At 29.3% G+C, this 115,343-nt stretch carries 108 protein-coding genes (2 of these 108 cut by a window edge); 88 read left to right on the top strand and 20 right to left on the bottom strand.

Annotation, left to right across the window (positions count from 1 at the left end; genetic code table 11):
- Positions 1-833: the 5' portion of an NADH:flavin oxidoreductase gene (locus F3K33_RS16860; protein WP_337250450.1), read on the bottom strand. The gene continues 232 nt to the left of window position 1, outside the view; the window shows 833 of its 1,065 coding nt (coding positions 1-833); the start codon lies at positions 831-833; its stop codon lies off the left edge, out of view.
- Between the two features lie 120 nt (positions 834-953).
- Here F3K33_RS16860 and F3K33_RS16855 point away from each other — a divergent pair, with 120 nt between their 5' ends.
- Positions 954-1,319: a winged helix-turn-helix transcriptional regulator gene (locus F3K33_RS16855; protein WP_039769350.1), complete on the top strand. Its 366-nt coding sequence runs from the start codon at positions 954-956 to the stop codon at positions 1,317-1,319.
- Between the two features lie 65 nt (positions 1,320-1,384).
- Here the strand turns inward: F3K33_RS16855 and F3K33_RS16850 are convergent, their stop codons facing one another.
- Entirely contained in the window at positions 1,385-3,091 is a 1,707-nt protein-coding gene (locus tag F3K33_RS16850; protein WP_039769352.1) for a GGDEF domain-containing protein, read from the bottom strand.
- 373 nt (positions 3,092-3,464) lie between these two features.
- Between F3K33_RS16850 and F3K33_RS16845 the strand changes: the two genes are divergently transcribed.
- Positions 3,465-4,598 carry a deaminase domain-containing protein gene (locus F3K33_RS16845; protein WP_039769354.1) on the top strand — a complete coding sequence of 378 codons (1,134 nt, stop codon included), beginning with the start codon at positions 3,465-3,467 and terminating at the stop codon, positions 4,596-4,598.
- Between the two features lie 93 nt (positions 4,599-4,691).
- Here the strand turns inward: F3K33_RS16845 and F3K33_RS16840 are convergent, their stop codons facing one another.
- The gene (locus F3K33_RS16840; protein WP_039769356.1) at positions 4,692-4,976 is read right to left on the bottom strand and encodes a hypothetical protein; all 285 of its coding nucleotides are present in this window, start codon (positions 4,974-4,976) and stop codon (positions 4,692-4,694) included.
- Between the two features lie 241 nt (positions 4,977-5,217).
- On the opposite strand from F3K33_RS16840, the gene F3K33_RS16835 reads away from it, so the two are divergent.
- From F3K33_RS16835 to F3K33_RS16815, 5 genes are all read left to right on the top strand, one after another.
- A complete protein-coding gene (locus F3K33_RS16835) occupies positions 5,218-6,936 on the top strand; it encodes an ABC transporter ATP-binding protein (protein ID WP_039769397.1) in 1,719 nt (572 codons plus the stop codon).
- A gap of 6 nt (positions 6,937-6,942) precedes the next feature.
- The gene (locus F3K33_RS16830; RefSeq protein WP_039769358.1) at positions 6,943-8,793 is read left to right on the top strand and encodes an ABC transporter ATP-binding protein; all 1,851 of its coding nucleotides are present in this window, start codon (positions 6,943-6,945) and stop codon (positions 8,791-8,793) included.
- 22 nt (positions 8,794-8,815) lie between these two features.
- Complete coding sequence (locus F3K33_RS16825) at positions 8,816-9,514, top strand: MBL fold metallo-hydrolase (protein ID WP_039769360.1); 699 nt, start codon at positions 8,816-8,818, stop codon at positions 9,512-9,514.
- 169 nt (positions 9,515-9,683) lie between these two features.
- Positions 9,684-10,427, top strand: coding sequence for a hypothetical protein (locus tag F3K33_RS16820; RefSeq protein WP_039769363.1), 744 nt, complete (start codon positions 9,684-9,686; stop codon positions 10,425-10,427).
- A gap of 197 nt (positions 10,428-10,624) precedes the next feature.
- The gene (locus tag F3K33_RS16815) at positions 10,625-11,185 is read left to right on the top strand and encodes a class I SAM-dependent methyltransferase (RefSeq protein ID WP_039769364.1); all 561 of its coding nucleotides are present in this window, start codon (positions 10,625-10,627) and stop codon (positions 11,183-11,185) included.
- Positions 11,186-11,709: 524 nt separating this feature from the next.
- Here the strand turns inward: F3K33_RS16815 and F3K33_RS16810 are convergent.
- Positions 11,710-12,432, bottom strand: a complete 723-nt coding sequence (locus tag F3K33_RS16810; protein ID WP_039769366.1) for a hypothetical protein — start codon at positions 12,430-12,432, stop codon at positions 11,710-11,712.
- A gap of 227 nt (positions 12,433-12,659) precedes the next feature.
- Here F3K33_RS16810 and F3K33_RS16805 point away from each other — a divergent pair, with 227 nt between their 5' ends.
- Positions 12,660-14,447, top strand: coding sequence for a GGDEF domain-containing protein (locus F3K33_RS16805; protein ID WP_039769369.1), 1,788 nt, complete (start codon positions 12,660-12,662; stop codon positions 14,445-14,447).
- A 276-nt stretch (positions 14,448-14,723) separates the two neighbouring features.
- Here the strand turns inward: F3K33_RS16805 and F3K33_RS16800 are convergent, their stop codons facing one another.
- Positions 14,724-16,055: a PLL family lectin gene (locus tag F3K33_RS16800; protein ID WP_039769372.1), complete on the bottom strand. Its 1,332-nt coding sequence runs from the start codon at positions 16,053-16,055 to the stop codon at positions 14,724-14,726.
- A 378-nt stretch (positions 16,056-16,433) separates the two neighbouring features.
- On the opposite strand from F3K33_RS16800, the gene F3K33_RS16795 reads away from it, so the two are divergent.
- From F3K33_RS16795 to F3K33_RS16765, 7 genes are all read left to right on the top strand, one after another.
- Positions 16,434-16,865: a MarR family winged helix-turn-helix transcriptional regulator gene (locus tag F3K33_RS16795; protein WP_023976476.1), complete on the top strand. Its 432-nt coding sequence runs from the start codon at positions 16,434-16,436 to the stop codon at positions 16,863-16,865.
- A 324-nt stretch (positions 16,866-17,189) separates the two neighbouring features.
- Positions 17,190-18,923: an ABC transporter ATP-binding protein gene (locus tag F3K33_RS16790; RefSeq protein WP_039769375.1), complete on the top strand. Its 1,734-nt coding sequence runs from the start codon at positions 17,190-17,192 to the stop codon at positions 18,921-18,923.
- 31 nt (positions 18,924-18,954) lie between these two features.
- Entirely contained in the window at positions 18,955-20,847 is a 1,893-nt protein-coding gene (locus tag F3K33_RS16785) for an ABC transporter ATP-binding protein (RefSeq protein ID WP_051144772.1), read from the top strand.
- A 237-nt stretch (positions 20,848-21,084) separates the two neighbouring features.
- A complete protein-coding gene (locus F3K33_RS16780) occupies positions 21,085-22,137 on the top strand; it encodes a galactose ABC transporter substrate-binding protein (protein WP_039769381.1) in 1,053 nt (350 codons plus the stop codon).
- Between the two features lie 326 nt (positions 22,138-22,463).
- The gene (locus tag F3K33_RS16775) at positions 22,464-24,452 is read left to right on the top strand and encodes a methyl-accepting chemotaxis protein (RefSeq protein WP_039769383.1); all 1,989 of its coding nucleotides are present in this window, start codon (positions 22,464-22,466) and stop codon (positions 24,450-24,452) included.
- Between the two features lie 176 nt (positions 24,453-24,628).
- Positions 24,629-25,609, top strand: coding sequence for a substrate-binding domain-containing protein (locus F3K33_RS16770; RefSeq protein WP_039769385.1), 981 nt, complete (start codon positions 24,629-24,631; stop codon positions 25,607-25,609).
- Positions 25,610-26,100: 491 nt separating this feature from the next.
- Positions 26,101-26,394 carry a PIN domain-containing protein gene (locus tag F3K33_RS16765; RefSeq protein WP_243141310.1) on the top strand — a complete coding sequence of 98 codons (294 nt, stop codon included), beginning with the start codon at positions 26,101-26,103 and terminating at the stop codon, positions 26,392-26,394.
- 46 nt (positions 26,395-26,440) lie between these two features.
- Here F3K33_RS16765 and F3K33_RS16760 read toward each other — a convergent pair whose 3' ends face one another.
- Complete coding sequence (locus F3K33_RS16760; protein ID WP_054249135.1) at positions 26,441-27,379, bottom strand: transposase; 939 nt, start codon at positions 27,377-27,379, stop codon at positions 26,441-26,443.
- Positions 27,380-27,670: 291 nt separating this feature from the next.
- Here F3K33_RS16760 and F3K33_RS16750 point away from each other — a divergent pair, with 291 nt between their 5' ends.
- From F3K33_RS16750 to F3K33_RS16725, 7 genes are all read left to right on the top strand, one after another.
- Entirely contained in the window at positions 27,671-27,994 is a 324-nt protein-coding gene (locus F3K33_RS16750; protein WP_039769775.1) for a thioredoxin family protein, read from the top strand.
- 310 nt (positions 27,995-28,304) lie between these two features.
- Positions 28,305-28,736 carry an HD domain-containing protein gene (locus tag F3K33_RS16745; RefSeq protein WP_039769777.1) on the top strand — a complete coding sequence of 144 codons (432 nt, stop codon included), beginning with the start codon at positions 28,305-28,307 and terminating at the stop codon, positions 28,734-28,736.
- Between the two features lie 199 nt (positions 28,737-28,935).
- Complete coding sequence (locus F3K33_RS16740; RefSeq protein ID WP_039769779.1) at positions 28,936-29,406, top strand: GNAT family N-acetyltransferase; 471 nt, start codon at positions 28,936-28,938, stop codon at positions 29,404-29,406.
- Positions 29,407-30,080: 674 nt separating this feature from the next.
- A complete protein-coding gene (gene ltrA, locus F3K33_RS16735; protein ID WP_012059836.1) occupies positions 30,081-30,995 on the top strand; it encodes a group II intron reverse transcriptase/maturase in 915 nt (304 codons plus the stop codon).
- 180 nt (positions 30,996-31,175) lie between these two features.
- Complete coding sequence (locus F3K33_RS26825; RefSeq protein ID WP_238953652.1) at positions 31,176-31,424, top strand: hypothetical protein; 249 nt, start codon at positions 31,176-31,178, stop codon at positions 31,422-31,424.
- A 522-nt stretch (positions 31,425-31,946) separates the two neighbouring features.
- Positions 31,947-32,741, top strand: a complete 795-nt coding sequence (locus tag F3K33_RS16730) for a polysaccharide deacetylase family protein (protein WP_039769468.1) — start codon at positions 31,947-31,949, stop codon at positions 32,739-32,741.
- A 139-nt stretch (positions 32,742-32,880) separates the two neighbouring features.
- On the top strand, positions 32,881-33,165 hold the full coding sequence (locus tag F3K33_RS16725; RefSeq protein ID WP_012059467.1) for a hypothetical protein: 285 nt from the start codon (positions 32,881-32,883) through the stop codon (positions 33,163-33,165).
- 511 nt (positions 33,166-33,676) lie between these two features.
- On the opposite strand, the gene F3K33_RS26470 is transcribed toward F3K33_RS16725, so the two are convergent.
- Entirely contained in the window at positions 33,677-33,814 is a 138-nt protein-coding gene (locus F3K33_RS26470; RefSeq protein ID WP_155715530.1) for a hypothetical protein, read from the bottom strand.
- Positions 33,815-34,088: 274 nt separating this feature from the next.
- Between F3K33_RS26470 and F3K33_RS16720 the strand changes: the two genes are divergently transcribed.
- The 24 genes from F3K33_RS16720 to F3K33_RS16625 all read left to right on the top strand — a co-directional run bounded on the left by F3K33_RS16720 (position 34,089) and on the right by F3K33_RS16625 (position 57,405).
- Positions 34,089-35,072 carry an HD-GYP domain-containing protein gene (locus F3K33_RS16720; protein WP_039769466.1) on the top strand — a complete coding sequence of 328 codons (984 nt, stop codon included), beginning with the start codon at positions 34,089-34,091 and terminating at the stop codon, positions 35,070-35,072.
- 168 nt (positions 35,073-35,240) lie between these two features.
- Complete coding sequence (locus tag F3K33_RS26465) at positions 35,241-35,411, top strand: hypothetical protein (RefSeq protein WP_167514421.1); 171 nt, start codon at positions 35,241-35,243, stop codon at positions 35,409-35,411.
- 166 nt (positions 35,412-35,577) lie between these two features.
- Positions 35,578-35,835 carry a hypothetical protein gene (locus F3K33_RS16715; protein ID WP_039769464.1) on the top strand — a complete coding sequence of 86 codons (258 nt, stop codon included), beginning with the start codon at positions 35,578-35,580 and terminating at the stop codon, positions 35,833-35,835.
- A gap of 225 nt (positions 35,836-36,060) precedes the next feature.
- Positions 36,061-36,231: a hypothetical protein gene (locus F3K33_RS26460; RefSeq protein ID WP_017211058.1), complete on the top strand. Its 171-nt coding sequence runs from the start codon at positions 36,061-36,063 to the stop codon at positions 36,229-36,231.
- Positions 36,232-36,882: 651 nt separating this feature from the next.
- A complete protein-coding gene (locus F3K33_RS16710; protein WP_039769462.1) occupies positions 36,883-37,320 on the top strand; it encodes a YmaF family protein in 438 nt (145 codons plus the stop codon).
- A 311-nt stretch (positions 37,321-37,631) separates the two neighbouring features.
- Entirely contained in the window at positions 37,632-38,774 is a 1,143-nt protein-coding gene (gene fliB / locus F3K33_RS16705) for a flagellin lysine-N-methylase (protein WP_039769457.1), read from the top strand.
- Positions 38,775-39,427: 653 nt separating this feature from the next.
- The gene (locus F3K33_RS16700) at positions 39,428-39,871 is read left to right on the top strand and encodes a hypothetical protein (RefSeq protein ID WP_039769456.1); all 444 of its coding nucleotides are present in this window, start codon (positions 39,428-39,430) and stop codon (positions 39,869-39,871) included.
- Between the two features lie 255 nt (positions 39,872-40,126).
- Positions 40,127-40,948 carry an NAD(+) diphosphatase gene (gene nudC / locus F3K33_RS16695; RefSeq protein ID WP_039769453.1) on the top strand — a complete coding sequence of 274 codons (822 nt, stop codon included), beginning with the start codon at positions 40,127-40,129 and terminating at the stop codon, positions 40,946-40,948.
- Positions 40,949-41,338: 390 nt separating this feature from the next.
- Positions 41,339-41,836, top strand: coding sequence for a DUF3850 domain-containing protein (locus F3K33_RS16690; RefSeq protein ID WP_039769450.1), 498 nt, complete (start codon positions 41,339-41,341; stop codon positions 41,834-41,836).
- A 664-nt stretch (positions 41,837-42,500) separates the two neighbouring features.
- Positions 42,501-43,391 (top strand): cation diffusion facilitator family transporter, encoded by an 891-nt coding sequence (locus F3K33_RS16685; protein ID WP_039769447.1) that lies wholly within the window; start codon positions 42,501-42,503, stop codon positions 43,389-43,391.
- 597 nt (positions 43,392-43,988) lie between these two features.
- Positions 43,989-45,536 (top strand): acyl CoA:acetate/3-ketoacid CoA transferase, encoded by a 1,548-nt coding sequence (locus F3K33_RS16680; RefSeq protein ID WP_012059458.1) that lies wholly within the window; start codon positions 43,989-43,991, stop codon positions 45,534-45,536.
- Positions 45,537-45,566: 30 nt separating this feature from the next.
- Positions 45,567-46,202: a class II aldolase/adducin family protein gene (locus tag F3K33_RS16675; protein ID WP_023976985.1), complete on the top strand. Its 636-nt coding sequence runs from the start codon at positions 45,567-45,569 to the stop codon at positions 46,200-46,202.
- A gap of 479 nt (positions 46,203-46,681) precedes the next feature.
- Positions 46,682-48,088 carry an amino acid permease gene (locus F3K33_RS16670; RefSeq protein ID WP_039769446.1) on the top strand — a complete coding sequence of 469 codons (1,407 nt, stop codon included), beginning with the start codon at positions 46,682-46,684 and terminating at the stop codon, positions 48,086-48,088.
- Between the two features lie 196 nt (positions 48,089-48,284).
- On the top strand, positions 48,285-48,494 hold the full coding sequence (locus tag F3K33_RS16665) for an alpha/beta-type small acid-soluble spore protein (protein WP_012059455.1): 210 nt from the start codon (positions 48,285-48,287) through the stop codon (positions 48,492-48,494).
- Positions 48,495-48,935: 441 nt separating this feature from the next.
- Positions 48,936-50,333, top strand: coding sequence for a prolyl oligopeptidase family serine peptidase (locus F3K33_RS16660; protein ID WP_039769443.1), 1,398 nt, complete (start codon positions 48,936-48,938; stop codon positions 50,331-50,333).
- A gap of 218 nt (positions 50,334-50,551) precedes the next feature.
- Positions 50,552-50,707: a hypothetical protein gene (locus F3K33_RS26455; protein WP_167514420.1), complete on the top strand. Its 156-nt coding sequence runs from the start codon at positions 50,552-50,554 to the stop codon at positions 50,705-50,707.
- A 473-nt stretch (positions 50,708-51,180) separates the two neighbouring features.
- Positions 51,181-51,441 carry a hypothetical protein gene (locus F3K33_RS16655; protein ID WP_017211070.1) on the top strand — a complete coding sequence of 87 codons (261 nt, stop codon included), beginning with the start codon at positions 51,181-51,183 and terminating at the stop codon, positions 51,439-51,441.
- Between the two features lie 340 nt (positions 51,442-51,781).
- A complete protein-coding gene (locus F3K33_RS16650; RefSeq protein ID WP_012059448.1) occupies positions 51,782-52,039 on the top strand; it encodes a phage holin in 258 nt (85 codons plus the stop codon).
- A 97-nt stretch (positions 52,040-52,136) separates the two neighbouring features.
- Entirely contained in the window at positions 52,137-53,171 is a 1,035-nt protein-coding gene (locus F3K33_RS16645; RefSeq protein ID WP_039769440.1) for a GH25 family lysozyme, read from the top strand.
- Between the two features lie 666 nt (positions 53,172-53,837).
- On the top strand, positions 53,838-54,008 hold the full coding sequence (locus F3K33_RS26450) for a hypothetical protein (RefSeq protein WP_017211073.1): 171 nt from the start codon (positions 53,838-53,840) through the stop codon (positions 54,006-54,008).
- Positions 54,009-54,269: 261 nt separating this feature from the next.
- Entirely contained in the window at positions 54,270-54,908 is a 639-nt protein-coding gene (locus tag F3K33_RS16640; RefSeq protein WP_017211074.1) for a hypothetical protein, read from the top strand.
- A gap of 544 nt (positions 54,909-55,452) precedes the next feature.
- Positions 55,453-55,842 carry an ACT domain-containing protein gene (locus F3K33_RS16635; protein WP_039769438.1) on the top strand — a complete coding sequence of 130 codons (390 nt, stop codon included), beginning with the start codon at positions 55,453-55,455 and terminating at the stop codon, positions 55,840-55,842.
- Between the two features lie 135 nt (positions 55,843-55,977).
- Positions 55,978-56,184 carry an alpha/beta-type small acid-soluble spore protein gene (locus tag F3K33_RS16630; RefSeq protein ID WP_012059444.1) on the top strand — a complete coding sequence of 69 codons (207 nt, stop codon included), beginning with the start codon at positions 55,978-55,980 and terminating at the stop codon, positions 56,182-56,184.
- A gap of 483 nt (positions 56,185-56,667) precedes the next feature.
- Positions 56,668-57,405, top strand: coding sequence for a cell wall-binding protein (locus F3K33_RS16625; RefSeq protein WP_039769430.1), 738 nt, complete (start codon positions 56,668-56,670; stop codon positions 57,403-57,405).
- Positions 57,406-57,518: 113 nt separating this feature from the next.
- On the opposite strand, the gene F3K33_RS16620 is transcribed toward F3K33_RS16625, so the two are convergent.
- Together F3K33_RS16620 and F3K33_RS16615 are read right to left on the bottom strand one after the other, a co-directional pair.
- A complete protein-coding gene (locus tag F3K33_RS16620) occupies positions 57,519-58,337 on the bottom strand; it encodes a TIGR03943 family putative permease subunit (RefSeq protein WP_039769428.1) in 819 nt (272 codons plus the stop codon).
- Between the two features lie 579 nt (positions 58,338-58,916).
- Positions 58,917-60,527, bottom strand: a complete 1,611-nt coding sequence (locus F3K33_RS16615) for a permease (RefSeq protein WP_039769426.1) — start codon at positions 60,525-60,527, stop codon at positions 58,917-58,919.
- Between the two features lie 1,089 nt (positions 60,528-61,616).
- Between F3K33_RS16615 and F3K33_RS16610 the strand changes: the two genes are divergently transcribed.
- Both F3K33_RS16610 and F3K33_RS16605 read left to right on the top strand, forming a co-directional pair.
- A complete protein-coding gene (locus tag F3K33_RS16610; RefSeq protein WP_039769423.1) occupies positions 61,617-62,297 on the top strand; it encodes a YjjG family noncanonical pyrimidine nucleotidase in 681 nt (226 codons plus the stop codon).
- A 255-nt stretch (positions 62,298-62,552) separates the two neighbouring features.
- Positions 62,553-63,554 carry a Gfo/Idh/MocA family protein gene (locus F3K33_RS16605; RefSeq protein WP_039769421.1) on the top strand — a complete coding sequence of 334 codons (1,002 nt, stop codon included), beginning with the start codon at positions 62,553-62,555 and terminating at the stop codon, positions 63,552-63,554.
- Between the two features lie 121 nt (positions 63,555-63,675).
- Here the strand turns inward: F3K33_RS16605 and F3K33_RS16600 are convergent, their stop codons facing one another.
- Positions 63,676-64,119, bottom strand: coding sequence for a hypothetical protein (locus F3K33_RS16600; RefSeq protein WP_039769419.1), 444 nt, complete (start codon positions 64,117-64,119; stop codon positions 63,676-63,678).
- Between the two features lie 278 nt (positions 64,120-64,397).
- On the opposite strand from F3K33_RS16600, the gene F3K33_RS16595 reads away from it, so the two are divergent.
- Both F3K33_RS16595 and F3K33_RS16590 read left to right on the top strand, forming a co-directional pair.
- Positions 64,398-65,189: a ferritin-like domain-containing protein gene (locus tag F3K33_RS16595; protein WP_039769417.1), complete on the top strand. Its 792-nt coding sequence runs from the start codon at positions 64,398-64,400 to the stop codon at positions 65,187-65,189.
- Between the two features lie 508 nt (positions 65,190-65,697).
- The gene (locus F3K33_RS16590; RefSeq protein WP_039769415.1) at positions 65,698-66,075 is read left to right on the top strand and encodes a hypothetical protein; all 378 of its coding nucleotides are present in this window, start codon (positions 65,698-65,700) and stop codon (positions 66,073-66,075) included.
- A 716-nt stretch (positions 66,076-66,791) separates the two neighbouring features.
- On the opposite strand, the gene F3K33_RS16585 is transcribed toward F3K33_RS16590, so the two are convergent.
- Positions 66,792-68,093: an IS110 family RNA-guided transposase gene (locus F3K33_RS16585; protein ID WP_154862465.1), complete on the bottom strand. Its 1,302-nt coding sequence runs from the start codon at positions 68,091-68,093 to the stop codon at positions 66,792-66,794.
- Positions 68,094-68,513: 420 nt separating this feature from the next.
- Between F3K33_RS16585 and F3K33_RS16580 the strand changes: the two genes are divergently transcribed.
- Complete coding sequence (locus F3K33_RS16580) at positions 68,514-69,059, top strand: hypothetical protein (RefSeq protein ID WP_039768287.1); 546 nt, start codon at positions 68,514-68,516, stop codon at positions 69,057-69,059.
- A 135-nt stretch (positions 69,060-69,194) separates the two neighbouring features.
- Here the strand turns inward: F3K33_RS16580 and F3K33_RS16575 are convergent, their stop codons facing one another.
- A complete protein-coding gene (locus F3K33_RS16575; RefSeq protein ID WP_236886673.1) occupies positions 69,195-69,851 on the bottom strand; it encodes a Crp/Fnr family transcriptional regulator in 657 nt (218 codons plus the stop codon).
- Between the two features lie 76 nt (positions 69,852-69,927).
- Here F3K33_RS16575 and F3K33_RS16570 point away from each other — a divergent pair, with 76 nt between their 5' ends.
- The 5 genes from F3K33_RS16570 to F3K33_RS16550 all read left to right on the top strand — a co-directional run bounded on the left by F3K33_RS16570 (position 69,928) and on the right by F3K33_RS16550 (position 73,920).
- Positions 69,928-70,800: a YitT family protein gene (locus tag F3K33_RS16570; RefSeq protein WP_039768283.1), complete on the top strand. Its 873-nt coding sequence runs from the start codon at positions 69,928-69,930 to the stop codon at positions 70,798-70,800.
- A gap of 240 nt (positions 70,801-71,040) precedes the next feature.
- Entirely contained in the window at positions 71,041-71,295 is a 255-nt protein-coding gene (locus F3K33_RS26820) for a hypothetical protein (RefSeq protein ID WP_243141351.1), read from the top strand.
- Positions 71,296-71,412: 117 nt separating this feature from the next.
- Positions 71,413-71,622 (top strand): alpha/beta-type small acid-soluble spore protein, encoded by a 210-nt coding sequence (locus F3K33_RS16560; protein WP_012059430.1) that lies wholly within the window; start codon positions 71,413-71,415, stop codon positions 71,620-71,622.
- Positions 71,623-72,359: 737 nt separating this feature from the next.
- On the top strand, positions 72,360-73,070 hold the full coding sequence (locus tag F3K33_RS16555; RefSeq protein WP_039768280.1) for a DedA family protein: 711 nt from the start codon (positions 72,360-72,362) through the stop codon (positions 73,068-73,070).
- Between the two features lie 157 nt (positions 73,071-73,227).
- On the top strand, positions 73,228-73,920 hold the full coding sequence (locus tag F3K33_RS16550; protein WP_039768277.1) for an MBL fold metallo-hydrolase: 693 nt from the start codon (positions 73,228-73,230) through the stop codon (positions 73,918-73,920).
- A 126-nt stretch (positions 73,921-74,046) separates the two neighbouring features.
- On the opposite strand, the gene F3K33_RS26440 is transcribed toward F3K33_RS16550, so the two are convergent.
- A complete protein-coding gene (locus F3K33_RS26440) occupies positions 74,047-74,211 on the bottom strand; it encodes a hypothetical protein (RefSeq protein ID WP_023973835.1) in 165 nt (54 codons plus the stop codon).
- 583 nt (positions 74,212-74,794) lie between these two features.
- On the opposite strand from F3K33_RS26440, the gene F3K33_RS16545 reads away from it, so the two are divergent.
- Complete coding sequence (locus F3K33_RS16545) at positions 74,795-74,959, top strand: aspartyl-phosphate phosphatase Spo0E family protein (protein WP_012059427.1); 165 nt, start codon at positions 74,795-74,797, stop codon at positions 74,957-74,959.
- 1,178 nt (positions 74,960-76,137) lie between these two features.
- Here F3K33_RS16545 and F3K33_RS16540 read toward each other — a convergent pair.
- Positions 76,138-76,713: a class I SAM-dependent methyltransferase gene (locus F3K33_RS16540; protein WP_084670490.1), complete on the bottom strand. Its 576-nt coding sequence runs from the start codon at positions 76,711-76,713 to the stop codon at positions 76,138-76,140.
- Between the two features lie 348 nt (positions 76,714-77,061).
- On the opposite strand from F3K33_RS16540, the gene F3K33_RS16535 reads away from it, so the two are divergent.
- Complete coding sequence (locus F3K33_RS16535; protein WP_174775797.1) at positions 77,062-78,615, top strand: peptidoglycan-binding domain-containing protein; 1,554 nt, start codon at positions 77,062-77,064, stop codon at positions 78,613-78,615.
- A gap of 57 nt (positions 78,616-78,672) precedes the next feature.
- Here F3K33_RS16535 and F3K33_RS16530 read toward each other — a convergent pair whose 3' ends face one another.
- Positions 78,673-80,070 carry an aspartate ammonia-lyase gene (locus F3K33_RS16530; RefSeq protein WP_039768274.1) on the bottom strand — a complete coding sequence of 466 codons (1,398 nt, stop codon included), beginning with the start codon at positions 80,068-80,070 and terminating at the stop codon, positions 78,673-78,675.
- A gap of 12 nt (positions 80,071-80,082) precedes the next feature.
- Positions 80,083-80,319, bottom strand: a complete 237-nt coding sequence (locus F3K33_RS16525) for a DUF2164 domain-containing protein (RefSeq protein WP_039768272.1) — start codon at positions 80,317-80,319, stop codon at positions 80,083-80,085.
- A 285-nt stretch (positions 80,320-80,604) separates the two neighbouring features.
- Between F3K33_RS16525 and hydF the strand changes: the two genes are divergently transcribed.
- Positions 80,605-81,843 (top strand): [FeFe] hydrogenase H-cluster maturation GTPase HydF, encoded by a 1,239-nt coding sequence (gene hydF / locus F3K33_RS16520; RefSeq protein ID WP_039768270.1) that lies wholly within the window; start codon positions 80,605-80,607, stop codon positions 81,841-81,843.
- On the opposite strand, the gene F3K33_RS16515 is transcribed toward hydF, so the two are convergent.
- Positions 81,840-82,070, bottom strand: coding sequence for a hypothetical protein (locus F3K33_RS16515; protein ID WP_111944669.1), 231 nt, complete (start codon positions 82,068-82,070; stop codon positions 81,840-81,842). The genes hydF and F3K33_RS16515 overlap by 4 nt on opposite strands.
- 144 nt (positions 82,071-82,214) lie before the next feature.
- Here F3K33_RS16515 and F3K33_RS16510 point away from each other — a divergent pair, with 144 nt between their 5' ends.
- The 7 genes from F3K33_RS16510 to F3K33_RS16480 all read left to right on the top strand — a co-directional run bounded on the left by F3K33_RS16510 (position 82,215) and on the right by F3K33_RS16480 (position 88,161).
- Positions 82,215-82,832 carry a DUF3267 domain-containing protein gene (locus F3K33_RS16510; RefSeq protein WP_039768266.1) on the top strand — a complete coding sequence of 206 codons (618 nt, stop codon included), beginning with the start codon at positions 82,215-82,217 and terminating at the stop codon, positions 82,830-82,832.
- Positions 82,833-83,285: 453 nt separating this feature from the next.
- The gene (locus F3K33_RS16505) at positions 83,286-83,717 is read left to right on the top strand and encodes a hypothetical protein (protein WP_243141349.1); all 432 of its coding nucleotides are present in this window, start codon (positions 83,286-83,288) and stop codon (positions 83,715-83,717) included.
- 142 nt (positions 83,718-83,859) lie between these two features.
- Positions 83,860-84,318: a cupin domain-containing protein gene (locus F3K33_RS16500; protein ID WP_012059420.1), complete on the top strand. Its 459-nt coding sequence runs from the start codon at positions 83,860-83,862 to the stop codon at positions 84,316-84,318.
- A gap of 275 nt (positions 84,319-84,593) precedes the next feature.
- On the top strand, positions 84,594-84,887 hold the full coding sequence (locus tag F3K33_RS16495; protein ID WP_039768261.1) for a hypothetical protein: 294 nt from the start codon (positions 84,594-84,596) through the stop codon (positions 84,885-84,887).
- A 288-nt stretch (positions 84,888-85,175) separates the two neighbouring features.
- Complete coding sequence (locus F3K33_RS16490) at positions 85,176-86,435, top strand: glycosyltransferase (protein WP_039768259.1); 1,260 nt, start codon at positions 85,176-85,178, stop codon at positions 86,433-86,435.
- 303 nt (positions 86,436-86,738) lie between these two features.
- A complete protein-coding gene (locus tag F3K33_RS16485; protein ID WP_039768256.1) occupies positions 86,739-87,626 on the top strand; it encodes an alpha/beta fold hydrolase in 888 nt (295 codons plus the stop codon).
- Positions 87,627-87,774: 148 nt separating this feature from the next.
- On the top strand, positions 87,775-88,161 hold the full coding sequence (locus tag F3K33_RS16480) for a VOC family protein (protein ID WP_039768254.1): 387 nt from the start codon (positions 87,775-87,777) through the stop codon (positions 88,159-88,161).
- Positions 88,162-88,370: 209 nt separating this feature from the next.
- Here the strand turns inward: F3K33_RS16480 and F3K33_RS16475 are convergent, their stop codons facing one another.
- Positions 88,371-89,000: a class I SAM-dependent methyltransferase gene (locus F3K33_RS16475; RefSeq protein WP_039768251.1), complete on the bottom strand. Its 630-nt coding sequence runs from the start codon at positions 88,998-89,000 to the stop codon at positions 88,371-88,373.
- A gap of 619 nt (positions 89,001-89,619) precedes the next feature.
- On the opposite strand from F3K33_RS16475, the gene licT reads away from it, so the two are divergent.
- The 10 genes from licT to F3K33_RS16420 all read left to right on the top strand — a co-directional run bounded on the left by licT (position 89,620) and on the right by F3K33_RS16420 (position 98,908).
- Positions 89,620-90,450 carry a BglG family transcription antiterminator LicT gene (licT, locus tag F3K33_RS16470; protein ID WP_039768249.1) on the top strand — a complete coding sequence of 277 codons (831 nt, stop codon included), beginning with the start codon at positions 89,620-89,622 and terminating at the stop codon, positions 90,448-90,450.
- Positions 90,451-90,589: 139 nt separating this feature from the next.
- A complete protein-coding gene (locus F3K33_RS16465; protein WP_039768247.1) occupies positions 90,590-92,479 on the top strand; it encodes a beta-glucoside-specific PTS transporter subunit IIABC in 1,890 nt (629 codons plus the stop codon).
- Positions 92,480-92,644: 165 nt separating this feature from the next.
- On the top strand, positions 92,645-94,060 hold the full coding sequence (locus F3K33_RS16460) for a glycoside hydrolase family 1 protein (RefSeq protein ID WP_039768245.1): 1,416 nt from the start codon (positions 92,645-92,647) through the stop codon (positions 94,058-94,060).
- A gap of 434 nt (positions 94,061-94,494) precedes the next feature.
- Positions 94,495-94,986, top strand: coding sequence for a GNAT family N-acetyltransferase (locus F3K33_RS16455; RefSeq protein ID WP_039768243.1), 492 nt, complete (start codon positions 94,495-94,497; stop codon positions 94,984-94,986).
- Between the two features lie 50 nt (positions 94,987-95,036).
- Positions 95,037-95,327, top strand: a complete 291-nt coding sequence (locus F3K33_RS16450; RefSeq protein ID WP_051144753.1) for a pyridoxamine 5'-phosphate oxidase family protein — start codon at positions 95,037-95,039, stop codon at positions 95,325-95,327.
- Positions 95,328-95,497: 170 nt separating this feature from the next.
- A complete protein-coding gene (locus tag F3K33_RS16445) occupies positions 95,498-95,854 on the top strand; it encodes a RidA family protein (RefSeq protein WP_039768241.1) in 357 nt (118 codons plus the stop codon).
- Between the two features lie 560 nt (positions 95,855-96,414).
- A complete protein-coding gene (locus tag F3K33_RS16435; RefSeq protein WP_039768239.1) occupies positions 96,415-96,975 on the top strand; it encodes a MarR family winged helix-turn-helix transcriptional regulator in 561 nt (186 codons plus the stop codon).
- 130 nt (positions 96,976-97,105) lie between these two features.
- Positions 97,106-97,450 carry a putative quinol monooxygenase gene (locus F3K33_RS16430; protein ID WP_051144752.1) on the top strand — a complete coding sequence of 115 codons (345 nt, stop codon included), beginning with the start codon at positions 97,106-97,108 and terminating at the stop codon, positions 97,448-97,450.
- 141 nt (positions 97,451-97,591) lie between these two features.
- A complete protein-coding gene (locus F3K33_RS16425) occupies positions 97,592-98,263 on the top strand; it encodes a GDSL-type esterase/lipase family protein (protein WP_039768236.1) in 672 nt (223 codons plus the stop codon).
- A gap of 48 nt (positions 98,264-98,311) precedes the next feature.
- Complete coding sequence (locus tag F3K33_RS16420; protein WP_039768234.1) at positions 98,312-98,908, top strand: nitroreductase family protein; 597 nt, start codon at positions 98,312-98,314, stop codon at positions 98,906-98,908.
- 461 nt (positions 98,909-99,369) lie between these two features.
- On the opposite strand, the gene F3K33_RS16415 is transcribed toward F3K33_RS16420, so the two are convergent.
- Positions 99,370-100,326 (bottom strand): LysR family transcriptional regulator, encoded by a 957-nt coding sequence (locus F3K33_RS16415; RefSeq protein ID WP_039768233.1) that lies wholly within the window; start codon positions 100,324-100,326, stop codon positions 99,370-99,372.
- A gap of 168 nt (positions 100,327-100,494) precedes the next feature.
- On the opposite strand from F3K33_RS16415, the gene F3K33_RS16410 reads away from it, so the two are divergent.
- From F3K33_RS16410 to catA, 4 genes are all read left to right on the top strand, one after another.
- Positions 100,495-101,955 (top strand): aspartate ammonia-lyase, encoded by a 1,461-nt coding sequence (locus tag F3K33_RS16410; protein ID WP_039768232.1) that lies wholly within the window; start codon positions 100,495-100,497, stop codon positions 101,953-101,955.
- Positions 101,956-103,097: 1,142 nt separating this feature from the next.
- Positions 103,098-104,363 carry a cation:dicarboxylate symporter family transporter gene (locus F3K33_RS16405; protein WP_039768229.1) on the top strand — a complete coding sequence of 422 codons (1,266 nt, stop codon included), beginning with the start codon at positions 103,098-103,100 and terminating at the stop codon, positions 104,361-104,363.
- A 724-nt stretch (positions 104,364-105,087) separates the two neighbouring features.
- Positions 105,088-105,597 (top strand): GNAT family N-acetyltransferase, encoded by a 510-nt coding sequence (locus F3K33_RS16400; protein ID WP_017210113.1) that lies wholly within the window; start codon positions 105,088-105,090, stop codon positions 105,595-105,597.
- A 363-nt stretch (positions 105,598-105,960) separates the two neighbouring features.
- A complete protein-coding gene (catA, locus tag F3K33_RS16395) occupies positions 105,961-106,626 on the top strand; it encodes a type A chloramphenicol O-acetyltransferase (protein WP_039768224.1) in 666 nt (221 codons plus the stop codon).
- Between the two features lie 560 nt (positions 106,627-107,186).
- On the opposite strand, the gene F3K33_RS16390 is transcribed toward catA, so the two are convergent.
- Positions 107,187-107,504, bottom strand: a complete 318-nt coding sequence (locus F3K33_RS16390) for a hypothetical protein (protein ID WP_023973813.1) — start codon at positions 107,502-107,504, stop codon at positions 107,187-107,189.
- Between the two features lie 363 nt (positions 107,505-107,867).
- Between F3K33_RS16390 and F3K33_RS16380 the strand changes: the two genes are divergently transcribed.
- From F3K33_RS16380 to F3K33_RS16345, 8 genes are all read left to right on the top strand, one after another.
- Positions 107,868-108,431, top strand: a complete 564-nt coding sequence (locus tag F3K33_RS16380) for a nitroreductase family protein (protein WP_012059396.1) — start codon at positions 107,868-107,870, stop codon at positions 108,429-108,431.
- 299 nt (positions 108,432-108,730) lie between these two features.
- The gene (locus F3K33_RS16375) at positions 108,731-109,597 is read left to right on the top strand and encodes a cell division protein (RefSeq protein WP_039768219.1); all 867 of its coding nucleotides are present in this window, start codon (positions 108,731-108,733) and stop codon (positions 109,595-109,597) included.
- 324 nt (positions 109,598-109,921) lie between these two features.
- Positions 109,922-110,596: an HD domain-containing protein gene (locus F3K33_RS16370; protein ID WP_012059394.1), complete on the top strand. Its 675-nt coding sequence runs from the start codon at positions 109,922-109,924 to the stop codon at positions 110,594-110,596.
- 156 nt (positions 110,597-110,752) lie between these two features.
- Positions 110,753-111,601 (top strand): tyrosine-type recombinase/integrase, encoded by an 849-nt coding sequence (locus tag F3K33_RS16365; protein WP_039773533.1) that lies wholly within the window; start codon positions 110,753-110,755, stop codon positions 111,599-111,601.
- Positions 111,602-111,604: 3 nt separating this feature from the next.
- Positions 111,605-112,759, top strand: coding sequence for an IS91 family transposase (locus tag F3K33_RS16360; protein ID WP_039773532.1), 1,155 nt, complete (start codon positions 111,605-111,607; stop codon positions 112,757-112,759).
- 425 nt (positions 112,760-113,184) lie between these two features.
- Positions 113,185-114,081 carry a GNAT family N-acetyltransferase gene (locus F3K33_RS16355; protein WP_039773536.1) on the top strand — a complete coding sequence of 299 codons (897 nt, stop codon included), beginning with the start codon at positions 113,185-113,187 and terminating at the stop codon, positions 114,079-114,081.
- Between the two features lie 50 nt (positions 114,082-114,131).
- Positions 114,132-114,416 carry a hypothetical protein gene (locus F3K33_RS16350; RefSeq protein WP_039773538.1) on the top strand — a complete coding sequence of 95 codons (285 nt, stop codon included), beginning with the start codon at positions 114,132-114,134 and terminating at the stop codon, positions 114,414-114,416.
- Positions 114,417-114,741: 325 nt separating this feature from the next.
- Positions 114,742-115,343: the 5' portion of a leucine-rich repeat domain-containing protein gene (locus F3K33_RS16345; RefSeq protein WP_039773539.1), read on the top strand. 541 nt of this gene lie beyond the right edge of the window; the window shows 602 of its 1,143 coding nt (coding positions 1-602); it begins with the start codon at positions 114,742-114,744; its stop codon lies off the right edge, out of view.

Here is a 115,343-nt window from a genome sequence, read left to right as displayed (position 1 = left end):
GGAATTGATACTTCTTGCTTGATCTTCTCAGCAGCATAAACAGCATTGGAATACTTATAATCTTTGTTTACATTAATTTCTTGTTCATTAAAGAATCCATAAGAAATATCAAGAAAATCTATTCCACTCTTATCTAATATTTTAGCATAACTTACTCCATCTTCTATTGATGGTTCAAATCCGCCTAGACGAATTCCTACAACAAATTCTTCTGGAGTTACTTTTCTAATTCCTTCTAGTATTTCTAGTACAAATCTTTCTGGGTTAGTGCCATATTCATCAGTTCTTTTATTAACATTCTTATTTAAAAATTGACTTATTAAATAACCATGACATCCGTGTAGCTCAACGCCATCATATCCAGCTTCGTAAGATCTTCTTACAGCTTCAATATAGTCTTTTTGTATTGATTCTATATCTTCTTTAGTCATTTCACGTCCAATAACTGTTCCGGCAAAACCTTTATATTCATATGGACTTGGACATAGAGGAGATTTAGAGATTCCTGTAACTCCAGCATGATGAATTTGAATAAATATTTTACATCCTTCTTCATGAACTGCATTAACTATGTTTTTTAATCCTTCAATTTGGTTATCTTCCCAAATTCCAATTTGCTTTTCTGATAATCTTCCATCTTTATTAATACATGTAGCTTCTTGTATTATAAGTCCTGGACCGCCTTTAGCTAATTCCTTATAACGGTCTAAATTTTCTGCTGTTACATATCCATCTTTGGCTAAACCTACAACCATTGGAGGTACGCATATGCGGTTTTTTATTTCTATATTTTTAATACTAAATTCTGAGAATAACTTTTTCAAAATATCCACACTCCCATTTTGACTTATTTACATATTACCATTTGTCTGGTATGTTAATATTATAATTTAATAGGAAACATAATAACAAGTACGCACATTTTTGTGCCTTAGTTTTAAGGGGGATTACTTATGAAAGGTGAAACAGAAAAAACGAAAAACAAGTATTCTAAAGCATGTCCTGTTCTTCACGCACTTGAAATTATAGGAGGTAAGTGGAGGCTACCTATTATATGGGAGATATCAGGTTCAAAGAGCATTAGGTATAATGAACTTAAAAGAAGCATACCTGGTATAACTAATATTATGCTGACTCGATCTCTGCAAGCATTAGAAGAACATGGACTTATAAAAAGAACAGAATATAATAAGATTCCACCGCATGTAGAATATTCTTTGACTGATGACTGTAATGATTTACTTCCCGCATTAGCAATCATTAATGAATGGGGAAAAAGGGTATGGCCAGAATATGAAGCTAAAAATAAAACAAAATAAAAGAGTCTAGACGTGATGAATGTTTAAACTCTAAATATGATTATAGTTTCGTAGTAATTTTGATGTTAGGAATTATTTCTTATTTCATTTGTATAACAAATGCAAACAGTATTTCTACCATTCTCTTTTGCATTATATAAGGCATTGTCAGCACGCCTAAACCAGCTATGAAAATCCTCAACTACATCTTTTTCGGCTATGCCTATGCTAACAGTTATTTTATTTACAAATTTGAATTTATGATTTTCTATGGATAATCTTATTGTTTCAGCAATTATAGTACTTTCTTTTGAATCTGTGAAGGGGAGTACTGCAACAAATTCTTCTCCACCCCATCTAACAAGAATGTCTTCTTTTCTAAGGCACTGTTTAATAATCATAGCTGTTTCAGATAAAACTAGGTCTCCAGTACTATGTCCATAGGTATCATTAACTTTTTTAAAGTGATCAATATCAAGAACCAACATTGATACAAGACTCTTTTCTTTTTCGAGTTGAAGAATTTTATTTACAACTGTTTCTTCAAAATAGCGCCTATTATATATATTTGTAAGTTTATCTGTTATAACTTCTAATTGAAGCTTAGTATTAACTTCTTTTTCATGTTTTATTTGTTTTATAATTCCGATGGTAAATAATAATGTTTCAATGGAGGCAGCAGGATAGCATGTACTAAAAGCAAAAATATTCCATTCTAGTAAACCGTAAGAACCTAAAATATATATGATAAAGCCAGTAAATAGTATAAATATGCCAACCAAGTAATATATAGATCCCATACCAAATTTAAAATAAGAATATATTGAAATAAGAATATATAACCCTACTAGGATCATCTGCAAATATAAAATATCATAAGTAAATCCGTCAGGAATAATTTCAGATATATATAGAGAAAGTACGAGAAAAAGTATTGAAAGTTTAAAAAAATTATTTAATATGGGCATGTTATTTTTTATATCTAAGTATGAATAGATAAATAAAACCCAGGTTGAAGCGGCCATTGCAGCTAATGCTATAAGCCTGTTATTACTATTAAATCCTAGAATTAACTTTTGCATTCCAGATAAGCAATATAGTAGTGAAAGCAGTGATCCTGTAAAAAGTGAATGAAATAAATACTTCTTATCTTTTGATGAAAAGAATAGAATCATATTCATAATAAGCATTCCTAGGAGTACACCCAAATTACCGATATAAAAACATGCTAACAAGTTTTGAATAATATAAAAGTTACTGTCTTTTGCTAGAAGTAAATTAAATACATTTGAATCCCAAGTTGAATTTATATAGATATCTCTATTAAAATCAATATTTTCAGGTAGATTAATATATGGAAAAATAAAGTATTCATTAGGCTTTTTAGTTACATACTTGCCATCAGTAGTTGGAATATAAAATTGAATATTTTCAATGAATTCACAATCAATGTACATTATATTATCAGTGCTAGCTTGTTTACCTTGTAATCTTAGTTTAAGCCAGACTTTTTGAACATCTTCAGGAAAGTAGATATTTTTAGAATTGTTTTTTTCAAATTTAATATAACTATTATCTGCTACTTGGTTTATTTCTGCATATTGATTATCTTTGGGGATGAAGTATTCTACATTGTTTGATAAGTTTATATATTTATCATCATCAATAAGTTCAAAATAACTATATTTTAGAACCTTTACAAAATTTATTAATAGTATAATTGAAATAATAATGATGCCCGTTAGAGCTACAAAATTTACCTCCTTTAATTTTATTGATATATTTTTTAACATACTGCCACCCCATATTAATGTTTTTAGATTAATGAACTTATATTCCTGAAAATATTTATTAGATTTAATATATTTTATTTTATATGTTTCTACTATGTTCTTTATTTTAGTGCATTATTAAGCTACTTTTTTCTATAATTAAAGCTAAATTGTTTATAACAAAAGTATGATTAATTGCATTATAATTCACGATAAGTATTATTATACCATATAAATTTTACATGATATTTTTATGTTTATAATCTTATGATTATTTTTAAATCGTATCGGTATTTGATTATAATCATTTTAAAATTTATGATATAATGATTAAATTGTTAAAGAGTTAAAATCAGTAATATATTTAGATAAGCATAAAACATAAGAGGGAAGTATGACTAAAATAAACATAATTTCAAATAAAAGAAAAAAAGAACGAATAAAGATTAATAATTTAAATGATTTTAAAGATGCATTGAAAAAAGAAGGCTATAAAATAAATTACTTTGATGAAGAGAAATTTAAAATAGAAGTTGCCAAGGCTTTTAAAGTAGAGAATAGTCTCATAGAGGAATTATATAAATGTATTGGTAAGGCGCAGGCCACTTACAGAGCAGATGATGTTAGTGATTTAATTAATTACATGAAAAAAATAATACTATTTGAATATGAACATGATAGATTATGGAAAAAAATAAATTCAATAAAAATATTAAATATAAATAGGATTGAATATGAGCGAGATGCAGTATCTAGAGATGATGTTAAAGATATGCTGATTGACATAAAAGAAGTTAAAAAAAGAGTATCCAGAATAGTAAGTGAAAAAGAAAAAGAGAAATTAGAAATTTTGGAAAAAGAATTAGATAATGATTATTTATATTCAAAGGATATTGAGCTTTTGAAGAAAATGCTTCTTATTAAAGAAGAAAGAGTAAAAGAAAGTTATAATGTTAATACTAAAGTTAAAACAATATCTATAGAAATTCCAAAGCAAATAGATTATCACTATATAACGCCACAAAAAGGCACTGTTGAATATCATCAACATCTAAGTAATAATATACCGAGAATGCAGCGATTAATAAAGAATATTAATAAGTATATGAAAGCCGATGAAGAAGAAAGATCAGTATTTAAAATAAATCAAAGTAAAACATTACAGGATTCTATAAATATTGCAGTGGCAGTATATGATAATAAAGAATTTAAGGCGATAAGCGGAAGTAATAATATAAAGGATTATTGTCATGCACCAACGAAAGATGAATCATTTTTTAAAAGTAATAAAGTTAACAAATTGGGTGAGTTTGGAATTGGATATGACAGAATCAATGATAGTGAAAAAAAGATAATTGAAGAAATACATAAACAGATAGAAGCAAAAGTATTGAAAGATGAGGGAAACTTAACTTTATATAGCAAATGGGAGCCTTGTCCAAGTTGCTGCTTTGTAATTAGCCAGTTTTGCAAAAAGCATCCCAATATAAAAGTTCAAGTGAAATATCATAAGAAGTATGGTGAATAACATCCATCTCGTTAAAAAAAGAAAGATGAAACCAGTGGCAATACATAAATATACTGTCGCTGGTTTTAATTTATAAAGATTTATATAAAGAATTTATATTTCGCCTTGATAGTCAAATTCATCATCATCTTTATGTATGTCAGAATCAGAATATCTAACTGATGTGGGAATTCTTTCGGTAGAATCTGGGTTGCTTGTATTAACAGGGCTTACGTCGCTTGAACCATGAGTATATTTTGAACGTGAAGCATGACTGTTAGCGTATCTTACTTTTTCTGAATCAAGGGATGGATCGTCCTCAGATGAATGGATATCAATAATTTTTTCAGTATCATAGACACTTGGTGTTTGATCATCTAGTGTTTTTCCTTTTCTCATTGAAATCACTCCTAACATAATAATCTAAAAATTTATTTATAGTATATTAAAATACTCTAAATAAAAATTTTAATAACTTAAAGATAAGTTATATAGTTATTATTGAGAAAAGTAAACTTATTAATACGTGGAAGATTTAGTTTTATAAGCAGCTGGAAATATTTATTGCATTCTGTATGCAAAAATGATGTATAATATGGTATGGGAATTAGCATTTAAACAAAGGAAAGGAATAAAGGATATGAACTTATACAGCAAATATTTTAATAAGTATAAAATTCCATTTGGGATAGCTGTTTTTTGTGTTGCATCTGAAGCAATTTGTGATTTGCTTGGTCCAACACTTATGTCTAACATAATTAATACAGGAATTGAGCAAGGATCACTTTCTAAAGTTTATTACTGGGGAATGCTTATGCTTATAGTAACTGCAATTGGAGCTGTTTTCGCAGTTACAAGAAATATTTTAGCAAGTAAGGTATCTCAAAGAATGGGAGCAGATCTTAGGTATGACTTATTTGAAAAGATTGTTTATTTTTCAGAATTAAGCACAGATAAGATTGAAAGTGGATCTCTAATTACACGTATGACAAATGATACGGCACAGGTTATATTGTTCGTTAATGGAATTATGAGAATTTTTTTAAAGGCTCCGATTACATGCATAGGTAGTATTGTGCTTGCAACACTGCTTAATTTTAGGTTGAGCCTTATTATATATGGTGTTGTTGCGATTGTGTCGATACTTATTATTATTAGTATGAAGTTAAGTTATCCGCGTTTTTATGAATTACAAAAGGCGATGGATAAAGTAAATTCAGTTGTTCAGGAATATCTTATAGGTGTACGCTTAGTAAAGGCCTTTGGAACATATGATAAGGAAAGTAGTAAGTTTGAAAATGCAAATACAAACTTAATGGAAAAAGGAATATCATCTCAAAGTGTTATTACATTTGTGTCACCACTTATAACTCTTACTGTTGGAATTGGAACAATAATTGTAATTTCAGCAGGTAGCAGTCTCTTTTCAGCAAACCTTGCAAATCCAGGAGATATATCAGCGTTTGTAATTTATATGGCACAAATTCTTACCTCATTAATTATGATAACCAATATATTCAATACATTTGTAAGAACCAAGGCTTCTACTGCTCGTATTAAAGAAATAGTTGATTGTGATGGAGATTTTTCTCATGATGGTGAAATGAAAGAATTAAATGGTAATATTGAATTTAGAGATGTTAAATTTGCATATCCAAATGGTAGTGGTGTACCTGCTTTAAATAATCTATCGTTTTCTATTAGAAGTGGACAAAGTTTAGCTATAATTGGTCCAACAGGCAGCGGGAAATCTACTATTGCATGGCTTCTTTTGCGATTTTATGATGTGAGCAAGGGAAAAATTTTAATTGACGGCTACGATGTTAAAGAATTAAATGTTGATTCTGTACGAAATAGCATTGCTATAGTGCCGCAGAAACCAATGCTTTTTTCTGGTTCTGTTGCTGAAAATATTAGATGGGGTAAAAGGGAAGCGAGCAATGTGATGGTTCATGAGGCTTCTGAAAAGGCACAAGCAGGTTTTATAAATAATATGAAAGATGGATATGAAAGTATGTTAGGGAGTGCTGGAGTTAATCTTTCGGGTGGCCAAAAGCAACGTATTTCTATAGCTCGTGGAATACTTAGGGATTCGTCTGTAATTATATTAGATGATGCAACAAGTGCATTAGATTCAGTAACAGAAGCAAAGGTTAGAGAAAACTTAAGTTCAAAAACAAGTAATCAAACTGTGATTACAATCACTCAACGTTGTGGAACAGCGATGTTTGCAGACAGAATTTTGGTTATGGATAATGGATCTAAGGTTGGATATGGAACTCATGATGAATTAATGCAAAGCTGTGAAGTATATAGAGATATTTATAAAACGCAAATAGAGAGCAGCAAGGAGGTATAGGATATTATGACACAACAATTTTCTAAAACTGAAGTAAAAGTACCTTCTATTAGTGGGAGACGTGTGGGTGGAGGCGGAAATCGCTTTGCACCTACACAAAAAGCTAAAAATGCTAGAGACACATTAGTGCGTATTATTAAAATATACATGCGTTTTGCTAAGACGATCTTTCTAGCTATGATTTTTACAGCTTTTTCATCAGCAATTTCTGTTGGGATTCCTTATTTTGTAGGAAAGACTTTTGATACATTTAGAATAGCAACAAGAACTGTAGATAAATCGACTCTTATATTATTTTTAACTATAATTGCAGTTTTGTATGGAGTTAATTGTCTTATTTCATGGATAAATGGTGTTATTATGCTTAAAGTTTCACAAAAACTTGTTTTTGTAATACGTGCAGAGTTTTTTGAAAAGATGCAGAGGCTTCCTTTGAAATTTTATGATACACGTTCCCATGGAGATACAATGAGTAGAATCACAAATGATGTAGACAATATTAGCTCTACAATTGCACAAACAACTACACAGTTAATATCAAGTATTTTAACTTTAGTTGGATCTTTTATGGTTATGATAGTGTTAAATGTTCCCCTTACACTAGTTGTTTTATTATGTATACCTCTAGTTATACTTTTAACACGTGTAATTGCAACGCATAGCCGCAAATATTTCTTAGCTCAGCAAAGAAATTTAGGCTCACTTAATGGAGTAATTGAGGAAAATATATTAGGACTAAAGATGGTAAAGGCTTTTAATAAACAGGAGGATGTCCTAAAGCAATTTGAAGAGATAAACGAAAATCTATATGAAAGCAGCAATAAAGCACAGATATGGTCTGGGTATATGATGCCTCTTATGAATGTTATTAATAACTTTATTTTTGCAGTTGTTGCAATCGTTGGTGGTATGCTATCCGTAGGATATGGTGTAGCTGTTGGAACTGTAGTTAGTTTTTTAAGCTATTCAAAACAATTTTCACAGCCATTAAATTCTGTAGCAGGTATGTTTAATACAATTCAATCAGCACTTGCTGGGGCAGAACGTGTTTTTGAGATTTTAGATAATGAAGAAGAAAGTGCAGATTTTAAAGATGCAATTGAGATAAAACAACCCAATGGTAATGTAACCTTTGAAAATGTATGTTTTTCATATGATAAGTCTATACCTATATTAAAGAATGTGAGTTTTAAAGTTAAAGCAGGAGAAACAGTTGCGCTAGTAGGAGAGACTGGAGCAGGAAAAACTACTATTGTGAATCTTCTTACTCGATTTTATGATGCAGACAGTGGAAATATATTCATTGATGATGAGCCGATTACGAATATAAAAAGAAATAGTCTTAGGAAATGCTTCTCTGTTGTGCTTCAAGATACTTGTCTTTTCACTGGAACGATTATGGATAATATTCGTTATTCTAAAAAAGATGCAACAGATGAACAGGTTGTAAATGCTGCTAAAATAGCTCATGCTCATGAATTTATTGATAAACTTCCTAAAGGTTATCAAACATTGGTTTCTGGAGCTACAGATAACTTAAGTCAAGGGCAGCGCCAATTAATGTCTATTGCTAGAGCAGTTCTGTGTGATAGCCCGATTTTAATTTTGGACGAAGCAACTAGCAGTGTAGATACAAAGACCGAAAAAGATATTCAACATGCATTATTAAGATTAATGAAAAACCGTACTAGCTTTTTAATAGCACACAGATTATCGACTATTAGAGATGCAGATCGCATTATGGTAATTGGTGGTGGAAAAATATTAGAAAGTGGAAACCACAAAAGTCTTATGAATGAAAAAGGTGAGTATTACAAAATGGTTATTAGTCAAATGGGAAAATTAATTGAGGAGTAAATTTTAATTAGGAGGAAGAAAAATGAAAATTGCAGAAGGATTAGATATACTTGAATTAGGGAACGAAGAAAGAAGAATGAATGCTACACTAATTTGGGATGATAAAAATGTTATTTTAATAGATGCAGGATTACCTGGACAAATAGAAAATATTCGCGAAGAAGTGGAAAAAGCAGGTGTATCATTCGACAGAATTAATAAAATAATTATTACTCATCACGATTTAGATCATATCGGCAGCTTATCAAGTATTGTTAAAAATTCTAAAAGTGAAATAGAAGTGTTAGCACATAGTGGAGAAAGACCTTATATTGAGGGAGATAAAATCGGTATAAAAATTACTCCTGAGCGTTTGAGTTCAATGCCAGATTCTATGAAAGAAACCATAAAGCAGCTTAAAACAAAAGTTAATAGGGTTGTTAAAGATGAAGAGAATCTTCCTTATTGTGGAGGAATAGATGTAATTTATACTCCAGGACATACTCCGGGACATATTTGTCTCTATCTAAGAAAGTATAAGGCATTGGTAACTGGAGACGCAATGAATGTTGTAAATAATGAATTAATTGGTCCTAATCCAGAATATACATTTGATATGAAGCAAGCAATGGAATCTCTTAAGAAGCTCACAAAATATGATATAGAAACAGTTATCTGTTATCATGGTGGAGTATTTACAAAAAGTTTAAATGAGAGGATTGCAAAATTAGCTAATAGTTAAGAAGAATATAGAGATAGTAGCTTTATTATGAAGCTTCTATCTTTTTTATATTCTATTAAAAAAATTTCCATTAAATTTATAATTATTAGTGAAGGATATATTAATAATATTTTTTAATTATGAAGATAATATAAAGTAACAAAATAAATGTAGAAGTTAGAGGCTGATTATGAAAAAAACATTATATGATTATAAAGATAAAATTAAAAAATTACCAGTAAAAGAGAAATACAGTAAGAATGAACTATTGATAAACGATTTTTTAATTGATAAGAAAGAAGATCTTGAAATATATTATTCGCCTCATAATGAATATATAAATTTAGACGCAAGAGTATTTATTGTTGGTATAACTCCAGGCTTCCAGCAAATGAGTACTGCCATTGCTACTGCAAGAATAGAGTTAGAGAACTCTGATAATATTAAAGAAATTCAGTATGAATGTAAGAAAGCAGGAAGATTTAGCGGTAGTCTCAGAAAAAATTTAATTGGTATGTTAGATAAAATAGAGCTTAATAAGAGTCTAAAAATAGAAAATTGCAGCCAATTGTTTGAAGAAAAAGATCATTTATTGCACACATTTTCATTAATACCTTATGCAGTCTTTATAAAAGGAAAAAACTATTCAGGTCACACCCCAAAACTTATCAGGAGTGAATTTTTGATGAAATATATTTATGAGAATTTTATTTATGAATTAAAAGCATTAAATAATTTAGATAAAATTCTTATAGTACCATTAGGCAGGTCAGTAGAGGAAGTATTATACAAGCTATGTGAAAATAAAATTATAAATGAAAAGCAAATATTAAAAGGCTTTCCACATCCATCTGGGGCTAATGTAAATAGGTTAGTTCAACTAGAGGAAAATAAGGAGAAAATGATTAATACAGTAAGAAATAATTTTAATTAAAAAGAACAAAAATCAATATTAAAGCACATTATATATAAAATAAAGTCTAAAAGAGGGTTAAAGTGTATACCTTCTTTCTTTATATTTAAAACAAAATTTAAAGATTCTTAAGATTTTACTAAATAGATTTTAATATTTAAGATTTATACTAATTCTATAATTTAACTAAAAGAGAAGAATTCAAGGAGGCTTTTAATATGAAGCTAGTAAAATTTTTAATTGAATATTTTAAATCGCCTAGAACTATAGGGGCTGTAGCGCCTAGTTCAGAGAAACTTGCAGAGAAAATGGTAGGGGACATAGATTTTGAAAATTCTGAGGTTATAATTGAGTACGGGCCAGGGACAGGAGTTTTTACGGACAAGCTTGTAAAAAGAAAAAAGAAAGAGACATTATTAATGTTATTTGAATATAATGAAGAATTTTGCAAACAATTAGAAGAAAAATATAAAGGAGAAGATGATATTATAATAATAAATGATTCCGCTGAAAATGTAGATAAACATTTAGCAAAATATAATATTAGCAGAGTAGATTATGTTGTATCAGGGTTGCCTTTTGCTAGTCTTCCTAAAAATGTTTCAAATAAAATTTTAAGACAAACTAGAAATATATTAAAAAGAAATGGATTATTTATAACATTTCAATATACTCTTTTGAAAAAAGAATTTATTACTGGATATTTTAAAAAGATAAATATAGAAAGAGTTATCTTTAATTTACCGCCAGCCTATGTTTTGAAATGCATAAATTCCTAGGAGAAAGAGGAGAGTTATTTTGTATATTCAAGAAGAAATGAAATATCATACAATAATCTCATTTAATTATATAAATATGAAAGAAGACTAGCAAATAAACGCTAGTCTTCTTTTTGCTGAAATTTATAATAAAATTTAAAGATAGATTATTTTTATTGTATAGATAACCCAATTATAAGTTAGATTTATATTATGAAATATATCCCAACTAGAAATAAGAATTATGCTTTTGTGAAATGTTTCATTAGGAATTTGATGGCTTTGATTCTTAGATTAAAAGTTGTTCCAAGTATGCTAGTTCAAAAAGTGAGAATCGAAATTTTATATTTCGTTCTTCGAACTTTCTCTGTGAGCGCTTGTTCTTTGAGGCTAGCACTTTGGGTGCAACTTTATAGCCTTAGAATCACCAATCAGAATTACCTAGAAACTGGAACAAAAGTATGTTACTCATTTCGGCGAGTTATACGCATAAGTATAGATTATAGTTGGGCTATCTATATATTGTAGAGTAATATAAGAAAGTTTTAATCTACATTGATGGAATTAAGAACTCTGAATCTATCATTGCATAAATCTATTCTAACCTTATTATTTTCAAAAACATTTTTAGAAATCTCTTTTGATATTGCTTTCATAGGTTCTACATAGCTTGTATCACTTTTATAATCACCTTCTACAACAAGAGATAAAATATAGAGTGTATCTTGCTTATCAATCTTAACGTCCACTTTTGAACTAGGAGTAAAGTAGCCTTCTGAATTTAAGTAATCTCCAAGTTTTTTCGCTTGAGATTCTGTTATCTTATTAGTATAAAATAAGTGATTTTCGCCATAATCAAGAGCATTTTTTGGTACGTAAATTGAATATAGAATTGAAGCGGCAGACAATGAAAAAATCAAAATCCCTATGATTATAGGAAATAAATACGAAGCACTTTGCCCTCCATTTTGAATATGTTCATTATACAGCTTTAACTGTGTGAACATAAGAATTATTCCTAAAGCTATATTAATACTGAAAAATATGATAGAAGTATTAATTGATAATATAGGCAGCAGTGCAATAAGTGCTATAAACACTAAGATACTCGTTAAAAGAAATATCCACTTCTTTTTTTGACTTCCAGATCGTCCATAATTCAAAGCACACATGATCCCAGCTGGTAGAAATGAGAAAAATACGGAAAATATAATAAATGATTTCGGATTCCACAGTTTTGTTGTAGGTAATTTATTAACCTTTGTCATGAAGATGCCTCCTTAGAATTGTCTTTACAATAATTATATCATAAGTTTATGGAAGCAAAATATGTTAATTCCAATTTATGTAATAAATTTGGTTTTGACTAGATAAACGTTTTTACATTAACTTAACAAAAATTATAAATACTTTTAATAAGATTATGTTATATTTCAACTATATTTACAAGAGCTACTATAATAGCTAATAAGAAGAAATATGGGGAGATTATAATATGTTAAATTCATTAGTTGATAATTTAAAATATAATGAGGCAGAGGAGTTGGAAAATATATTAAATAGTAAAAATATAACTACAGTTTATCAACCCATTGTTTCACTTTTAGATGGGGAAATCATAGGGTATGAGGCGTTAAGCAGAGGGCCGATAGACTCACCATTGCAAAATCCAGATAAGTTATTTAACGCTGCCCAGGTTTATAATAAAACATGGGAGTTAGAACAATTATGTAGAATAAAAGCTATTAAAAGAGCTACAAATATTGAAAAAAATAAATATCTTTTTATAAATGTAGATCCCCATATTTTTAAAGACGAAAAATTTAAGAAGGGTTTTACTAAAGAATTTCTTGCAGAACATAACATGTCACCTGATTGTATAATATTTGAGATTACGGAAAAGACGTGTATAGAAGATTACAAAGGATTTAAACAGGCTCTTAGCAATTATGTAGATCAAGGATATAAAATTGCGATTGATGATACTGGTTCAGGATATTCTGGACTTAAGATGCTTAATGAAACAAAGCCACATTATGTAAAAATTGACATGGATCTAATTAGAAATATAAATGAAGATTCGTTTAAACAATCATTAGTAGAATGCTTTGTTAAGCTATCGGAAGCAACAAATATGAAGCTTATTGCTGAGGGGATAGAAACAGAAGAAGAATTGAGAACATTAGTAAACTTAGGCGTCTATGCAGGACAAGGTTTCTTACTAAGTCGTCCAGCAGGAACTTTTCTAGATATACCTAATCATATTAGAGATTTAATTGTAAGGTGTAATAAATTCAAGGATAATGTGTATTATAACTATCAGTCAAGCTGTATAGGCGAAATTGTTAGACATGATAGTCCGTTTGGGCCTAAAACTTATTGTGGTGATATTAAAGAATATTTTGATTCTAACGATATTACTGGAGCCTGTATAGTAAATAATGATGTACCATTAGGCCTTATTATGAAACATACGTTAGACTCAGCGCTTGCTACAAAATATGGTGTTGCAATTTTTACAAAACGTCCTGTTTCTTTAGTTATGGATACAAATCCTTTAGTTGTAGATTACAACACACCAGTAACAGAAGTTTCAAGGCTAGCAATGTCTAGGAAAACACAAAATATATATGATTATATTATCGTAACCAACAATAATAAATACTGTGGAATGGTTACAATAAGATCTTTGTTAAATTATACTACAATGCTAGAATGTAACTACGCGAGACAACTTAATCCCCTTACTGAGCTACCGGGTAATACCGCTATACAAAATAATATAATGAATATAATTAAAACAAAACGTAAATGTTGTATTCTTTATCTAGATCTAGATAATTTTAAAGTTTATAATGATACGTACGGATTTGAAAATGGGGATAGGATTCTTAAATATACAGCTCAATTAATACAAGCTGAAATAAAATCGCTTTTCCCCTATAATGGATTTATTGGACATATAGGAGGAGACGATTTTGTAAGTATTTTAGAAAATCCAATTGAAGAATGTGAAGAAATGTGTGAAAAAATTATAAAGAAGTTTAATTATGGGATTTTAAATTTTTTTAATGAAAAAGACAGAAGTAATAGATATGTTACGGCTACAGATAGATATGGAAAAAATGGTATATTTCCACTTACTTCGCTTTCAATTGCAGGAATTTATGGTGAACTCAATGATTATTCAAATTCAGAAGAAGTAGGGGTAGCTGTAGCCGCAATAAAAAAAGAAGTTAAATGTATTCTTGGAAGTTGCTATTTAATAAAACCGGTTAATTGAAATCAGATTATTACCTTTATTGGTAATTCATAGAAAATAAAAAATGCTTAGTATATAAAGATTAAGCATTTTTTATTATTTTATTCTATAGGAATTTATAATGTAATAGAATCTGTGGATAACTTATGAAGAAGGCTATTTAATTAGTTTTTGTATAGAAAAAGAATAAAAAAGAAATCTTATTCGCCTGCCAGATTTTCCTCACATGCGTTCGGAAAGGCAGATGCGTAAAAAAAATCTACGGCTCCACAGTCGCCTGCGATTTTTTTATACTAATTAATTTCTCCAAATATGCAATAGAGAATCTTTTGAACTTTTTGTAAATACATCGGTTCTATTAGAGCTCCAAGAAACAGCTGCAGGATCTAAAGTGAAGGAACCACCTATTGTTTGCCAATCGCTCCAGCGCGAACCGTTCCATGTCTTTGTAATTAATTGATTACTTTGATTTCGTGCAAATACCTCTAGCCTATTAGAAGCTCGAGAGGATACAGCAGGAGCAGATGTCAAATTTCCACCAAGGTCTTCAAAGTCATTCCAGCGAGAACCATCCCACCATTTATGATATAGACGATTTCCCTGACCACGAACAAATACATCTATTCTATTATTTCCCCAAGAAACAGCTGCTGGACTAGAAGTTAGAACGCCGCCAAGGTTTTCGAAGTCACTCCAGCGAGAGCCGTCCCACCATTTGTGATAAAGAGCATTATCTGTTCCACGGACAAATGTATCTATTCTGTTTGCGGCCCAGGAAGAAGCAGCAGGTGCAGATGTTAAGACTCCACCAAGATTTTCAAAATCACTCCAACGAGAGCCATTCCACCACTTATGGTACATTGCGTTATTTGAACCTTTACCAAATACATCGATCCTATTATTTCCCCAAGAAACAGCTGCAGGAGAAGAAGTTAGAACACCACCAAGGTTTTCGAAATCACTCCAGCGAGAGCCGTCCCACCATTTGTGGTAAAGAGCATTATCAGATCCAGTTACAAATACATCAAGCCTGTTTGCAGACCAAGAAGAAACTCCAGGAGAATATTTTAAAACTCCGCCAAGATCTTCCCATTTACTCCAACCACTACTAGGCGATGGAGTAGGATTTGGACCAGGAGCTGGTGAAGGTTTAATGTTTCTAAGAGTAAATTCAATTATAGATCTAAAAGTGAGATTAATAACGTTGTTAGGAACACCTAGAGAACGAAGAGAAAGAAAAATTGAATTATTTCTTCTTCTAAAGTCGTTAAAAATTCTATTTACACTTTGATTTATATTTCCCGGATATGTTTGAGCATTATCTAAAGTGAAAGCAATAGCGGTTCTAAAATAGTTATCGCCAACTCCTTGTAGTAGTGAGAAAAACTGAGGCATTTGATTACGCATTAATCTTAATATTCTATTAACTTCTTGGTCAGAAGCTCTATAAGAGTCTGAGTGAATTTCTTTAGTCAATAAGTTTGAATCTTGAAATTCATAAGAGTCTTCGTATCTATCAAATCTTGATATTTCATCATTATCGCTGAAATTCTTCATTTGTTCATCAAAAAATGGACAAGTGTTTTTCTGCATACAATACGGGCAGTAAAAAAAAACATCATTATACATTGAGAATCTCCTTGTATTTTTGCTATGGCAGTAAAGCCTGTCTTATTCATTTTATGATTACGGTTTAGGTATGTTACAGAGATAGTAAATTTAATATACATATGTTGAAATTGAGTTTCTATATTCAAAAAAATAATAGATCTTAAGCAAGAGTATAAATACAGTAATGAAAGGCTTCAAGTTGTTATTGGAGATTTTGATTCATCAAATGAAAATAGAAAATACTATATAAAGAATTGACAATAAATACAAAGAAACTAAGTTCTAAGAGTTGAAAAATATTATTTTTAAAATAAAACTATATTACCTTGACAAATTTAAAAGGTGAAACTAAAATAATATATGTTAGAAATCTAACAAACTGATGGGAGCATAAGTATGGATAAAGAGGTACACATTGGGAAAAAATTGAGTATGTTATCTAGGAGATTGCATAGAAGAATAGATAAGGAAGCTTCACAATATGGCGTGACTGGAGTTCAAGCTAGGATTCTTGGCTTCATATATCATAAATCAGATAAAAAAGACATTTTTCAGAAAGATATAGAAGAGGAACTTGATATTAGACGTTCTTCAGTGACAAGCGTACTTCAATTGATGGAGAAGAATGGTCATATTAAGAGAATAAGTGTATCAGAAGATGCACGTCTGAAAAAAATAGTATTGACAGAAAAAGGAATGGGGATTCAAAGAAATGTATATGAGTTTATCCTTAGAGTTGAAAAATCATTAAGAGATGAGTTAAATGAGGATGAATTTAATATATTAGTTTCTTTAATTGATAGATTAGCTAAGAAAATTGCAGATTAAAGCACATTCAAAAAATAACAAGTACATTTGCCAGCCTATTTTCCACCATAAAGGAAGCTCGACTCGCATACGCTCACTGAGTAAGCGATTCACACAAAATCATAGATTTTGGTTCTCTGCTCATCGGCAAATTGACCTAATAGGCCCGCTATGAGGGCAATTTGCCTCCTTGCCTGATGAAAAATATCCACACATTAGAAAGGAGTAGCTATGCTGCATGTCGGAACTTCTATTGGCAACTTTGGACTTGTTATTTATTTTCATGTGCTAATGCAATTTTTTTTAAGCTATTAGTTAGAAACCTAACAAAGAAGGAGGAAAATTATGATAAAAAGATTAGCAGGTTTTGTAGCAGAATTTAAAAGGGATAGTATTCTAACTCCTCTATATGTAGCATTAGAAGTAGTTATGGAAACAATTATTCCACTTTTAATGGCATGGATTATTGATAATGGAGTAGGAAAAGGTGATGTGAAATATGTAAGTATTGTTGGTGGAGCAATGATAATAACATCATTTCTATCTCTAACTTTTGGAGTTTTGGGTGGTGTACATGCATCTAAAGCTTCAACAGGGTTTGCTAGAAATTTGAGAAAGGGAATGTATTATAATATACAAAATTTTTCTTTCTCCAATATAGATAAATATTCTACAGCTGGACTTATAACAAGGCTGACTACAGATGTAACAAATGTTCAAAATGCATTCCAAATGATAATAAGAATGGCTGTAAGGGCGCCATTTATGCTTATATCCGCTACAACAATGTGTTTTTATATTAATGCAAAATTATCTATGATATTTATAGGCGCAATAGTTTTTCTTGGAGTTATATTATATTTCATTATGACTACAGTACACCCATATTTTGTTGAAGTTTTTAAAAAGTATGATGATTTGAATGCTAGTGTACAAGAAAATTTAACTGGAATTAGAGCAGTAAAGGCTTATGTAAGAGAAGATCATGAAACCAGCAAGTTTTATAAAGCTTCTGAAACTTTATACAAATATTTTATAAGAGCTGAAAAGCTAATCATAGTTAATGCTCCAGCAATGCAATTTACAGTTTATACATGTATCTTGCTTTTATCTTGGCTTGGTGCAAAAATGATTGTTTCAAATACTATGTCAACTGGAGAATTGATGAGTTTATTTACTTATACTCTTAATATATTAATGAGTTTAATGTTCCTTTCGATGGTATTTGTAATGGTAATTATGTCTAAATCATCAGCTGAAAGAATTACAGAAGTTTTAAATGAAAAAAGTGATTTGGCAAATGATGAAAATCCAGTTTATGAAGTAAAAGATGGATCTATAACTTTTAATAATGTTGGCTTTTCGTATAATAAAAATAAGGACAACCTTGTTTTAGAAAATATCAATTTGAAAATTAATTCTGGTGAGACTATTGGAATTATAGGAGGAACAGGAAGTTCAAAAACTACTCTTGTTCAGCTTATTCCAAGATTGTATGATACTACAAATGGTAGTGTTGAGGTCGGAGGAGTTGATGTTCGAAAATATGATATAGAAACACTTAGAGATGAGGTTTCTATGGTATTACAAAAGAATGTTTTATTTTCTGGAACAATAAAAGAGAATTTAAGATGGGGAAATAAAGATGCCTCTGATGAAGAGTTAATAGATGCATGTAAGCAAGCACAGGCAGATGAATTTGTAGAAAGTCTTCCCAATAAGTATGACACTTTTATAGAACAAGGCGGAACAAATGTATCTGGAGGACAAAAGCAAAGATTATGTATTGCAAGAGCGCTACTTAAAAAACCTAAAATATTAATTTTAGATGATTCTACAAGTGCGGTAGATACTAAAACTGATGCTTTAATTAGGAAAGCATTTAAAGAAACAATACCAAATACTACAAAGATTATTATTGCTCAGCGTATTTCTTCAGTTCAAGATGCAGATAAAATTGTTGTATTAAATGATGGGAAAATAGATGGATTTGGAACTCATGAAGAATTACTAAAATCAAATGAAATATATAGTGAAGTATACGAATCTCAAATGAAAGGGGCGAGCGACAATGAGTAAAGATAGTGCTAGCAATAGAACTCCTAGAATGATGGGACGTGGTGGACGTGCGCCTGTAAAAGCCGATAAAAATTCTTTGAAGATACTAAAAAGATTATTAGAGTATATACTTAAGGAATATAAGTTTTTATTTTTCATGGTACTAGTAACTATTATTATAAGTTCTCTTGCTAATGTTATTGGAACGTTATTTTTAAGAAACTTAATTGATGATTATATAACACCACTTTTAAATAAACCAGAATCAAATTTTGGTCCGCTTCTTAAAATGATAATTACTATGGCAGTAATTTATTATGTCGGGGTTATATCAACTTATATATATAGTCGTATAATGATTGTAATCTCACAAGGATCTCTAAAAAGAATAAGAGATGATATGTTTGCTCATATGGAGAGTTTGCCAATAAAGTTCTTCGATACACATGCTCATGGAGATTTAATGAGTTTATATACAAATGATACAGATGCTTTAAGGCAAATGATAAGCCAAGGAATACCACAATTATTGTCAGCTATCATAACTGTTGTTAGTATATTTGCTTCAATGATATATTTAAGTATTCCTTTAACAGGCGTTGAAATTATAATTATATTATTGATGTTTAGAGTTACTAAAGTTATTGGTGCAAAAAGTGGAAAATATTTTGGTCTTCAACAAAAAGATATAGGTGCAGTAAATGGATATATAGAAGAAATGATGGAAGGGCAAAAGGTTGTAAAAGTCTTTTGCCATGAAGAAGAAGCAAAAGCTAGCTTTGATAGATTAAATGATATGCTTTTTAATAGTGCAAATAATGCCAATAAATATGCTAATGTCTTGATGCCTATTATGGGTAACATTGGATATATAAATTATGTAGCTGTTGCTATCTTTGGATCAGTTTTAGCTATTGGTGCATTTGGTGGATTTACACTTGGCGGACTTGCAGCATTTTTGCAATTAACAAGAAACTTTAGTCAAACAATTAATCAAATGGCTCAACAATTCAATTTTGTTATTATGGCACTTGCGGGGGCTGAACGTATATTCAAGCTTCTTGATGAACAGAAAGAAACAGATGAAGGTTATGTTACTTTGGTAAATGCTAAGGAAAATGAAAATGGTGAATTAGAAGAGTGCAAAGAGCGTACTGGAATTTGGGCATGGAAACATCCTCATGAAGATGGAACTATTACGTATACAAAGCTTCTTGGTGAAGTAGTATTTGATGATGTGGACTTTGGATATAATGATGAAAAGATAATTTTGCATAATATAAAGCTATATGCTAAACAAGGACAAAAAATAGCCTTTGTAGGTGCTACAGGAGCAGGTAAAACCACTATTACTAATTTAATAAACCGCTTCTATGATATTCAAGATGGAAAGATAAGATATGATGGTATTAATATCAACAAGATTAAAAAGGATGACTTAAGAAGATCTCTTGGAATAGTGCTTCAAGATGCACATCTTTTCACTGGAACTGTAGCAGATAATATTAGATATGGTAAATTAGATGCTACAGATGAAGAAGTAGTTGCAGCAGCAAAACTTGCAAATGCAGATACGTTTATAAGACATCTTCCAAATGGTTATGATACAGTTCTTACAGGAGATGGAGGCAGCCTTTCACAAGGTCAAAGGCAGCTATTAACAATTGCTAGAGCAGCAATAGCAGATCCACCAGTTTTAATCTTGGATGAAGCAACTTCAAGCATAGATACAAGAACAGAAAGAATTGTTCAAGAAGGAATGGATAAGCTTATGAAAGGAAGAACCGTTTTTGTAATTGCTCATAGACTTTCAACAATTAAAAACTCTGATGTAATTATGGTATTAGACCAAGGTAGAATTATTGAAAGAGGAAATCATGATGATCTAATAAAAGAAAAAGGTAAGTATTATCAATTATATACAGGAGCTTTTGAATTATCATAAAGCCGAAATTTAATGACCACAAAATTGTGGTCATTAAATTTTTTTATTCTTTATGAAATTATAATGCAATTAAAGCTATGGATAATTTTTATATTAATCTATTTTATCTGGGTTAATTACTATATAAAGAATAAAAAAATAAATCATATTCACTTGCATAAAATGCTCTTATATGCAGAATAAAACTCTTATTAAAAGACAATCTATGAGTATAACTAAGTATAGGAGGGTCTTGAAATGAGTTTGTTTAAAAAGATATTTATATTTACTACAATTTCCTTTGTAATAATAATTATGCTAATAGGTAGTATTTCGAAAAGTTTAGCAATTAATTTAAATGGGGCTTCAATAATTCCAGTAAAAGTAGCTGTGTTTCAATCTAGAGAAGATGATCAATATAACATTGAGGTTAGAAAGAATTTAGAGGACATTCAGAAAGAAAATAAGGGCAAGGTTGAGTTCACTTTTTTTGATGGAAAAGGAAATCAGGTTATACAAAACGAAAGTATTTACGAAGCTATTGATGATCATTTTGATTTGTTTGTAATAAATCTGGTTGATACAAAGGTAGATACTATAAGTGATGTAATTAATAAAATTGAAAAAAATAATATACCATTAATTTTAAATGGAACACCTAATAAATATATATTGAATTTTATTACCCCTTACAAGAATATTGTTTTTCTTGGAACTGATACTGAAGAATCTGGAGCTCTAGAAGGTAAGATAATAGTTGATTCATGGAATGCCAATAAGGGAGCTATAGATAAAAATAAAGATAATATACTTCAATATATTATGCTTCAGGGAAAAATAGATCATCCTGGTACTATTGATAGAACAAAGTATTCTATTTCAACAATTAATGATGCAGGAATAAAAACCCATGAACTTGCAATACAAAGTTGTAATTGGGATGAAGAATGTGCTAGAGCGAGCATTGACTCATTATTTTTAAGATATGGCAATAGTGTTGAAGCAATTATCGCAAATAATGATGCTATGGCCATAGGAGCTGTTAAAGCACTTCAGAAATATGGGTATAATAAAGGTGATAAAAATAAAAATGTTTTGGTAGTCGGAATTGATGCTATTCCAGAAGCTATGGAATTAGTAGATAAAGGATTTATGACCGGGACAGTTATTCAAGATGCAAGTGCAGAAGCTCAAGCAATATATTCTGTAGGCATGAACTTAGTTAAGGGAAAAGATCCTCTCGAAGGTACAAAATATAAATTTGATGATAATAGAATTTTACGTATGCCTTACCGTGAATATGTAAAATGAATTAGAATTTGGAGAATACTAATATTAGAAGGCTATTTACGGGAGCTTCATTTGGAATTGGATTAGGTTTCTTATTAATGCATGCAATTAAAATATTATGTGAGAAATTATAAATATATAAAAATTATTTAAATAAGAATTGCAGATGAAGATATCTTCATCTGTATTTTTTTAAAATAAAAGTTCGTTTTAAATATAGAGCTATGAAAAAATAAAGGAGAAATATGAAATATTGTAGAAGAATGTATACATAAAGGAAGAAAAATTGTATTATAGGTATAGGAAAAATGCTATTATAATTTATAGTGCCTAAAAGGGGGATGCTTATGAAAAAAGGGGAAACTAAGTATAAGGTTTCAATTAAAACAAAAATGCTTGGAATTATTATTCCAATGCTAGTAATAGTAATTTCATTGCTTATTTTTATTTCCTACAATAAGTCTAAAAATATAATAACCAACTCAGCTAATGATTTGCTAGAAACCTCAAGTAAGAAGCAGGTTGATCAAATTGAATCATTGTTAAATGAAAACTTGTCATCATTTAAAACTTTAAAAGATTCATTAGAAGTTGCGAATTTAAGCGAAAAACAATTACAAGACGTACTAAATAAATATTATGGATACAGTGATAATTACAAAGAAGGATTTTACATAGCTGATGAGAGTGGAAAGCTATTTAAAGCAGAAAAATCCAATAAATCAGATAAAGATGTGCTTAACTCAGTGTGGTATAAAGAGGGACTTACTCGTGTTAATATGGCATTTGGATCACCATATAAGAATGAATTTGGTAAGAATGTTGTTAGTGCTTCGGCAATATTAAATGATAAATCTGGAAAGATAAAGATTTTTTCTGTAGATCTTTCATTGGATAAAGTATCGATAATTGTAAATTCAATGATTGATATGCATGATGCAGAAGCTTTCTTGATAGACAGCAATGATAGAACAATAGTAGCTAATAGAGATAGTTCATTAATTTCCACTAAACTTGATTCCAGCAATGATAAATTTTTTACAGATGTTGCAAGAAAAATTGAAAATAAAGATTACAATTCATGCGAGTTAGATAATAACAGGGTTGTTTTTAAAGAAGTAGAGGGAACCAATTGGATTCTTGTATCATATGTACCAACAAAATCTATTTTATCAGAACTTATAAAGCTTCGTACTTTTATGATTTTAATAGGCATTATATCTATTATTATTTTAGCTGTTTTAGTGGAACGAGTTGTGCAAGTAGTTATAAAACCTATTAGAAAACTTACAGACACAATTGTATCTATGACTAATGGAGATTTTACAGTCGATGTGGAAATAAAGGGAAATGATGAAATTTCAATTATGCTGAAAAGTGTAAAAGAGTTTATAACAGTAATGAGAAATATGATAAATAATATTAGTATAGTATCAAATAAAATGAGTGAACAATCTGAAGGCGGTATAAGAATCTCTACAGAGTTATATGATTCATCTAAACTTCAATCTGAGTCTATGCAAAATTTAAACATAACAGTAGATCAGTTATCAAGTTCGGTAGGAGAAATAGCTGAGAATACAACAACTTTAGCTAATGTCGTTTCTAATACTAGAGATTATGGTAATAATGTGAATGATAAAATGAAGGAAACTATTAAGATCTCAGAAAAAGGCATAAAAGATATGCAAAAAGTAAACGTAGCTATGGAAAATATAAGGATTTCAATAGGATCACTTGAGCAGGCTATAAGTAACGTTGGGAAATCTTCAATTGAAATAACTAGTATTATAAATGTTATTGGAAGCATTGCAGAACAAACTAATCTTTTATCACTTAATGCGTCAATAGAGGCGGCTAGGGCTGGAGAAGCAGGAAAAGGATTTGCTGTTGTAGCAAGTGAAATAGGCAAATTAGCTAATACAAGTTCTGAATCTGTTAAAAATATTTCATCTATTGTAAATGAAATTAACAAACTTGTTTCAGATACTGTAAAGCAATCACATGATAGTGCAGAATATATTAATGAAAGTAGTTATTTAATAAGTGGAACAGCTGATACATTTGATAATATTTTCAATAAAATTAATTCAGCAAATGATCTAATTCAAGAAATGATTGAAAAAGTTGGACATTTAGATGATGTTGCAACAACTGTAGCAGCCATAGCAGAGGAACAAGCAGCAAGTTCAGAGGAAATTTTAGCAACGTCAGAAGTCATGGTTGATCAATCAAATAATATTACTAAAAATAGTGAAAAAGTAGCTAATGATGCAGAAACTTTAGCAAATACATCTGATGAACTTAGCAAACAGATTAAAATGTTTAAAATATAGGGATATTTTTTATTCTCTAGGAATTTACATTAGAGTAAAATCTGTGGGGATTGTGACACTTTTGAGAAATAAATTATCAAAAAGACTGATTTAGAAGGTTTCACAGTTGCATGCAATTTTGTTCTATTAGACTTTATAATTATTACATAATGAGTTTTAAGGGGGAAGTATATAGTATGAGAAAGAGAATATCTATATTATTAACTATAATTATGATGTTTGTTATGGTATCGGGATGCAGCTCAAAGAGCAGTTCTTCTACAAAGAAAAACGTGAAAATTCTATTATCAATTTCAGATGCATCAGATGAATTTCGTAGCATGCTAGCAAAAAGTGCAAAAGACTTTGCTGATAGTGAAAAAGTTGATTTAGTTATTAAAGATGCGGCAGGTTCTGTAGAAACGCAAGTGTCTCATATGAAAGAGGCAGTTTCTGGTGGATATGATGTTATACTATGCACTCCAGTGGATTCAACTACAGGGCTACAACTTAAAAAAGCAGCAGGAAATCTTCCGATAGTATTTATGAATAGTAGTCCAAGTGAAGAGTTACTAGAAAAAGATAAGTACATTTATGTGGCTTCAAATGAAAAGGTTGCAGGGCAATATCAAGCTGAATATATTGCAGATTATTTTAAAAATAAAAATAATATTAAAGTGGTCTTATTAAAAGGTGAGAAGAACCATGCAGCCACTAAAGGGCGTACGAAGGCAGTAAAAGAAACTTTCAAGGAAAAAGGAATAGATGCCGATTATGTTTTTGAGGATAATGCAGATTGGAGCAGGGCAAAAGCTAAGGAGATGTTTAATATATTCCTGTCTACAGGTAGAAAATTTGACTGTGTAATTGCTAATAATGATGAAATGGCACTTGGAGTGATGGATTCATTTAAAGAAAATAAAATCGATACTTCATTAATTCCAATTGTGGGAATTGATGCTACATCAGATGGATGCAAGGCTATTGTAGATGGAGGTTTACAATTTACTGTTTATCAGTCTGCTAAAGACCAAAGCAAAAATGCTGTTCAGGCAGCTGTTCAACTAGGATCAAATGGTGAGTTATCTAATATAGAAAATTTAGCACAGGATGGGAAACACATATGGGTTCCATTTGAAAAAGTAACAAAGGATAACGTGAAAAATTATACGAGTTAATTTTATATTAATAGTTTTTAATAAATTAATCATATAAGATTCAGAGAAATAAATAATAGTTGATTTTAAGATGTAGTTATTTGATAATTACGTCAATTGTATTATAAAAAAGTTATTTCAACTAATGGAGAAGACTTAAGTCTATAAAATATACTGATTGAAATTTAACAAATAAAGTCGTGCGTGTAGTTAATATGTACGACTTTATTTATTATTTGGGGCTATATCACTAATAGGTTTGCCACTTAAAAATTACTATTTTGCAAGTGGCACATGTAAGTAGGTGAGGAGAATACAATAAAAATAAAACAATAAAAATTATGTCTAAAGCTTTTCTTATGTATGAGAGAAAAACTTATATAATTAAAAGAATGAATTTTCGATAGATGAGAAAACTAAGATTATAATAATTAATAAAAAAATAATACGGAGTATAATAAATATATAAATAGATTAAGGATAATACTATAGCAATTGTGGGAGGGATAATTATGAACAAGTATTTATTGGATACTAATGTTGTAATAGGGCTCTGGAAACAATATCCTTCGATTATTAATAAACTCATAGAAGATGAGAAAATAATAATTTTAAAAGAAGTGAGTGAAGAGCTTGTGGTCAAGGAAAGGAAAGAATACAAAGGTCAACAAGTACTATCAGAAAGATTCTGTAAATTGCTATTTTCAATTATAGAAATAAATAAGAATAATCTCGAAGAATTTTCATCAAAATTAAATATAAAGTATTCTAAAAGTGGTAATATATATTTAAATATAGGTTGTTGAATAACTAATTTTTACAAATGGTTATTTAAGAAAATATTCTTAGAAATTATATATTCCAAGGATATTTTCTAGTTTTTATTCCTTGCTGCTTTTTGTTAAATTCATCTATTAAGTACGCTAATAAGACCCATTTTATATGACGTTCGTATCGGGCTTGCCCATAAAGCCTTGGGTTTTCTAAGTTATATAATCCCTTTAATACAGAGAATAATTGCTCTATTTTCAATCTGTTTTTATATAATTTTGATCCAATAGGAGATTGAATAAACAAAGCATTTTCATATCGTTTATCAGTAAATGACTCAATACTTTTAGCCTTACGCATATTTATATCAGTTAACAAATTAAATTCTAAGCTAGAAGCAATTTCAAACCATTCTAATGAATCATATGCTGCATCTGCAAGTATTAAAAATGGATTATAAATTTTAGCTTCATATAGTAAATCTGAGACTTGATTATCATAAACATTAGCTGTTGTTAAATAAAAAACTAGAGGAATTATAATATCACTAACTGCTGCAATACAGTGTAATTTATAACCTTTATAATATCCAAGGCGGGTACCCTTACCGGATTTAGCTTCGCTATCGTATTTTGAACTTCTTAAAGCAGTTCCATCTATTGCACACAGTCTAGTTTCAGGATTGATAAGTTCAACAAGCATAGCATAAATACCATAATATATATGTTTCTCTAAAATTTTAGTTCTTAATGAGAATGTAGAATAATCTGGTACTTGATTGAGTTGAATTATAGACTGAAACACATAGTCTTGCTTTATACGATATTCAAGCTCTCTTAAACTGAAAATACTACTTTTAACGCCATATAATATACATGCAACTATTTGTTCATCTGAATACTTACGTGGTCGCCCTTTAGTACTTTTAATATTCGAATTTAATTTAGCAAATGCAATTTTAACAGCTTCAAAAATTTTATAATGGTCATTTTCACTTTTAATATTTGATGATATAATCATATTTGAGTCATTCCTTATGTGATATATTTGGGTTTTTCGCGAAATTATTATATCACAAAGGGATGACTTATTTATTTTTTACAAATTCTGTTTATTCAACAACCTAAAATAGTATAAATAAATTATCACAGAATGATTTGTTACTTTTATATGCGTGTCATTCAGATGATAGTCTTATATTAGTGACAGAAGATAAATATTTATATAATGCTGCAAATCAAATATTAGGTGAGGATAAAGTTGTGACATTAAATATGATGATAGAAGAGCAATATAGTGAGGTAAATTAAGTTGGACAATTTGAATAATGATACGGAACTATTAGATCTAATAAAAGACAAAAGAATGAGCGCTATATATTTTACAGGAGGAGCTTGCGGGGCGTGTGAAGTCATTAAAACTAAGATTGAAGATATTTTAAAAAGATTTCCTGAAGTTAAGAGTGGAGAAGTAAATGCAGAAAAGCATTTAGATTTAGCAGCAAAATATAATGTATTTTCTGTACCAATATTTCTACTTTATATAGAAGGCAAGGAAAGTATAAGAGTAGGAAGAAATTTAGATTTACTAGAATTAGAAGCAAGTGTAAAGAGATATTATGAAATGATATTCTAATTTAAAGGCGAATACAACTTTGTATAGATTATTACAGTATAAAAAACTGCTTTGGATATTAATTTTATAGCAGTTTTTTTGCGGTAAATGCAGAATAAAATCTATTTCAGATATTGTTTCTGATGCTCTTGGAGGTTATGTCCTTAAAAGGTACAATGTCCATAAGATGCCTTTGGTGTTTATACCGAAGAAGTCGAATGTTATGTCCCCAAAAGGTACAGTATCCATAGAGTTGACTCGATTATAAGTTCACAAAGAATATTTTAAATTTACTGAAAATATAATTTGACTAGTAAAAGGAGATGAAGATATGTTGGAAAAAGCTATATGTATAGCAGCAAAAGCTCATGAAGGTCAGGTGGATAAAGGTGGTAAACCATATATTCTTCATCCTTTAAGATTAATGATTTCAAAGAGAAGCCAAGAAGAAATGATATGTGCAGTGCTTCATGATGTAATAGAAGATACTGATATTACAATAGATTATTTAAAAAATGAAGGCTTTTCAGAAGAAATACTATCTGCACTGGATGCATTAACAAGACGGCATAATGAAACATACGATGAGTTTATAGAAAGAATAATTACTAATAGGTTAGCGTGCGAGATAAAGCTAGCCGATTTAAAAGACAATATGAATCTATCAAGAATTAAAAATCCTTCTCAAAAGGATCATGAAAGAATAGAAAAATATAATAAAGCAGCAGATAAAATACTTAATGCATTAGAATTTTATAGATAGGAGTAACATGGAGAGGATGAAGAACAGTTTTTCTTTTGATATGGAAAATATTATAGATAACATGAAAGTTTCAGGAGCATTTTTATTTTAATTGTTATATTAAATGGAACATTCTTAATTAATATTGATAAATAGGTAATTTTATTGTATCCTATTATATAAAAATTAAACTAGCAAGTTAGTAGTGGGGGAAAGCTTTATGATAATAAGAGAAATACAGGAAAAAGATAATGAACAAGTAGAATCATTAATAAGAACTTGTTTGATAGAATTTGGGGCTAATAAACCTGGCTGTGCTTGGTCTGATCCTAACTTAGGATGTTTTTACCAAGTCTATAGCGGTGAAAAATCTAAATACTGGGTAGTTGAAGAAAATGGGAAGATAGTAGCAGGATGTGGGATAGGGCCATTGTTAGGAACTGAAGATGTATGTGAATTACAAAAAATGTATTCTTTAAAAGAAGCAAGAGGCTCAGGTATCGCAAAGAAATTACTAGGTCTTTCTTTAGAATTTGCGAGAGTACATTATAAAAAATGTTATTTAGAAACTTTTGATAATATGGAGGCCGCTAAGAGATTTTACGAAAAGAATGAATTTCTTAGATTAGAAAAACCTTTAGTTGAAACTGAACATTACGCTTGTGATGTGTGGTACATAAAGGAATTATAAATTTTATTGAAGTTTAAGATATATAAATAGTATAAGATAATAAACTAATACAATATGCAATGTTTTAAATGTATATTTATTAGTTTATTTTTATGCCTATAGATATCCAACGTTAAAACTAGATTTATGTGATAACTTACCGGTACGCCAAGCAAGGGCGTAAAAGATAATGAGGGCTAACCTTCCTCATTATTACTATATAGCAGGTGGGAATCCTGCATGACAAAGGCCAGCAACCAGTCATTAGTTAGTCTTGGGCTTATTATGGCGATGTAATAAGTTAAGTGTAGACAAACAAGGTACCAGGCCGCAAGCGAATGCTGAAACTACTAGCCACGAAATTATCACAAAGTCAGAAAGGACGATAATATCGGTAAATTAGAAGTCAGAACATAGATAATCATTATTGCAAGAATATCTGTGCTTTCTCGTGGTTTTAAGGTGTAGCATGGTATACATTGATATAGTACGTCAACTTGGGAGGACTCATTATTCTCTGACTTCAGAGTATGGAAAACAATGATTAGAAATCAGAGGTATTCAAATGATAATGAGTAGTCGGATTACACCATAGTACTGAAGAAATGAGTAATGACCATGGAGGGAAGGGTGTAACATATTATAGACCTTGAAAAGAGAAACAGAAATTCTCACACAGAGGAGGAAAAAAAAAAATGTACACAAAACTTGAGAGGATAGCAGAAATAGCTGGAAATAATCCTAAAGAGAAATTTACATCACTAATGCATTTAGTTAACAAGGAAATGCTAATTTTATGCCATTATGAACTGAGCGGAAATAAGGCTACAGGAGTGGATAAGGTAACAAAGGAAGAATATGAAACTAACTTAGAGAATAATATTGATAATCTACTAATTAGAATGAAGACTTTTAAATATAGACCGCAGCCTGTAAGGAGAGTATACATAGATAAGTCTGGTTCAAACAAGAAAAGACCTCTAGGTATACCGGCATATGAAGACAAAGTTGTACAATTAGCCATTAATAAAATATTAAAATCAATATATGAACAAGATTTCATTGATAGTTCTTTTGGGTTTAGACAAAATAGAAGTTGTCATGATGCTCTTAAAATCTTAAATGTATATTTATCTGAAAAGAATGTGAATTATGTTGTAGATGCTGATATTAAAGGATTCTTTGATAATGTTGACCACAAGTGGTTGATGAAATTTCTTGAACACAGGATTGCAGACAAGAACTTACTTAGATATATAGGTAGATTTTTGAAAACTGGAATAATGGAAAACGGAAAGTTTTATAAAGTATATGAAGGAACTCCACAAGGGGGAATAATATCTCCAACATTAGCAAACATTTATTTACATTATGTTTTAGATATATGGTTTAATAACTTTATCAAAAAGAAGTGTAAAGGACAGGCGTACATAGTACGCTATGCGGATGATTTTGTTTGCTGTTTTCAGTATGAAGACGAAGCGAAAGCTTTCTATGAAGCATTGAAAAACAGATTAGACAAATTTAACTTGCAGGTAGCTGAAGATAAAACTAAAATATTATATTTCGGTAAGAATGCCTACTATGATAGAAAATTCAAGAGAGCATGAAAGTTAGAATCATATAAAGATAGAACTTTTGATTTTCTAGGATTTACACACTTCTGCAGTTGCAGAAAGAATGGAAGTTTTAGAGTTAAGAGGAAGACTAGCTCAAAGAAATTTGGAGCTAGCATAAAGAGATTGAATGAATGGTTAAAGAATAATAGAACAGTGCCGCTCACATTATTAATGGAGAAACTGACACAGAGACTAATAGGATATTATAGGTATTACGGAATCACTGACAACAGTTTAAGTCTCGCAACTTTCAGATATTTAGTAAGAAAACTAACTTTTAAATGGCTAAACAAAAGAAGTCAGAAAAGAAGTTATAACTGGAGAAGTTTTGACACTATGTTTGAGTGCTTCAAAATACCTAAAGCTAAAATATATGTTAATATTTTCAACTTAAAAGAAGATATATCATATATACTGTGAATTATAATGTGGGGAGCCGTATGCGGGAAATCCGCACGTACGGTTCTGAGAGGGGGTAGGGAAGTGATTCCCTAGTCTACTTACCAAATCATAAATATTTTGATTCCGAAAAGCTATGAAAATATCGCTGAAGGTTCTAAGCAGCAGGTTGTATCCAATTTAGCATGCTCCAACTTTCTTAGGGAAGCTCGACTCATTACATTCGCTGAGGAAGTTCGAGAACCCAAAATAAAATTTGGGACTCTCACTTCACAAGCTAAATTGGAACAACCTACAGCTAAGAACCTTTAATAGCTCATTTTCAAATGTTTTCTCCACAAATATATTTATTATTTCTAATGAAGATATGAACTCAAGGGTTTAGTAACTTTGTAAATCTGTTCATCAAATAAGTTGAATTGTTATTGTTTATCACTAAAGTAGATGTTCAAAATTACCACAAATAAAAAATTTAAATATGTAAATTATAAGAAGTGTTTAGAATTATGATTCTAAAATGAATTATAAAAGGAGGGGGAGAAATTGAAGAATAGAATAAAATTTTTCTTATTTTTATTAAGTGGTCTTTTTGTTATATTTATATGCATGAAAAACGTAAGTGCTATTCCGATATCATCTAATGAAACAACTAGTGAAAATCATGATCCGGATAAAAAAGTTTCGCATGATATGAAGAAGGTAATTTATCTGACTTTTGATGATGGTCCTAGCTATAAAGTTACAGATCGTGTTCTAGACATTTTGAAGGAAAAGGATGTTAAAGGAACTTTTTTTCTCATAGGAAGCCAGATTGAGGGAAGAGAAGGGGTTGTAAAAAGAATTTATGATGAGGGAAACAGTATAGGGCTTCATACTTATACTCATAAATTTAATAAAATTTATTGTAGTGAAGATAAATTTATACAAGAAATGCTTGCATGCCGTATTCAGATAAATAATGTTATTGGAATTTCGCCAAATATAATAAGGTTTCCAGGTGGAAGTAGTAAGCATTTAAATAATAGATGTTTAAAAAAATTACATGATAATAATTTTAAAGTATATGACTGGAATATGGATAATACAGATGGATTAAATCCAAAGCTTTCTCCATATAATTTATATAGGAAGGCAACAAAGGGAAGCGAGAAATTATCAAAAGTAATATTGCTTTTACATTGTACGGATATGAATAATAATACTTGTGAAGCATTACCCGAAATAATAGAATACTATAAATCACAAGGATATGAATTTAAGACGATTACAGAAGAAACACAAGAGTTATATTTTCCTATATCAAGAAGAACATTTACATTCTTTGAGAATATTATATAAGAGCCGATATAAAAATATTCTTTATTAACTCTACATAATTCATTTTTTGGTAATATGATGTTTACAAAAGGTTAATAACTTTGACAAACGACTGACAAAAATAAGTATTAATATAGTTATTAGAAAGGGTGTTTATATCATGGAAAAAGAAATTGAGGATCTAGAAATTAGAGATGATAAAGAATTAGAAATTAGAAATAAAGTTACAAAAAGGGATAAGAAGATATTGCAAAAGGCAATAAGTGGAATAAAGGGATGGAGCTTTAATCCAATAGCTGTAGTAAGTAATGGAATAGAAGAGTATTATTTTATTTGTAAAGTAAAAACAATAATAGAAAATTTGCAAATGACTATGGCGAGGATATATATTAAAGTTCAAGATGGAAATAAGCCTAGATTATTAGCTATAGAAGAGATAGTATAAAAGCCTTGTAGCAAGTAAAATTGTTGTATAGGAATGGTTTGGAAAATAAAAAAATGTTAATAATTAAATTGTTAAACTTTTTTTCATAATTTATCAAAAGCAGCAATTAGGAATGGTCCAATTGCTGCTTATATTTATTTTCTTAGAAATAATCATAAAGAAAGATCTTCACATAGATAAACATTATAATAGCTTAGTCTTATGAAACAATCTACCAAAAAGGAGAAACATTATTATTTCATAGGCTATGAAAATTTCGCTGAAAGCGCTAAATTACAGATTGCACTACTAGTGATTGCTCTCGATTTCGTTGTGAGAAGTATTAATTTATGTATTAATTGATAAAAAATATCAATTAATATTGATTATCTTATGATGATGTGCTAATATATGAATATACAAAAGATATTCAAATCCCCTTTACCCCTCATAATTAATAGATAAAAAAATGCAGTCATATGATGGCTGCATTTTATTTTGCAATTTAAAACAGCGATATTAAGTTTTATTATTATTTTATTATTTTTAACTCATCTTGTAGCTGTTTTTGCATGTCTTGCATATAGTCGTCTATATTTTTATTTTTCGCAGAACTCAAAAATATACTTATTACTATAAAAATTAAAAATATTAGACTTAATATAATCATAAACTACACCTCACTTATCTAAAGTATTAACAAAAAAGCGTAATTGTATTACGACTATTTTCAACAATTAGATTAAAAACAAAAAAATATCTAGATAAAATTTCGTCAATAAATAATTTGATAAAACTTAACATATTAAACAAATGTATCATAAAATAAGATATTAAGATTATAATGGGTAAAATTAAAAAATTGACCAATAAAATATATTTTATTATAATTTATAATAGCAATATAAAAACAAATGAAATGTTTATGAGAGGAGAAGAATCATATGAGATTAGTTATACTAAACGAAAAAGCAATGGACAAAGAGCTTGCGGTTCCTATTTATACGCAATCAGGAATGATATATTTAAATAGAGGTGCAAAAATTAATGAAAGAAATATTGAACAAATAAAGAAAATAGGTATAAGCACAGTCTATATAGATGATGGTATAAATGATGTTACTTTACAAGAAATATATGATGCCCCGCTAAGATTAAAAGCAATTAAAGAGTTAAAGAATGTATTTGATGAATGCAAAAGAAAAAAATATGTTCCTGAACAACCAGTAATAAAAATAGTTGAAGAAATAATTGAAAATATAAATATTTCAGAAAATGCCTATTTATATAACAACTTAGCTAAAAATGATAAAGACCTTGAATTATGTACTCATTCGTTGAATGTAGCATTATTATCAATAATAATTGGTTATAAGAAAAAATATAGTCAGGACAAGATTTTAAAGCTAGGAATTGGAGCTATATTACATGATATTGGTAAAATGGTTTCTAATGGGGAAGATCATACTATCGAAGGGTATAAATTGGTAAAAAGTAATAATTATTTTTCGGCAACATTATGTACTTGCATACGCTCACATCATGAAAATGAAGATGGAAGCGGTTATCCTGAAAAATTAAAAGGGGACAAGATATATGAGTTTGCAAAGATTGTTTCTATTTGTAATGAATATATTAATATATTAGATTCTGATGATTCTATCTTGCCACACCATGCAATTGAAGTATTAGCAGCAATGGGGCAGCAAAGATTCAGTAATGATATATATAAGGATTTTGTTGGATCGATTTATTGTTACCCTAATGGTTTGACTGTAAAGTTGAGTAATGGGTTAGAGGCCATGGTTATTAAGCAAAATATAAACATGCCAACAAGGCCTATAGTTGCATTTAAGGAAAATGATAATATAAAATATATTGATTTAGTTAATAATCTTACTATATTTATTGAAGAAGTAGTATATTAAAGTAGATATTTTAGTTAGCCACGAGATTGTGGTTAACTATTTTTTTATTAAATAACTATCGAAGAAATATTATAGGATATATTATAGAAAATACTTCATATCCTAAAATTTTAGTACCCAAATTTATACATGTAAATTGTATTATAGATATAGAAGGAGGTGGTGAATATGGGGAATATAATTAAGATAATTATGTATTCAGAGATTAAGAAGGATAAGAAGAGTAAAATTAAATTAAGAGTTTTAGAAGAAAATATTTTAAAATATAACTATTGGCTAAAAGTAACACATAGAGAGGACAAAATCGAAAATTATGAAGAATTTTTACGAGCTCGATAATTACTAAGAGGTAGATTAGATTTTAAGTTTAATCTGTCTCTTTTGTTTTTAATAAAGCAGAATCTTTATTTTTTTGTAATATTATATTAAGAAAAGCTTTATATAATTGATTAATAACTGACAAAAACCGGTAATAATATAATTACAGGAGAAGGTGTTTGTTTATATGTTAAAAGAAAATAGAAAAATGGAAATCAGAAGTGAAATTTCTATAGAAGAAAAAGTAATACTAAATGATGCATTAGATGGCATAAATGGATTCAAATTTGATCCTATAACAGTAATTACTAATGGTGTAGAGGACTATTATTTTATATGTAAAGTAAAGGTAATAATAAAAAGTTTGAGAATGAAGATAGCAAAGGTACATGTTAGAGTTTCTAATAACAATCCTCAATTATTAAGGATTGAAGGTATAGAATAAATTTATTTTAATTTTTATGAGATTTATGTAATTATATATAAATACAATTTTAAAAATATTTTATTTATTAATTGTATCACTAGATGGATAGTAAATATAATATAATTTTAAAATAACAAATAATTATTCTTAAATAGTATTGAATATTTTATAATAATCTGGTAATATATATTTGAAGATAGAAAATAATAAATAATATTTAATATTTAAGAAAGGAGAGTTATTATGGGTAACTTAATGAAAATCAATATATATGCTGAAAAAAAGAAAAAGATTGGAAAAGTTATAAAAATTAACAAGTTAGAAGAGACTATTTTAACTTATAATAACTGGCTAAAGAAGAATAATAGAGAGGATAGAATAGAGAGCTATGAGGAATTTTTACAAGCTCAATAATATTTATTATTAGAGGTAAATTAAATTGTATGATTTAATTTACCTCTATTTTTTTGGATTTTAAAATATTAATCAATAAAAGTTATTAATTAATATGGACTATTTAAAAATAATATGCTATTATATAAATACACAATATATTCAAATCCTAAATAACTCTCTCTCAAGTTTAACCATTAGATGCAGTCATTATTTGGCTGCATCTTTATTTTATTAGACCTAATTTATATAGCATTCGTTGAAAGAGCTTTAGCATATTTTGTCAAAATTTATGTTATGAAAAATAGTTACTAGTTTAAAGTATTGTGATATTATAAAAGTGATTTGATAAAAGATTCTTCATTTTATAAAGGTGGTATTGTCATGTACAATGCCACCTTTTTTAAAATTTAATTTTAAGAATTAAAATATTATGATCTATTTGCGATTGTTTAAAAAGATTTTTTATATAGAAATTTCGATTTTAATGGTTCAATGTTAAGGAACGGAATGTCTAACTTATACAAAATTTTATAGAAATTAAATCCACTTGAAATGGTGGATTTACTATAGGAAAGCAATAAAAATATGGTATGTTACTAAGTAATCACACAAATATGCGAGCAAACATAAAATATTATATATGTTTTAATAACGGAGGAGGAGCTTACGGTGAGATACAATTGTAATAATAACGGGAGATGCAGCTGTGGTTATAAAAATAACCAAAATGATAAAAATGAGGATAACTGTAACTATGTAGATATTAGCTATAGAATAAAGAATCATAATCATGAATATTTATCAAGTACAGATTATGCAAAAGATGATGAATGTGTGAGACATAATCATCGAATTGCCGGTATGACTGGTCCTGCAATAGAATTTGGGAATTCGCACGTTCATAAAATAGAAGGACGTACAGATACTTTTTGTGATCACTATCATAATCTTTGTGATACAACAGGTCCAGCTATTTACCTTCCAGACGGAAAGCATATTCATTTAGTAAAGGGTAAAACAGCTTGTGCAGATGGACATTATCATGATTATTATTTTACTACTTTAGTTGAAGATCCTACAAACGTTCCGAAAGATAAAGATTGCTAGATTTAAACACCAATAAAAGAAGCTTACCATTAAATAACTTCTAAAATATATATATTATAGATGTTTGATTATCACACTTTATGTATAATAGAGTGTGATTTAAATTTCGCCTTATATATTTCATTGCAGTATTTCATCTATCATGTACATTTTTGCGAGATTAAGTATGATATAATGAAATTGAAATAGTAATAATATTATTATATAAACTTATTGGAATTATATCTCTAAATAAAGTGAAATATATAAATAAGTCTATATTGGAATATGATAAATTACTCTTAAGGACGTAAGAAGATTGGAGCTAGTAAATGAAAATAAACGTTTTTTTACCTAAATATATGGAAAAATTTAAATGCATAAACTCAAGTTGCATTGATACTTGTTGTGCAGGGTGGGATATAAATATAGATGAAGATACTTATAATAATTACACTAATAGCACTGGTGAACTTAAAGAATTATTGGAAGGAAAGTTTTTTTTTAATGAAGCTGAACACGATTTTTTTAATAATGGTTTCATGGCACTAAAAGACGGTAATAGATGTCCTTTCTTAAATTGTAATATGCTTTGTGATATACATGGTGGATTTGGGGAAAAGAATCTTTGTATAACTTGTAAAAGTTATCCTAGAGTATTTAATATTGTCGATAATATTTACGAAAAGAGTGGATTACCTTCTTGTATTGAAATATGTACAAAAGCGTTTTTGGATAAAGATAAGATGGAGTTTATAGAGAACGAAGAAGAAATAAATGAGAATGATATTGAGATAAGAAGAATTATAGATAGTGAAGCTTTTGAAGGAACTGAAAGTCTTTTTCAATATTTCTGGGACATAAGGGTGATATCTATAAATATTATTCAATTGAGAGAATATTCGATAGAGGAACGGTTAAATATTCTTAAGAATTTTTACTGGAAAATTCAGAGTTCATATAAATTAAATGATTTTGATGGAATAGAGAAGTTATTAGATGATTTTAACAATGAATACATAGATTATGAGTCGTTAAAAGGAATGAATTTCAAGGAAAATAATGATTTTTATATGGATATTGCTAAGGATGATTTACTTGAAAATATAAGAGGGATAAGGCTTAAGCAATGTGTTAATGAATACAAAGATGGGATTTTTAATAAAAATGATTTACGCACGTATCTAGAAGAAAATCCTAGATATTTTGATGAGATAGATGAGTATTCATACATTTTAGAGAATTACTTAGTAAATCAGATTTTTAAAGACTTAATTCCTTTTAATAAAGGAGAAGAGTTTTTAGAAAGTATTAAAGTTCTTATTAATACCTATAAAATAATAAAAGCTTATATAATAGGAATTGCTATGAATTCCAAAGAAAAGATAAATGAACAGCAGATTATAAGAGTTATTCAATCTCTAAGCAAGGACATAGAGCACAATAAGGTGTTTAAGGAATTGCTGGAAAGGTAGAATTAGAAGCTAATTTATAGGAATATAATAGAGATAGTATTATTAATTAAAAAATACTATCTCTATTTTAAGTGTGGTTGAGTAATAATGCTTTCCTTTAGAATTATTGACAGGGTAGTAAGGAAATATACATATATTTTAAAATTATTATATAAAAATTTTATACATTAAATACATATGTTGTAATGATAAACTCACATTCAAAATTATAGTAAGTTAAGTACTCAATTAAAATAATCAATGTAGGAATCCAACTGTAGCACATATAGATAGTTATTATAAATAAATTTAAAATACAAAATAGAGATAGTATTAGTGAATTCTAAAATACTATCTCTATTTTAAATTTAGGTCGGGTTATTATGTTTTCAATAATATTATTAACAAAGTACAGAAAAATATACGTTTTTTAAATAACTTTTATAGTTTTATTATTCAGGTTAAAGCTTAGATATATTGGAATATTTCTTTAGTAATTAATAGCAAATATTATAAAGCAGCATAATATAGTACTAAGTGATTGCTAATTTTAACAAAGTTCTGGTAAAAAATATTATCAGATTTCTAATAGCATAATTGATAAATTAAAAGCTATATAAATAGAGCTTCTATAAATCAAACAATTTTATGGAAATTACAAAGGAGAGAAAAAAATGGATTACAAAGATAATAAAGAAGAATACGATTATTATTTTGAAAATGAGCTTGACTTTGATTTTGATGACCTAGAGGATGAGTTTGATTTCTTTGGAAAAGAAGAATGCGAATTTGAAGAAAAAGACGATTATGAATATGATCAAAAAGAAGAATGTGAATATGATCAAAAAGAAGAATGTGAATTTGCTGAAAGAGAAGATTGGGATTTAGGCGGAAGAGAAGAGTGTGACTTTGATAAAGATGAAGATTATATCCCAAAGATGATGGAAAAAGTTTTCAAAGAAGGTTTTGAAAAAGGAAAGTACGAAGGGTATAAAAAAGGCTGTAGAGATGGTTATGAAAGAGCAAAACGTCAACTTATAGAGTATATGAAAAAGAATAAATGCTGCTTCAAATGTCGTAAATCTCATCATAAACATCACTGCTGTAAAAAACACTAATATAAGGCCAAGGGTTATTATATAAAATAATAGTTTATTTATTAAGAGGGGTTATACAAAATGCTCCTCTTTGTATGTTTAATAAGGCGAATTTTATTGAATTATTCGATACATAAGTTATTTTTAGTTAATTTAGGTTAAATGTATATGCTTACCTTAATTTAAATTAAATGTTATAATAAAGATTATTTATTATTACTTTACATTAGGTATCAGTTTTAAATGGTAAAGTGTTTTGAAAGGAATTAATTTAAGATGGAGAATAATTTTAATATATTATCTAATATAACGAAAAAAAGTAGGCCTGAGGATTTGTGTTTTTTGATATTTAAAGGCAGTTTATTAGTGAAGAGAAATGGGGAATTATTAAGTATTCCTGTTTTTGACGAAATTATGAGATTAGGTGCTAAATATGAAAAAGAGTTCCTTCTTGGAAAAATTGAAGATAAGTTTTGCTTTGCAATAGAAGTTTCTTCAGGAATTAAATTGGAAAATAATTTTGAGTTAATATCATTATATGAAATAGGACCGATATTAGAAGAAGAATTATTTTTAGCAGCAGGAAGAGCTAACCAAATATTAAATTGGGATAAAACACATAAATTTTGCGGGAAATGTGGATCTAGAACAGAAGAAAAAATTGATGAAATGGCTAAAGTTTGTCCGAGCTGCAATAACGTAATGTATCCTGTAATATGTCCTGCTATAATAGTTGCTGTAATAAAAGGAGATGAAATTCTTCTTGCCCATAATGGAGGATTTAAAAATGATATGTATAGTTTGATTGCAGGATTTGTAGAGGCTGGAGAAGATTTAGAGAGTACAGTCAAAAGAGAAGTTTTTGAAGAAGTTGGAATAAAGGTTAAGAATATTAAATATTATAAAAGTTCTTCTTGGTCATTTCCTAACTCATTAATGGTTGGATTTTTTGCAGAATATGAATCAGGAGAAATAAATGTTGATGGAAAAGAGATAGTTGATGCGCAATGGTTCTCACAAGAAAGCTTCCCTAATATACCTAAAAAGTTTACTTTGGCAAGAAAATTAATAGATGAATTTATAGAAAAAATTAAGTAATGAATTAGAACATATCTATAAAAACTAGACTTATGTGATAACTTACCGAAATCATAAATATTTTGATTCCGAAAAGCTATGAAAATATCGCTGAAGGTTCTAAGCAGCAGGTTGTTCCACTAATGCTTGTCACAATGAAAATGGGAGCAAGCATTAGTGATGCAACCTGCAATTTAGTACTTTCAGCGAAATTTTCATAGTCCTGCGAAATAATAATGTTTCTACTTTCGGTGGATTATTTATATATTAATCGGAGATTACATAATTTAAAAGCTTTTATTAAGAATAGTAGAAGTATTTTTTGACACAATAGTTATATAGAGCAAATACTCAATTTATTTAAGTCTAAAATTTTAAAATATAATACACTATAGAAAGAAGATGATTTAAATGATACATGAGCTAAAAATAACGCCTAATAACTATAAAGTGATAAGAGATGGAAGTAAAACTTTTGAATTAGTAGAATACAATAGGGAGTTTAGTGTTAGAGACATTCTTGTATTTGAAGAATATGAAGACTCAATCGGATATACGGGAAGAAAAATTATTAAAGAAATTTCATATGTTTCTAGTAAAGGCGAAGATGGATTAAGTGATGATCTTTGTATACTTGGATTAAAAAATACATTATGTGTAGAATTAAAAAATATAGATTCTGATGAAATAACTTTAATGAATCAGTTGAGAAAAGTTGAAAAGGAAAATAATGAGTTTGAGACTGCAGTGGTTAAAAATCATGTCAATAGAGCAGTAGAAGAATTCTGGGATAAAGTACAATCTTCATTGGGGGCATTAGAGAAGATTGGAATAAAAGCTGATATTGTAATTCAGGATTATCCAAAGCACCTAGAAAAAATTAGAAGTGAATTACCACACAAAGTATAAAAGAGATAGCTAATTATATAAATATAATTCTATAGAATGCTTAACAAAATGCTTTTTTCAATTAATACCAATATACTATTTGCAATAGCTTTTTAAAGTAATCTTATATTTTTGTACAAGCTGGCATGAATGTGAATAATTAGATGTATTGGAAATAAAGATTTTCGATAATTGGTATATATATGTTGAAATTCACAATGCACATTTCACAATTGCGTTAAAATTCTTGTAATATTTTTTAGAATTATGATGAAGGATTATTTTTGCAATATATTAATTTAAAATGGAGGATTCGGAAGATGGGCTTCTGAGTCCTTTTTGTTGTCTGTATTTCTTTTTATATAATATTTGAGCTAATAGATCGTGGAATATATGAGATATCAATTAGAATTTATTTTCAACTGATAATAATAAGTACTTGATATATTTTTAGATATATTAACATATATAAAACAATAACATACTATAGAAGTATAAAATATATTACCAATTGATAATTAATGAGCAAACTATTATTAAAATAATTGATGAAGCAGGATGTAGAATAAACTTTTTTAGAAGTAACATAAAGAAAAAATAATAATATATTAGTCATCTATAGTTGAATTCATCAACCAATTTATTATGGTTACTTAAATTTTATTAATTAAAAGTAGGTGTAATTTTGGAGAAAAACAATTTTAAAGAAATAAAAAGAGTGCTTTGGATTATTATGTTTGCAAATATAATAATAGCTTTTATAAAAATAGTAATTGGTACTTTGGCAAATAGTTCGAGTATAGTGGCGGATGGATTTCATTCAATAACAGATGGATCATCTAATATTATTGGACTTATTGGGGTAGGAATAGCAGCCAAGCCTATTGACGAAGAGCATCCTTATGGACATAAGAAATATGAAACACTTACAGGATTATTTATTGTTGGAATGTTAGTTTTTATAGGTGGAAAGATTATAATCGATGGGATTAATAAATTTATGCATCCAGTTAGACCAGAAATTACAACGATCAGTCTAATTGTAATGCTTGTTACACTATGCATTAATATATTTATTACAAAGTATGAATATAAGAGGGGACTAGAGTTAAAGAGTACAATTCTAATTTCTGATTCAATGCATACAAAAAGTGATGTATTTGTAACCATCGGTGTAATTATAGCTGTTAGCGCAATAAAATTGGGAGTATCGCCACTTATAGATAGTTTTGCTTCTGTTGTAGTTGCTATCTTTATATTTCATTCTGCCTATGAAATATTCAGAGCTGCTAGCGATATTTTAGTTGATAGTATTGCAGTAGAAGCTGGGACAATAAAAGAAATTACAATGTCCCAGAAAAGTGTAAAAGGTGTTCATAAAATAAGAAGTCGTGGAACTATTGAAGATATGCATATAGATATGCATGTTTTAGCAGATTCAAGAATGAGTCTTGAAGAGTCACATAAATTAACTCATGAAATTCAAGATGCGTTAAGAAAGGAATTTAATAATAATGCCGATGTAATTGTTCATTTAGAGCCATATAGAGAAAATATGAATAATAGAGCAACTTAATATATAACATATATTGCTGATTATAAGTCATAATATAACAAAAGAGAAAACAATATAAGTTTTATATTTTATAATATAGTAGTAACTCCTTTGATTTTAAGACAATCAGAGGAGTTATTGCTGTATTAAAGAGGGAAAATTTAAATGTTAAATGGTTTTATTGGAGAACATATATTGCAAGAATTTTAGACGTAATTATGCATTTTGAATTGCAACATATATGTTAAAGCGATATGTGAAATATAATGTTGTTATTTGGTAATCAATAATAAATTGAAAAATAGTTAAAAAAATATCAATATATATTAACCAATATGTGATTGCTTTCATAAAATGTAAGTATAATCAGATAATAAATATTTTGATTTAATTTTATATTTTAAATTTTTTTGAAAAATGTGGGAGAAATATAGAAATGTTAGCGATATCAATACATTAACAATAAAAAATAGATTTTTGAATAATAATGGATTAAAAAATAATTCTGAATTGTCAGAAAATTAGATTGACAAAAAATAGACAAGCTATTAAAATAAAGGTAAGAGGAATTGATAAAAAAATAACAAAGGCTATTATATTTTTCAGGAGATGATATTTATGGTAAAAATAATTAATTCTAAAGAAGCAGCAGATTTGGTAAAAGACAATAATGTTTTAGCAACATCAGGTTTCGCATTACTAGGAGTTCCAGAATCATTAATCAAAAGATTGGAAGAAAGATTTTTAGAAGAAAATAGCCCTAAAAATCTAACATTAATGTTTGCAGCAGCATCAGGTGATAGAGGAAGTAAAGGATTAAATCACTTAGCACATGAAGGGCTAACAGGTAGAGTTATAGGAGGACATTTTGGCTTAGCACCTAAGATAGGCGCATTAATTAGAGATAATAAAACATATGCATATAATTTACCGCAAGGAGTTATGTGTCATATGTTTAGAGATAAAGCAAGTAATAGGACTGGCACTATAACTAAAGTTGGATTAAACACTTTTGTAGATCCTAGAGTAGAGGGAGGAAAAGCAAATTCAATAACTAAGGATGATATAGTACAAGTAATAGATATATTAGGTGAAGAAAATTTAATATATAAATGTCCAAAGATAGATATTGCTTTTATTAGAGGAACATATGCAGATGAAAAAGGAAATATTACAATGGATCATGAAGCTACTTATTCTGAGGCTGCATGTATAGCTCAAGCAGTTAAAAATTGCGGAGGAACTGTAGTAGTTCAGGTTGAGAAGATTGTTAAATTTGGAACATTGGATCCAAGAGCTGTGAAGATACCTAGAATATATGTTGACTATATAGTTGAAGCAGAAGATAAAGAAGATCAAGCTCAAATATTAGGATACAATTATGACCCTTCATTAACTGGAGAGGCAAATATGGTGGTCGATGGATTAGCACCTTTAAAATTAGATGAAAGAAAAATTATCGGAAGAAGAGCTGCAATGGAATTAGTAAAAGGACAAGTTGTGAATATCGGGATTGGAATGCCAGAAGCAATTTCAAATGTTGCTAATGAAGAAGGAATATGTGATTACTTTACGTTAACTGTAGAACCAGGAGCTATAGGGGGAATTCCTCAAGGCGGTAATAAATTTGGAGCATCAATAAACCCAGAATGTATGTATGATCAACCAACACAATTTGATTTCTACGATGGAGGCGGATTGGATATAGCATTCTTAGGTCTTGCAGAAGTAGACAAGCAGGGAAATATAAATGTAAGTAAATTTGGACCAAAGGTGCCAGGCTGTGGTGGATTTATTAACATTACTCAAAGCTCGAAGAAAGTAGTCTTCTGTGGAACTTTTACAGCTAAAGGATTAGACATAAAAATAGAAGATGGGAAATTAAAAATTATAAATGATGGATCAAATAAAAAATTTGTAGACTCTGTTCAGCAGATTACTTTTAGTGGAAATCGTGCAACGAAGTTAAAGCAACCTGTTATGTATATAACAGAAAGAGCTGTATTTGAGTTAAAAGAAGATGGATTACATTTAACTGAAATTGCACCTGGAGTAAATCTTGAAAAAGATATATTAGCTGCAATGGATTTTGCACCAATAGTAGATAAAGATCTTAAATTAATGGATGCTAGAATATTTGAAGATAAAGTGATGGGATTAAATTAAGTGAGTGTTATGGTGAAGGAGAGTGTAAGTATGTTAGAAAACTTAAAAATCAAACTTATAAAAATTGCTAAAGACGCAGAAAAATATAACTTATGCATAGAAAAAATAGGAAGTTTTAGTATTAAAGACGAAAGTTCTGGTTATGTAATTATAACACCATCAAAAATTAAAATAGAGGATTTATGTAAAGAACATGTTTGTGTTGTAGATTTAAATGGAAATAAAGTTGAAACAATGGATGGAATTGAGCCAAATAGTGATATGCAAATGCATCTTGATATATATAAGGCTCGAAAAGATATAAAAGCTTTTATGCATATTCACCCAGTTTATGCGACTACTTTTGCGGTAGCTAATAAAGTAATTCCTCCAGTAACTTATGATGCGGCAAACTACGGAGGTTATATATATTTAGCTAATTATGAAAAAGCAAAAACTAATGATCCAGCAAAAGACTTAGTAGAAAGATTGAGCACAAGTGATGCTTGTTTATTAGAAAGTAACGGAGTAATTGTTGTTAGTAAAGATATAGAAGATGTATTATCTAAAGGAAGATATGTTGAAAAAGTAGCCGAAGTTTATTATAGAGCGTTAACTTTAAATCAATTTAAAGAACCTAAAAGATTTACAAGAGAAGAATTGATGGCTTATCTTATAGCTCAATAAAATTTTACAATAATCTTATTATAAAGTGCCGAGCTTATGCCTCTTATCGTTTTAAAGTAATGATAAGAGATATAAGTTCGGCATTTTTTAATAAATTTCTTCATTTATTACTAATATTATTCTTATATTTGTTTAAAATAATGATGGATATTATAGGTTTAAATTTATTTAGAAACATAGATTAAAAATAATGCAGTAATTTTTTGTTGGGTTTTCGTCGTTAACCTATGATTTTCTTCCTTATATTAGGACTTTGCATAATATTATGTTAAAAAGTATTGGTTTTTTAAGAGAAAAATTAAAAAATATATAAATTATTAATGTGTTAATGTCTTGCCTAATATTATAAAAATATGATAATATATTAATTGATTTGTTGTACTTTTAAAATTTCTAGATAAATATTTAATATGTTATATAGAGGTATATAGTTATTAAGAGATTTTTGACGAATGGATTAAGTAAATAGGAGGACCTATATGAATATTTTTAAGAAAAAATCGTTAGATAAAATGCTAGAAGGCGCGCAAAAGTCAGCTTTAAAGAAAAATCTTAAAGCAAAAGACATAGCTGCCTTTGGTATTGGAGCAGTAGTAGGGGTAGGTATTTTTGTTGCCACAGGGACAGGAGCACATTTAGCTGGACCAGCTGTAATTATTTCATTTATTTTAGCAGGTATAGTAGCTGGCCTTTGTGCATTGTGTTATTGTGAACTTTCAACTATGTTTCCAGTTGCGGGAAGTACATATTCTTATTCATACATAGTATTTGGTGAAATAGTAGCTATGATAATTGGATGGTGCCTTACTGCAGAATATTTAGTTGCATGTAGTGCGGTTGCATCAGGTTGGTCAGGAACCTTTATTGGAATATTAAAATCAGTGGGTGTAACACTTCCACAAGCTTTGATAACGTCACCAAGTAAAGGTGGAATAGTGGATTTACCAGCTGTATTAATAATTGCAATAATAACTTACATATTATATTACGGTATGAAGGAAAGCGCTAGAGTTAACAATTTAATTGTAGGAATAAAGATAACTATAATTATTGTATTTATAGTTCTTGGAGTATCACATATAAATCCATCTAACTATCAACCTTTTGTACCATTTGGATTTAAGGGGATTTTTGCAGCAACAGCTACTATATTCTTCTCGTTTATAGGATTTGATGCAATATCTACAGCAGCAGAAGAAGCTGAAAATCCTAAAAAAGACATTCCACTTGGACTTATAATTTGTTTAATAGCAGTTACTTTGCTTTATGTTTCAGTTGCAGTTGTGCTTACTGGAATGGTACCTTATAATGAAATAATTTCAGAAAATGCAGTACCAGGAGCTTTAGCTAGAGTTGGTATAAACTGGGGAGCAGCATTAGTCGGAACTGGAGCTATACTTGGAATGGTTTCTACTATGATGGTTGTACTTTATGGCCAAGTTAGAGTATTTATGGTTATGTCAAGAGATGGACTTTTACCAAAATTATTTTCAAAAGTACATCCAACACATAAAACTCCTCATATTTCAACTATAATAACTGGAAGTATAGCAGCAGTAATAGCAGGATTCTTACCATTAGATATTATAGTAGAATTTTTAAGTACAGGAACATTATTAAGTTTCATTTCTGTATCTGTTGCAGTCATAGTACTTAGAAAAACTATGCCAGATTTCAAAAGAATCTTTAAAACTCCAGGAGTACCATTTACTCCATTAATATCAATAATATGCTGTATAATTTTATTATGCGGATTAAAATTAATAACTTGGATTGGATTTTTAGTATGGCTTGCTATAGGTTTAATAGTGTATTTTGTTTACGGAAGAAAGCATAGTGCACTTCAAAATGAAAGCAATCAAGAAAATTCAGACAAGGCTGTATAATTTATAATACATAAAAAAGTAGTAATCATAGATTGCTACTTTTTTTATGAATTTTAGTACAAGATATTGAAAGTTTTTTCTAATTATAATTTATGATGCTACTTTTGTTAATATTTTTATAGGTTATAATTCATCATAATGGTTAATATATTACTGCCAAGCAAAATTTATATTAATTTAAGGGAGGTAGATATATATGTCTTCAAACAATAGTGGAAGAAACAGAACATTAATACCAGAAGCAAAACAAGGGTTAAACAGATTAAAAACTGAGGTTGCTTCAGAAATTGGATTACAAGACTATGAAAATCAAGATAAAGGAAACCTTTCTTCAAGACAAAACGGAAGCGTTGGTGGATACATGGTTAAACACATGATCGAAAGTTACGAACAAGGTTTAAAGTAATTAAGAACTAAGAACGTAGAAAAAGTTTTCTTTAAAAAACTGTAAATCTCAATTTGCGGTTAAGTAAGGCTGGTAGAGCATTTAATATTAAATTATTTGTTCTACCAGCTTTTTCATTCTTTTGTGAGATTTTTTTACGTGTACTTAAAAAGAATGAGGTTAAAAAATCGTCAGCTTCACAGTTGTCTATCATTTTTTGGGATAAAAATAATAACAAAATTATTGACATTTAATAGCAAAGAAGCTAATATAAACATGTGAAGAAACGATTACAAGATATTGTTATTGTTACTTACTAGATCAGCGAAACCTTAATTAATGAGAAGAGATATTACCTAGTCTCTTTTGATTAATTGGGGTTTTTATATTCTAATATATAATTCATAGTGATTGAGGATAGGAAAGTCTTATAATCTATATTCTAAATATAGGAGGAAAACAATGAAAAATATGATTAGGAAATATTTAAAAACTATAATATTATGTACTATCGGAGCTAATATGTCTACTTCTTCTACTGTTGATGTTTCCGCTACAAGTAAGCAAATAAATGAAGAATCTTATAGAACTGTTACAGAAACATTTGATTGGGGTCCAGCAATTACAAAAATAATCATTTATTTAGGTGCAACAGTATCAAAGGATTCAATAACCAACGAAACTTTTAAGATACGTGTAATAAGAACTGAAAATAGGATAGAGAGTCCGATTTTAGGGGAGGCAGAAGGAGAGTGTAAAATCATAAAAGCTTATGTTTCTGATAATGATGGAAATGTCCAATTTAAAGGGAAATATGTAACACTTGAATTGGAAGTTGGACCTGATGTATCTTTAACTTCGCCAATTAACTATGATTTAACTACGAATCTTAATGGATGGGTTAATTGTGATTTTACAATTAAACAAAATAATGATATCGTTACGGATTCAGGCAAAATTTCTGGCTTAGTTATAAATAAATTTGCGGGTGGAACTAAAAAGCTTGTTGATGATTTCAAAATCGGAAGTGCAACTTATGATAACATTACTATAAAATATGTAAGCTATACACCAGAAAATGATTATAGTAAAAAACCATTAATTATTTGGTTACATGGTATTGGTGAAGGAGGGACAGATGGACTTTTACCTATATCAGGGAATAAAGCTGTAAATTTTGCATCAAAAGACATACAAGTATATTTTAACGGTGCATATATTTTAGTTCCTCAGGCACCAACTTTTTGGATGGATGGATTTAATGGTTTTGGAGATGGAAGCTCAAAGTATGAAAAAGCTCTTATGTCATTAATCAAAGATTACGTATCAAAGAATAGTAATATTGACACAAATAGAATTTATATAGGCGGAGATTCTAATGGTGGCTATATGACAATGCTTATGATACGTGATTATGCTGATTATTTTGCAGCAGCCTTCCCAACTTGTGAGGCGCTAAAGGATACATTGATTACTGATAAAGATATTGAAGCGTTTAAGAAAGTGCCAATTTGGTTTACAGCAGCTAAAACAGATACAACAGTACCTCCAGCTGATTATGTAGTCCCAACTTATGATCGTTTAGTGCAAGCCGGTGATACAAATGTTCATTTTTCATTTTTTGATAATGTAATTGATACTACAGGTTTATACAAGAAGGCAGATAACACACCATATGAATATAATGGGCACTGGTCATGGATATACGTATATAATAACCAATGTTCATCAATAATAAATGGAAAAGTAACAACGCTTATGGAATGGCTCTCTGACCAGCAATTAAATAAAGAAACTAAATCTCAAACAGGAATGAGACCTATTACGGTATCTCAGACTATTACTATATCGCAAAACTAACATTTAGTAAGCGCATGCACAGGAGAAATGAAAAAAAGGTATGCTTTGAAAGCAGTTTATATTTTAGAAAAGAGATTCTTATATACAATAGCTATTAAAGCCCTACTTTTAACTTCAAAGTGTATTTCATAGTCTTCATTAGATATTTTTAAATAAAGTATGTATAAAATATTATTTATTATGCACATTATGAATATAAGTCAAAAGGAGAGAAAAATATGAATAATCAAATTGATTACAATTCTATTTGTGATAATGAATTGAAGGAAAAAACTATAAAGGAATTTCATAGAGCAATAGTTAAAGATCTTATTAATAAATATGGAGCTCAAACTATGAAAGATGTTATGAGAAAAGTAAATTTACAGCGTTAGAGAGTGTCTTATTATAGATATCCCGACTAAGACCTGAACATCCATATAGCTCGCCGAAATAGGGATTATGCTGTTGTTTCAGTTTCTAATGAAACATTTCATATTATGACCCTTGTGGTTACAAAAGCATAATTCTTATTTCTGGTTGGAATATATTTCATAATATAAATACTAGGATTATAATTGGTTTATCTATAGTTAAAGAGAAGTGTTTCATATATTTGGAACACTTCTTTTTATTATTTAGTTCTATCACCACATAAATCTAGATTTGAAGTCGGATATCTATAATCACCAATGCATATTACAATTGATTTTCTATATTTTATTTTTTAAAGCAAATTTGCTGCACTTCTAAATTTTCTTTTGGAAATTAGTTAAAAAATTCAGATAATATGAATATGCTATAGTAAATCGAATGTTATATAATCGTTTTCTAAAATTTAAGGGGATATAAATGAGAGGAGAATTCTATGAAGATATCAAGAGGATGGAAAGTTCACAATAACATAACAGATGATGATATAAATGTGCTTAAGACAGCATTAAGTGAATTAATTGGTGTTGAGTATGAACCTAAAATCTTAGCTACTCAGAGCGTAAATGGAACAAATTATTGTTTTATATGTAAGTCAAAGGTTGCAGCGCATAATGGACAAGGTATTTCGAAAGTGATGATTTATAAGCCGCTTACGGGAAATGCAAAGATAACGAGCATTGAGTGTATATTATAAAATAAATCACAATAAAATTAGTTTAGTTGAAAGTAGGGATAATATTTCTGTGCTTAGTAAAATATTATCTCTATTTTTATTTGAGATTTATATTACATTGCCTCTTCTTTAAATAAATAACTTTAATATAATAAGGTATTACTTAGATTAAAACTTAGATGGATTGTAAAAATGGCATTCATAATATATTTTTAAACATATATATTTTAAGAGGTATTAAAGTGATGAATGATAGTACCACTTATAAAATAGAATTCGTACTGTTAGTTCAATTTTAAGTCGCCATTAAGAGTTTTAATTCATATTATGTATATATAAAAGAAGAGAGGTGAAGATAGGTATGTTAGGTATTGATCTTCAAGCAAGATTAAAAAACAAAGCCTTTTGGGTTGCAATAGCTAGTGCTATAGCATTATTAGTGCAACAATTAGGGTTAAATATAATTCCTAATAACTATACAGAAATTGTTAATACTATTTTAACAATCTTAACAATGCTAGGAATTATAGTTGATACTAGTACACCAGGTTTAAGCGACCAAACTACAAATGATGAAGCAAAAACTGTCCAAGCTTCAGATTCTAAAGAAAATAAATAAAAGCAATAAGTTAATGGAACAATAGTAACTGAATATTTGAGAGTAACCCTTTAGGGTTACTCTTTATAAATATGAAAATCGGAAGGGAGTATGAATTATGGGGTATATAAAAGGTATAGATGTATCAAATAACAATGGAAATATAGATTTTGGAGCTGTTGCAGGAGATGGGGTTCAATATGTTTATTTAAAGGCAACAGAAGGGGCAACATTTAGAGATAGCAAAATGGAACTATTTTATAGTGGCTGCAAAAATAATAACTTAAAAGTGGGAGCATATCATTTTTTAGTTGGGACAAGTACTCCAGAAGCACAAGCCCAGAATTTTTATAATAAGATAAAAGATTATAATTGGGATCTAGTGCCTATGATGGATGTAGAAACTAACTTTAGCGGACTTGCAGATTATGTTACAAGATTTGTTACTGCATTTGGCCAGCTAACGTCTATTCCATTAGGCATTTACAGTTATACAAGTTTTATAAGTTACCTTACCAATGCAAAATCAGTTATACAGGATATGCCTTTCTGGGAGGCTAACTATAACAATGATCCTTGGAATTTGCCATCAAATTTCTTTACCAATAGGGTAGGGCATCAATATACTGAAACTGGCAGAGTAAATGGGGTAAGTGAAGATTGTGACATAAATTCATTTACTGATGGAGCTTTAATAAGCAATGTTACTAAACCAGGACAATGGATTATAAAGGATAATAAGTGGTGGTATAGGCATACTGATGGAAGTTATACTAAAAATGGATGGGAAAAAATAAATGGAAAGTGGTATCTATTTGATAGTGAAGGCTGGATGCTTTATGATTGGAAGTTGAGTGGAGATTATTGGTATTACCTGGGAAATTCAGATGATGGATCAATGAAATCAGGATGGTTATTGAAAAATAATAAGTGGTATTACCTTGGAGACTCTAGAGATGGATCAATGAAGACTGGATGGCAGAAAATAAATGGTAACTGGTACTACTTTGGAACGGATGGAGCCATGGTTACTGGATGGTTTAATGTAGGTGGATACGATTATCTAACTTATTCTACTGGCGAGTTAATTACCAATATAGATATATACGGATATCGCTTTGATGAGAATGGACATGCTACAAAGTTAAGCTAGCTTGAACAGATACAATAATGGTATTTTGAGCATAGGGAGGGATAGATAAACCAATCAACAGCTTGATTTATAATTTGTAAATAAAAGATAATATCTTGATTAGTAACAAAATATAAGCGGTGAGTATAGATAATTCAACTATAAGTTAGATTTATACTGTTAAATATATCTTAACTAGAAATGAGTAATATACTTTTGTGGAATGTTTCATTGGTAATTCTGATGGATGTGATTCTTAATTGAAATTCCAAATCTATGATTTGGTCAATTGAAATTACTCAGTGAACGAAGTGAGTCGAGTTTCCTTTGAACTATTCCAAATGTGCTAGTTCAAAAAGTGAGAATCGAAAAGTGATGCTCCAAATTTTATATTTGGTAAGCAGAACTTTCTCTGTGAGCGCTTGTTCTTTGAGGCTAGCACTTTGGGTGCAACTTTATATCCTTAGAATCACCCATTAGAATTACCTAGAAACTGGAACAAAAGTATATTATTCATTTCGGTGAGGTATACGCATAAGTATAGGCTGTAGTTGTTGTATCTATACAAAGAGCGTTTTAAAAATTATCTACGTTAAAAGATATAATTAAATTTTAACTATTTCTTAATATTTTTGTACACACAAAATTAATATCAAAGTTATATTATATAGAAAGGAGGGCAATGAAATGGGAAATATAATTAAAATTAATATGTATGCAGAAATGAAAAGAAAAAGAAATAATAAATTAAACGTAACAACAATAGAAAAAGTTATCTTGGAATATAATAATTGGATAAAGAATACCAACAGAGAGGATAAAATAGAGAGTTATGAAAAGTTCCTACATACAAAATAGTCTATAAAGGGTAGTTTGCGATTTTAGTTCGTTAACTACCCTTTATTATTTTTAAAAGTAATTTAATTTAGATAATATTTTTATGTTAAAAGTGAGTAGAAATTTGAGCCTGAAATTAGTTAGAATGCCCTAAAATAAAGAGGCAGGGGGATGGCTTAAGTTTGTATGAAACTTAGGGTAAGCGTAATGTAGCTATGCATATACAATCTATCTTTGGGTACTATAGTAGTATAGAAAAATATGCATCTAGGAGGAGAACTAATGAGTAAAATGAAAAGAACAATTTTTAATTCACTTATATTAATCTTAGGTATTATGTTACTTGGATGTAGAGATATAGATTTAAGAAGTTCTACTGTAATAAATGAAAATGGGTCAGGTATTGTAAAATTGCAAGTTGTATATGATGATTTTATATCAACAAAATTAAAAAATGATGTAATTGATCATGAATGGGCTAAAGAAAATGGATATAATTTTAATAAGTATTTTAAAGACAATATGAATATTGAAGAAATTACCTATGAGTTCAAAGATATTAAAGAATTAGAGGAAAAAATAAATTCAAGTGGATTAGCAACAATGACTGATTTAAAAAGAGCAAGAGGAAAAGATGATGTATACACAATTGATGTAAAATTCAATAAATCAGCAATAGATAACTTAATAAAAAATAATACTGATGATCAAAAAGTATACAGTTATATTAAAAATATAAAATTTATTAATGAAGTTGAAGTACCAGGGAATGTTATAGGTTGCAATGCAGAAGAAGATGTTGATGAAAATACAAGAGTATGGAACTATAAATTGAGTCAAATAGACGATGATACTAAACTAGATCTTGCATATAAAATAAAGAAACATGCATTTCCAATTTCAGTATTACCTAATAATTAATTATATATGTTGCAATTCACAATGCACATTTCACAATTCACAATTACGGCTAAAATTCTTGCAATACTTTTAGAATTATCATGAAGAATTATTTTTGCAATATATATATCATATTAAAATTATAGATGGCTAAAGAGAGGTAAAGTTAATATATTTTTTTGAGTAAGAAAGTATTCAGATTGCAATGTATTCTACACATTTTAGGAATAAATAAACACCTAATTTAGTGAAATTATAAATGAAAAATCGTGATCGAAATATATACAATAATATGTGACGTTGATTGAAATTTTACATTATGTTAGAATAGATGAATAAATTTAACATGTAATAATTAAGGCTGAATTGTTTTTTTGATTCAATAGTTCAACATGATTAGCTGTTCTAAGATAAACTTTAAAGTTAATTGTATTCACTAAAGGATAAAAGCCTGAGAAGTATTTTAATAATATTTCTATTGGCTTTTTTCTTTTTGTATATTTTAAACTATAAATTTGCGATAAATAAGGCGTTTAAAAATGAGAAGAAAGGATGAAAGAAAGATATGTCGGAAAAAATATTAACTATCAGATTATTAGAAGAAAAATATGGAGTGTGCAGATTAAATAACAACGAATCAATTCCTGAATGGATAAAAAACAGTGATTTTTTTTCTATAACAAAGACATGTGATGAATTATCAATAGTATGCCTTGAAAAAGATATACCTGATGAAGTTAAATGCGAAAAAGAATGGAGAATTTTAAAGGTTGAAGGTCAGCTGGACTTTTCATTAGTAGGAATTCTTTCATCAATTAGTACGATTTTAGCGAAAAGCGGAATAAGCATATTTGCAATTTCCACTTATGATACTGATTATATCCTTGTTAAGGAAAAAGATGTAGATAATGCTATGAAAGCACTTATTAAAAATAAATATGAGGTTATAGTTTAAGGAGGAATATCTAAAATTAACTAATACAAGCTATCTGTACTACTTCTGTTAACATTTTTATAGATTATATTTTGTGATAGTGGTTAAGATATTACTGCCAAACAAAATAAAAAAAATTAAGGGAGGTAGATTCATATGGCTTCAAACAATAGTGGAAGAAACAGAACATTAGTACCAGAGGCAAAACAAGGGTTAAACAGATTAAAAACAGAGGTTGCTTCAGAAGTTGGATTAAGCAATTATGAAAGCATGGATAAAGGAAACCTTTCTTCAAGACAAAACGGTAGCGTTGGTGGAGAAATGGTAAAAAGAATGATAGAAAGCTATGAACAAGGACTATAATAAATAAAAGTAAAGCACTAAGAAGATTCTTAGTGCTTTGCTTTTTTCTCTGGAAATTATAGATAAACAATATATAACTTAGACTTATGTAATAATCCACCGAAAGGAGAAACATTGTTATTTCACAGGACTATGAAAATTTCGCTGAAAGCACTAAATTGCAGGCTTCACCACTAATGCTTGTTCTTTGAGGCTAGCACTTTGGGTGCAACTTTATAGCATTAGAATCACCCATCAGAATTACCTAGAAACTGGAACAAAAGTATGTTATTCATTTCGGTGAGTTATATGCATAAGTTCAGGTCTTAGTTGGATTATCTATAAAGCTAAATCTGAGTAGAAGTTTTAAAAGCGGTAAGAAAATATAATATGTGAAACAGATATCTGTGTATTTTCCTTTTTTAAGAGTTATTATATTCTATTAGTATTATTGACATCACATGGTAAAAGGTGTAATAGTAATATGTGTAGGGAGGAATGGCAATGAATAAAGTGAAAAAGTTGTCCTTAGTAATCTTAACTATCTTGTCAATACAAATTACTAATTCTACTATGGCTAATGCATATTGGAAACAAAACAGTCAAGGATGGCAATTTACTAAAGGAGAAGCTTACTCAGTTGGATGGGATAAAATTGATGGTAACTGGTATTATTTTGATAGTGATGGAATAATGGAAACAGGATGGATTAATGATAATAATAAATGGTATTATCTAAATGATAGTGGAGCTTGGGAAGAATCTAAGACTACTACTGTTGTTCCAAATGATATTCAGGTTATGTATGATATAATTAATATTTATAATGATTCTGGAACTATTAAATATGAGAATAAGGGATTCATTAATCAAATAGGATTAAGTGATAAGAGTTTATATAAATTCTCTGCAGAAGACCAAGTTGGAAACAATATTAGTGAATATTACTATGATTCTTCTAATGGAAATGTATATAAAATAAAACAAGGAATTACAACACTGCTTAATTCTAATATTACTATAAATAACACTAATACTCAGATTTCAACGATTGAAGCTGTAGAGAAAGTAAAAGATTATCTTCTAGCGAATGGAAAATATGTTCCAAGTAAAGTTGAGTATGATCATGATGAGTCTAACTCTTATGTAATTCATTGCTATGATACAACAGGAGAATACATAACAACTGGCGGATGGTATTATGTAGATAAATTTACTGGAAATGTGACATCAATGTTTTAGAGCTATAAAATAAGAATAATCTAACGTAGAAAGTTAGGTTATTCTTATTTTATATTCATTATAATTTGTTTACATAGAGATCATGTTGGCTGAAAATTATATTGTCATATATTTTAAAATGGATAAACATAAGAAGTGTCAGGAGTAGGATCTTTTTCTATATTTTCAACAGCTATAACTGGATCTATTCCATATTCAGAAGTATTAATTTTAATTTTCCCCTTTATTTTTACCCAGGTACCATTATCATATGAACCTGAATCACCGCTAGAACATTCAATTCCTGCAACTTGAAGATCAGCAGCACAACACACCATCATAAATCGTGCAATTATAAATTGATTTTCTTTTAAATCTTTATCTCTATATACAAATCCTGAAATTTCTATTTCCTTTCCTTCATATTTTTTAGGGTTTCCTAAAATCTCATCAAGAGAAGATACAAAGTTATTAATGTTTACTTCTATAATATCATTCACAATGTTTAGCTGAATCTTATCTACTTGACCTTGCCCATCACTTTCGGATTTTCCACTATACAATTCATATGTTGAGTTAAGGGAAGGCAAGTTGTTATTTGAATTATTGGAAGAGCTGTTAGTAGATGATGATTCGTTAAGATTACCATTTGTATCAATGCTTTTAGTGGCAGAATTTGCGCTACCACTTTGCATAAAAAGTATCATAATCAAAGGAAAAATAAAGATAAAGTGATTCTTAATTTTAAATTTTTTTCTATTATTATAAAAGATATCTGAAATTAAAAATAAGGTAATTATGAACATCGAAATCATTCCAAAGATTGCAAAGGGTATAATTCGTGGATGTACATATGTGAGAATTTCATTACTTACAATAATTTTTAAATAGAATATTGAAAAACCTAATAGTATTAATATTTTTGCAACTACTTCCGCATTAATTTTTTTCATATTTTCATCTCCATATCAAATTAAAGAGTATCTTAAGATAAAATATATTGCCTAAGATAAGAGGATATTCTAAAATTGCTATATTCTTATATTCTTATATTCTTATATTCTTATATTCTTATATTCTTATATTCTAGTATGGCATGGATCTGTGTGGACTTAGGTTAATATTATGGACACATTTTTTTGAATCTAGGTCAATGATCTGTACACACCTTCTATTGAATATGCTATTATTACTAAAATCCTTCTCATTGCTGAGTAACAAGTAGAGTCTTGGATTCATTGGTGGTTGTATAGATATCCAGACCCAAATATATACCAATACTTTAATCTTTGTGAATTATACTAGAAATTAGATACATGTTTGTGAAAGCGGCATTTGAAATTGAGTTGTGATGGTTCTTAGTTGAAGGTTGTTCCATTTTCTGCTTGTCCTAAACTTGCTTTTGGAGCATGCAGAAATGGGTTCAACCTTCAACTTAGAACTATCCAGCGAAAATTTCATTAGTCCGCTGGAACAAATTTGTATCTAATTTCGGTTTTGCCACACATAGATATAATTTCAAAATTGGATATCTATAGCCTAAGGTTAATAAGAATACTAAATGATACTACAATAATAAAAAATATTAGCTTTATGGCAAATTTTCTTTTGAAGTTTCCAAAAATCATAATTGTATTTTTTATATCAAGCATAGGGCCAACAACTAAAAAGCCCATTACAGAGTTAACTGAGAATTGTTTTAAAAATCCCTTAGCAATGAATGCATCTGAGGTTGAACAAACTGAAAGTACAAAAGACAATAATATCATTGCAATTAGAGGGGGTATATTACCACTCAAAATTGGAATGTTGGTACCGGCAGATACTATATTTTGAAAAATGCTAGATAAAAATGTACCAATGATCATAAACTTTCCTATATTAAAAAATTCATCGCCAGTATGAATAAATACTGCTCTGATTTTTTCAAATTTATTTCTTGAATAATCATAGTCATCATTACAAAAACCGCATTCGCAACTTAATGCATTATTATTAATACTTAATATATCATCATCTTTCCTTGTTAGAAAATGCATAATTAAACCAACTAGAATAGAAATTATTATGCCTGCAACAATCCTATAAATTACAACTGCCTTCATACCTTGAAAGGCGTATATTGTTGAAATTATAGCTATTGGATTTACTATTGGGGCAGATAACATGAAAGTAATACTAGCAGCTATAGGAACTTTTTTCTTTATAAGTCCTTTTACAACAGGAATAGTTCCGCAATCACATATTGGAAAGAGTAAGCCAGCAAGAGCTGCAATAACACATGACAAGAATATATTTCTTGGAAAAAATTTAATAAATGTATCCTTTGGGATACAAATTTGTATTATTGCAGATACAAAACTTCCAACTAAGATAAATGGTATACCTTGAATTAATATGCTAATGAATACAGTATAAAAATTTTTAAACTTGTCCAAATAGAATAAATACTCATTACTATCAGTAATAGATAATGCAGCAAAACACGTAAATGACAATATTAGAAGGCTCATATAAAACATAGTTTTAATTGCAGAAAAACTATGACTACTAATTTCTCTATATTCGTCTTGATGTATTTCTTTAATATTTAATGAAGGCTCATGCTCTAATAAGTTAGCCGTTTCATTAATTCTCTTTATTTGATTCTGAATATTTAAGAAGTCTTTTTTGTTGATATTATTTATATTGTTTAATATTATTGTCTTGCTATTATAGATTTGAGTACTTAACATGCTTTTCATATTTCTGAAATAAATGAAGAACTTTTTCGTATCAATTAAGGTTACGATATCGTCAATTCTGCATAACTTTCTTAAATTTTTATTATTGAACATATTAATTATAGAGTTAGAATTTTTCATACCATTAACTTCAATAAATATTCTATGGGGAGAATATATTTCTAAAATTTTGTTTATATACTTTTCATTAATTTCTTCATTAGAAGTATTTTCGATGTTTATAATATTCATATTTTCATTTGAATTTATAAATTCATTTTTTATTTTGCTTTGTCCAAATTCATCTTGGATGACAACAATAGTTTCATTTTGTAAATCGCAATTTTTAATCATAGAATTTATAAAATTAGTTTTTCCAGACTGTAAGAATCCTAGTATTATTTCTATTTTCGTTTTCATATAAATCTCCTTGTTGCAATGTATTTGCATTTAAATGTATTATATTACCATATATGTAAACAAACAAGAATAATATTGTGATAATTTTTGGCATTATTTTTATATTTATAGATATCTAACTTTAAAACTACATTTATGTGATAACTTACCGAAATCATAAATATTTTGATTCCGAAAAGCTATGAAAATATCGCTGAAGGTTCTAAGCAGCAGGTTGTATCCAATTTGGCATGCTCCAACTTTCAGTTTGACAAGCTAAAATGGAACAACCTACAGCTAAGAACCTTTAACAGCTCATCTTCAAATGTTTTCTCCACAAACATATTTATGATTTCTAGTGAAGATATGAACTTAAACTTCTAGTAATTTTGTGAATAGCTTCATCTAATAGGTCTATTTATTGAGCTGTTTACCTATAAAATTGATAAACTAAGAGGGAAAGGTTATGGGGCAGATAATGCACAACTATAAGAGAGTTTGATAAAATGATTAAAAATAGTTAAGCTATATAAATAGGGAATGATGAAATTTTATAGATAAACAAATCAACAGCTTAATTTATGTGGTAACTTACCAAATTATAAATATTTTTTCTGAAAAGCTATGAAAATATTGCTGAAGATTATAAGTAGCTCATTTTCAAATGTATTTATGATTTCTAGTTAAGATAATCATTTAGATATAGTAAGTATGGAAATATTTCTATATAATAAATCTAATCTATTACATATATAATGTATGGTTCAATATATATCTAATTCGTAAATTAGGCATATATAGATAAATCGCTTATAAGCTAAAATTTATACTATGAAATATATCCCAACTAGAAATGGGTAATATACTTTTGTGGAATGTTTCATTGGTAATTTTGATGGATGTGATTCTTTGGCTATAAGTTGTTCCAAATGTGCTAGTTCAAAGCTTGTCTTTGAGGCTAGCACTTTGGGTGCAACTTTATAGCCTTAGAATCACCCATCACAATTACCTAGAAACTGGAACAAAAATATGTTATTCATTTCGGCGAGTTATATGCATAAGTTCAGATCTTAGTTGGGTTATCCATAAAAGGGAAGGGAGAGGCATGAAATGAAATACAATACGTTATTATTTGATGTTGATAATACATTACTTGATTTCGACGCAAATGAAGGAGAATCGTTTAAGAGTTTAATTAGAGATAAGGGTGAAATATATTCAGAAGAATTGTATGAAGTTTATAAAAAAATCAATCAAGGCATGTGGGCTGATATTGAACTAGGAAAGATTAAAGTAGATGAAGTATTAAATACAAGATTCTCTAAGTTGATGTCTGAGTATGGGAAGAGTATAGAGGGTGGAGAGTGGGAGAAGACCTATAGATTGTATTTAAATCAAGGAGTGCAGTTAATGCCAGATGCCCATGAGGTTTTGAGTAAACTGCATGAAAAGTATACTTTATATATCGTTACTAATGGAATTGCGAGGACACAGTATTCAAGAATAAATGGCGCTGGAATTTCACAGTACTTTAAAGACTGTTTTATATCAGAAGATATAGGTGCTAATAAGCCAGCAATTGAATTTTTTAACTATGTCAAAGATCATGTTAAAGGGTTCAATGAGGCAGAAACATTAATTATTGGAGATTCTATCACATCAGATATTAAGGGAGGAAATCTCGCTGGAATTGACACTTGTTGGTTTTGCAAGGAGGGAACAGTAAATGAATCATCAATATCTCCTAACTATGAAATACATTCGTTAAAGGAATTACTTCAAATACTATGATGATAAGAATAATAACTTTGAATTTTATTAATTGGTTTGATTTGGGATGATTAAATTAAATTTATAGGTTATAATGCTATTAAAAGTAACTATGATATCGAATAAATAAAGAGCTTAGGCTAATTGTTATGCTAGAGGAAATATATATTAGTAAATAAGCAAAAACTAAAAAGAAATTGAGTTTAGTTAAATATATTTGAGTATTTACTGATAAGGTTACTAAAGAGATATCAATAGTAAAAGGGAGGAATTAATATGAAATTAGGAATTGTTGGAGCTGGGATGATAGTAAAGGATTTTCTTTCAATTAGTCATCTTTTGCAAGATATAGAATTAGAGGCTATTTGCGGAACGCCAAGAAGTGAAGAGGCATTGAATGAATTAAAAGATAAGTATGGGATTAAGAAGGTTTTTTGCGATTATGATGAACTACTAAATAGTGATTTAGATATAATTTATATTGGTGTGCCAAATAATTTACATTTTGAATTTGCTAAAAAAGCATTAGAGGCTGATAAAAATGTTATAGTTGAAAAGCCATTTACATCAACATATAAGGAATCATTAATTTTAAGTGATTTAGCTAAGAAAAAGAAATTATTCTTATTTGAGGCTATAACTAATCAATATTTCCCAAATTATAAAAAGATAAAAGAGTTACTTCCGACTTTAGGGAATATAAAGATTGTTCAGTGTAATTATTCTCAATACTCTAGCAGATATGACAGCTTTAAAGAGGGGAAGGTATTACCTGCTTTTGATCCTAAATTCTCTGGTGGAGCATTAATGGATTTAAATATTTATAATATTCATTATGTAGTAGGTTTGTTTGGTAAACCAGAAAATGTTGAGTATTATCCAAACATTGAGAGGGGAATAGATACATCAGGTGTATTAATCTTAGATTATGGAAAATTTAAATGTGTTTGTGTTGGTGCAAAAGATTGTAAGGCACCTATAGCAAATAATATTCAAGGAGATAAAGGCTGTATATATCAAGACACTCCAGCCAATGTTTGTAAGAGATTTGAATTACTTATGAATGATGGAACTAGCTCAGAAGTAAATGAAAATAATTATGAACACCGTATGGTTAATGAATTCATTGAATTTTCAGAAGCTGTCAAAAATAATGATTTAGAAAGATGTTATAAAATGCTAGATCATAGCTTGATAGTTAGTGAAGTTCAAACAATTGCTAGGCATAAAGGTGGAATAATATTCCCAGTAGATGATTTTACAGAAACAGAAAGTTAATTTGAATTTTGTAATAGGATAGCACAGCAGCTTATGTATCAGGCATACTAATCTTAGACCAATGTATGTCTGATTCTTTATCCGATAGTAATATCGCCAGCTGCTGCATGATGCTGATCTTTTATGAAGTTAATCTATTTATATAATCTAAATCTAAACTATTATCAATGATTTTATACTCTTTATTTGAGTTATCATAGTCATTTATAATATTAATATATTCTTTCCCCTGTATGATAATCTCGGTAGTAATCCTGCTTTTATCATAAATGTAAATATGAATAGCACCCTTTGTTTTATTCGCTGTACTACCATAATGTCGAACTAATTTTATGTTGGAAACATTAGCTAAAAGTTCATTGATTTTAGCCTTATCTTTAATTGATTTATCTTGTCTTGAAAGTGTACTTCTAATCTCTATTTGTTCAATATTTTCTTTGTTATAATTATTTAATAAAAAACTATTCAAAGTTTCAGGTTTATGATATAAGTAATATCCTGTTCCTAAAGCTAATATTAATAAAATTGAAAAAAACAATATTGAAAATTTCTTTTTATTTCTCATAAATAATAACTCCTAACATACAAGTTATGTAAACCAAATTATACCATAATATTAAACTGAATTATATTTCAAAATAGGTTTATATATAAATTTTGTTTTTTAAAGTAACTTTTATTGACTGCTAGTACCACATGGAAATGTGGGTGATAAGTATACTGAATTGAGATGATTTATATTATTGGCATAGCTAGGGGATTATTGATCTTAATGCACAAATGAATTATAAATTAATACAATGAAAGTGAGTTAATTATTTGTAGGAGAATCAATAATATTTTATGGAAAACAATAATAATCAAATGAGTAATAATGATCATATGAACAATGATGATCAGTTACAGATAGCAATTCAGGGGGTAAAAAAAGCAATTCAAGGAGAAAGAGAAGATGAATTGTTTTATGATTATCTTATTAGTGAAGCGCCAACAAATGAAGAGAAAGAAATAATATCATCTATTAGAGATGATGAGCGCAGACATAATATGTTGTTTAGAGGGATCTATGAAGATTTTACAGGTGATATGGATGCTACAATGGAGGGTGAAGAAGAAAATTTTGAGGTCCCTGAATCATATTTAGAAGGTATTAAGAAAGCTTTATTTGGAGAGCTAGCAGCAGTAGAAAGATATAGAGCTATTAGGAGAGGACTTCCTGAAGGAGTTTACAGGGATGTATTATTTGATATAATTACAGACGAATTAAAGCATGCTTCAAAATACAATTATCTATTTACATTAAATAGTATTGGAAATAATTCATCTATGAATAGAAGTTTAATGAGACAAGACACAGTTATTACAGAAAATATAGATAACACAAATGATCGTATTCCAGATGATTGGGTTAGCTATATTTCTCCACTAGTTAGCCGCGCTTTAACAGAATCAAAAGAAGAGGTTAACTCTGAACATTTGTATCAAGAATTTATATTATCAGGTGTACTTGTTGGTTTAGGAAAGAATCCTAATGAGGCCATGGAACAGATTGAAGAGTGGCGAAAATCAGGAGCTTCAAAGAAATTAGCTATGAGCAAAATGAGCAGATATTTTAATGATTTAGATAACATTTAAATATAAATATCCACCTATAATCTATACTTATGTGTATACTTCACCGAAATGAATAATATACTTTTGTTCCAGTTTTTAGGTAATTATGATGGGTGATTCTAGGGCTATAAAGTTGAACCCAAAGTGCTAGCCTCAAAGAACAAGCTTTGAACTAGCACATTTGGAACAACTTATAGCCAAAGAATCACATCCATCAAAATTACCAATAAAACATTCCACAAAAGTATATCACTCATTTCTGGTTTGAAGGTATTTCATAGTTTAAGTATAGTTTATGATTTCAAGTGAAGATATTAACTTAGAGTTTTAACAACTTTGTAAGTATATTCATATTAATCTTTATAAATTAACTAATGAAAAAGCGTGTAAAATGATTTATAATTTCCAAATTTTTAATACCACAACATTCATGAGTGTTGTGGTATTTTATTAAGAAATATTCATGATAAGCAACTATTAAGAGTCATATTCATAATATAAATTATTAATAAATTCTTTGGAGAAAGATATGTTTGATAGAAGTCCATATAGAACAATGATGAGAGCATTAGAAAAAGCTACTGCATATAGAAGAGACGGGATAATTTATATATTTGTGACAGGTGAGATGCCAACGCCATGTGATGAAGTTAAAATAGTTGGCACTTATCCAGGCAATATTGTGCATATAAAAGATCCAGGAGTAGCAGAACTTTTTATTAAAATGGGGCGTAAGCCTGAAGAAGAAGGGGAGTATTGCATTTCTATAGTGATGCCATTTTTTATTGAGGAAGAGATAGAAGATTCGAATTATGATGAGGTAGCAATTTATGTGAATGACAATTTGTATAAAAGGATAGAGGTCGAAGAGTGGAATGAGACATTTGCGCGCGTGACAAAGGAGTAAATGTTATACATTTACAGTATAGTGATTTAGATTTTTATTGTCTTGTAATTATGAAAGAATCTATATACCACAATATTCAGGTATGTAGCTAGATTTGTGTATAACAAATCTACTACATTCTTTTTTTTATTCTATAGGAATTTATAATGTAATAGAATCTGTGGATAACTTATGAAGAAGGCTATTTAATTAGTTTTTGTATAGAAAAAGAATAAAAAAGAAATCTTATTCGCCTGCCAGATTTTCCTCACATGCGTTCGGAAAGGCAGATGCGTAAAAAAAATCTACGGCTCCACAGTCGCCTGCGATTTTTTTATTGTTTCATGGTAGATTTGAAATAGTATACTTTAAAATAACAAGTGAGGATTTTAAAGGAAATTTCACTCTCAAATTGTCCGTGGCCCCTTTTAAATTATTACTAATCAAGATATTATCTTCTTGATTGTATAAGCACATTTTTAGGTGAGGTATATGTTGATGGTGTTATTGAAGCAGATGAAGTATTCGTATAGAATACATGGTGTTTTGTAAATTATGTTATAATAAGCATTATAAAAAAACTATAATCAAGTAAGCAATAGCAATTAATTAAGAGCATTATTTAAAAAGACCAGCTAATAATAGTCAAGTTAATTTTCAAAAAAATAGTTTTTGGAAAAAGAGTATGGCAAACAAACCGTTTCAAAACACGAACGGTTACAGAAATTGGAATAAAATTAAGCGACTTTGTTTAAAGAGTTATTTTCTAGGAACATTTGCTTATGTATTTTGGGATCTCTTTGCTCAAACGGAGTTTGATTTCGGAGAACAGCAAAAATGTAGTTTATAATTTTATGCATTATAGAGACTAAGGCGATTTTAGGCTTTTTGCCTTTAAGGTTTATTTGATAATAATCTAATAGGACTTTATTTATAGGAACTCCATTACGATTGTTACGGATTGAAGCTAGTGCAACAGAATATAATGCTCTTCGACCGATTCGAGTTCCTCTTTTTGAAATTTTATTATCATCGCCTTTAAAATTACCTGATTGATTAACTGAGCTATCAATACCAAAGAAAGCTACAAGATGTTTGGGCTTAAGAAAACCATCAATATCACCTATTTCAGCTATTATAGTAATAGCAGTTAATTGCCCTATGCCAGGAATTGAATCAATTAGTTCAATATTAGCTCTAATAGATTCAGGAAAAGTTTCAGACTGTATAAAATTGTTAATTTTCTGTAACAATGTATCAATCTCTGATTGAATAGTTTTTATTAATGTTATAGAGTTGGCTATTTTGACGGCTAAACCGTCTAACGGTAAGCCAATTATTTTAGCTTCATTAGCAACCTTAAATAATTTGGAATATGTATTTTCCGACCAGATAATGCCCTTTTTAGAGCTATCAAGGAAAATCTTAATTATATTTTCCTTAGGTGCCTCTAAAATTGATTGTGGCGTTGGATATTGACTTAAAAGCTCAATTGAACTTTTAGATGTTGAATCTGAAAATATAGTATTATAGCCAGGAAAAATAACTCTTAAATCAGCGGATAATTTTTTCTTAAAAGTAGAGCTAGTATCTGTAAGTTTGTAATACTCTCTTACAAGATTTTTCAGAAGAAAAATATCAAGGCTAAGTTGTTGTGATAACTTAATGTTTTGAAATTTTCCTATTGTTGCAATAGATAAAGCGTCTTTTTTATCATTTTTCACTTTTCTTATGTCGCCATTTTTGTTAGACTTAGTAACGAGTGGATTGATAACAAATGTGTTATCGAAATATTTATTAAGATAGTGGAAAAGAGATAAATGGTACACGCCAGTGGACTCCATGAAAATTGCAGTTTTCATGTTAAACTCTTCTTCCACTTTTTTTATTTCATTAACTAAGTGGTTGAAGCCATTGAGATCATGCTTTATTTTAAATGACTTCTTATAAATATCACCATTCGGTGCGAGTATTGCAGTATATGAAAAATCAGCTGAAACATCAATTCCTATTACAGGACTATAAAAAAAATTAGACATTGTATATATCTCCTTAAATTAAATTTTAGATATAGAATAGAACTTCCACTCTGTCAGATAGCTTATAACCTTGTTTGTGACACGGGTAATTCCCGAAGGGAAACCCAACCAGCTAAACATAGAATTCTACCTGATGAAATGATACGCTTTTTTACGGGTATAGGTTCTAAAAGACCTCCCAGGAGGTTTACATCTATCTTCTATTCAGGAGTATTATACTAGACTATATAAAACTTGGTTAGATTCCTTTAAGGAATTTAAATAAAAAACTATTTAAGATATGAAATGCATATTCCCTATCGGGGCGTAGGCAAAGTAATAAATTAGAATATTAAAAATAATAAGAGGTGTAATGTTCGTTAGAAAGATAAATAGTTTTCTATCAAATGTTACAACTAGATTATACAAGGAGGTTCGTTAATGAAGATTATTAGCAAAACTAATGGTATTAATTTTGGAGTTTCAAGTGAATTTAAAAGCGAATATCTTGCACCAATAATACAAAATTTACTGTTTAAAGCAGAAAATGAGTGGGATGATTATAATGAAGTTTATCATTGCTGTAAATTAATTGAGAATGTAAGAAACAATGAAAATATAAATATGGACTTTCATATTATGAAGAAAGACGAAAAATGTTTAGGTGTTGCTCTTGTTAGTAGTGGCATTCTTGATTATAAGATGTTTTTTAAAGAACCTATAAAGATAAACGAAGAGGATAAAGACATTTTGATATTCAACTATTTTCATATAGCCCAAGAAGGCAGAGGAAATGGAGAAATGTGGTTGAAGAACATAATACAATATTATAAATCTAAACATTATAAAGCAATTTATTTAAAATCAAGTCATCCTAAGGTATTTTCTATGTATAATCGTTTGGGCATAGAAGTAGGAGAATATTCAAGTTATAGTGATAACAATTTATTTCATAGGAAAGGAAAAATATTTAAAATTACACTTTAAAGACATATATATAAATATTTCATAATTTTCATATATATTAAGTATTGTAGGTGGGAAATCCCACTTATAATTTTTATAGGCTATATTTCAACATTATATTAAGACATAGCCTATTTTTAAGATAATTTTAGCCTTTTACTCTACATATTTAATTAAAGCTTCTCGTTCTAGTATTATTACCTTTTTATATTTTAGTTTAATATATCCTAGTTTGCTAAAGTAGTTTAATATCTTGGTGGTTGTAACTCTATTTAGACCAATGCAAGAAGCGATTTCTTCATGAGAATAAGGAATGCAATCTTCGCTTATATTTTTATCTTTATTAGGAACAGCTGTCTGTTGCAATAAAAAATTAGCTACCTTTTCATAACGATTATAAAAGTAAGCTTGGTTAAGCAGACTTGAAAGATGATTACATGTATTTGAAAGCAACTGAAAAAGCAGAATCATCAATTCTTTTGATTGAGTTAGGTAAGGATACAGATCTTCTAATGAACAAGAAATCAATTCAACATCATTAACCGCACTTACTGTAGTAGGCTGTTTTGAACTTTGAATGAAAGATGATTCACCAAATATTCTACCTTTTTCAACTATCTCTATTGTAATTTCACTACCGTCTTTTGAAGAAGAATATACTCTTACTCGGCCAGCCTTTATTAAGTATAAATGGGTTGCGTTATCATCTTGCATATAGATAATATCATTCTTATTATATGTTAATGATTTTCCAACTTTTTCAAAATAATAATATAATTCTTCTGGAATTTTTATTTTATCCAAATTTTTCACCTTCTTTTATGAGATTGTAACATAGATTACATTTTTGTTTCAAGTATTATGGTATTCTGTGTCTTGGGGTGATAATATGAAAGGAAAAATCAATAGTTTAATTTACATTCTTCTAGGGAATATATTAATAGCTTTTGCTATTAGCACATTAATATTAGAGAATAATATTATTGTTGGTGGAGTTACAGGATTAGGAAGAGTGATAAATCATTTTACTGGGGCAAGCTTGACAATAGTTGTGTACATTATAAGCATTGCATTATTTTTATCGGCATTATTTTTTTTAGGAAAGAAATTTGCTTTATCTACTTTAGTATCTACATTTTTATTTCCTATTCTTTTGGACTTTTTTGAAAAGCATGAAAATTTGCATCATTATTGCAATGATATATTATTATCATGTGTCCTTGCAGGATGCTTAATAGGAATAGGAGCAGGACTTATATTAAAAGCAAATGCATCATCTGGTGGAATTGATATTATAGGAATTATAATAAATAAAAAATTTAATACTCCAGTTCATATCACTTTAAATGTCATTGATTTATGCATTTTAACTTTGCAGATTACATTTTCAAGTGCTACTAATGTACTATATGGTCTGGTTGTTGTATTTTTAACTTATTTTATGTTAAATAAGACTTTAACTTTTGGAAAAGAAATGATACAAGTAGTTATTATGAGCGATCATTATGATGAAATAAAAAAGGCTATTATCTCAGAGGCAGATACAGGAGTAACTTTATTGCATGCAGAAAAAGGATACTCAAAAGTTGAAGCTAAAGCTATCAGCACAGTTATTCCAGCTGAGAAGCTGCAAAAAGTAAAAAATATTGTTAATAAAATTGATTATAGCGCTTTTATAACAGTATCAGACGTTAGGGAAGTTGGGGGAAGAGGATATACTCTAAATCGTGCATATGACAATTTAGATGTGTCTACAATGTAATTAATAAAGAATGATTAATAATAGTAATTTAAATGCTCAAGGTGAAATATTTATACTAAAATTGATAATTTAAAGGATGCTATAAAGCCTAATACAATAATGTATTTAAAGAATAGTTTAAAATCATAGCTTGGCAAGTATGTTAAAGAAAAAGATCCAAAGCCAATAAATCATTTTATAGAATTTTTTAAAGCTGCATATCCTGAAAATAGTAGAAGAAAAGATTTTACATGGGTGTTAATGGATGTAAATAGCATATCAGAGGAACAGGCATGGACTACTTTAACTTACATTAATAGAGAGTGCCTAAGTAATTATATGAGACTAAGTTCTTCTCAGAAAAAAGACATAATAAAAGTAATTAAGAAATTGATTGCTAAAGGAAATGTTAAATTTATAAATAATATGAAAAGTCTTAAACAATTCACTGATATTTTAGGGATAAATATCATAAATGATGGTAAAGGATTCAAAGTAAAACATAAGATTATCTAAAGTTATCTAATACAAGCTATCTGTACTACTTTTGTTAATATTTTTATAGATTATAATTTATCATACTGGTTAATATATTACTGCAAACAAAATATTAATTAAGGGAGGTAGATGTATATGTCATCAAATAATAGTGGAAGAAACAGAACATTAGTACCAGAAGCAAAACAAGGATTAAACAGATTAAAAACTGAGGTTGCTTCAGAAGTAGGATTACATGATTACGAAAATCAAGATAAAGGAAATTTATCTTCAAGACAAAATGGATACGTTGGCGGATACATGGTTAAGCACATGATTGAAAGCTACGAACAAGGTTTAAAGTAATTAGTAACATAGAATAATAGAAAACCATTTCTTCGCAATATAATAACTATCCCCTTGCGGTTAAAAAGCCAGCAGAGCAATATAACATTGTTATATTTGTTCTGTTGGCTTTTTATAATGTTTAAAGGAATATATGCTAAATGATTATAGATAAACCACCTATAGTCTATACTTATGCGTATATCTCGCCGAAATGAATAACATACTTTTGTTCCAGTTTCTAGGTAATTCTGATGGGTGATTCTAAGGCTATAAAGTTGCATCCAAAGTGCTAGCCTCAAAGAACAAGCTTTGAACTAGCACATTTGGAACAACTTATAGCCAAGGAATCACATCCATCAAAATTACCAATGAAACATTCCACAAAAGTATATTACTCATTTCTGGTTGGAATATATTTCATAGTTTAAGTATAGTTTATGACTTTTAAGGAAGAAATGAAATTGAAGTTTTTGTAACTTTCTAAATATGCTTATCTAATGAGTATATTTAATAGTCTATTTACCTATATATCCGATTTAAGAATTTGACATATACATCAGGTTAGACGATAGATAATGTTTATCTATAAACTATGCAAAATAAATGAAAAGAGGTTATAATTAGTAATATAATAAATGCATTAATTCCAAATAAATCATATATGCTTGCGACTCTTTATAAAATATGGAGAATTAAGATAAGATTTATTGCTAAGGAAGTATGCAGAAAATTATTAAGCCGTGGAAGTGAGAGTATTGGATCATGTTATAGAATTGTTTAATCATTACGGATATATAGCAGTGCTTATAAGTTTAGTGTTAGAATTAATAGCATTTCCTTTGCCTGGTGAGGCACTAATGACTTATTGTGGATATGTTGTTTATATGAATAAAATGAGTTATCTGCTCAGCATTATAGTGGCTACAAGTGGGGCTATAATAGGCATTACTATATCATATTTCATTGGCAGGGCATTAGAAATAAGATTAATTGAGAAATATGGATTTTATATTCATCTAAATAAAAATAGGATGGATAAGATTTCAACATGGTATCAAAAATATGGTGGTATATTGTTGATTGTAGCATATTTTATTCCAGGAATAAGGCATATTACAGGCTACTTTTCTGGTATGACTAAGGTATCATATAAGAAGTTTGCGATTAGTGCATATTTAGGTGCATTAATATGGACTACTACATTTATATCATTGGGAAGGGTTCTTGGAGCAAACTGGAATAAATATAATGAAATATCAAAATGGTATCTATTAATAGCAGTTTTAATCGCTATATTACTAATACTTCTTTATATAAACTACAAGGAAAAAATAAATGTATTTTCTAAATTTCTAAAAGAAGAGTTTTGTAAAATACTTTATTCAATGCTTAAAGTAAAGGTATTGGTTACTGGATTAGCAGTTTTATTTTTGATATTTATAGTTGTTATGATAGGATTTATTTAAGATTAGTAAGTTAAGATTTGATAGAGAGTAAAAAATAAAATATATTCGCCAGTGATTTTGCTTGTCTTAAAGAATTGATTATTTAAGTTAAATTGGTGAAGATTACTCTTGTGGATGTAGAGCATGAGATGAAATTTATAAAAAAAGGATGATGCAAATGAATATTACATATGTTGAACATAGCTGTTTTTCAGTTGAACTTGATAAAGTAGTTTTGATATTTGATTATTTTAAAGGTCAGCTTCCAGATTTTGATCCAGAAAAGACAATATACGTGTTTTCAAGCCATAATCACCATGATCATTTTAATATAGATATTTTTCAGTTATTAAATAAATATCCAAATGTTGTGTACATTTTTTCAAAAGATATCAAGAAGAAATTTGGTAGAAAATTTTTTAATACTCATGGTGTTGATGATGAGGTTTATGAAAAAATAGAATTTATAGATATTAATAAAACTTTTGAAATATCAAATTTGAAAATAGAGACTTTAAATTCCACAGATGAGGGCGTAGCATTTATTGTAACAGCAGAAGATAAAACAATCTATCATGCAGGAGATCTTAATTTATGGTGGTGGAATGGAAGAGATCAAAAGGATAATGAAAATGCAAGAGAAAGATTTGAAGAAGAAATTAATAAGATAAAGAATCGACATTTTGATGCTGCATTTGTAGTTTTAGACCCTAGACAAGGAGAAGAATTTTATTTAGGATTTGATTATTTCATGAAAAACACTAATACAGATAAAGTGTTTCCAATGCATTTTTGGGGAGACAGCTCCGTAATAGAACGATTAAAGGAAATGAAATGTTCAGAAGATTACCGTAATAAAATATTTCTTTAATAAATTAAAAAAAGAGTGAGTATTATGTTGTTAAGTTTTTTAACATATAACAAACAACAATTGGCACTCTTTTTTGCTTATTATATTTAGATATCTTGGACTACTTTAATAAATATAGATACATTGTTATTCAACTTTTTTAAATGGGATAACATTATTCTTTTTAGGCATATCTGTGAAATTATCATCTTCGATCTCCTTTTCAGTAAAACTTAAATCAAGATCTTTATTTAGTAGTTTAATAAATGATATAATTCTTTCTCTACGAGTTTGAAATAGCATTTTGTTCATTAAAATTCTCCTTTTTACAAAAATTAATATGAAAATAGCTTGCCCTCAAATGAATAAAATATTCAAAATTAGGCACAACAATTCTATAAATTTAAAAATATATAATTTAATAAAACTAGCCCCTTAATTAATAAGGGGCTGGTAAAAGAGAAGAATAATGGCCGGGGGTGCAATTTAATAAGTTTGAATGTTGTATCAAGAGTAGTCTATGAAACATTGTAATATATATTCAAGTTATAATTAGTAAAAATAGAGTTTTTAGGATAGATTGTTTTAATTTATTAATGACTACTCATAAGCACTTATTTTTAAGATATAAATTTACTTTTATATTTGATATTATGTATGAAATTGGTTAAACGTAGGCAAGATGTTATATTAATACTATTTTTTCTAATATTTTTAAAGAGTATAAGTGTAAGTTAAGGTTAATATATTAGTGTCAAAACAAATTAAAATAAATCAGTAGAAAATAGAAGCAAACCCTCCTTATGCAGCAATTTTGGCAACATACCTTACTGGTTTATCTGATAAAATTATAAAAAAATTCTTAAAGATATTAACAAATAAAGGAGAATTAATTATGGATTCTATAAACAAAATAGATAGGCAAATTTATGAGATGGAACAAAACCTTCTAAATATAATAAAGGAAAAAGTTGATTTGTTCGATCCTGAGGTAATTGTTGCAAGTCAACAATTAGATTCTATTTTGGACGAGTATAGCCATTTAATTCAATTAAGCTAGATTAGAAATCTAGATAAAAAAGAGTTCTTATAAAGAGGGGCTCTTTTTTGTGATATAAATATAGATAAACCAAGTATGGATTAGAATCATACATATAGCCAACCGAAAGTAAAAACATTGTTGCTTCGCAGGACTATAAAAATTTCGCTGAAAGTGCTAAATTGCAGGTTGTCGCCACTTGTGCTTGCTCCCACTTTCAGTGTGACAAGCACAAGTAGAACAACCTACAATAAAGCACTTTTAACAGCTCATTTTTAAATGCCTGCTGCGCAAAAATGTTTCTACTTTCGAGTATTGAATATATTTCAGGAGATAAACCAACTGTGATCTATACTTATGCATATAACTCGCCAAAATGAATAACATACTTTTGTTCCGAAAAGCTATGAAAATATCGCTGAAGGTTCTAAGCATCAGGTTGTATAATTTTAGCATGCTCGAACTTTCAGTTTGACAAGCTAAAATAGAACGACCATTAGCGGAAACTCTACTCACGTTCGTTAGCTGAGTAAGCGATTATCACTAAATCAAAGATTTGGGTTCTCTGCTTAAGAGCCTTTAACAGCTCATTTTCAAATGTTTTCTCCATATTATTACCCTTGTAGTTACAAATATATTTATGATTTCTTGTGAAGATATGAACTTAAAGTCTCTTAGTAATTTTGTAAATCTGTTCATCTAATAAGCCTAACTCTTAGGTTGTTTATGAATAGGCTCCAGAATGAGAGTCGAAATTATATGGATATCAGTCCAAATTGAATATATATTTGTTACAGATGAATATGAAAATTTCTCTGCGTAATATATTTCAAACTTTCAATGGGGAACCCTATGATAAACCAATTAAAAGTTAGATTTATACTATGGAATATATCCTAACTAGGAATAAGAATTATGCTTTTGTGAAATGTTTCATTAGGAATTTGATGGTTTTGATTCTTAGATTAAAAGTTGTTCCAAATGTGCTAGCTCAAAAAGTGAGAATCGAAATTTTACATTTCGTTCTTCGAACTTTCTCTGTGAGCGCTTGCCTTTGAGGCCAGCATCTTGGGTACAACTTGTGATCTTAGAATCATCCATCATAATTTCCTTAGAAACTGGAACAACAGCATAATTCTTATTTCGGCGAGATATACGCATAAGTATGGATTATAGTTGGTTTATCAATAGAAATTGATTTATTTTTGGGCGATTATTCCGTAGAAGTCTTCACCAATATCTATAGTTGATATAGTTGAAAAATTAAGTTCATCTAATAGTTTTATTAGATCCATCCTGTCTAATCTACGTTCAATAGGAGGTCCAAAATTACTATCAATTTTTTCCCATTCAAGTATAGCAATTTTCCCTTCTGGGCATATTATTCTCTTTATTTCATTTAAAAATCTCTCTTTTTCTTCTACTTCATGAATTATGTTACTTGCAAAAGCAAATGTGACTGAATTACTTTCTAATTTTAAGTGATTTTCTTCTGTTAAAATAGCCTCAACATTCGATATATCATTTTCAATTATTTTTTCTTCAACATCTTGCAGCATTTCATCTGATATATCAAGTGCTAATATCTTACCGTTTTTTCCTACAATTTTAGAGGCGGGAATAGTAAAATATCCAATGCCGCATCCTATATCAGCCATTACATCTCCAGTCTGCAGATCAAGATTTATAAGTGTCTGTTCAGGTGGCAATATTTTTCTTCTCTTTTCATTTTCTATCTTGAGCGTGTCTTTTGCATCTAATTTGTGTGTCATCATTTAAAAAATACACCTCCTTGTATAATCTAGCTAAAATTTGTTTTAGGCATATGAAAGATAATAATGAACCAAAGATTTATTGGGTATTTTGCGTGGTTTTTCCACCAGCACTACCATTTTGTCTCGAAGAGAGGTTCGTTTATTCATAGCCTTCGTGTCATATATAAGTTCAATTAAATTAAGCTGGAATATAAAATTTCTTATTAAAGGTTTCACATAAAAAGATATTAAGAGTACATAAATATTATGCACTTTCAGTAAATAATTATTAACCATAATTATATTTTTTAGTAATAAATATTGCATTTGTTAAATATAATATCTTGAAAAAATAGAAAGAGGAATGTTATGGAGAATATAAGTAGTGGAAATGTTACAGGTAGTACTGGCGAAAATATGATACCAAATACATCTGAAGGTGCCACTTTAAGTGCAGGAGGCGCTACAGGAAGCGCTGGGAATGTTACAACACAAAGTAATGGAGGTGCTACATTAGGTGCAGGAAATGTTACAGGAAGTGCTCCTGCAAATACTGGAACTACACCAAGTAATGGAGGTGCTACACCAAGAATAGGTGGATTGAAGATACAATGTTTCAGAGGAAACGATTATATTCCAGTAGATAGAGCTAGAATAACAGTAAGAGGACAATCTACTTTAGGTAATGATAGAACCATTGAGTTAATTACTGATGTAGTTGGATTAACTGATATTATAGAACTACCAGCACCACCATTGGAATATTCCTTAAATCCCAATAGTAATCAAATACCTTATAGTTTATATGATATAACTGTTGAGAGAGAAGGTTTCAATCCTATAGCTATAAGAGGGTGCCAAGTGTTTCCTTCAGAAATTGCATATCAGATATGTAATTTGCAACCTAATTTAGGCAGAGGCTCTATGAGACAAGAAGTTATAGACATACTGCCAAATACTTTGAATGGAAATTTTCCTCCTAAGATACCAGAGGCAGAAGACAAGCCATTACCACCGCCAACTTCAGGGGTTGTATTACCACAGCCTGTAGTGCCTGAATTTGTCATTGTTCATCAAGGTGGTCCAAATGATCCATCAGCACCAAATTATAAGGTGCCATTTAAAGATTATATTAAAAATGTTGCCTCATGTGAAATATATTCAACTTGGACAGGATCAGCTATAAGAGCAAATATTTTCTGTATTGTATCATTCACATTAAATAGAATATTTACTGAATGGTATAGAGGTAAGGGAAAAAATTTCGACATTACAAGTTCTACAGCTTATGATCAAGCATTTAATTATGGCAGAAATATTTATGATAACATAAGTGAAATTGTAGATGAAATCTTTTCAACATATATAAGAAGAGTTGGAAGAAAGCAGCCGCTTTTTGCACAATATTGCGATGGAAAGAGCGTTACTTGTCCTAACTGGTTAAGTCAATGGGGAAGTCAAGAATTGTCACGCCAAGGTCTTGGACCATACGATATATTAACACGTTACTATGGAAATAATATTGAATTAACTACAGCTGAAAAAGTTGCTGGAATACCAGTATCATACCCAGGAAGAGAATTGACACTTGGGTCATCAGGAGCACCTGTAAGAGCAATTCAAGGTCAATTAAACAGAATAGCAAGAAATTATCCACTTATTCCTAAGATTGCTGAAGATGGGAAATATGGACAAAAAACAGCTGCAGCAGTAAAAACATTTCAACAAATATTTACATTACCTCAAACAGGAGTAGTTGATTATGCAACATGGTATAGGATATCAGATATTTATGTTGGAGTAACAAAACTTGCAGAACTTAATACAACTGAATCAAGCAGAAGCTTTGGAATGAATGAATTTAGACCACCAGTTATACCTGGATTTGATAATGAAAGGAATATTCCAAGATTTTATTATTAAAATAAAAGTGTGCCCTTTAGAGTAAAAATATACTTTAAAGGGCACATTCAATTTGTTTTATTTTCCTGGGATATGGGTTCTTATTAATTCAGTTGGAGATAATATTTTATCAATGATATCTTCAGGTAATATTTGTTCTTCTAGAAGAATCTCTCTTATGGTTTTTCCAGTGGCTAAGGCTTTTTTTGATATTAAGCTGGCTTTATCATAACCTAGGTGAGGAACTAAGGATGTTGCAGAAACTAAGGAATTTTCTAGGTTTTCTAAGCATCTATCCTCATCCATTTTTAGATCATTTATGCATTTATCTTTAAAAAGTGTGACGCTTCTTTCAAGAAGTTCTAGAGATTCAAGTAGACATTCTGCTATAAGTGGAGTAAAAGCGTTTAGTTCTAATTGTCCCATAGAACTTGCCATGGTTATGGCGCTGTCATTAGAAATAACTCTTAAGCTTACTTGAGCAACCATCTCAGGGATAACAGGATTAACTTTTCCTGGCATAATTGTTGAGCCTGCCTGCATCTTAGGAAGAAGTACTTCTCCTATTCCACCACGAGGACCAGAATTAAGGAGCCTCAAATCATTTGAAATCTTAAGAAGATTTACGCTGCACGATTTTAAAAGTCCAGAAGTTTCTACGAATATATCACAGTTTTGTGTAATGTCCATAGGGTAATCAGATCTTGCTATTCCAAGGCCAGTAAGGTTTTGGATAATATCTGTCATCATAAATACATATTTATTTGTAGCATTTAAACCTGTACCTATAGCTGTACCACCAAGGTTTATCTGTCTTAATCTTTCTTCTACTTTGTATATTCTCCATCTGTCTCTTTCGATAGCTTTAGAATATGCTCCAAAGCTTTGCCCCGCAGTCATTGGAAGTGCATCCATTAACTGAGTTCTTCCAAGCTTTATTATATCTGAAAATTCATTTTCCTTAATTTGAAGAGCTTCTTGCAAACTTGATAAAGAATCACTTAATTTTCTTATTAATCTAATTGCCGCAATTCTAAGGGCAGAAGGGTAAACATCATTAGTTGATTGTGACATATTAACATGGTTAAGAGGATGAACTAAATTGTAGTCCCCTTTAACGCCTCCTAACAATTCAATAGCTCTGTTAGCAATAACTTCATTTACATTCATGTTAGTAGATGTACCAGCTCCACCTTGAAATGCACTAAGTTTAAATTCATAATCAAATTTTCCGTATATAACTTCTTCGCTTGCTTTTATTATTGCATCGGCTTTTTCAGGGTCAAGAAATTTTAAGGTTTTATTTGTCATAGCAGCAGCTTTTTTTATAAGGGCAATTTCTCGTATTAAATTTAAATTTACACTTTTGCTGTTTAAATCAAAATTCTCCAAAGCCCTTACTGTATTTATTCCACTATATGTAGAATTATCAATATTCTTTTCACCTAATACATCTTGTTCTAATCTATAATCCAAAATGAACACTCCTTAATATTTTTGTACTGATAATAAATCATTAATACTTCTAGTCATGTATTTATAAGAATCATAGACGCCTTGATTATAAAATTCTAATGCTAATTCATCTATGATAAAGTTTAATATCTGGCTTGACGCTAAATCGCCTAATTCTTCTCCTCTCTCATTATAAAAATATTCTTTTATTGAAGAAATCATATCTTCACGTTTTTCTTTAGTTAATTTAATTTTATCTTTATCTCTCATCTTAACCTCCGTGTTAGGCACATGAACGAAAAATAGTTTAAAAAATGCGCTGAATATTTAGCATCAGGCAAGAAAGGAAATTAAGTTTATAACAAGTCTATTAGCTAAATTTATTAGCACAGTATGATGCGAAATTTACAAACATACTGATTCATTATTTTTTTGATCGTGCCTTAAATAAAGAATTATTTTGCAATGTATATATTTCTATTTTATATTATAATAGAATAGGCAACTTAAAAAAATATTTTTGAGTAATTAAAATTAATTCAAAGGAGAAATAATATGAGTTTAAATACAACACCGTCTGGAGAAAGAGTACATATTGCTCTATTTGGTATGACAAACGCTGGAAAATCAAGTATTATAAATGCACTTACAAATCAAGAAATTTCAATTGTTTCTGATGTTAAGGGGACAACTACAGACCCTGTTTATAAAGCTATAGAAATTCTTCCGATAGGACCTTGTATGATTATTGATACAGCAGGACTTGACGATGAAAGTGAATTAGGTGAGTCAAGAAAAAAGAAAACTATTGAAGTTTTATCAAAAACAGATGTTGCATTAGTAGTGGTAGATGCTACTGTTGGAGTTACTGAAAATGATAGAACAATAATAGATCAAATAAAGGAAAAGAAGATACCTACAATTTGTATTTTTAATAAGGCAGATAAGAAAACTATAGCAACAGAGGAATTAGCTGAGTTAGAAAAGAAAATTGGAACTACTGTCGTTTCAGTTTCTGCATTAAATAAAAATGGAATAGATGAGCTTAAGCAAAAAATTATAAGCGTAATACCAGATAATGAAGATAAATTTAAATTAGTTGGAGACCTTATAAGCCCAGGAGACTTAGTTGTTCTTGTTACGCCTATTGATAAGGCAGCTCCTAAAGGAAGATTAATCCTTCCTCAGCAGCAAACAATAAGAGACATAATTGAAAGTGATGCCATAGCTATTGTAACAAAAGAACATGAGCTAAGAGAAACTCTTGAAAATTTAAAGAAAAAACCTAAACTTGTTATAACAGATTCACAAGTTTTCTTAAAGGCATCAGCAGATACGCCTAAAGATATAATGCTTACATCATTTTCAATATTGCAAGCAAGATATAAGGGAGATCTTATGGAGCTTGTAAAAGGAGCTAAAGCAGTAGAAAGTTTAGAGGATGGGGATTACGTATTAATCTCAGAAGGATGCACTCATCACAGACAATGTGATGATATTGGAACAGTTAAAATACCAAGATGGGTACGTCAAATGACAGGGAAACAAATTAATTTTGAATATTCTTCTGGAAATTCCTTTACTGATGATGTTAAGAAATATAAACTTATCATTCATTGTGGAGGCTGTATGTTAAATAGAGCTGCTATGCTTTCAAGAATTGGCAATGCAGTTAAATATGAAATTCCAATTGTAAACTATGGAGTATTAATAGGATATGTTCAAGGAATTCTAGAAAGAGCACTTGAACCTTTCCCAATGGCAAAAGCAATATATGATGGAGATTTTAATTAGGAAGAATTTATGCAGTAACTTACCGAAATAAGAATTATGCTGTTGTTCCAGTTTCTAAGGAAATTATGATGGATGATTCTAAGATCAGTTGCGTCCAATATGCTAGCATCAAAGGCAGGCTTTGAACTAGCATAATTCTTATTTCTAGTTAGTATATATTTCATGAGCATATATGGAACAAGCATAGATTCAACTTCAGTTGATATCCACATAAATTCGACTCTCATTTTCAAATTCCTGCTACATAAAAATGTTTCTACTTTCTAGTTGAAGCATTTTTCTTTATATAAATCTAGCTTTATGTAGCAACTTACCGAAATAAGGATTATTCAATAAAAATCAATTATGTTTTGATGAAAGGATTTTAATTAATGAGATATTTAAAGAAAATACCTTCTGCAGATAAGGAAGTTAGTATTAAGCTAATATCAGAGGGATGGACAAAACTAAAAGAACCCTCTAATTTGGGTATAGCAATGTTACTATCAGTGCCTTTTATGCTTATAAATGGGATTATATCTATTGCTATTTCCTATTATTTATATCCACAATTGAAAGAAATTTTTAGCAGTAGTAGGCATGGCTTTAGTATTAATTTCACAGTAAATTTATTTACTCTTATATACATTGTTGCAATTTTCATCTTTATGACTATACATGAATTTCTTCATGCTTGTTTTATACCTAATGTATTTAAATCAAGTCAAATATATTGGGGGATAAATGGCTTTTTCGGATTTGTTTACACTACTGAAAAAGTCAAAAAGAACAGATTTTTAATTATTTCTATTATGCCTTTCATTTTGTTGTCAGTTGTATTACCCTTTATTCTAAATTTTTTGGGATGGTTAAATGGATTCACTATATTTCTGTGTTTATTAAATGCAATGGGTTCATGTGTCGACTGTCTGAATATATATTTAGTAGCAATTCAAGTTCCAAAGGGTTCATATATTGTTAATAATGGATTTGAAACATATTTTAAGTAATTTAAGATTATGAACGTAATATTCCTACATTGAGTTTTATAGGTGGACAATATCACTTATAATTTTTTCAGGCTATATTTCAAAATCACATTAAAACGCAGCCAAAATAAAGATACCAACATTTCAGTTTAAGAAAAGTTGGTATCTTTATTTTGGGCTCTGATAATGAATGTATAGCATATGTGATATTTTGTAAATGATGTTATAATAAGTGTTGTGTAGCACTATAATCTAATAAACAAGTGCAAATATGTAATAATAGGGAGAATCAACGTTGAGTATTATCGGAATTATAATAAGTATATTTTTGTTAACAGTCACAGTTCTTACTTTAGGATTTATAAAGAAAAAATTCTCAATAAAGAAGATATTTAAAATTATCATTACTATTTTTATCTTAATTTGCTGTATTATATTTGGTGCTTATAAATATTTCCAAAGGTCAAGCAGCTTATGTTTACCAAAACAACGACTCTTAACCAAGAAAATATAGATGGCATTCAAATGTATGAGAGTATTGATAGTAAGGAATTTATACAAAAATACGGGACAAATCTTGAAAAAATTGATAATGCACTATTTGACTACTATAAACTAAGTGATGGTTTAAAAATTGCTACGAATAAACAGAGACAAATTATTAGAGTTATTATTAACTCTGATACCAACAGTAATATGAAGACAAGTAAAGGTATTGGGTTAGGAAGCTCAGTTGATGATGTGATTAATGCTTATGGTACTAACTATTATAAGAGGACTGAGGAACAAATGCCTAGCTCGCCAGTAATTGGATATGTAGACCATGAAAAAAAAGTAACAATTGAATTTTGGAATGCAGAAGATAAAGTAGTAAAAATAAGATATGATATTACTTCCATGGAATAACATCATATATAATCTGTAGATTTGACGTGGTAGTAAGTGAAAAAAGATGTTCTTAAAGAAAATAAAGCTAGATTTGATATAATATTTCAAGGATAATAATATCATATTAAATATATTAAAAGTAAAGGAGATGTTTTGAATTATGGTTAATATATTAAACATTAATAATTTGCCTAATGAATACACAATAGATTTTCTAGGCAAAGCTAATACTTCATATTTGGGTAAAGCAGCTGGTAGTGAGAAAATTTATATAAATATTGACAGAATATTACCAGGAGCTAAAAGTGCTAAATATCACAGCCACACAAAACAAGAAGAATTTTTTATGATTATTAGTGGATGTGGAACTCTGAGGATGGATGGTAAAGAATATTTAATAAAAAAGGGAGACTTTATTGCTAAAACTGCAGGAAAAAATATAGCACATCAATTCATAAATACCGGGAATGAAACATTGGAAATATTGGATGTTGGTACTAAAGAAGAAGGCGACATGGCATATTATCCAGATGAAGATGTATATTATTTAAGTGAGCAGAAACTTATTTTTAATGGAAATAGTAAGTTAAATGGATGGGATTCTGAGCCAAATAAGTAATTTGGGAATATAGTTCTATGAACGAGAATAATGTGTGATTGAGTTAATTCACAGTTTTCTTTCAGTATACATAGGAAAAATAAATAGTAGATTGAAATATCACATTATTCAGTATGAATTTGTGATATTTTTTTGTTACGCAATTCTAAAATAAAAGGTGATAGTAAATTATGAGGTAATAAATAAAAACGTAGATTTTAGTATTTGGGAAATATGTTATAATTAGGATGTGATGTTATTAAATTATTTTATTTATTGAGAGGAAGAGTATTTTTATGAAAAGCTATTATTATTTTTTAGCACTTGCAACATATGTAATATCATTTTTAATATGTTTTAATATCTGCTTAAAAGTAAATATAGAAAAATTTATACGTGGTAAAATAAGCAGAAGAGTTTGTTGTCTTATAATTGCTTTTTTATTTAGTATTGTTGGTACTTTAATGATAGATGGTTTAAATATTGCAAAAGAATACAGATTTTTGATTGATGGCTTTTTTGTTTTTGGACCGGCTACAGCCCTTTTTGTTTGGGCATTGCCAGCAAAACTAAATCGTAATAATCAATAATTAACAATTAATACAAGTAAAGACTAAATTGAAATATTACAGGATCATCTAGAAGTTGCAATGTTTTTTTGCATGATTTAGGCATAATACACAATCTGTAGAAAGTTAGTATCAAATTAATTTAAATAATAATATCTTCATCATTTTCTTATAAAAAGTAATAGTAATAATATGTGAATTAGCAGTTTCGTAATGGGACAGAATATATTAAGTGTAAGGACATAAGAAATATAAACAGGGGATAGTTTTAACTAACAACTGATTATATTGGTGAAGGAGAAACTATGTATGAAAGTAGTATTTTTAACATTAGGTAGCAGAGGCGATGTTCAACCATATGTTGCACTTGCAAAAGAACTCATAAAAAACAGGCATGAAGCATTGGTGTGTACGGGGGGGAGTTTTAAAAGTTTTGTAGAGGAAAATGGTGTGACTTTTTGTGAGGCTTCAGCAGATCTTATGGCTCTCCTAGAGAGTGAGGAAGGAAAAAAGATTTTTAATGGCGGCCACTATAATGTTTTTAGAATGTTAAAGTATGCAAAGGAAGTAATTACACCCGAATATAGAAAAAGCATGGATGACTTTTTAGAGGCTTCAAAAGGAGCAGATATCATAGTGTATCATCCTAAAGCACTAGGGGCGGTTGATATTGCTGAATATTTAAATATTCCCTGCATAAGTATGCCTCCTATTCCAATTGTTTATCCGATCAATGAATTCCCTAATTTAGCCATTTCTGCTAATAAGAATTTTGGACCATTCTTAAATAAACTCTCTTATAAAGCTTCTTCACTTGGAGAGTTATCTTATATGAAACATATTAACGACTTCAGAAAAAAATCATTGCATTTACCAAAAAGAAAGGCAGGGGAGCTTGCGTTTAAAGTGAATGGGAAAAATATTCCGATAGTCTATCCGATTAGCCAGTTTCTCTTTAAAGAAGTAGAAACTTGGAGTGAGAGTGTTTTCCTTTCAGGATTTTTCTTTTTGGATATAGTTGAAACTGAGCTTGATGATGAAATGGAGGAGTTTCTGAAATCCGGTGTAAGGCCTATTGTTGTGTCTTTTAGCAGTATGCCTCTAAAAGAACCTAAAATATTTAAAAATAAGTTGATTAAAGCATTAAAGGAGACCGGTAACAGGGCTATTGTTTTAACTGGAACAAGTGGTATGACTTTTGAAAATGATGATAATATTATGGCAGCAAAAAAAGCATCTCATAGACTACTATTTAGAAGAGCTAAATGTATTATTCATCATGGTGGAGTCGGAACTATGTCAGAGGCTCTCCTTAGTGGGGTTCCACAATTAATCATGCCATTTACGGTAGATCAGCCGTTTTGGGCCAGCAGACTTTATTTAAAAGGACTTACTACACATCCATTAAAGGAAAAAAATCTTGAAGTATATGATTTAGTTAAAGCATTTAAAGAAATGGAAAATGATAAATATATTCGAAATGCTGAAGAAATCAAAAATATTATTGAATCTGAAAAAGGACTTGAAAATGCAGTAAAATATATTGAAAGAGTATACAAAACATTTTGAAAAGATAATGTCTATTGTAAAGAAAGATAAATTTGCTGCATTACATGATTAATTAAAGGTATAAGACAATTAGAGGAAATGTTGATTTACATTTTTATTAAATCATGAATCGATAAAATAAAATGACAAATTGTGAAATCGTATTATTTAAGAGATTTAAATTATGATTTTTTTTACTGCGTAATGCTTACTATAAAACGTAATAGTGAATTAATGCTAGATAATGATCGTTTATTTATAAATTGATAAAAAGACGTTTTAGTATTATATTAATAATAAAAATACAAAAGGGAGATGTATGCGATGGCACGCATAAATGCAAATGGAATACAAATTGAATATGAAATTTTTGGTGAGAAGACAAATCCGACAATAGTACTTATTGCAGGAAATGGTGCTCAGCTAAATTTTTGGGAACCAGATTTTTGTGAAATGCTTGCAAAGGAAAATTTACAAGTTATAAGATTTGATAATCGCGATGCGGGATTGTCTACAAAATTCGATGGGTTGGGTATTCCTGATATGGAAAGAATATACCAGGCAGCACAAGAGGGAAAAACAATTAACGTCGCTTATACATTGGAAGATATGGCTGATGATGTGGCTGGCTTATTAGATGCGCTCAATATAAAGAAGGCTCACATCTGTGGTGCTTCTATGGGAGGCATGATTGCCCAGGTTTTTGCTTATAAACACCCTTCACGTATATATAGTTTAATTTACATTATGTCATCTACAGGTAATCCAAACAATCCACAAATATCACCAGAAACATTGAAGATTGTTACAGCAATGCCCCCAAATGGACGAGATGCATACATTGATTATACTTTACATATGTGGAGAAATCTTTGGAGCAAAGGGTTTCCTTTTGAAGAAGAACGTGCAATACGATATACTGAAGAAAGCTATGATCGTTCTTATTATCCACAAGGAGCTGTACGCCAAAATGCGGCGTTGGTTGCTAATGGAGATAGAAGACAACACCTTTCATTATTAACAGTTCCAACACTGGTGATTCATGGAACTGCAGATCCATTGATTCCTGTTGAAGCAGGAAAAGATACAGCACATACAATACCTAATGCTAAATTACTTTTGATTGAAGCCATGGGACATGATATGCCTAAAGGAACGTGGAAATGCATAGTTGAAGCTATTGTTAATCTAGTAAACGACACGTCTCATTAATATTAATTAGAAAAGATACAACCATATTTATTATGTAAGCAGAAAGTGGATTGATTATTATCGCAAATTCCACGTTATAGTTAAATTATTTCACATTATTTTTTTAAAATGAACTATATGTTAAATTAAGAAAGGGGAAAAATATACGATGAAAGCACAAATTAATCTTATTACGATTTGGACAAATGATATAGAGAGAATGAAAGATTTCTATAATAAAGTTCTTGGATTTAGAATTGAAAATGACCTTGGTAATTATGTTGAATTTGAAAATGATGGAGTAAGGTTTGCTATTTGTATGAGAGATGTTATGTATGTGTATAGTGACGAATATAGGAAAGAGTCATTTGGACAGGGATTTGAACTTGCTTTCCCATGTGAAAGTCCTAAGGATGTTGATGAATCATTTAAGACGTTAATCTCAAAGGGAGCAACTTCTGTTCACGAGCCACAAGATATGCCGTGGAATCAAAGAACAGCACTATTTGCTGACCCAGATGGAAATATACATGAAATTTTTGCAGAAATTAAATAATACGTAGCTTTATTGCATTGAGTGTCATAGGAGGACAATCTCACTTGTGATTTTTTAGGCCACATATAAACATCATATTAAAACATAGGCAAAATAAAAATACCAACATTTCAATTTAAGAAAAGTTGATATTTTTATTTTTGTCATAATAGTTTACTAGCACACCTACATAATTTTATTGTAAGCATAAAAGGTTAGCTTTATCAGCTCTATATATCTTTTTTGCATTTTATCATTAAAAAGTTTACTGGAGGTTTATCTGGATTATCCCTATATATGTCATCAATCTCTACAAAGTCTACAAGACCATAATTTCCGAATTCTTTCTCTATAGACTTAGAATTGTAGAAAAACAGTTTTACACCATACGTTGTTTCATAATAATTTTCAGCAAGCTTCGTGCCATTACCGTACATTGGAGCTTTTTCAGAAACGGCTGTAAAAATCATATATCCACCTGGTTTTAAATGGTTATAGCAATCATTAATAAACTTTTTTCTTTCAGCTTCATTTAACAAATGAATAAGTGCAAAGCTGGCTACACCATCATAGAGTTTATTTTCAAAAGGCATATCTGATACTGATCCATGATAAATTTTATTATTAATCCCATTTTCTCTTGCTATATTAATTGCTGTTTGAGAAATTTCGATTCCTGTAACTTCCATGTTCTTATCAACAAATGGTTTTATATTTCTTCCATATCCAACACCTGGTATTAAGATATCTTTCAGATTATTTTCAGCAAAGTAATCTGCAACTACAATTGCAGTGCTTGATGGCTCAAAACCCCACATTGCTTGATTTTCTGAAAAACTTTTTTCCCAAAACTCTGACATATAAACATCTCCTTTAAAATTTTTTTATAACTTTATTATTAATATAAATCTTATTTTTATAGCAAAGATTATTTAAGTTATTTATAACCTAAATATAATTGTTTTAATCAAATATATTACAGACTGTATTTATCTATAATATATCCGTTTATGCTTTTAGTCAATACTTATTAATGATTAAGTAAATTTTATTATGTTTTTATGGAAACCTATAAACTTTATGGTTCAAAGTAATGTATAGCATTCATATATGAGAATAAAAGACTTAAAAATATAGAGCAGATATATGTATTGTATGTGTAATATTTTGTTACTGGGAAAGTGGAAAAAAAATAATACTCAACAAGTAATGAACAGTTAATGCGGCAGTATTGTTATAGTTTAATAAGAGGTAACTTATTTGAATGCCTAAAAATATTTAAGAAAACTAAAATAAAATTGTTGACATTTAATTGCATAAACGTTATCATTGACTTACAATATTCATACAATTGTTAGGATTGTTACTGATTTGATCAGGCAAAACCTTAATTAATGAGAAAAGATATTTTTGTCTTTTTTGATTAATTGAGGTTTTTATATTATAAATTAGTATAATAGTATGGATAGGGGGAAAGAAATGATAATAAAAAAAATATTTAATAATAATACCCTATTAGCTAAAAATTTAGACAAAGATGAATTTGTCGTTATGGGATGCGGAATTGCGTTCAAGAAGAAAATAGGGGATGAAGTAGATGAAGGTTTAATAGAAAAAACTTTTATTCTTAAACAAAAAGATGCTTCAGAAAAATTTAAATTATTATTAGAAGATATCCCGGCAGAACATGTTTCGTTATGCTACGATATTATTGAATATGCGAAAAACATACTAGGTGTTGAATTAAGTGATTATATTTATGTCACACTTACAGATCATATTAGTTATGCACTAAAGTTGTTTGAAGAAGGCCTTAATAGACCAAATGCATTGATTTGGGAAATAAAGAAGTTTTATCCGAAGGAATTCAGTGTTGGATTAAAGGCACTAGATTTTATTGAAGATGAAGTTGCAAAAAGATTACCTGAAGATGAGGCAGGGAATATAGCATTACATTTAATAAATGCTCAAATGAATAATTCCAACAACAAAGTGGAAGATATTGCTCATCAAACAAAAATGATACAAGATATATTAAACATAATAAAATACACTTATAACATTCAACTTGATGAGAAATCTCTTAATTATGAAAGATTTGTTACGCATTTAAGATTTTTCTTCCAGCGTTTAAATAGAAATGAAAAAATAGAAACAGAGGAAGATGATTTCTTATTAAAGCAAGTTAAGGTAAAATATAAAAAAGCCTATGAATGTATGCTGAAAATACAGTCGTACTTAGAAAAAGAGTTGTCTGAAGAAGAGCAGTTATATTTGACTATTCATATTCAGAGAGTTACACAAAGATAAATTAAAAAATTATATAAAGTTTGGATTGTTACTGGTAAAGCAGGCGAGACCACTATAGATAGAGTAAAGTTGCACTGTATCTATTATTGGGTCTCGCTTTTTTTTATAAATATTATATTTTAAAAAGGAGAAATTATATATGAAATATGAACAATTAGCTAAAGACATTATAAAAAATGTTGGTGGAAAAGAAAACGTTAATAGTTTAACTCATTGTATTACTCGTTTACGTTTCAAATTAAAAGATGAAAGCAAAGCGAATACAGAAGTTTTGAAAAATATGGATGGAGTTGTAACTGTTATCAAAAGTGGAGGACAATATCAAGTAGTTATTGGAAATCATGTACCAGATGTTTATACTGATGTAAGAGCGGTTGGAGGTTTTTCATCAGCTTCAGAGGAAGCAACTGAAGAAAAAATGAGTCCACTTAATAAATTTATAGATACTGTTTCAGGTGTATTCACGCCAATTTTAGGTGTATTATGTGCAACTGGTATGATAAAGGGATTTAATGCATTATTTGTAGCATTGCATATACTTAATGCAACTGATGGGACTTATATACTTTTAAATGCAACAGGAGATTGTTTATTTAATTTCTTTCCAATATTCTTAGGTTATACCGCTATTAGTAAATTTAAAGGAAACAAATTTATTGGTATGGCAATAGGTGCGGCGCTTGTATATCCAACATTAGCAGGTATAACAGCAGCTCCAGCTAAGCCGTTATATACATTGTTTGAGGGTACGTTATTTGCATCACCAGTATATATAACTTTCTTAGGTATTCCAGTTATATTAATGAGTTATGCATCAAGTGTTATTCCAATAATTTTAGCTGCATTTGTAGGAGCTAAAATAGAAAATGGATTTAAAAAGATAATACCAGATGTAGTAAAAACATTCTTAGTACCATTTTGTACATTGCTAGTTATTGTTCCATTAACATTTATAGTTATAGGCCCTATTTCTACGTGGTTAGGACAATTGCTTGGGGCATTAACTCTTGCTATTTATAACTTAAGTCCAATTGTTGCAGGTTTATTTATAGGCGCATTTTGGCAAGTATTTGTTATATTTGGATTACACTGGGGACTTGTGCCTATAATGATAAATAATCTATCTGTATATGGATATGATCCAGTTATTGCATTAATGTTTGGGGCTTCTTTTGCTCAAACAGGTGTAGTTGGAGCTATTTTACTTAAAACAAAAAATAAAAAATTAAAATCATTATGTATACCAGCATTTATTTCAGGTATTTTTGGTGTTACAGAACCGGCTATATATGGTATTACATTACCACGTAAAAAGCCATTTATCTTAAGTTGTATTGGTGGAGCATTAGGTGGCGCTGTTTTAGGAATTATGGGAAGTAAACTATATATTTTCGGCGGATTGGGAGCTTTTGGAATTCCAAGTTATATTGGGCCAAATGGTGTGGATAATGGATTCTATGGTGCAATTATTTGTGTATTAGCAAGTTTCTTAATAGGATTCATGCTAATGTTCTTTACAAAACTTGAAGATAATCAAGTAACTGAAACAGTCAAAGAAGAAACTCCATTAGTTAAACAAGAAATATTAGTAAGTCCATTAAAAGGTGAAGTTAAACCTTTATCAGAAGTAAAAGATGAAGCATTTTCAAAAGGTGTACTTGGAAAAGGTATAGCAATAGAACCAACTGAAGGTAAAGTAATTGCTCCAGTAGATGGTGTATTAACTACTCTATTCCCAACTGGCCACGCATTAGGAATTACAAGTGATAATGGAGCAGAAATATTAATTCATATAGGAATGGATACTGTTCAATTAGATGGTAAGCATTTCACTCCTAAAGCAAAACAAGGAGATACTATTAAGGCTGGAGATGTGTTATTAGAATTTGATATTAAGGCTATAAAAGGTGAAGGATATTCAGTAATAACACCTGTAATAATCACTAATTCCGATAATTACTTAGATGTAATAGAAACAGATAAGAAAAATGTTAATTATAGAGAAGATTTATTAACAGTAATGATTTAAGGTGCATTCAAAAATCATAAAAATACTAAGAATAAGAGTAGAGTTAATTTTATGCTTAGTATTTTACGACATAGTCAAAAATTCACTAATATATAAGAAAGTATAAAAGTTTTTAAATATGGCATAGATGCTTTAAGGAAAATATAAAATTTAGGAGGAATAGTTATGTTAATTAAGTTTCCAGAAGGATTTTTATGGGGAGGGGCTACAGCTGCTAACCAATTTGAAGGTGCATATAATGAAGATGGTAAAGGATTATCAACTCAAGATATAGCTCCAAAAGGATTAATGGGTCCATTAACTGATGAACCTACAGAAGATAATATGAAGCTTATAGGAATTGATTTTTACCACAGATACAAAGAAGACATCAAATTATTTGCTGAAATGGGCTTTAAGACTTTCAGATTATCTATTGCATGGTCAAGAATATTCCCAAATGGTGATGATAAAGAACCAAATGAAAAGGGATTGCAATTCTATGATAATGTATTTGATGAATTAGCTAAATATGGAATTGAACCTTTAGTTACAATTTCGCATTATGAAACTCCACTTGCTTTAGCTAAGAATTATGATGGTTGGGTTAATAGAAAACTTATTGGATTTTTTGAAAACTATGTTAGGACAATTTTTACAAGATATAAAGATAAAGTAAAGTATTGGCTTACTTTTAATGAAATAAACTCAGCAGTTCACCAGCCTTATATGAGTGCGGGTATATGGACTCCAAAAGAAAAATTAAGTAAGCAAGACTTATACCAAGCTATGCATCATGAATTAATTGCAAGTGCACTCGCAGTAAAAATTGGCCATGAAATAAATCCAGAATTTAAAATAGGATGTATGGTTCTTGGATTGCCAAATTACCCATTAACTCCAATGCCAAGTGATGTACTTAAAGCAATGGAACAGGATAGAGAAAATCTATTTTTTGCAGATATTCATGCAAGAGGAGAATATCCAAGATACATGAATAGATTCTTTAAAGAAAATAATATAGAAATAAAAATGGAAGCTTCGGATAAAGAAATATTAAAAAATACAGTAGATTTTATTTCATTTAGTTACTATATGAGTTTCTGTGCAACTGCAGATCCAGAAAAGAATAAAGCTGGAGCAGGAAACATTTTTCCTGGTATACCAAATCCATATTTAAAAGCATCTGAATGGGGCTGGCAAATAGATCCTGAAGGTTTAAGATATATTCTTAACCAATTCTATGATAGATATCAAAAACCATTATTTATAGTTGAAAATGGCTTAGGTGCGGTGGATGAATTAATAACTGATGAAAATGGTAATAAGACAGTAAATGATGATTACAGAATTAAGTATTTAAATGACCACTTAGTTCAAGTTGCAGAAGCTATTGAAGATGGTGTTGAACTTATGGGATATACTACATGGGGATGTATAGATTTAGTTAGTGCATCAACTGCTGAACTTAAAAAAAGATATGGCTTTATCTACGTAGATAGAAACGATGATGGAAGTGGAACTTTAGAAAGATATAAGAAAAAGAGTTTTTATTGGTATAAAGAAGTAATAGCAACAAATGGAGCAAGTTTAAAAAAATAAAATTAAAGTCTAAGATCTATGATATGAAAAATATCAGTGGTGGATTTTTAAGTTTACGCATCGCCTCCACTAATGAAACCTATGAAAATCTAAAATTTAGATTTTCATAGGTTTATTTTAGTTTGTAAATATTTGAGAAAATTCGTATTTAAAATCTTTAAGTGATGATTTTTTACAACTGATTAGAAATTTCGCACATTAGTAAGGTTAAAAGACATGGAGCTTATGATCTATACCAGAAGAATCTTGTTCCAATGCATGTTACGTAATTATTAGCTCTTTTAAGATAGTTTTGATAAGTAACAATAGTTATATAGATATATGCAATACTTGTAAACACAGCTATAATATGTATATGAGATATTGTAGAATAGTAAATAATTGTGAATGAAGGTATAAAAATAGCGAAATAAATGTTTGGGAAGGAAAATATTATGGAGTTAAGCAAATTGATATATAAAAGAGCGGATATACAAAATGTTGATATTATGTTAGAAATTATACATAGGTGCATGAAAGAAGTAAATTATATAGATTATAATGAGAGTGAATTTCAAAAATATTTAGGTACATTTACTGCAAATTGGCTAAAAAACATTATTGAAACAAGACATTATTATGAAGTTTGGTATAATAACAAGATTATTGCTTGTGGAGGAGTAAGTAGAGATTATAGTCAAGAAAAACAAAGCTATTTTACTGCTATATTCGTCAATCCAGATTATAGGGGGAAAGGTATAGGAAGAGACCTTGTACATCATCTTGAACTTGATGAATGGTGTCTTGATAGCAATTTAATTGAAATTCCATCTTCCAAAAGTTCTCATAAATTTTATAATAAGCTTGGTTATGAGTATAGAACATTTCCACCAGTATTTAATAAAAATGATGGTTCAACTATTATGTATAAATATAAGAAAGTATAATATGACATACCTGCAATTAAAGTTGGGAGCAATGATCTATAAAGGAGAAAGTGAAAATCACTGAATACGAAAATAGTTTAAATATTCTAAAAGTGTTATTTGCAAAAGATTATCAATTTGCTTTAGCAACATCAAATGATAATATTCCATCTGTTAGGTTTGTGGATACTTTTTATGATAATGGTGCATTTTATATTGTTTCTTATGCAAAATTGCAAAAAGTACAAGAGATCGAGAAGAATAATAAATTTTATAAGGATGAAACTGGATATAAAGTTGATTTTGAAAATAGACAAGCTGAGGAATTTCCGTTTACATTTGATATAGTAACAGTTGATTAATTTACTCATAGATGAGGCATAATTTGTCATGGTTTCTTTATGAAAGTAATTGAAAGAGAATTAAATGTATCATAAAACGTAATAGTAAATTTATGGGAAGAAATAGTGTTTGTTTAACTAAAAGATAAATAGGAATTTGTAACGAAAATAAAATATGAGGAGAATGTTAAATGAGAGAAATTATAAGAACAGAAATAGACGAAGAATGGGCACACTCTGCGGTTGTTGAGGCAGGAAATCATGTTTATATCAGCTATTGCATGAAGAATGAGGGACAATCAATAGAAAATCAAATAAATGGTGCATTTGATGTTTTGAGTGAAAGACTTGAAAAGATAGGCTTGACATTGAAATCTGTAGTGCAAATGGATTGCTTATTTAGAGATATTAAAGATTTATCGTTTTTAGGAGAAATAATTAAGGAGAGATTTGAAGGGAAATATCCAGCAAGAAAGGCATATGAAACAAAGTTTATTAGAGATGGAATTGGCTTTCAGGTTGATGCAGTAGCTTTCAGAGAGAATTAAATGAATTGAAAATTATCTTTTAGTTTAGAATATAAATTTAATTGAAGATCACCTTTGCTTATAATGATTGGGACTTTATATTATGAACACTAATTATTAAAATGCGGTAAAATAAAACATATAGAAAAGAGAACAGTAATGAAAAAATGAGAGGGGCTAAAATGAAATTTGCAGTTTTTACGGATTTACATTATGACAGTATCCAGGATGGAGACAGACGAATACGTGAATTCATTGGTTCAGTGAAAAAGAAAATGTGGATTTTGCTATTGAATTAGGGGAATAGTTTTCTTTGAAGAGGTTTGTTTTTACATGTATATCGGCTTAACTCAAATATTGCGAGAGTTTGAAAATTTATATAATGGGCAGTGCACAAATATTATATGTGGGCTGCTTTTTTGTTTTTCAAATTTCTCCATCAATAAGTTATTACAATTTTTTTAAAAGTATTGACAGAAAGTTAAGTACTTGATAATATATAGACAAGTACTTGATAATTAATTGGTTGATAATCGAGCAGTTGATAAAAATAAAATATAATGTTATTGGAGGATAAGGTAATGGATAGCAAAATTAATTTAATGGAACAGTTTTCACGAGTGACGATGCTTTTTCACAGATTTTCGCATCACATTAGAAATCAAAATGAAGCATTTACCGACCCAAACAGAGGCCAAGGACGCATTTTGACGTTGCTTAAAACACAGCCGAAAATTAGCCAGAAAGAAATTTCGAATCAGCTAGATATGAGTAATCAGGCATTAAGTCAGCTGCTTACCAAGCTTGAAAAATCCGGGCATATCAGTCGGACACAATCAGAGACAGACAGGAGGGTTATGAACATAGAACTTACACAGACCGGCAGGGAAGCTGCGATGCAGGCGGAACAGAGCAAACAGGATTCAGATGAGATTTTTAATTGCCTCAGCGATGTTGAAAAGAATAATTTGAGTGAATACTTATTAAAAATTAGTGCAGAGATTGAAAAACAATTGGGTGAAAACTCTGGACTTGATGACTTATGGGATGCTTTCCGCAATGCTATGGGGCCGAACGGCGAAGTACCTCCAAAGATGCTTGAAATGATGGAACAACATTATAAAAAGCAGCGTAGTAAATGATTTTAACCAATTAAAATCATCGGCAATACTTAATTTTTGCTTACAATAGCAGGATTAAGTAAAAATAATAATGCAGTAAATTTATAATCTATTTTATTAGTCAATAAAAAATAAATATTGGAGGTATATTATGATTGCAACAGAAAAAGGAAATATGATGATTAGCCCAAAGCAGCCTGGTACAGTGCTTAAAATGCGTGCGAAGGCTGGAAAAGGAGACGCTCTATTTGAACTTACGAATAAACTTCATTACAATGGTGACCCAGATGGTCCAATAGACTGGATACTTTGCCGAGATGACAAGGATTCAGACATTTTGTGGGCATTCGAGTTTTATAAAGATTCGGATTCATTCATTCGTCATTTCACTAATCCAGCTATAGAGGCAGGTCACGATGAAGTTCTGGAGCTTTTAGCCGAAATGCCTATGCGAGTTGAAGTTCACACAGCATACTCTAGTTTCCAAGCTAAATAACAATATTTTATTCTTTTAACCATGTCATCAAATCAAATAACTTTGTCAGTTGATTTTAGTAGGCAGATAGAGTTTTGGGTGAGATACTCTGAAACGGGGTGTAAACTAAACCTATAGTATTATGAAAAGGAGTTGTTATTTATGTCAGAACAATCAAAATCATTAACGAATATGAACCCCGATATCGAGCAATATAAAAGTGACCTACGAGCGCGCTTTGCGAAGGAGAATCAAACGGCCCCAAAAGGACAAATTGTTTTCGTCGGGTCTTCCACTATGGAAATGTTCCCGATTGAAAAAATGCAGCAAAACCTCGGCTTGGATAAACTGATTTATAATCGGGGGATTCGCGCAACAACGACAGCGGAGCTGCTGATGGCGATGGATGTCTGTATTTTTGATTTGGCGCCGAGCAAGATTTTTATTAATATTGGTTCAAATGATGCGGGATTCGGCGTTCCAGAAGACATTTTCTTCTCGAATTATGACAAAATTTTGCTCAAAATAAAAGAAGAATTGCCCGAGACACAGGTGTTTGTGATGGCTTATTATCCAGTCAATCCGGTAGCAGATTTCGGTGAGTCAGAAGACGAGCACGAGGCATTTTTTTCAAAGCGAAACAATGAAATACTTGAATTAGCAAGCAGCAAAGTGGCGTTGCTTGCGCAGAAGTACCACTATGAATTTATCAATGTCAATGATGGATTAGCCGATGCTGACGGGAATTTGAGGAAAGAGCTCACATTTGATGGGGGTCACATGTATCCAATTGGGTATGAAATTGTGCTTAGGAATATGAAAAAGTATTTATAAGCAAATGCGTATAAAGTAAGCAGAACTAAATCAATGGAGGATTTTATTATGAATGAAACATTGTCAGTAATTAAAAACAGACGTAGTATTAAAAGTTTTAAGCCAGAACAAATCAAGGATACTGAACTTGAAGCTATTTTGGAAGCCGGAACATATGCACCTTCAGCATCAAATCAACAGTCATGGCATTTCACAGTCGTTCAAAATGAGCGTTTAATTAATCAATTATCTGAAGCAATAAAAAAAGTATACGCAATGATGCCTATTGCGTTTTTAGATCAGATGAAAAATGATAAAAAAGCTCAGTTTTTACAAAAGATAGGGAACAATGAAAAAGTTCATTTATTTCATAACGCCCCTACTATTGTTGTGATTTCAGGTGACAAAACGGAAATGTACACCGCAGAAAACTGTTCTCTTGCTGCCGGAAATATGATGAATGCCGCTAACTCTTTAGATGTTGGCTCATGCTGGGTTAGTGGTTTGCCGCAACTCATTGATGCAGATCCCGATAACCAATTCATAAAAGAGCTGAACCTTCCTGAAGGTTATAAACCTGTGTGTGTTATTTTGTTAGGATACAGATCAGGAGCGGATACGAAAGCGTCTGAGAGGAGAAAAAACCTGGTGAATTATGTTAAATAATTCTCTGCAAGTAGTTCACAAAAGGTTCACTTCGTAGTATTCTTATATTTAGTATTATAGGTGGATAATCTCGCCAATAATTTTTTGGGGTATATTTCAACATTACATTAAAACGCAGCCAAAAACAAAAATACCAACCTTTCAATTTAAGAAAAGTTGGTGCTTTCATTTTCTAAAAGCTTTTTGAATAAACTACAAGATATAGATATCCAATCTAAGAATTATGTTTATGGATTAAAATATATACTATATCAGAAAGGACAGGTACTCTTTTGTGCAGTGTTATATTAGAGAATATGTTGTAGGAATTTCTTCATTAGAAGTTGTTCCATTTTGCTTGTCACGAGCTTGCCTCGGGAGCATGCTGAAATGGTGCAACTTCTGATGCTAGAAATCCTCAACTTATTCTCAGTAACCGGAACAACAGAGTACCTGCCCTTTCGGTATTTTATCACATAATTCTAAGTTATATCCTCATTAATTTCAGGTATAGCCATTTTTAAGAACTCTTCCATTGCTCGCGTGAAGTATTTTCCCTTTTTGGTGTAGAAATATACGTTACGGCAAATGCTATCCTCATTCAGCTTATAATAAATTACATTAGGGTCAGGTTTGGTATATCTTATAAGGGTATCACTTAAAAAGCTGATGCCCATTCCATAGCAGGTAAGGTTATATGACGTAACTAACTGATCTAATTTTAAAATCACATTTGGTGAAAAGTTATGATGTTGACATATCTTCTCAGCACGTTTTCGTGTATCATTTCCAGATCTTAAAAATAGAAATGGTTCATCTTTAAATAGTTCCAAAGGGACACTAGGTGTAGATGAATCAAGATGTTTATTATTTATTATGTCATGAGCAGTTAATTGATAATTTATGGTTTTACTATTAACTTCAAATTTCTTTGGAACAGCTAAAAGCAAGTTTTCATTACAGTACTTATGTCTAGAATATATATTTTCGTTAAACTCATAATTATCTATAACAAGATCTAAAGTACCTGAGAAGAGTTGCTGCTCTAAAAGCGCAGTATTAGCTTCAACCATATGAATAGAAACAAGTGGAAATTTTTCTCTAAAATCTGTGATTATAGGAGGAAGAATATAAGAAGCAAAAAGATTACTTCCGCCTATGGCTATATTTCCAGTACGTAACTCATTCATATTGCTTAAGAAATTCTCGAATCCATTTTTAATATCAAGAATCTTTTCTATACATTTTACATACTCCTGTCCACAAGGAGTTAATTGAATTGGATTTGTACTTCGGTCAAACAAAGGAAAACCTACACGCTCTTCTATCTTTTTTATAGTTGCACTAAGGGAAGGTTGAGAAATATACAGGTTTTGAGCGGCTTTTGAAAAACTTTTTTCCTTATTAACCTCATACACATATTCCATACCTTTAAACATAAATAACCTCCACATATAAATAAAAATCTATAATACTTATATCATTATATGTATTTGATTATATTGTAGAGGACACTTATAATTAAGTCAACAGATGAATTAGAAGAATTTGATAATAAACCAATAATTTATACAAGAAGTGCCGATTATAATGTGGGGGCGAAGGTTATGATAAGGGAAATAAAGTTAGAAAATAAAGATATCAATTTCCGTAAGGAGAACGACTCAATTGGAAGCAAGGATATACCTGAAGATGTATATTATGGTGTACAATCTTTGCGTGCTGCTGAAAACTTTAGGATTACTGGATTGTTCATGCATCCAGAAATTATAAATAGTTTGGCATATATAAAGAAAGCAGCTGCTATAACAAATTGTGAAGTTGGAGTTTTAGACAAAAAGATTGCAGATGCAATTGTAAAAGCTTGTGATGAGATATTAGAAGGAAATCTGCATGAATACTTTATTGTTGACCCAATTCAAGGTGGAGCAGGAACTTCACTTAATATGAATGCTAATGAGGTCATAGCAAACCGTGCAATTGAGATACTTGGAGGTAAAAAAGGAGAATATTCTATTGTACATCCAAATGATCATGTAAACTGTGGACAATCTACTAACGATGTTATACCAACTGCAGGGAAAATTACTGCTTTAAAATTATTGGAACATGCTCAAAGTGAGCTATATAGATTACATGATGCATTTTCACAAAAAGCTATAGAATTTGATCACATAATAAAAATGGGAAGAACTCAAATGCAAGATGCAGTACCAATTCGTTTAGGTCAAGAATTTAAAGCTTATTCAGTAGCTATAATGAGAGATGTTAACCGTATGGAAAAAGCTATGGATGAGATGCGAGTTCTTAATATGGGCGGAACTGCAATAGGTACTGGAGTTAATGCAGACGTAAAGTATCTTAAACGAGTTGTTCCAAATCTATCAGAGATTATTGGAATGGATCTTATACAAGCTTTTGATTTAATAGATTCAACACAAAACTTAGATTCCTTTGTAGCAGTATCAGGAGCTGTTAAGGCTTGTGCAGTAACATTATCTAAGATTGCTAATGATTTAAGATTAATGTCTTCTGGACCAAGAACAGGATTTGGAGAAATTAATCTTCCAGCAAAACAAAATGGTTCTTCTATCATGCCAGGAAAAGTTAACCCAGTTATTCCTGAGGTAGTAAACCAAGTGGCATTCAATATTATCGGTAATGATACTACAATCACAATGGCAGCAGAAGGTGGACAATTAGAACTTAATGCATTTGAACCAATTATATTCTATTGTTTATTTCAATCAATTGATACTCTAACTTATGCAGTTCAAACTTTCATAGATAATTGCGTTAAAGGTATTACTGCCAATGAAGAAAGATGCCGTGATTTAGTAGAAAACAGTGTTGGAATAATTACAGCAATTTGCCCACACGTAGGATATTCAACAGCTGCAAGCTTAGCTAAAGAAGCCATAAAAACAGGGACATCTATTAGAACTTTGATATTAGAAGCAGGACTTTTAAGTGAAGATGAACTAAATGAAATTTTAGATCCATTTAATATGACAGAGCCGGGGATATCAGGAAAGAAATCTATTAGCAATGAATTAAAAACAGTTTAATAAATAAAAATATCTATACTTATGCGTATACCTCACCGAAATGAATAATATACTTTTGTTCCAGTTTCTGGGTAATTCTGATGGGTGATTCTAAGACTATAAAGTTGCATCCAAAGTGCTAGCCTCAAAGAGCAAGCTTTGAACTAGCACATTTGGAACAACTTATAGCCAAAGAATCACATCCATCAAGATTACCAATAAAACATTCCACAAAAGTATATCACTCATTTCTGGTTAAAAGATATTTCATAGTCTAAGTATAGTTTATGATTGAATTATCTATAATACTTAATAAAATAATTGTAACAGGAATGTAATAATATAAATTAAAGAATTTTAGGTTTAGAAAAGCAATCTATGTTTAGATTCTGTAAATATTTGTGATTATTCAATTAAATGAATGCATAATTGAGAATTAAGCAAATTTAGTTCGAAATCTTCTTTAAATGTGAATTAAAGGAACTTTTAATAGTTCCCTTAAAATATTGTATATTATCAACACTGTTCTTTAACAGAGTCTAAAATTAAATAGCAAGAAAAGTCATTTGGAGTGATATGAGATTCATAATTTTAATCTCATATCACTCCTTATTTTTATGCTCTTGGCACATGGTAAACTCCATATTAATTAATTGACATGAAAAATTTTTTTCTAATTCATATAAAGATGTTTGAAATAGATGCTATATTACAAGAAAGCATCTTCTAATATGTACTTAAGGCACTAAAATAGAGGGTTTAACGTATATTATTTGAGTTGGAATTATAATAAATTTAATTTATAAAAGTCGCACTAACGAATATTTTAATAAGCCTAAAATGGATTTTTTTGATTATTCAGAATTTTAAAAACATAAGAATAAATGATTTTTTGTGTTATAATACATGCGGAAATTGAATTTTCTTGTATAAATTTTCAAAAGTGAGACATTATGTCATAGCTTGATTATAAAAGCAATAAGAAATTTAGTAAAATAACATTATTTTTTTTATAAAAATCCATTGTTTTTTTATTAAGTATGTTTAAATTTGGAATTTTGTCTTTTTAAATACTTATAAGGTTTTATCAAATATATTCTCTGTAGTAAGTTTTTGAAACGAGAAAATTCTAAGTTGCAGCATTTTAGAAGGGGGATATTAAAATGAAAAAATTAGGATTAGCATTTCAAATTCTTCTAGGGCTTGTGCTAGGTATTGCAATAGGAGCTGCTTTTTATGGCAATCCAGTTGTAGCATCATACTTACAGCCTATTGGAGATATATTCATCAGACTAATCAAAATGATAGTTGTTCCTATAGTATTTTCATCACTTGTTGTTGGTGTTGCTGGTGTAGGCGATATTAAGCAGGTAGGAAAAATAGGAGGAAAAACTATACTGTATTTTGAAATAGTAACTACAGTTGCCATTGTAATAGGACTAGTTGTGGCTAATGTGGCTCATCCAGGAAGTGGAATTAATATTCAACAACTTTCGTCAGTTAGTATCGAAAAATATATGAATACAGCTGAAACTGTATCTAGCCATGGTTTTGCAGATACATTTTTAAATATTGTTCCAACAAATATCTTTGAATCTCTTTCAAAAGGTGATTTACTTGCAGTTATATTCTTTTCGGTTATGTTTGGTTTAGGTGTTGCTGCAATTGGAGAAAAAGGAAAGCCTGTTCTTGCTTTTTGTCAAGGTGTGGCTGATTCAATGTTTTGGGTAACTAATCAAATTATGAAACTTGCACCACTTGGAGTATTTGGATTAATTGGTGTAACAGTTTCTAAATTTGGAGTAGCTTCATTGATTCCATTAGGTAAATTAGTTATTAGTGTTTATGTAGCTATGATTTTCTTCATATTTGTTATATTTGGCTTGATAGGTAAGATGTGTGGTTCAAGCATTATATCACTTATGAAGATTTTAAAAGATGAAATTATCCTCGCGTACACTACAGCAAGTTCTGAAGCAGTTTTACCAAAACTTATGGAGAAGATGGAAAAGTATGGCTGTCCGAAAGCTATTACATCTTTTGTTATTCCAACGGGGTATTCATTTAACTTAGATGGATCTACCTTATATCAGGCGATTGCAGCACTTTTTATCGCGCAAATATATGGGATAAATCTGCCAATTGCTACGCAAATAAATTTAGTATTTGTACTAATGGTTACATCAAAAGGTATGGCTGGAGTTCCAGGGGCATCCTTTGTTGTTTTATTAGCAACCGTTGGTTCTGTAGGTATACCTGTAGAAGGGGTAGCTTTCATTGCAGGAATAGATCGTATTGTTGATATGGCAAGAACTGTTGTTAATATAATTGGAAACTCATTAGCTGTTATCGTTATTTCTAAGTGGGAAGGGAAATATGATACAGAAAAAGGAAAGAAATATTTGAACGTTATCAAAAAAGCAGCTTAATCACATAGAAACATGTGAATCTCAAAAAGCAGAAATAGTGATATTTCCAAGGACTATGGAAATATCGCTGGAAGTACTAAATTGCAGGTTTCATCACTAATGCTTGCTCCAAATTTCATTGTGACAAGCATTAGTTAAACAACCTACAATTAAGAACTTTTAACTGAAAATTTTTAAAGATAAGTATAGAATATTCTAACGGGTTTACTTAAAGGGTGCAAAGTCAAAAAATACAATAATATTTGAGTGCAAAATTACATTGATTTTTGCACTCTTTTATTTTGCCTTAAATCAATGGTTTAAAGGTATTTGTGTAATAATTTATATTAATTTTTACACTAACTTTTACAGAAGAAAAAACAAATGTAATAAATTCATTACATCTGCAAAAATGCTTGTGAAAACATCTGCTACAATTTTCAGTAAGAAATACAGATATTTAGTTTTTGAACCCTCATACCTAAAAGAGCAACAAAAGATTTCCTCTATTCGAATGAACCATTGCAACAATCACTTTTGTAAGTGGTTTGGACTACCACAGCAGAAGTTTGATAATGTTAAAATTGAACATACTATGCCCTCTATTGATGAAGGTTGAAAAGTTAGTTTATAATATAGATAAACAATAGTACAAAAATGTGTCTCAACCGAGGAATATATTATAATAAATATTAGTATGAAATTTTGCTACAGGTTTTATGTATTTTTGACAGGAGGTATTGGAATGAATTTGCGTGAAGCAGAAGAAAAGGACTTTGAAATAATATACATGATGGGTTATGATGCTTGGGGCGATGGTCTTTCTAAACCAGATTATCTTTTAACTTGTAAGTCGTCTATTAAGTATGCAAATGGAAAGTGGTATGTATTAGAAAATGATGATAAGGTTTTATCAAGTTCGTTACTTATACATAACTTAAATCATCTTAATTGTGGTACTGGATTAGAAATAAGAGGAATTGGTTCTATTTCTACACCAATACATTTAAGAAGGAAAGGTTATGGATCAAACTTAATAGAAAAGACTATGTCATATATAAATAGAGATATTCCTATAGATATTTGGTTTTTATATTCAGATATTGGTGCAGATTTTTATAATAAACTTAAATTTGAAGCATTACCCAATAATTTTCAAAAACGTACATCAAGTCTTTTAATGGCTTATTGTCAGCCTAATACTTGGGATATAAATACTAATGCTCCACAGATAGAAATACCTAATTATTTTTAATAAAAAATGTTACGCACTTTTCTCATATTGTTCAACAATAACATAATTTCTTAACAAAAGGAAAGTATAGTTTAAAAAATGTTGGAGCAAATGCGGATGGAAAAATAAAAATTAATATTAGTAGTAATTCAGATGTTAAAATAACAAGAGATAAGAAATAGTAAAATATTAGAGTAATTCGTAGTATTCTTAAGTTATGAATCAATAAAAAATGGTCTCTGAAAATTGAATAGTTCGGTATTACAGAATGTGCTATAATAAATTAAATCTTAAATATCATTGTAAAAAGGAGATTGAAATGGCTAGGTCACGGAAAAAAGCCTTCTAAAATAGAATTACGAAAATTTTTAGGAGGCCCGAATTATGAATTTTAATTTAATAGATATTAATCATTGGAGTAGAAAGCCATACTTTGAACATTATTTAAACAATGTGAAATGTACTTATAGTATGACTGCCAATATAGAAATAACTGATTTATTGTATGAAATTAAACTTAAAAATATTAAATTTTATCCTACACTTATTTATATGATTGCAACTGTGGTTAATAATCATAAAGAATTCCGTATTTGTTTTGATCATAATGGTAGTTTAGGATATTGGGATAGCATGAATCCGAGCTATACCATTTTTCATAAAGAAAACGAAACATTTTCAAGTATTTGGACGGAATATAATGAAAGTTTTTTACGTTTTTATAGTGATTATCTTGACGATATAAAAAACTATGGAAATATCATGAAGTTTACTCCGAAATCAAATGAACCTGACAATACATTTCCGGTATCAAGCATTCCTTGGGTGAGTTTTACAGGATTTAATTTGAATGTGTATAATGAAGGAACATATTTAATTCCTATTTTTACAGCAGGAAAGTATTTCAAACAAGGAAATAAAATATTTATTCCTATATCAATACAAGTACATCATGCTATCTGTGACGGTTATCATGCTAGTAGATTTATTAATGAAATGCAAGAATTAGCATTCAGTTTTCAAGAATGGTTAGAAAATAAATATATTTAGATAATCATGTCTTGATTACATTATTTATAGAGTAATAAAAATAAAGAATAGAAGAAATACCGCATTATTCAATAAAAATGAATTTGCGGTATTTTTTTATTTAAGTACTGCACAATACTAAAATAATAGGTACAAAAAATGCCCCAATAAAGGGGCGTATATGTATGTGATAATTAATATTTGCGGGGTATTTATATTATACGTTAATATATCTTAAATAATACGTAATTAAAATATCATATTCCCACATTAAATGGATTGAAAATGGAGTACTGATCTGATTATGGAGACATCCTTAGTTTATGAGTATTTTATGAAATTATTCATGATAAAAATAATAAAAGCTCCCTAAAAATAGGAAGCTCAAAAAATAATGGACAAAAGTGTAAGGAGACTTATAAATAAAGAGCAACTAAAAGATCAAAATAACGAGCAAGAGGTTTCCTTTTATTATATGAAGGTTAACTTTATATAATTCAAAATATTAATATAATTTTTAAATAAGTATTCAAACAATTCAATTCAAACTAATATGCTAAGTAGTTTGGGAATTTTGAAATTTAAGATGTAAAAGATAATTGACCACTACCAGCTATTATGACTTTATAACCATATTGCATAGGATTTAAGACATATTGCAATGAGTTTGGCTCAAAGCGTATAGATTGTTCCATTATCAGGTCTTCGTTAAGTATGGTGATAAAAGTCCTACCACCAGAAACATTTCGAACTTTATACGGAACATTTGGAAGTAATTTTAAATCCTCAATACTATAAATCCCCTCAGAAAAAGTATTAGTTTGAGCGACAGAAGTTATTGAATTCATGCTAAATGATATAAATAGAAAAATAGAAAATACAATAATAGATTTTTTCATTTGAGTAGCCACCTTTCACGATTAGAGTGTTATACAAGTAAGTAATTAAATTTATAATGTGGAATTATTAAATAAATATGTATAATGTAGATTTGGTGAAGTAAATAAAATATGTTCTTTGAAAACTGAATAATGTGATATTTAAAAATCTGTTATAATATTTATTAAACAAAAGAAAGTTTATTTAATAGATATTATGAAGGTTAAGGTTATGATAAAGAAATAAGATATGCATGTTTGTGATGTTGCAACAACTGTACAGATATTGGGCAGTAAGTGGAAACTATTAATGGAACTTTTTGTGCGTACTGTACATATAAAAAAAGTTTTTATATAATAGTTTGATGAAGGAGCTGATATTATATGAAGACAGTTTTAGAAGTTATAAAAGAAAGAAGATCTATAAGATTTTTTAAAGAAGAACAGATAAAAAAAGAAGAGTTAGAGAAAATTTTAGAGGCTGGTTTATGGGCGCCGTGTGCAGGAAATCTACAAGCGGTAAAATTTGTTGTAGTTCAAGATAAGAGATTAAATGATGAATTGGGAAAGATAAATAGAGAACTTTTCGGAGCTGCAAGGAGAAACGATAAATCAAGTGGAAGTATTGCTGATGATGATAGTATTAAAAGTGCTTTTTATAAAGCTCCTGTAGTAATTTATTTATTTGCACCAGATAATTATCCTTATGCAATTCATGACTGTTGTGTTGCAAGTCAAAATATTATGCTTGAAGCAGCAGAAATAAATATTGGTTCTGTTTGTATTTCAAGAGGAGAAAAAACATTTGAAACTGAATTAGGTAAGAAAAGTAAGGAAAAATGGGGATTAGATAGTACTTATAAATGTCATAGTATCATTCCTCTTGGTTACATATCTAAAAATGGTAAACCACAGCCAAGGAAAGAAAATAGAATTATTTTTGATTAAAAAAATTTATGTATTGTTTAAAATTTAATAACGTATTTAAATATCACATTATCATAGTAATAGATAGATAATGTGATGTTTTTATGTACAGTTCTTCACAATACTAAAATAAAACGTAATAGTAAATAAATGCGAATTAAATTGAAAATTTATAATGTCTAATTTATAATACTAACTATATTAAGTTGTAAAGAGGGTAATAGGAATATGAAAAAAGTTTGTATGCCATATTCCTATATTGTCTCCATGAAACTTAAGGGGCAACAGTAGTTAAGTGAATTGTTATTAAGGAGTTTGTAATGAAAAAAGTAAGATTATTAAATTTTATACCACTAATAATTGCAGCGCCTCCAGTCATTATTGGAGTGATAGTAATGTATTTGCACAATGTTGCTGTCTTTACTGTTGGACAAAATATTTTTTGTTTATTAATAGGGGGATTGATTTCATCTTTTGTTGTATCAAGAAAAGAAAAAATGAAAGGTATTAATACTGAGAGCATCACTATATTTGTCTCAGTAATACTACTATTTCTAACTCTTATTAATTCAGGAATGGAAGGGGTACATAGATGGATATCTCTTGGACCAATTAAGTTCTATGTGGCAAGTATAGTTTTGCCTATTGTGATTATTAAGTTATCGGGGTTATTGGTGAATGGAAAACAGAGGGCGACCATAATTACTACAATAATTGTATCACTCATTTTACTAAGACAGCCAGATGCTTCGCAGTTAACTGCATTTGTAATTCCAATGATTATTCTTATATGGAATAACACCAGAAACAATATAATTCGTTTTAGTATTGTAGGAGCACTTTTAATAATGGCTGTTGTTTCGTGGGTGTATTTAGATGCATTACCACCTGTATCATATGTAGAAGAAATACTTAGTCTTGCAGCTAATACCGGAATCATATGGTTTGTTTTAGGAGTTATATCATTAGTTATATTACCATTGCCATTTATAATCTTTCCCCCAAAGAACTCAAAACTAATATCCAGGTGTATTGGTATATATTTTATTATTATATTGATATCTACACAATTTGGGAACTTCCCAATTCCATTGATGGGATACGGGATTTCTCCTATTATAGGTTACTTTATAGCAATTACCTGGCTGGTTAAGGATAAAGTCAAAAAGAAAAATCAGATAAAATAATCGATTATGTTAATTCATAACATTCTGAAATCATGAATCAATAAAATTAAATAACAAATTGTAAAATCGTATTATTCAAGAGATTGAATTTACGATTTTTTTATGCGTACTATGTAGAAAGTGTGAATTAAATTAAGAAATGCTCTCTGAAAATTGAGCAATATGGTTTTTATAAAATATTCTATAATTAGTACAGAATAGTAAAATGGCATGTAGTAAATTATTAAGTTATTAAGTAAATATAAAATAGAATAATTTGACAAAAGAATATTTGTTCGGTATTCTATATTATAGAAATATTTTATAAGTAGGGGGCTAATGTATATGGATACCGAAATGAAACATAAAAAAATTATAGAAATTGTTCAAGACAAATTAACTTGTTCAGCACACAACTTAGACCATGTATTTAGAGTTTATAATCTTTGCTTATTAATTGCACAACATGAAAAAGATATTGATTTAGAAATACTTATTCCATCCGCATTATTACATGATATTGCACGAGTAGAAGAGAGCCAAGATAAAACAGGAGAAATTGACCATGCAGTTTTAGGAAGTGTGATTGCGGAGGATATATTAAGAACTTTAGAATATGAGGAAGAAAAAATCGAGAAAATAAAGCACTGTATTATAACACATAGATTTAGAACAGGAAATGAACCTAATACAATGGAAGCAAAAATACTTTTTGATTCAGATAAGCTTGATGTTATAGGGGCAAGCGGAATTGCTCGCACTTTTATGTTAGCAGGACAATTTGGACAAAGACTAACAGTAAATGAATCCTTAGATGAATATATTAAAGGCAATACAGTTGAAAATGGAAGATTGAAAGATGTTTCAAAACATACACCTTTTATTGAGTACGAAGTAAAATTCAAAAAAATCCCCGATAAATTGTATACAGATAAAGCAAAAGAAATTGGAAAAGAAAGATTAAAATTTATGGATGAATATTTCAATAGATTAAAGTCAGAAATAGAGGGGATTAAATAAAATAAATACATAATATTCTTATTGAACTAAATCGCTAAAAGCGACGGCTTGGTTTAGTGATTAAATAAAATTTTATATGGAAAAAATAAGAAGTGAAGTTCTTTCTCAAGGAACTTCACTTCTCACATTTTACACGCCTTTTAAAGGAGTGATAAAATGTATCAAAAAATCGAAAAAATGATTAAAGATCTAGAACTACGTGGTCGTAGTAATGACACGATTAAAAACCGTGTATATATTATTAAAAACTTTTCTAGATTTTATAACAGACCACCTGAATTATTAGGTGAACCTGAAATCATTAATTATTTAGAGTATTGCATAAAAACAAGAAAATTATGCAAAGGAACTATAAATTATATCAATAGTACTCTAAAATTTTTTTATGTAGTAACTTTAGAAAGGTCTTGGAACGATTTGAGAATCCCAAGACTTAGGTATGATAAGCATTTACCTAGTTATTTAACAAAGGAAGAAATTAAGCGTTTATTAGGATCCATAACCTATTTAAAACATAAAGCAATTCTTACGACTATATATTCTGGCGGCTTACGCGTTAGCGAAGTTGTTAATCTAAGAATAGCTGATATTATGAGTAAAGAAATGAAAATTAGAATAAGAAATGGTAAGAGGAATAAAGAACGATATACTTTGCTTTCACAAAAAAACTTAGAGATATTAAGAGAATACTGGATCAAATTTGGATATAAAAATTATCAACCAGATGATTATCTTTTTATTTCTAGACAGACTAAAAAGCCAATGAAAGTTCGTGGAATTGAACTTGTTATGGATAAGTCAATAAAAAAAGCAGGTATAACAAGAAATGCTACGGTACATACATTAAGACATTCTTTTGCAACGCATTTGATGAATGGCGGAGTTGATTTAAGAACAATTCAAGCATTATTAGGACATTCAAATATCAAAACAACATCTATATATTTACATGTAATGGATTATGAAATACTGAATATAAAGAGTCCATTAGACACATTTGAGTAAATTATGAATTCACTGCAAGAGATTATTAATTTACATGGAGAAGCGTATATTAAATCAAAGAAATTAACATCTAATATTCTAAAAGCACTATATTCAATTAAAGATTGTAGAACTGCTGCGCTTGGCGGCCATGTATATGAGTGCGATGAGTGTGCCGAAACTAAGGTTTCATATAACTCATGTAGAAATAGGCATTGTCCAAAATGTCAGGCTTATGCCAAAGAAATGTGGATTTATGAGAGAAGTAAAGCATTATTACCAACTCATTACTTTCATATTGTTTTTACTATACCAGAACAATTAAATTCTTTGACATTGTTTAATCAAAAAGAAATGTACTCTATTCTTTTTACTTCTGTTTCCGAGACTTTGCTAGAATTAGCAAAGGATAAAAAATACTTGAATGCGAGTATCGGTTTTACAACAATATTGCATACTTGGGGACAAAATTTAATGTTCCATCCACATATTCATTGTATAGTTCCTGGTGGTGGATTAAGCTTTGATAACACTAAATGGGTAAAATCAAAAAAGAAATTCTTCATACCTGTAAAAGTTTTATCAAGAATATTTAGAGGAAAATTTCTATATTACTTAAATGAACTTTACCTAGATAACAAACTTAAATTTCCTAAAAACATTAGTGAGTTATCATCAAGGAATATATTTAATTCATTTAAGGATAATTTATATAAAAAAGAATGGATTGTTTACAGTAAAGCACCTTTCAGCAGTGCGGAGTATGTACTTCAATATTTAGGTAGATATACTCATAGAGTTGCTATATCAGATAACAGAATTATAAAAGTTGATAATGAAAAAGTAGTATTTAAGTGGAGAGATTATAAAGATAAAAATAAAGAAAAAGTGATGTCTTTAAAACCAATAGAATTTATCAGAAGGTTTACTATGCATGTTCTGCCAGATAGATTTGTGAAAATAAGACATTATGGAATTTTAGGAAACAGAAATAAAAAACTAAAGTTTAAACGCTGTTTAGAAATCTTTAGGGTTAAACCTAAAGAACTTGAGAATCTATCGTCAGCGGAGCTGTTTTTCAAATTAACAGGAATAAAAATAGGAAAGTGTAAAAATTGTGAGAAGGGAAATTTAATAAAGATAGGTAAAATAATGCCCCGGAGTACTTCGCCACCCTAAATAAAGATAAAAGTGAATAAGTACTTAATCATGGGGAGGGGGATCTTATATACTAAAATAAAGAAAACTATATGCTTTCAAGAAATAAAGATTTAAAATATTAATAAATGAATAAAAATATAGATTTTAGGTGTAAATCATGGGTTTTGAATCTCCATATGAGACGGTCGGCTTTTAGCGACTTCGTTCTAGTAATTGATTGCGATATTGAGGTGCATAAATTTAAGATAGTGCTGCTACAAAATTCAGCTATATCTTAAATTTATGCTATTATTTTAGTCTCAACATCGCAATCAAGCCAACTCAAATTGTGTAGTAGACAGATTATAATTTCTCGGTGTATACCCATTTTTGAAAGTCGACTTGACAAAAAAATAAAAACGAGATAATATAGTTGATAATATCAATTAATTTGGAGGCGCGGTATGAATAAAGAGGAAGTAATTAGAAAAGAGATAAGATTAATTGTAAGAGAATTGGGTTTATTAAATTACAATTGCTTTAATTCAGGCTTGACACTTGCACAAGCACACATATTAAACTACCTAAGGCAAAACGGAAAGACTCCTTTTAATGAATTGTTGATAAACCTGGGTATTGATAAGGCTTCACTTAGTAGAATAGTTAGTAATATGGAAGCAAAAAATTACTTAGAATTGAAAAAGTCTGAAAGTGATAAGAGAATGAGAGATATTTGCCTTTTACCATTGGGTTTGACAACTATTAATGATGGGGATTATAAAGCAAATACATTTATGAATGAAATTTTAGATTTAGGAGATAGCGAGGATATAGACAATATTGTTAGGGCATTTAAAGTATTTCGTATTCTTGCATTAAAAAACAATCTTAAAAAGAATGATTCTAGAATTTTGATTGAAAAAATTTCAGAAAATTATATGGATGATGCAATAAAATTAGCAACAGAAGTATTTTTTAATGAGCAGGGTATCCCAGTAGAATCGATTGCAATTGATGCTAATTTAAAACCAATCTGGTGGTGTGCAAGAGTAGGTGAAGACGTTATTGGGGTTGTTGCAACATGGAAAGAAAAAGATAAATGGAAATGGGGAAGATTTGCTATTGATAAGAGACTGCGAGGTTTAGGTCTTGGTCAAAAAATGGCTATCCATTCATTAAAAGAGATTTTTAGACAATATACGGACGAGTTATATATTGAAGCAAGAGAAGTAACCGTAAATATGCTAATAAAATTTGGATGCAAAGTTATTGGAGAAACAGAAGATTTTTATGGCGAGCCCATAACACCAATAGTATTAAATAAAGAATTGTTTGATGAACATTTGAAAAGTTATATCTAACTTATAAAATTATTGGAAATAGAATAAAAATAAGAATAGAGGTGTTTTATATGAAAACAGAAAAAATTATACTTACTCTTGTTTTAGTTGTTATTTGTATTTTGATAACACAGATTTTTCTTGCTATGGCAGTTCTCATGCTTTGTGAAAATAGTAATAGCAGAATAGAAATTTTTGCATATGTTTCAAGTGTGGCGCCTGGAATTATCTTAGGTTTATTTTTAGGTAAGCTATTTGAATTATTAACAGGAAGAAACTTTGGAAAAATGTATTACAGATTCTATTCTTTTGATAAATCTAATAATTTTGATAATGATAATAAAAATGTAGATTAAAATTCAATTAAATTTAGATATATAAATGTGCTTTATTAATGTAGTGATATAGATATTAATTAGTTAGATAAACTCCAATTTATCGTTTAGGTAATTTGTAATATTCTTATATTATGAATCAAAAAAATTAAATAACAAATTGTAAAATCGTATTATTCAAGAGATTGAATTTACGATTTTTTTTATGTGTTATAATACTAAAATACGTCTTTTATTGATCAATTTTCAATCGTTTGTAGAATAAATAATGGAAAAAATTACTAAAAATATGGTATAATTGTATATTGTTGTATTAAATACGATAAATTACATAGGGGGGTAAAGAATGAAAAGTTTGAGACTAATAAAAGTAATAGCGAGTTCATTATGTGTAGCTTCGTTATTAGCACTAAACCCAATAGGAGCGAGTGCAGAGTGGAAGAGTGATCCTAGAGGCTGGTGGTATACAGAAGGAAGTTCATGGGCTACAGGCTGGAGGCTAATTAATTCTAAATGGTATTATTTTGATTCTAAAGGCTACATGGCTAAAGATACAACAATTGATGGGTGTTATCTAAATGAAAGCGGTGCATGGACAGAACTTACAACAAGCGGAAACTTTAAATTTGATAAATCAACTGGAACAATAGTAGAATATACCGGTTCTGATAGCTCAGTCGTGATACCAAATAAAATTGATGGTACTGAGGTAAAACGTATAAGATTTACATCGGCATCTACCTGCAAAAACTTAACAAGCATAACAATACCAGACAGTACAACAGGTATAGAATCTATAGTATGTATGAATTGCAGTAACTTAACACACGTAGATATTCCAAGTAGTGTAAAACGTATAGATAGATATGCATTTAATGGATGTAGTAATTTACAAAGTATAACTATTCCAGATAGTGTGAAAATTATAAATGAATACGCCTTTAGTGG

Origin of the sequence: Clostridium beijerinckii, from assembly GCF_008705175.1 — a bacterium.
In the GTDB taxonomy this organism is placed as follows: Bacteria; Bacillota; Clostridia; order Clostridiales; family Clostridiaceae; genus Clostridium; species Clostridium beijerinckii.
This window is presented reverse-complemented; position numbering and strand designations above follow the sequence as displayed.

What these genes read in the sequence shown, in the direction of transcription:
- F3K33_RS16855 (WP_039769350.1), top strand. Translation starts at nt 954, where the DNA reads ATGAAAGGTGAAACAGAAAAAACGAAAAACAAGTATTCTAAAGCATGT.
- F3K33_RS16850 (WP_039769352.1), bottom strand. Translation starts at nt 3,091, where the DNA reads ATGTTAAAAAATATATCAATAAAATTAAAGGAGGTAAATTTTGTAGCT.
- F3K33_RS16845 (WP_039769354.1), top strand. Translation starts at nt 3,465, where the DNA reads ATGACTAAAATAAACATAATTTCAAATAAAAGAAAAAAAGAACGAATA.
- F3K33_RS16840 (WP_039769356.1), bottom strand. Translation starts at nt 4,976, where the DNA reads ATGAGAAAAGGAAAAACACTAGATGATCAAACACCAAGTGTCTATGAT.
- F3K33_RS16835 (WP_039769397.1), top strand. Translation starts at nt 5,218, where the DNA reads ATGAACTTATACAGCAAATATTTTAATAAGTATAAAATTCCATTTGGG.
- F3K33_RS16830 (WP_039769358.1), top strand. Translation starts at nt 6,943, where the DNA reads ATGACACAACAATTTTCTAAAACTGAAGTAAAAGTACCTTCTATTAGT.
- F3K33_RS16825 (WP_039769360.1), top strand. Translation starts at nt 8,816, where the DNA reads ATGAAAATTGCAGAAGGATTAGATATACTTGAATTAGGGAACGAAGAA.
- F3K33_RS16820 (WP_039769363.1), top strand. Translation starts at nt 9,684, where the DNA reads ATGAAAAAAACATTATATGATTATAAAGATAAAATTAAAAAATTACCA.
- F3K33_RS16815 (WP_039769364.1), top strand. Translation starts at nt 10,625, where the DNA reads ATGAAGCTAGTAAAATTTTTAATTGAATATTTTAAATCGCCTAGAACT.
- F3K33_RS16810 (WP_039769366.1), bottom strand. Translation starts at nt 12,432, where the DNA reads ATGACAAAGGTTAATAAATTACCTACAACAAAACTGTGGAATCCGAAA.
- F3K33_RS16805 (WP_039769369.1), top strand. Translation starts at nt 12,660, where the DNA reads ATGTTAAATTCATTAGTTGATAATTTAAAATATAATGAGGCAGAGGAG.
- F3K33_RS16800 (WP_039769372.1), bottom strand. Translation starts at nt 16,055, where the DNA reads ATGTATAATGATGTTTTTTTTTACTGCCCGTATTGTATGCAGAAAAAC.
- F3K33_RS16795 (WP_023976476.1), top strand. Translation starts at nt 16,434, where the DNA reads ATGGATAAAGAGGTACACATTGGGAAAAAATTGAGTATGTTATCTAGG.
- F3K33_RS16790 (WP_039769375.1), top strand. Translation starts at nt 17,190, where the DNA reads ATGATAAAAAGATTAGCAGGTTTTGTAGCAGAATTTAAAAGGGATAGT.
- F3K33_RS16785 (WP_051144772.1), top strand. Translation starts at nt 18,955, where the DNA reads ATGGGACGTGGTGGACGTGCGCCTGTAAAAGCCGATAAAAATTCTTTG.
- F3K33_RS16780 (WP_039769381.1), top strand. Translation starts at nt 21,085, where the DNA reads ATGAGTTTGTTTAAAAAGATATTTATATTTACTACAATTTCCTTTGTA.
- F3K33_RS16775 (WP_039769383.1), top strand. Translation starts at nt 22,464, where the DNA reads ATGAAAAAAGGGGAAACTAAGTATAAGGTTTCAATTAAAACAAAAATG.
- F3K33_RS16770 (WP_039769385.1), top strand. Translation starts at nt 24,629, where the DNA reads ATGAGAAAGAGAATATCTATATTATTAACTATAATTATGATGTTTGTT.
- F3K33_RS16765 (WP_243141310.1), top strand. Translation starts at nt 26,101, where the DNA reads ATGAACAAGTATTTATTGGATACTAATGTTGTAATAGGGCTCTGGAAA.
- F3K33_RS16760 (WP_054249135.1), bottom strand. Translation starts at nt 27,379, where the DNA reads ATGATTATATCATCAAATATTAAAAGTGAAAATGACCATTATAAAATT.
- F3K33_RS16745 (WP_039769777.1), top strand. Translation starts at nt 28,305, where the DNA reads ATGTTGGAAAAAGCTATATGTATAGCAGCAAAAGCTCATGAAGGTCAG.
- F3K33_RS16740 (WP_039769779.1), top strand. Translation starts at nt 28,936, where the DNA reads ATGATAATAAGAGAAATACAGGAAAAAGATAATGAACAAGTAGAATCA.
- ltrA (WP_012059836.1), top strand. Translation starts at nt 30,081, where the DNA reads ATGTACACAAAACTTGAGAGGATAGCAGAAATAGCTGGAAATAATCCT.
- F3K33_RS26825 (WP_238953652.1), top strand. Translation starts at nt 31,176, where the DNA reads ATGGAGAAACTGACACAGAGACTAATAGGATATTATAGGTATTACGGA.
- F3K33_RS16725 (WP_012059467.1), top strand. Translation starts at nt 32,881, where the DNA reads ATGGAAAAAGAAATTGAGGATCTAGAAATTAGAGATGATAAAGAATTA.
- F3K33_RS26470 (WP_155715530.1), bottom strand. Translation starts at nt 33,814, where the DNA reads ATGATTATATTAAGTCTAATATTTTTAATTTTTATAGTAATAAGTATA.
- F3K33_RS16720 (WP_039769466.1), top strand. Translation starts at nt 34,089, where the DNA reads ATGAGATTAGTTATACTAAACGAAAAAGCAATGGACAAAGAGCTTGCG.
- F3K33_RS26465 (WP_167514421.1), top strand. Translation starts at nt 35,241, where the DNA reads ATGGGGAATATAATTAAGATAATTATGTATTCAGAGATTAAGAAGGAT.
- F3K33_RS16715 (WP_039769464.1), top strand. Translation starts at nt 35,578, where the DNA reads ATGTTAAAAGAAAATAGAAAAATGGAAATCAGAAGTGAAATTTCTATA.
- F3K33_RS26460 (WP_017211058.1), top strand. Translation starts at nt 36,061, where the DNA reads ATGGGTAACTTAATGAAAATCAATATATATGCTGAAAAAAAGAAAAAG.
- fliB (WP_039769457.1), top strand. Translation starts at nt 37,632, where the DNA reads ATGAAAATAAACGTTTTTTTACCTAAATATATGGAAAAATTTAAATGC.
- F3K33_RS16700 (WP_039769456.1), top strand. Translation starts at nt 39,428, where the DNA reads ATGGATTACAAAGATAATAAAGAAGAATACGATTATTATTTTGAAAAT.
- nudC (WP_039769453.1), top strand. Translation starts at nt 40,127, where the DNA reads ATGGAGAATAATTTTAATATATTATCTAATATAACGAAAAAAAGTAGG.
- F3K33_RS16690 (WP_039769450.1), top strand. Translation starts at nt 41,339, where the DNA reads ATGATACATGAGCTAAAAATAACGCCTAATAACTATAAAGTGATAAGA.
- F3K33_RS16680 (WP_012059458.1), top strand. Translation starts at nt 43,989, where the DNA reads ATGGTAAAAATAATTAATTCTAAAGAAGCAGCAGATTTGGTAAAAGAC.
- F3K33_RS16675 (WP_023976985.1), top strand. Translation starts at nt 45,567, where the DNA reads ATGTTAGAAAACTTAAAAATCAAACTTATAAAAATTGCTAAAGACGCA.
- F3K33_RS16670 (WP_039769446.1), top strand. Translation starts at nt 46,682, where the DNA reads ATGAATATTTTTAAGAAAAAATCGTTAGATAAAATGCTAGAAGGCGCG.
- F3K33_RS16665 (WP_012059455.1), top strand. Translation starts at nt 48,285, where the DNA reads ATGTCTTCAAACAATAGTGGAAGAAACAGAACATTAATACCAGAAGCA.
- F3K33_RS16660 (WP_039769443.1), top strand. Translation starts at nt 48,936, where the DNA reads ATGAAAAATATGATTAGGAAATATTTAAAAACTATAATATTATGTACT.
- F3K33_RS26455 (WP_167514420.1), top strand. Translation starts at nt 50,552, where the DNA reads ATGAATAATCAAATTGATTACAATTCTATTTGTGATAATGAATTGAAG.
- F3K33_RS16655 (WP_017211070.1), top strand. Translation starts at nt 51,181, where the DNA reads ATGAAGATATCAAGAGGATGGAAAGTTCACAATAACATAACAGATGAT.
- F3K33_RS16650 (WP_012059448.1), top strand. Translation starts at nt 51,782, where the DNA reads ATGTTAGGTATTGATCTTCAAGCAAGATTAAAAAACAAAGCCTTTTGG.
- F3K33_RS16645 (WP_039769440.1), top strand. Translation starts at nt 52,137, where the DNA reads ATGGGGTATATAAAAGGTATAGATGTATCAAATAACAATGGAAATATA.
- F3K33_RS26450 (WP_017211073.1), top strand. Translation starts at nt 53,838, where the DNA reads ATGGGAAATATAATTAAAATTAATATGTATGCAGAAATGAAAAGAAAA.
- F3K33_RS16640 (WP_017211074.1), top strand. Translation starts at nt 54,270, where the DNA reads ATGAGTAAAATGAAAAGAACAATTTTTAATTCACTTATATTAATCTTA.
- F3K33_RS16635 (WP_039769438.1), top strand. Translation starts at nt 55,453, where the DNA reads ATGTCGGAAAAAATATTAACTATCAGATTATTAGAAGAAAAATATGGA.
- F3K33_RS16630 (WP_012059444.1), top strand. Translation starts at nt 55,978, where the DNA reads ATGGCTTCAAACAATAGTGGAAGAAACAGAACATTAGTACCAGAGGCA.
- F3K33_RS16625 (WP_039769430.1), top strand. Translation starts at nt 56,668, where the DNA reads ATGAATAAAGTGAAAAAGTTGTCCTTAGTAATCTTAACTATCTTGTCA.
- F3K33_RS16620 (WP_039769428.1), bottom strand. Translation starts at nt 58,337, where the DNA reads ATGAAAAAAATTAATGCGGAAGTAGTTGCAAAAATATTAATACTATTA.
- F3K33_RS16615 (WP_039769426.1), bottom strand. Translation starts at nt 60,527, where the DNA reads ATGAAAACGAAAATAGAAATAATACTAGGATTCTTACAGTCTGGAAAA.
- F3K33_RS16610 (WP_039769423.1), top strand. Translation starts at nt 61,617, where the DNA reads ATGAAATACAATACGTTATTATTTGATGTTGATAATACATTACTTGAT.
- F3K33_RS16605 (WP_039769421.1), top strand. Translation starts at nt 62,553, where the DNA reads ATGAAATTAGGAATTGTTGGAGCTGGGATGATAGTAAAGGATTTTCTT.
- F3K33_RS16600 (WP_039769419.1), bottom strand. Translation starts at nt 64,119, where the DNA reads ATGAGAAATAAAAAGAAATTTTCAATATTGTTTTTTTCAATTTTATTA.
- F3K33_RS16595 (WP_039769417.1), top strand. Translation starts at nt 64,398, where the DNA reads ATGGAAAACAATAATAATCAAATGAGTAATAATGATCATATGAACAAT.
- F3K33_RS16590 (WP_039769415.1), top strand. Translation starts at nt 65,698, where the DNA reads ATGTTTGATAGAAGTCCATATAGAACAATGATGAGAGCATTAGAAAAA.
- F3K33_RS16585 (WP_154862465.1), bottom strand. Translation starts at nt 68,093, where the DNA reads ATGTCTAATTTTTTTTATAGTCCTGTAATAGGAATTGATGTTTCAGCT.
- F3K33_RS16580 (WP_039768287.1), top strand. Translation starts at nt 68,514, where the DNA reads ATGAAGATTATTAGCAAAACTAATGGTATTAATTTTGGAGTTTCAAGT.
- F3K33_RS16570 (WP_039768283.1), top strand. Translation starts at nt 69,928, where the DNA reads ATGAAAGGAAAAATCAATAGTTTAATTTACATTCTTCTAGGGAATATA.
- F3K33_RS26820 (WP_243141351.1), top strand. Translation starts at nt 71,041, where the DNA reads ATGGATGTAAATAGCATATCAGAGGAACAGGCATGGACTACTTTAACT.
- F3K33_RS16560 (WP_012059430.1), top strand. Translation starts at nt 71,413, where the DNA reads ATGTCATCAAATAATAGTGGAAGAAACAGAACATTAGTACCAGAAGCA.
- F3K33_RS16550 (WP_039768277.1), top strand. Translation starts at nt 73,228, where the DNA reads ATGAATATTACATATGTTGAACATAGCTGTTTTTCAGTTGAACTTGAT.
- F3K33_RS26440 (WP_023973835.1), bottom strand. Translation starts at nt 74,211, where the DNA reads ATGAACAAAATGCTATTTCAAACTCGTAGAGAAAGAATTATATCATTT.
- F3K33_RS16545 (WP_012059427.1), top strand. Translation starts at nt 74,795, where the DNA reads ATGGATTCTATAAACAAAATAGATAGGCAAATTTATGAGATGGAACAA.
- F3K33_RS16540 (WP_084670490.1), bottom strand. Translation starts at nt 76,713, where the DNA reads ATGATGACACACAAATTAGATGCAAAAGACACGCTCAAGATAGAAAAT.
- F3K33_RS16535 (WP_174775797.1), top strand. Translation starts at nt 77,062, where the DNA reads ATGGAGAATATAAGTAGTGGAAATGTTACAGGTAGTACTGGCGAAAAT.
- F3K33_RS16525 (WP_039768272.1), bottom strand. Translation starts at nt 80,319, where the DNA reads ATGAGAGATAAAGATAAAATTAAATTAACTAAAGAAAAACGTGAAGAT.
- hydF (WP_039768270.1), top strand. Translation starts at nt 80,605, where the DNA reads ATGAGTTTAAATACAACACCGTCTGGAGAAAGAGTACATATTGCTCTA.
- F3K33_RS16515 (WP_111944669.1), bottom strand. Translation starts at nt 82,070, where the DNA reads ATGAGAGTCGAATTTATGTGGATATCAACTGAAGTTGAATCTATGCTT.
- F3K33_RS16510 (WP_039768266.1), top strand. Translation starts at nt 82,215, where the DNA reads ATGAGATATTTAAAGAAAATACCTTCTGCAGATAAGGAAGTTAGTATT.
- F3K33_RS16505 (WP_243141349.1), top strand. Translation starts at nt 83,286, where the DNA reads ATGTTTACCAAAACAACGACTCTTAACCAAGAAAATATAGATGGCATT.
- F3K33_RS16500 (WP_012059420.1), top strand. Translation starts at nt 83,860, where the DNA reads ATGGTTAATATATTAAACATTAATAATTTGCCTAATGAATACACAATA.
- F3K33_RS16495 (WP_039768261.1), top strand. Translation starts at nt 84,594, where the DNA reads ATGAAAAGCTATTATTATTTTTTAGCACTTGCAACATATGTAATATCA.
- F3K33_RS16490 (WP_039768259.1), top strand. Translation starts at nt 85,176, where the DNA reads ATGAAAGTAGTATTTTTAACATTAGGTAGCAGAGGCGATGTTCAACCA.
- F3K33_RS16485 (WP_039768256.1), top strand. Translation starts at nt 86,739, where the DNA reads ATGGCACGCATAAATGCAAATGGAATACAAATTGAATATGAAATTTTT.
- F3K33_RS16480 (WP_039768254.1), top strand. Translation starts at nt 87,775, where the DNA reads ATGAAAGCACAAATTAATCTTATTACGATTTGGACAAATGATATAGAG.
- F3K33_RS16475 (WP_039768251.1), bottom strand. Translation starts at nt 89,000, where the DNA reads ATGTCAGAGTTTTGGGAAAAAAGTTTTTCAGAAAATCAAGCAATGTGG.
- licT (WP_039768249.1), top strand. Translation starts at nt 89,620, where the DNA reads ATGATAATAAAAAAAATATTTAATAATAATACCCTATTAGCTAAAAAT.
- F3K33_RS16465 (WP_039768247.1), top strand. Translation starts at nt 90,590, where the DNA reads ATGAAATATGAACAATTAGCTAAAGACATTATAAAAAATGTTGGTGGA.
- F3K33_RS16460 (WP_039768245.1), top strand. Translation starts at nt 92,645, where the DNA reads ATGTTAATTAAGTTTCCAGAAGGATTTTTATGGGGAGGGGCTACAGCT.
- F3K33_RS16455 (WP_039768243.1), top strand. Translation starts at nt 94,495, where the DNA reads ATGGAGTTAAGCAAATTGATATATAAAAGAGCGGATATACAAAATGTT.
- F3K33_RS16445 (WP_039768241.1), top strand. Translation starts at nt 95,498, where the DNA reads ATGAGAGAAATTATAAGAACAGAAATAGACGAAGAATGGGCACACTCT.
- F3K33_RS16435 (WP_039768239.1), top strand. Translation starts at nt 96,415, where the DNA reads ATGGATAGCAAAATTAATTTAATGGAACAGTTTTCACGAGTGACGATG.
- F3K33_RS16430 (WP_051144752.1), top strand. Translation starts at nt 97,106, where the DNA reads ATGATTGCAACAGAAAAAGGAAATATGATGATTAGCCCAAAGCAGCCT.
- F3K33_RS16425 (WP_039768236.1), top strand. Translation starts at nt 97,592, where the DNA reads ATGTCAGAACAATCAAAATCATTAACGAATATGAACCCCGATATCGAG.
- F3K33_RS16420 (WP_039768234.1), top strand. Translation starts at nt 98,312, where the DNA reads ATGAATGAAACATTGTCAGTAATTAAAAACAGACGTAGTATTAAAAGT.
- F3K33_RS16415 (WP_039768233.1), bottom strand. Translation starts at nt 100,326, where the DNA reads ATGTTTAAAGGTATGGAATATGTGTATGAGGTTAATAAGGAAAAAAGT.
- F3K33_RS16410 (WP_039768232.1), top strand. Translation starts at nt 100,495, where the DNA reads ATGATAAGGGAAATAAAGTTAGAAAATAAAGATATCAATTTCCGTAAG.
- F3K33_RS16405 (WP_039768229.1), top strand. Translation starts at nt 103,098, where the DNA reads ATGAAAAAATTAGGATTAGCATTTCAAATTCTTCTAGGGCTTGTGCTA.
- F3K33_RS16400 (WP_017210113.1), top strand. Translation starts at nt 105,088, where the DNA reads ATGAATTTGCGTGAAGCAGAAGAAAAGGACTTTGAAATAATATACATG.
- catA (WP_039768224.1), top strand. Translation starts at nt 105,961, where the DNA reads ATGAATTTTAATTTAATAGATATTAATCATTGGAGTAGAAAGCCATAC.
- F3K33_RS16390 (WP_023973813.1), bottom strand. Translation starts at nt 107,504, where the DNA reads ATGAAAAAATCTATTATTGTATTTTCTATTTTTCTATTTATATCATTT.
- F3K33_RS16380 (WP_012059396.1), top strand. Translation starts at nt 107,868, where the DNA reads ATGAAGACAGTTTTAGAAGTTATAAAAGAAAGAAGATCTATAAGATTT.
- F3K33_RS16375 (WP_039768219.1), top strand. Translation starts at nt 108,731, where the DNA reads ATGAAAAAAGTAAGATTATTAAATTTTATACCACTAATAATTGCAGCG.
- F3K33_RS16370 (WP_012059394.1), top strand. Translation starts at nt 109,922, where the DNA reads ATGGATACCGAAATGAAACATAAAAAAATTATAGAAATTGTTCAAGAC.
- F3K33_RS16365 (WP_039773533.1), top strand. Translation starts at nt 110,753, where the DNA reads ATGTATCAAAAAATCGAAAAAATGATTAAAGATCTAGAACTACGTGGT.
- F3K33_RS16360 (WP_039773532.1), top strand. Translation starts at nt 111,605, where the DNA reads ATGAATTCACTGCAAGAGATTATTAATTTACATGGAGAAGCGTATATT.
- F3K33_RS16355 (WP_039773536.1), top strand. Translation starts at nt 113,185, where the DNA reads ATGAATAAAGAGGAAGTAATTAGAAAAGAGATAAGATTAATTGTAAGA.
- F3K33_RS16350 (WP_039773538.1), top strand. Translation starts at nt 114,132, where the DNA reads ATGAAAACAGAAAAAATTATACTTACTCTTGTTTTAGTTGTTATTTGT.